Source organism: Streptomyces sp. NPDC087844 (genome assembly GCF_044742785.1).
Taxonomy (GTDB): Bacteria; Actinomycetota; Actinomycetes; order Streptomycetales; family Streptomycetaceae; genus Streptomyces.
The window spans coordinates 1-115,343 of record NZ_JBIUVD010000002.1; the positions used below are offsets into that span (position 1 = coordinate 1).

At 69.8% G+C, this 115,343-nt stretch carries 89 protein-coding genes, 2 tRNA genes, 2 pseudogenes and 1 riboswitch; of the genes and pseudogenes, 55 read left to right on the top strand and 38 right to left on the bottom strand.

What is annotated here, in order from left to right; genetic code table 11:
* Nucleotides 1-106: 106 nt before the first annotated feature.
* Nucleotides 107-925, top strand: a complete 819-nt coding sequence (locus ACIOKD_RS03720) for a trans-aconitate 2-methyltransferase (protein ID WP_402077726.1) — start codon at nt 107-109, stop codon at nt 923-925.
* A gap of 4 nt (nt 926-929) precedes the next feature.
* A pseudogene (locus ACIOKD_RS03725) lies at nt 930-1,315 on the top strand (glyoxalase).
* Nucleotides 1,316-1,406: 91 nt separating this feature from the next.
* On the opposite strand, the gene ACIOKD_RS03730 reads toward ACIOKD_RS03725, so the two are convergent.
* From ACIOKD_RS03730 to ACIOKD_RS03755, 6 genes are all read right to left on the bottom strand, one after another.
* Entirely contained in the window at nt 1,407-1,676 is a 270-nt protein-coding gene (locus tag ACIOKD_RS03730; RefSeq protein ID WP_402077729.1) for a hypothetical protein, read from the bottom strand.
* Nucleotides 1,677-1,921: 245 nt separating this feature from the next.
* Nucleotides 1,922-2,332, bottom strand: coding sequence for a type II toxin-antitoxin system VapC family toxin (locus ACIOKD_RS03735; RefSeq protein WP_402077732.1), 411 nt, complete (start codon nt 2,330-2,332; stop codon nt 1,922-1,924).
* Entirely contained in the window at nt 2,329-2,604 is a 276-nt protein-coding gene (locus ACIOKD_RS03740; protein WP_402077735.1) for a hypothetical protein, read from the bottom strand. Before ACIOKD_RS03740 ends, ACIOKD_RS03735 begins: the two co-directional genes overlap by 4 nt.
* Before the next feature lie 115 nt (nt 2,605-2,719).
* A complete protein-coding gene (locus ACIOKD_RS03745; RefSeq protein WP_402077737.1) occupies nt 2,720-2,971 on the bottom strand; it encodes a type II toxin-antitoxin system Phd/YefM family antitoxin in 252 nt (83 codons plus the stop codon).
* Nucleotides 2,972-3,044: 73 nt separating this feature from the next.
* Complete coding sequence (locus ACIOKD_RS03750) at nt 3,045-3,716, bottom strand: TetR family transcriptional regulator (protein WP_402077739.1); 672 nt, start codon at nt 3,714-3,716, stop codon at nt 3,045-3,047.
* A complete protein-coding gene (locus ACIOKD_RS03755; RefSeq protein WP_402077742.1) occupies nt 3,713-4,723 on the bottom strand; it encodes an acyl-CoA desaturase in 1,011 nt (336 codons plus the stop codon). The genes ACIOKD_RS03750 and ACIOKD_RS03755 overlap by 4 nt, the downstream gene beginning before the upstream one ends.
* A gap of 298 nt (nt 4,724-5,021) precedes the next feature.
* Here ACIOKD_RS03755 and ppc point away from each other — a divergent pair, with 298 nt between their 5' ends.
* Nucleotides 5,022-7,754, top strand: a complete 2,733-nt coding sequence (gene ppc / locus ACIOKD_RS03760; RefSeq protein WP_402077745.1) for a phosphoenolpyruvate carboxylase — start codon at nt 5,022-5,024, stop codon at nt 7,752-7,754.
* Between the two features lie 119 nt (nt 7,755-7,873).
* Here ppc and ACIOKD_RS03765 read toward each other — a convergent pair whose 3' ends face one another.
* The 3 genes from ACIOKD_RS03765 to ACIOKD_RS03775 all read right to left on the bottom strand — a co-directional run bounded on the left by ACIOKD_RS03765 (nt 7,874) and on the right by ACIOKD_RS03775 (nt 10,330).
* Nucleotides 7,874-8,371, bottom strand: coding sequence for a hypothetical protein (locus ACIOKD_RS03765; protein ID WP_402077748.1), 498 nt, complete (start codon nt 8,369-8,371; stop codon nt 7,874-7,876).
* A 163-nt stretch (nt 8,372-8,534) separates the two neighbouring features.
* The gene (locus tag ACIOKD_RS03770; protein WP_402077751.1) at nt 8,535-9,209 is read right to left on the bottom strand and encodes a DUF4276 family protein; all 675 of its coding nucleotides are present in this window, start codon (nt 9,207-9,209) and stop codon (nt 8,535-8,537) included.
* On the bottom strand, nt 9,206-10,330 hold the full coding sequence (locus tag ACIOKD_RS03775) for an AAA family ATPase (RefSeq protein ID WP_402077753.1): 1,125 nt from the start codon (nt 10,328-10,330) through the stop codon (nt 9,206-9,208). The genes ACIOKD_RS03770 and ACIOKD_RS03775 overlap by 4 nt, the downstream gene beginning before the upstream one ends.
* 187 nt (nt 10,331-10,517) lie before the next feature.
* On the opposite strand from ACIOKD_RS03775, the gene pglW reads away from it, so the two are divergent.
* On the top strand, nt 10,518-15,134 hold the full coding sequence (gene pglW / locus ACIOKD_RS03780; RefSeq protein ID WP_402077755.1) for a BREX system serine/threonine kinase PglW: 4,617 nt from the start codon (nt 10,518-10,520) through the stop codon (nt 15,132-15,134).
* A gap of 47 nt (nt 15,135-15,181) precedes the next feature.
* Here the strand turns inward: pglW and ACIOKD_RS03785 are convergent, their stop codons facing one another.
* Both ACIOKD_RS03785 and ACIOKD_RS03790 read right to left on the bottom strand, forming a co-directional pair.
* Nucleotides 15,182-15,523, bottom strand: coding sequence for a hypothetical protein (locus tag ACIOKD_RS03785; RefSeq protein ID WP_402079266.1), 342 nt, complete (start codon nt 15,521-15,523; stop codon nt 15,182-15,184).
* On the bottom strand, nt 15,520-15,816 hold the full coding sequence (locus tag ACIOKD_RS03790) for a hypothetical protein (RefSeq protein WP_402077757.1): 297 nt from the start codon (nt 15,814-15,816) through the stop codon (nt 15,520-15,522). The genes ACIOKD_RS03785 and ACIOKD_RS03790 overlap by 4 nt, the downstream gene beginning before the upstream one ends.
* 155 nt (nt 15,817-15,971) lie before the next feature.
* Here ACIOKD_RS03790 and ACIOKD_RS03795 point away from each other — a divergent pair, with 155 nt between their 5' ends.
* From ACIOKD_RS03795 to ACIOKD_RS03825, 7 genes are all read left to right on the top strand, one after another.
* Entirely contained in the window at nt 15,972-16,832 is an 861-nt protein-coding gene (locus ACIOKD_RS03795; protein WP_402077760.1) for a Scr1 family TA system antitoxin-like transcriptional regulator, read from the top strand.
* Nucleotides 16,829-17,044: a DUF397 domain-containing protein gene (locus ACIOKD_RS03800; protein ID WP_402077762.1), complete on the top strand. Its 216-nt coding sequence runs from the start codon at nt 16,829-16,831 to the stop codon at nt 17,042-17,044. Before ACIOKD_RS03795 ends, ACIOKD_RS03800 begins: the two co-directional genes overlap by 4 nt.
* 130 nt (nt 17,045-17,174) lie before the next feature.
* Complete coding sequence (gene pglX, locus ACIOKD_RS03805; RefSeq protein WP_402077764.1) at nt 17,175-20,915, top strand: BREX-2 system adenine-specific DNA-methyltransferase PglX; 3,741 nt, start codon at nt 17,175-17,177, stop codon at nt 20,913-20,915.
* Between the two features lie 291 nt (nt 20,916-21,206).
* Nucleotides 21,207-25,100 (top strand): DUF6079 family protein, encoded by a 3,894-nt coding sequence (locus ACIOKD_RS03810; RefSeq protein ID WP_402077767.1) that lies wholly within the window; start codon nt 21,207-21,209, stop codon nt 25,098-25,100.
* Nucleotides 25,101-25,102: 2 nt separating this feature from the next.
* Entirely contained in the window at nt 25,103-28,060 is a 2,958-nt protein-coding gene (pglZ, locus tag ACIOKD_RS03815) for a BREX-2 system phosphatase PglZ (RefSeq protein ID WP_402079143.1), read from the top strand.
* Nucleotides 28,057-29,382, top strand: a complete 1,326-nt coding sequence (gene brxD, locus ACIOKD_RS03820) for a BREX system ATP-binding protein BrxD (protein ID WP_402077769.1) — start codon at nt 28,057-28,059, stop codon at nt 29,380-29,382. Before pglZ ends, brxD begins: the two co-directional genes overlap by 4 nt.
* Nucleotides 29,379-31,526: a DEAD/DEAH box helicase gene (locus ACIOKD_RS03825; protein ID WP_402077772.1), complete on the top strand. Its 2,148-nt coding sequence runs from the start codon at nt 29,379-29,381 to the stop codon at nt 31,524-31,526. The genes brxD and ACIOKD_RS03825 overlap by 4 nt, the downstream gene beginning before the upstream one ends.
* 18 nt (nt 31,527-31,544) lie before the next feature.
* Here ACIOKD_RS03825 and pth read toward each other — a convergent pair whose 3' ends face one another.
* From pth to ACIOKD_RS03850, 5 genes are all read right to left on the bottom strand, one after another.
* On the bottom strand, nt 31,545-32,156 hold the full coding sequence (gene pth / locus ACIOKD_RS03830; protein WP_402077774.1) for an aminoacyl-tRNA hydrolase: 612 nt from the start codon (nt 32,154-32,156) through the stop codon (nt 31,545-31,547).
* Nucleotides 32,157-32,258: 102 nt separating this feature from the next.
* Nucleotides 32,259-32,843: a 50S ribosomal protein L25/general stress protein Ctc gene (locus tag ACIOKD_RS03835; RefSeq protein WP_402077776.1), complete on the bottom strand. Its 585-nt coding sequence runs from the start codon at nt 32,841-32,843 to the stop codon at nt 32,259-32,261.
* Nucleotides 32,844-33,046: 203 nt separating this feature from the next.
* Nucleotides 33,047-34,018: a ribose-phosphate diphosphokinase gene (locus ACIOKD_RS03840; protein WP_107015616.1), complete on the bottom strand. Its 972-nt coding sequence runs from the start codon at nt 34,016-34,018 to the stop codon at nt 33,047-33,049.
* Nucleotides 34,019-34,144: 126 nt separating this feature from the next.
* Nucleotides 34,145-35,626, bottom strand: coding sequence for a bifunctional UDP-N-acetylglucosamine diphosphorylase/glucosamine-1-phosphate N-acetyltransferase GlmU (gene glmU / locus ACIOKD_RS03845; protein ID WP_402077779.1), 1,482 nt, complete (start codon nt 35,624-35,626; stop codon nt 34,145-34,147).
* Nucleotides 35,627-35,743: 117 nt separating this feature from the next.
* Nucleotides 35,744-35,815, bottom strand: a tRNA-Gln gene (locus ACIOKD_RS03850).
* 258 nt (nt 35,816-36,073) lie between these two features.
* On the opposite strand from ACIOKD_RS03850, the gene ACIOKD_RS03855 reads away from it, so the two are divergent.
* A complete protein-coding gene (locus ACIOKD_RS03855) occupies nt 36,074-37,408 on the top strand; it encodes a sensor histidine kinase (protein WP_402077782.1) in 1,335 nt (444 codons plus the stop codon).
* Between the two features lie 63 nt (nt 37,409-37,471).
* On the opposite strand, the gene ACIOKD_RS03860 is transcribed toward ACIOKD_RS03855, so the two are convergent.
* Entirely contained in the window at nt 37,472-37,975 is a 504-nt protein-coding gene (locus ACIOKD_RS03860; RefSeq protein WP_402077784.1) for an SUKH-3 domain-containing protein, read from the bottom strand.
* 130 nt (nt 37,976-38,105) lie between these two features.
* A complete protein-coding gene (locus ACIOKD_RS03865) occupies nt 38,106-38,609 on the bottom strand; it encodes a YwqJ-related putative deaminase (protein WP_402077786.1) in 504 nt (167 codons plus the stop codon).
* Nucleotides 38,610-38,858: 249 nt separating this feature from the next.
* Between ACIOKD_RS03865 and ACIOKD_RS03870 the strand changes: the two genes are divergently transcribed.
* The 3 genes from ACIOKD_RS03870 to ACIOKD_RS03880 all read left to right on the top strand — a co-directional run bounded on the left by ACIOKD_RS03870 (nt 38,859) and on the right by ACIOKD_RS03880 (nt 43,768).
* On the top strand, nt 38,859-39,872 hold the full coding sequence (locus ACIOKD_RS03870) for an SMI1/KNR4 family protein (protein WP_402077788.1): 1,014 nt from the start codon (nt 38,859-38,861) through the stop codon (nt 39,870-39,872).
* Between the two features lie 7 nt (nt 39,873-39,879).
* Nucleotides 39,880-42,756: an SUKH-4 family immunity protein gene (locus ACIOKD_RS03875; RefSeq protein WP_402077790.1), complete on the top strand. Its 2,877-nt coding sequence runs from the start codon at nt 39,880-39,882 to the stop codon at nt 42,754-42,756.
* 106 nt (nt 42,757-42,862) lie between these two features.
* Entirely contained in the window at nt 42,863-43,768 is a 906-nt protein-coding gene (locus ACIOKD_RS03880; protein ID WP_402077793.1) for a cellulose-binding protein, read from the top strand.
* A gap of 325 nt (nt 43,769-44,093) precedes the next feature.
* Here ACIOKD_RS03880 and ACIOKD_RS03885 read toward each other — a convergent pair whose 3' ends face one another.
* Nucleotides 44,094-45,596, bottom strand: coding sequence for an MFS transporter (locus ACIOKD_RS03885; protein ID WP_402079146.1), 1,503 nt, complete (start codon nt 45,594-45,596; stop codon nt 44,094-44,096).
* 516 nt (nt 45,597-46,112) lie between these two features.
* Here ACIOKD_RS03885 and ACIOKD_RS03890 point away from each other — a divergent pair.
* From ACIOKD_RS03890 to ACIOKD_RS03910, 5 genes are all read left to right on the top strand, one after another.
* Complete coding sequence (locus tag ACIOKD_RS03890) at nt 46,113-46,901, top strand: ABC transporter ATP-binding protein (protein WP_402077796.1); 789 nt, start codon at nt 46,113-46,115, stop codon at nt 46,899-46,901.
* The gene (locus ACIOKD_RS03895) at nt 46,898-49,471 is read left to right on the top strand and encodes an ABC transporter permease (protein WP_402077798.1); all 2,574 of its coding nucleotides are present in this window, start codon (nt 46,898-46,900) and stop codon (nt 49,469-49,471) included. Before ACIOKD_RS03890 ends, ACIOKD_RS03895 begins: the two co-directional genes overlap by 4 nt.
* 375 nt (nt 49,472-49,846) lie before the next feature.
* Complete coding sequence (gene mfd, locus ACIOKD_RS03900; RefSeq protein WP_402077801.1) at nt 49,847-53,395, top strand: transcription-repair coupling factor; 3,549 nt, start codon at nt 49,847-49,849, stop codon at nt 53,393-53,395.
* A gap of 353 nt (nt 53,396-53,748) precedes the next feature.
* On the top strand, nt 53,749-54,492 hold the full coding sequence (locus tag ACIOKD_RS03905) for an HNH endonuclease family protein (protein ID WP_402077804.1): 744 nt from the start codon (nt 53,749-53,751) through the stop codon (nt 54,490-54,492).
* 123 nt (nt 54,493-54,615) lie between these two features.
* Nucleotides 54,616-55,365 (top strand): N-acetyltransferase, encoded by a 750-nt coding sequence (locus ACIOKD_RS03910; protein WP_402077806.1) that lies wholly within the window; start codon nt 54,616-54,618, stop codon nt 55,363-55,365.
* Nucleotides 55,366-55,518: 153 nt separating this feature from the next.
* On the opposite strand, the gene ACIOKD_RS03915 is transcribed toward ACIOKD_RS03910, so the two are convergent.
* Entirely contained in the window at nt 55,519-56,265 is a 747-nt protein-coding gene (locus ACIOKD_RS03915) for a hypothetical protein (RefSeq protein ID WP_402077809.1), read from the bottom strand.
* Between the two features lie 58 nt (nt 56,266-56,323).
* A complete protein-coding gene (locus tag ACIOKD_RS03920; RefSeq protein ID WP_402077812.1) occupies nt 56,324-57,046 on the bottom strand; it encodes a hypothetical protein in 723 nt (240 codons plus the stop codon).
* Nucleotides 57,047-57,274: 228 nt separating this feature from the next.
* Here ACIOKD_RS03920 and ACIOKD_RS03925 point away from each other — a divergent pair, with 228 nt between their 5' ends.
* The 5 genes from ACIOKD_RS03925 to ACIOKD_RS03945 all read left to right on the top strand — a co-directional run bounded on the left by ACIOKD_RS03925 (nt 57,275) and on the right by ACIOKD_RS03945 (nt 63,428).
* Nucleotides 57,275-59,329 carry an N-6 DNA methylase gene (locus ACIOKD_RS03925; protein ID WP_402079148.1) on the top strand — a complete coding sequence of 685 codons (2,055 nt, stop codon included), beginning with the start codon at nt 57,275-57,277 and terminating at the stop codon, nt 59,327-59,329.
* Between the two features lie 143 nt (nt 59,330-59,472).
* Complete coding sequence (locus tag ACIOKD_RS03930) at nt 59,473-60,075, top strand: hypothetical protein (RefSeq protein ID WP_402077814.1); 603 nt, start codon at nt 59,473-59,475, stop codon at nt 60,073-60,075.
* Between the two features lie 38 nt (nt 60,076-60,113).
* Complete coding sequence (locus ACIOKD_RS03935; protein ID WP_402079151.1) at nt 60,114-61,595, top strand: protein kinase; 1,482 nt, start codon at nt 60,114-60,116, stop codon at nt 61,593-61,595.
* Between the two features lie 139 nt (nt 61,596-61,734).
* Nucleotides 61,735-62,382: a SurA N-terminal domain-containing protein gene (locus ACIOKD_RS03940; RefSeq protein WP_402077817.1), complete on the top strand. Its 648-nt coding sequence runs from the start codon at nt 61,735-61,737 to the stop codon at nt 62,380-62,382.
* A 59-nt stretch (nt 62,383-62,441) separates the two neighbouring features.
* Entirely contained in the window at nt 62,442-63,428 is a 987-nt protein-coding gene (locus tag ACIOKD_RS03945; RefSeq protein WP_402077819.1) for a nucleoside triphosphate pyrophosphohydrolase, read from the top strand.
* A gap of 94 nt (nt 63,429-63,522) precedes the next feature.
* Here the strand turns inward: ACIOKD_RS03945 and ACIOKD_RS03950 are convergent, their stop codons facing one another.
* Complete coding sequence (locus ACIOKD_RS03950; RefSeq protein WP_402077821.1) at nt 63,523-64,725, bottom strand: globin domain-containing protein; 1,203 nt, start codon at nt 64,723-64,725, stop codon at nt 63,523-63,525.
* 171 nt (nt 64,726-64,896) lie between these two features.
* Between ACIOKD_RS03950 and ACIOKD_RS03955 the strand changes: the two genes are divergently transcribed.
* The 9 genes from ACIOKD_RS03955 to ACIOKD_RS03995 all read left to right on the top strand — a co-directional run bounded on the left by ACIOKD_RS03955 (nt 64,897) and on the right by ACIOKD_RS03995 (nt 75,735).
* Entirely contained in the window at nt 64,897-66,192 is a 1,296-nt protein-coding gene (locus ACIOKD_RS03955) for a cytochrome P450 (RefSeq protein WP_402077824.1), read from the top strand.
* 218 nt (nt 66,193-66,410) lie between these two features.
* A complete protein-coding gene (locus tag ACIOKD_RS03960; RefSeq protein ID WP_402077826.1) occupies nt 66,411-67,313 on the top strand; it encodes a transglycosylase family protein in 903 nt (300 codons plus the stop codon).
* 218 nt (nt 67,314-67,531) lie between these two features.
* Nucleotides 67,532-67,702: riboswitch (cyclic di-AMP (ydaO/yuaA leader) on the top strand.
* A 4-nt stretch (nt 67,703-67,706) separates the two neighbouring features.
* Nucleotides 67,707-68,414 carry a transglycosylase family protein gene (locus tag ACIOKD_RS03965; protein ID WP_402077828.1) on the top strand — a complete coding sequence of 236 codons (708 nt, stop codon included), beginning with the start codon at nt 67,707-67,709 and terminating at the stop codon, nt 68,412-68,414.
* Nucleotides 68,415-68,820: 406 nt separating this feature from the next.
* Nucleotides 68,821-70,107 (top strand): phosphopyruvate hydratase, encoded by a 1,287-nt coding sequence (gene eno / locus ACIOKD_RS03970; RefSeq protein WP_402077831.1) that lies wholly within the window; start codon nt 68,821-68,823, stop codon nt 70,105-70,107.
* A 90-nt stretch (nt 70,108-70,197) separates the two neighbouring features.
* Nucleotides 70,198-70,674 (top strand): septum formation initiator family protein, encoded by a 477-nt coding sequence (locus ACIOKD_RS03975; RefSeq protein ID WP_402077834.1) that lies wholly within the window; start codon nt 70,198-70,200, stop codon nt 70,672-70,674.
* A 29-nt stretch (nt 70,675-70,703) separates the two neighbouring features.
* Nucleotides 70,704-71,222 carry a DUF501 domain-containing protein gene (locus tag ACIOKD_RS03980; protein WP_402077838.1) on the top strand — a complete coding sequence of 173 codons (519 nt, stop codon included), beginning with the start codon at nt 70,704-70,706 and terminating at the stop codon, nt 71,220-71,222.
* Nucleotides 71,223-71,343: 121 nt separating this feature from the next.
* The gene (locus ACIOKD_RS03985; protein WP_402077841.1) at nt 71,344-72,285 is read left to right on the top strand and encodes an exopolyphosphatase; all 942 of its coding nucleotides are present in this window, start codon (nt 71,344-71,346) and stop codon (nt 72,283-72,285) included.
* Nucleotides 72,286-72,755: 470 nt separating this feature from the next.
* Nucleotides 72,756-74,141, top strand: a complete 1,386-nt coding sequence (locus ACIOKD_RS03990) for an NAD(P)/FAD-dependent oxidoreductase (protein ID WP_402077843.1) — start codon at nt 72,756-72,758, stop codon at nt 74,139-74,141.
* Nucleotides 74,142-74,436: 295 nt separating this feature from the next.
* Nucleotides 74,437-75,735, top strand: coding sequence for a class I SAM-dependent methyltransferase (locus ACIOKD_RS03995; RefSeq protein WP_402079154.1), 1,299 nt, complete (start codon nt 74,437-74,439; stop codon nt 75,733-75,735).
* 76 nt (nt 75,736-75,811) lie between these two features.
* Here the strand turns inward: ACIOKD_RS03995 and ACIOKD_RS04000 are convergent, their stop codons facing one another.
* Entirely contained in the window at nt 75,812-78,340 is a 2,529-nt protein-coding gene (locus ACIOKD_RS04000; protein ID WP_402077846.1) for an ABC transporter permease, read from the bottom strand.
* A 333-nt stretch (nt 78,341-78,673) separates the two neighbouring features.
* Nucleotides 78,674-79,444 carry an ABC transporter ATP-binding protein gene (locus ACIOKD_RS04005; RefSeq protein ID WP_402077848.1) on the bottom strand — a complete coding sequence of 257 codons (771 nt, stop codon included), beginning with the start codon at nt 79,442-79,444 and terminating at the stop codon, nt 78,674-78,676.
* 401 nt (nt 79,445-79,845) lie between these two features.
* Here ACIOKD_RS04005 and ACIOKD_RS04010 point away from each other — a divergent pair.
* The 3 genes from ACIOKD_RS04010 to ACIOKD_RS04020 all read left to right on the top strand — a co-directional run bounded on the left by ACIOKD_RS04010 (nt 79,846) and on the right by ACIOKD_RS04020 (nt 82,436).
* A tRNA-Leu gene (locus ACIOKD_RS04010) sits at nt 79,846-79,931 on the top strand.
* Between the two features lie 243 nt (nt 79,932-80,174).
* Complete coding sequence (locus tag ACIOKD_RS04015; RefSeq protein ID WP_402077850.1) at nt 80,175-81,350, top strand: 4-hydroxybenzoate 3-monooxygenase; 1,176 nt, start codon at nt 80,175-80,177, stop codon at nt 81,348-81,350.
* A gap of 186 nt (nt 81,351-81,536) precedes the next feature.
* On the top strand, nt 81,537-82,436 hold the full coding sequence (locus ACIOKD_RS04020) for a Bax inhibitor-1/YccA family protein (RefSeq protein WP_402077853.1): 900 nt from the start codon (nt 81,537-81,539) through the stop codon (nt 82,434-82,436).
* Between the two features lie 140 nt (nt 82,437-82,576).
* On the opposite strand, the gene ACIOKD_RS04025 is transcribed toward ACIOKD_RS04020, so the two are convergent.
* Nucleotides 82,577-82,807, bottom strand: a complete 231-nt coding sequence (locus ACIOKD_RS04025) for a DUF4287 domain-containing protein (RefSeq protein WP_107015651.1) — start codon at nt 82,805-82,807, stop codon at nt 82,577-82,579.
* Between the two features lie 104 nt (nt 82,808-82,911).
* Between ACIOKD_RS04025 and ACIOKD_RS04030 the strand changes: the two genes are divergently transcribed.
* A complete protein-coding gene (locus tag ACIOKD_RS04030; RefSeq protein ID WP_402077857.1) occupies nt 82,912-83,223 on the top strand; it encodes a hypothetical protein in 312 nt (103 codons plus the stop codon).
* A 21-nt stretch (nt 83,224-83,244) separates the two neighbouring features.
* Here ACIOKD_RS04030 and ACIOKD_RS04035 read toward each other — a convergent pair whose 3' ends face one another.
* From ACIOKD_RS04035 to ACIOKD_RS04045, 3 genes are all read right to left on the bottom strand, one after another.
* Nucleotides 83,245-84,036, bottom strand: a complete 792-nt coding sequence (locus tag ACIOKD_RS04035; RefSeq protein WP_402077858.1) for a hypothetical protein — start codon at nt 84,034-84,036, stop codon at nt 83,245-83,247.
* 283 nt (nt 84,037-84,319) lie between these two features.
* The gene (locus ACIOKD_RS04040) at nt 84,320-85,540 is read right to left on the bottom strand and encodes an acetyl-CoA C-acetyltransferase (RefSeq protein ID WP_402077861.1); all 1,221 of its coding nucleotides are present in this window, start codon (nt 85,538-85,540) and stop codon (nt 84,320-84,322) included.
* Between the two features lie 271 nt (nt 85,541-85,811).
* A complete protein-coding gene (locus ACIOKD_RS04045; RefSeq protein ID WP_402077864.1) occupies nt 85,812-86,828 on the bottom strand; it encodes an SGNH/GDSL hydrolase family protein in 1,017 nt (338 codons plus the stop codon).
* A 145-nt stretch (nt 86,829-86,973) separates the two neighbouring features.
* Here ACIOKD_RS04045 and ACIOKD_RS04050 point away from each other — a divergent pair, with 145 nt between their 5' ends.
* Nucleotides 86,974-88,365, top strand: coding sequence for a cystathionine beta-synthase (locus ACIOKD_RS04050; protein ID WP_402077866.1), 1,392 nt, complete (start codon nt 86,974-86,976; stop codon nt 88,363-88,365).
* 436 nt (nt 88,366-88,801) lie between these two features.
* On the opposite strand, the gene ACIOKD_RS04055 is transcribed toward ACIOKD_RS04050, so the two are convergent.
* Entirely contained in the window at nt 88,802-89,236 is a 435-nt protein-coding gene (locus tag ACIOKD_RS04055; protein WP_402077868.1) for a hypothetical protein, read from the bottom strand.
* A gap of 198 nt (nt 89,237-89,434) precedes the next feature.
* Between ACIOKD_RS04055 and ACIOKD_RS04060 the strand changes: the two genes are divergently transcribed.
* From ACIOKD_RS04060 to ACIOKD_RS04070, 3 genes are all read left to right on the top strand, one after another.
* Nucleotides 89,435-90,994 carry an aromatic amino acid ammonia-lyase gene (locus ACIOKD_RS04060; protein ID WP_402077870.1) on the top strand — a complete coding sequence of 520 codons (1,560 nt, stop codon included), beginning with the start codon at nt 89,435-89,437 and terminating at the stop codon, nt 90,992-90,994.
* Entirely contained in the window at nt 90,991-92,013 is a 1,023-nt protein-coding gene (locus ACIOKD_RS04065) for a MurR/RpiR family transcriptional regulator (protein ID WP_402077873.1), read from the top strand. Before ACIOKD_RS04060 ends, ACIOKD_RS04065 begins: the two co-directional genes overlap by 4 nt.
* Nucleotides 92,014-92,148: 135 nt before the next feature.
* Nucleotides 92,149-92,733, top strand: coding sequence for a hypothetical protein (locus ACIOKD_RS04070; RefSeq protein ID WP_402077876.1), 585 nt, complete (start codon nt 92,149-92,151; stop codon nt 92,731-92,733).
* Between the two features lie 49 nt (nt 92,734-92,782).
* Here ACIOKD_RS04070 and ACIOKD_RS04075 read toward each other — a convergent pair whose 3' ends face one another.
* The 5 genes from ACIOKD_RS04075 to ACIOKD_RS04095 form a co-directional block, all read right to left on the bottom strand.
* Entirely contained in the window at nt 92,783-93,157 is a 375-nt protein-coding gene (locus ACIOKD_RS04075) for a hypothetical protein (protein ID WP_402077878.1), read from the bottom strand.
* A 106-nt stretch (nt 93,158-93,263) separates the two neighbouring features.
* Nucleotides 93,264-93,749: a roadblock/LC7 domain-containing protein gene (locus ACIOKD_RS04080; RefSeq protein ID WP_402077880.1), complete on the bottom strand. Its 486-nt coding sequence runs from the start codon at nt 93,747-93,749 to the stop codon at nt 93,264-93,266.
* A 38-nt stretch (nt 93,750-93,787) separates the two neighbouring features.
* The gene (locus tag ACIOKD_RS04085; RefSeq protein ID WP_402079158.1) at nt 93,788-94,579 is read right to left on the bottom strand and encodes a transcriptional regulator; all 792 of its coding nucleotides are present in this window, start codon (nt 94,577-94,579) and stop codon (nt 93,788-93,790) included.
* A gap of 122 nt (nt 94,580-94,701) precedes the next feature.
* Nucleotides 94,702-95,100 carry a hypothetical protein gene (locus ACIOKD_RS04090; protein WP_107015662.1) on the bottom strand — a complete coding sequence of 133 codons (399 nt, stop codon included), beginning with the start codon at nt 95,098-95,100 and terminating at the stop codon, nt 94,702-94,704.
* Between the two features lie 260 nt (nt 95,101-95,360).
* Entirely contained in the window at nt 95,361-96,818 is a 1,458-nt protein-coding gene (locus tag ACIOKD_RS04095; RefSeq protein WP_402077883.1) for a diaminopimelate decarboxylase, read from the bottom strand.
* Between the two features lie 115 nt (nt 96,819-96,933).
* Between ACIOKD_RS04095 and hutU the strand changes: the two genes are divergently transcribed.
* The 4 genes from hutU to hutI all read left to right on the top strand — a co-directional run bounded on the left by hutU (nt 96,934) and on the right by hutI (nt 102,672).
* Nucleotides 96,934-98,607, top strand: coding sequence for a urocanate hydratase (gene hutU / locus ACIOKD_RS04100; RefSeq protein ID WP_402077886.1), 1,674 nt, complete (start codon nt 96,934-96,936; stop codon nt 98,605-98,607).
* A gap of 110 nt (nt 98,608-98,717) precedes the next feature.
* Nucleotides 98,718-99,992, top strand: coding sequence for an allantoate amidohydrolase (locus ACIOKD_RS04105; protein WP_402077889.1), 1,275 nt, complete (start codon nt 98,718-98,720; stop codon nt 99,990-99,992).
* Complete coding sequence (locus ACIOKD_RS04110) at nt 99,989-101,365, top strand: formimidoylglutamate deiminase (RefSeq protein WP_402077891.1); 1,377 nt, start codon at nt 99,989-99,991, stop codon at nt 101,363-101,365. The genes ACIOKD_RS04105 and ACIOKD_RS04110 overlap by 4 nt, the downstream gene beginning before the upstream one ends.
* A gap of 86 nt (nt 101,366-101,451) precedes the next feature.
* The gene (hutI, locus tag ACIOKD_RS04115; protein ID WP_402077894.1) at nt 101,452-102,672 is read left to right on the top strand and encodes an imidazolonepropionase; all 1,221 of its coding nucleotides are present in this window, start codon (nt 101,452-101,454) and stop codon (nt 102,670-102,672) included.
* On the opposite strand, the gene ACIOKD_RS04120 is transcribed toward hutI, so the two are convergent.
* Nucleotides 102,673-102,873 carry a DUF397 domain-containing protein gene (locus tag ACIOKD_RS04120; protein ID WP_402077897.1) on the bottom strand — a complete coding sequence of 67 codons (201 nt, stop codon included), beginning with the start codon at nt 102,871-102,873 and terminating at the stop codon, nt 102,673-102,675.
* Nucleotides 102,874-103,039: 166 nt separating this feature from the next.
* Between ACIOKD_RS04120 and ACIOKD_RS04125 the strand changes: the two genes are divergently transcribed.
* A complete protein-coding gene (locus ACIOKD_RS04125) occupies nt 103,040-103,300 on the top strand; it encodes a hypothetical protein (protein WP_402077900.1) in 261 nt (86 codons plus the stop codon).
* 130 nt (nt 103,301-103,430) lie between these two features.
* Here ACIOKD_RS04125 and ACIOKD_RS04130 read toward each other — a convergent pair whose 3' ends face one another.
* Nucleotides 103,431-104,342, bottom strand: a complete 912-nt coding sequence (locus tag ACIOKD_RS04130; protein WP_398286402.1) for an RNA polymerase sigma factor SigF — start codon at nt 104,340-104,342, stop codon at nt 103,431-103,433.
* Nucleotides 104,343-104,581: 239 nt separating this feature from the next.
* On the opposite strand from ACIOKD_RS04130, the pseudogene ACIOKD_RS04135 reads away from it, so the two are divergent.
* From ACIOKD_RS04135 to ACIOKD_RS04160, 6 genes and pseudogenes are all read left to right on the top strand, one after another.
* Nucleotides 104,582-104,953: pseudogene (locus tag ACIOKD_RS04135) on the top strand (STAS domain-containing protein); the annotation flags it as partial.
* Nucleotides 104,954-105,370: 417 nt separating this feature from the next.
* Nucleotides 105,371-105,874: an ATP-binding protein gene (locus ACIOKD_RS04140; RefSeq protein WP_402077902.1), complete on the top strand. Its 504-nt coding sequence runs from the start codon at nt 105,371-105,373 to the stop codon at nt 105,872-105,874.
* A gap of 433 nt (nt 105,875-106,307) precedes the next feature.
* Nucleotides 106,308-107,024: an LPXTG cell wall anchor domain-containing protein gene (locus tag ACIOKD_RS04145; RefSeq protein WP_402077905.1), complete on the top strand. Its 717-nt coding sequence runs from the start codon at nt 106,308-106,310 to the stop codon at nt 107,022-107,024.
* Between the two features lie 37 nt (nt 107,025-107,061).
* A complete protein-coding gene (locus tag ACIOKD_RS04150) occupies nt 107,062-107,616 on the top strand; it encodes a hypothetical protein (RefSeq protein ID WP_402077907.1) in 555 nt (184 codons plus the stop codon).
* A 38-nt stretch (nt 107,617-107,654) separates the two neighbouring features.
* Entirely contained in the window at nt 107,655-108,893 is a 1,239-nt protein-coding gene (locus ACIOKD_RS04155) for a hypothetical protein (protein WP_402077911.1), read from the top strand.
* Between the two features lie 77 nt (nt 108,894-108,970).
* A complete protein-coding gene (locus tag ACIOKD_RS04160) occupies nt 108,971-110,266 on the top strand; it encodes a hypothetical protein (protein WP_402079160.1) in 1,296 nt (431 codons plus the stop codon).
* 193 nt (nt 110,267-110,459) lie between these two features.
* Here ACIOKD_RS04160 and ACIOKD_RS04165 read toward each other — a convergent pair whose 3' ends face one another.
* Nucleotides 110,460-111,962, bottom strand: a complete 1,503-nt coding sequence (locus ACIOKD_RS04165) for an oligopeptide:H+ symporter (protein ID WP_402079162.1) — start codon at nt 111,960-111,962, stop codon at nt 110,460-110,462.
* Nucleotides 111,963-112,496: 534 nt separating this feature from the next.
* On the opposite strand from ACIOKD_RS04165, the gene ACIOKD_RS04170 reads away from it, so the two are divergent.
* Nucleotides 112,497-113,174 carry a response regulator transcription factor gene (locus ACIOKD_RS04170; RefSeq protein ID WP_107015675.1) on the top strand — a complete coding sequence of 226 codons (678 nt, stop codon included), beginning with the start codon at nt 112,497-112,499 and terminating at the stop codon, nt 113,172-113,174.
* A gap of 163 nt (nt 113,175-113,337) precedes the next feature.
* Nucleotides 113,338-114,606 carry an ATP-binding protein gene (locus tag ACIOKD_RS04175; RefSeq protein ID WP_402077915.1) on the top strand — a complete coding sequence of 423 codons (1,269 nt, stop codon included), beginning with the start codon at nt 113,338-113,340 and terminating at the stop codon, nt 114,604-114,606.
* A 139-nt stretch (nt 114,607-114,745) separates the two neighbouring features.
* On the opposite strand, the gene ACIOKD_RS04180 is transcribed toward ACIOKD_RS04175, so the two are convergent.
* Nucleotides 114,746-115,315, bottom strand: coding sequence for a GtrA family protein (locus ACIOKD_RS04180; protein WP_402079165.1), 570 nt, complete (start codon nt 115,313-115,315; stop codon nt 114,746-114,748).
* Nucleotides 115,316-115,343 lie beyond the last annotated feature (28 nt).

A 115,343-nucleotide genomic window follows, 5' to 3' on the forward strand; every position in this document is an offset into this window, starting at 1 on the left:
GTGAGTTGCCTACGTGTCACACCCATCGTCCTACCAGGTCCTACCCACGCACGGGACCAAAACCCGAGATTGATCACGACGTCACACAGGCCCTAGGAGGCTCCCCATGTCCGCCACCACTGCTCCCACCTGGGATCCGGGCCAGTACCTGCGTCACGCGGAGCACCGCGCCCGCCCCTTCGCCGAGCTGCTCGCCCGCGTCACCGCCCTGCCCGGCGACCCGGCCCGGATCGCCGACCTGGGGTGCGGGCCCGGCAACGTCACGGTCCAGCTCGTCGAGCGGTGGCCGGGCGCGTACGTCACCGGGTACGACAACTCTCCAGAGATGCTGACCCGGGCCGAGGAGCACGCGGGGGATGCCGGCGGTGGCGGGCGCCTGGACTTCGCCCACGCGGACCTGACGGAGTGGACGCCGACGGAGACGTACGACCTGGTCGTCTCGAACGCGGCGCTGCAGTGGGTGCCAGGGCATCTGGAGGCGTTCGCGGCGTGGCTCGACGCGGTGGCCACTGGTGGGACCTTCGCTTTTCAGGTGCCCGACAACATTGATGCGCCTCTGCATGCGCTGATGCGTGAACTCGCCGGCTCACCGCGGTGGAAGGGGCGGCTGGCCGGAGTTCTCCGGCGCGCGGACTCGGTGCACGACCCGCTCGTCTACCTGGACCGGCTGGCGCGGCTGGAGTGCGAGGTGGATGTCTGGGAGACGACGTACCTGCAGCTCCTGCAAGGGGAGGACGCCGTTCTCGACTGGTCCAAGGGAACGGGGATGCGGCCGGCTCTCACCGCTCTCGCCGACGACCCGGAAGCCCGGGACGCCTTCACCGCGGAGTACCGGGATCTGCTCCGCACGGCTTACCCACCGACCTCGTACGGCACGGTTCTGCCGTTCCGGCGGTTGTTCGTGGTGGCGCGCAAGGGTGGCTGAGCGGATGCTGACGGCGGTGGATCACGTCCAGCTCGCCGCACCGCCGGGAGCCGAGGCCGCTCTGCGCACGTACTACGTCGACGTCCTGGAGTGACGGAGATCCCGAAGCCGCCGGTGCTCGCCTCACGCGGCGGTTGTTGGTTCCGGTCGGGGGCGGTCCAGCTGCACCTCGGGGTCGAGGCGGACTTCCGCCCCGCGAAGAAGGCGCACCCGGGGCTGCAAGTCACGGCCATCGAGGTGTACGCGGCTCGTCTTGTCGCTTGCGGGGCCTTGGTGACCTGGGACACCGAGCTTCCGGGGTTTCAGCGTTTCTACTCCAAGGACCCTGTGGGCAACCGACTGGAGTTCCTGGAACCGGCTCAGAGAGCGTGCGGTCCAGGTGAGCAGTAACGCGGCCCAGGGTGCCCAGGGCCGCGTTCGGGACACGGGAGCGGGCCCGCGCACGGGTTGCGCGAGCCCGGCTCCGATCAAGGTGCGGTAGTCAGTTCAGGTCCTCTTCCGCCTTGCGTGCCAGGTCCCCGTGGAAGGCGTCATGGGTCTCCCGCATGTCCTTCCAGGCTTCGGAGAAGTGCACGATCTGCTTCGCCTCGGCCAGCGAGCAGGACCGCAGACGCCTCACGGCCTTGATGCTGTCGATGACGCCGAAGCCCTGGGAACGCAGATCCGTAAGGATCTCGTCCAGCGACTTCCCGTCCCGCAGCGAGGCGGCCGACTCCGCCGGCACGTCTTCGGGGTTTCCGTTTGTGGCCATCGGCCATCACAGTCCCCTGGTTCGCGTATCTGCTGGGGTCGAGCGTGAAGTCGACCGGGAGGCCGACACTTTCGCGGCAATGCGGTGCCCGCCACGACGTGGTACGTGTGCTACGCGACCCCTCCCCGCCTGCCTTTCCACAGGTTATCGGCGGTTTCGTGCTCCGCTGGTGTCCGTGGCTGTGCCCTGGCATCCGTCCTTGTTGCCGTCAGCGCTGCCGTCAGAGATATAGGCCGCCGGTCGGCTCACGGCAGGAGTGTCAGCGAGGGGACGTGGGCGGGCTTGACGACGCCGAAGTGCCGCCGGTCGAGGGTGGCCACCCGGTCCACGTCGAAGCGTTCGGCCACCGCGATGACCGAGGCGTCGACCCCGCCGAGCGGGAAGTCTGCGTACTGGAGGACCAGCTCACCCATGCGCGTCAGGTCGGTGGGAGTGAGGTGGACCAGCTCGAATGTTCCCCGTGCGACCTCGGCGAGGAAGGCCGCTTCGACCTTGGGCCAGCGCTCCAGCAGCCAGCAGACCTCGGTCATGACCGGGCTGGGCAGCAGACGGCGGCCGGTCAGCGACGTCAGCAGGGAGGCGCACTCCGGGTGACGCCGGTCGGCCGCGTTGAACGCCGCAGCCAGGGGCCCGGTGTCCAGGACCGTGGCGATCACGCCGAGTCGCCGAAGCGCTCGCGCATACGCTCGCGGATGTAGTCGTCGTGCCGTTCAGCCAGATCCTCTGGGCCGTTCACGCTGCCGATCAGGGCCAGCAGCCCGGCCGGGACCGACTCCTCGTCCTCGTTCGCGACGACTGCCGGCAGCGCCTGGGCAACCTGGGACAGTTCCTCATCCTGGGTGACGAGCAGGCGCAGGCGTCGCACCTGGGTCGGGGTGAGCCGGTCCACCAGGTGGTGCATGTCCTCGTAGTCGTATGCGGCGGTCACGCCAGCAGTCTAGGACGGCCCTGCGGCCTTGGAAGCTGGATCGGTAGAGGTTCACCCCCGATGAGGAGCGCCACGGCAGCGTCCGTGGCGCTCGGTTCCCAGCTGATTCGGTAGTTCAAGGCCGCAGCCCCAGCATGCGCCCGACTTCCTCGTGGGGTACGCCCTCTTCCAGCGACCCCTCCGCCTTGCGGCGCTGGTGATCGGCGACCGCGAGGGCGTCCTCCAGATCCTCGATGACCTGGGGCGAGACGAGCAGTGCCGCCACATGACCGTGGTCGGTGAGGGCGATGATCTCCCGGCCGTGGGCCGCCCGCCGGACCAGGTCGCCGAGCTGGGAACGGGCCGCGCTGATCGCAATCTCAGTCATCCGCCCGCTGATACCACAAGGTTTATCTTGTGCTCAGTTGCTCAGTTGCTCAGTTGGTCAGCTGCTCAGTTGGTCAGCTCTTGCGGCGCCCTATCAGGCGCGGCTTCGCCTCCAGGCCGTCCAGGCCGTGCCACGCCAGGTTCACCAGATGGGCCGCCACCTCCGCCTTCTTCGGGCGGCGGACGTCCAGCCACCACTGGCCGGTGAGGGCGACCATGCCCACCAGGGCCTGCGCGTAGAGGGGGGCCAGTTTGGGGTCGAAGCCCCGGCGTTTGAACTCGCGGCCCAGGATGTCCTCCACCTGCGTGGCGATGTCCGAGATCAGGGACGCGAAGCTGCCTGTCGACTGGGGGATCGGGGAGTCGCGGACCAGGATGCGGAAGCCGTCCGTGTACTCCTCGATGTAGTCGAGGAGGGCGAACGCCGCCTGCTCGCAGAGTTCGCGGGGGTGGCCTGCGGTCAGAGAGCCTGTCACGCCGTCCAGGAGGCGGCGCATCTCGCGGTCCACCACGACCGCGTACAGCCCCTCCTTGCCGCCGAAGTGCTCGTAGACGACCGGCTTGGAGACGCCGGCCTTCGCCGCGATCTCCTCCACCGACGTCGCCTCGAAGCCCTTCTGGGCGAAGAGGGTGCGGCCGATCTCCAGCAACTGGGCCCGCCGCTCCGCCCCGGTCATCCGGGTACGGCGGACGCGCCGCGGCTTTTCATTGCTGGGTGTGCTGGAGTCGGCCACGCCGTCAATCATGCAGCCTCGGCGGTCTCCGCCTTGCGCCGGGCGCCCTTCCCGTCCGGGTTGCGACGGGAATCGATACGCGAGCGTGACGGCCAGCGCACGTCGTACGCCCAGCCGAAGCGCTCGAACCAGCGGATCAGGCGGGCCGACGAGTCCACCTGGCCGCGTTCCACGCCGTGCCGGGCGGAGGTCGGGTCCGCGTGGTGGAGGTTGTGCCAGGACTCGCCGCAGGAGAGGACGGCCAGCCACCAGACGTTCCCCGAGCGGTCACGTGATTTGAAGGGGCGCTTGCCCACCGCGTGGCAGATCGAGTTGATCGACCAGGTCACGTGGTGCAGCAGCGACACCCGGACCAGGGAACCCCAGAAGAAGCCCGTGAACGCGCCCCACCAGGACATCGTCACCAGGCCGCCGATCAGCGCGGGGAGCGCGACGGACAGGCCCGCCCAGAGGAGGAACTGGCGGGAGATCGCGCGGAGCGTCCTGTCCTTGATCAGGTCCGGCGCGTACTTCTCCTGCGGGGTCTGCTCCTCGTCGAACATCCAGGCGATGTGGGCCCACCACAGGCCCTTCATCAGGGCCGGGACCGTCTCACCGAAGCGCCACGGCGAGTGGGGGTCGCCCTCGGCGTCGGAGAACTTGTGGTGCCTGCGGTGGTCGGCCACCCAGCGGACCAGTGGCCCTTCGACGGCCATGGAACCGGCGATGGCGAGTGCGATGCGCAGGGGCCGCTTCGCTTTGAAGGCGCCGTGGGTGAAGTAGCGGTGGAATCCGATCGTGATGCCGTGGCAGCCCAGGAAGTAGAAGAACACCAGCAGGCCGAGATCCAGCCAGCTCACACCCCAGCCCCAGGCCAGCGGAACCGCCGCGAGGACGGCCAGGAACGGGACGGTGATGAAGAGGAGAAGGGTGATCTGCTCGATCGAGCGCTTCTTCTCGCCGCCCAGCGTGGCGGAGGGGACGGGGGAGTCGTCGTGCGCCCTCGGGGCGTCATCGATCACGTCGGAACTTGTGGTCATGGGGGCGTCCCCTGGGGGGTCGAGGAGGGTGGGTGTGGCCGGTAAGCGTTGCGGTGGGTAGCCGGAAACCACGCTTACGGTTCCGTAACCTACGGCGTCGTAAGTATGGCAGCGCGCTGCCCCGGGGCAAGAGCCCGAGAGACTGCGCGTCCGGATGGACACCTATCCTTGGTCTCGGTCGGACAGCGCGGTCCGCTCTGTTTCATTCCCGTATGCCCAGCCGCTGTGGCGGCGCTTGCCGCCACGGGCCGACGGGTTCCCCTCCAGACGAGCTTCAACACTGCAAGGAGCCGCACCTGTGAGCAGTGCCGACGACCAGAACACGACAACCGGCAGTGAACTGCGCGCCGACATCCGCCGCCTCGGGGATCTGCTGGGCGAGACCCTCGTACGTCAGGAGGGGCCCGAGCTTCTGGAGCTGGTCGAGAAGGTTCGCCGTCTCACCCGCGAGGACGGTGAAGCCGCCGCCGAGCTGCTGCGCGGCACCGAACTGGAGACCGCGGCCAAGCTGGTCCGCGCCTTCTCCACCTACTTCCACCTCGCCAACGTCACCGAGCAGGTGCACCGCGGCCGCGAGCTGCGCGCCCGCCGTGCCGCCGAGGGCGGACTCCTCGCCCGTACGGCCGACCGGCTCAAGGACGCCGACCCCGACCACCTGCGCGCGAGCGTCAGGAACCTCAACGTCCGCCCCGTCTTCACCGCGCACCCCACCGAGGCGGCCAGACGCTCGGTCCTCAACAAGCTGCGCCGCATCGCGGCCCTGCTGGAGACCCCGGTCATCGAAGCCGACCGGCGCCGTTACGACACCCGTCTGGCCGAGAACATCGACCTGGTCTGGCAGACGGACGAGCTGCGGGTCGTGCGGCCCGAACCGGCCGACGAGGCCCGCAACGCCATCTACTACCTGGACGAGCTGCACGCCGGTGCCGTCGGAGACGTCCTGGAGGATCTGACGGCGGAACTGGAGCGTGTCGGCGTCGAGCTCCCCGAGGAGACCCGGCCCCTCACCTTCGGTACCTGGATCGGCGGCGACCGCGACGGCAACCCGAACGTGACCCCGCAGGTCACCTGGGACGTCCTCATCCTCCAGCACGAGCACGGCATCAACGACGCGCTGGAACTGATCGACGAGCTGCGCGGCTTCCTCTCCAACTCCATCCGCTACACCGGCGCCACCGAGGAACTGCTCGACTCGCTGCGGGCCGACCTGGAGCTGATGCCGGAGATCAGTCCCCGCTACAAGCGCCTCAACGCCGAAGAGCCCTACCGGCTCAAGGCCACCTGCATCCGGCAGAAGCTGGAGAACACCAAGCTCCGCCTGGCCAAGGGCATCCCGCACGAGGACGGCCGCGACTACCTCGGCACCGCCGAGCTGCTGCATGACCTCACGCTCATCCAGACCTCCCTGCGCGAACACCGCGGCGCCCTGTTCGCCGACGGCCGCATGAACCGTACGATCCGCACGCTCGCCGCCTTCGGCCTCCAGCTCGCCACCATGGACGTACGGGAACACGCCGACGCCCACCACCACGCGCTCGGGCAGCTCTTCGACCGGCTCGGCGAGGAGTCCTGGCGCTACGAGGACATGCCTCGCGAGTACCGGCACAAGCTGCTCGCCAAGGAACTGCGCTCACGTCGGCCGCTCGGACCGACCCCGGCCCCGCTGGACGCCGCCGGCCGCAAGACCCTCGGAGTCTTCGAGACCGTCAAGAAGGCGCTCAGCGTCTTCGGGCCCGAGGTCATCGAGTCGTACATCATCTCGATGTGCCAGGGCGCCGACGACGTGTTCGCCGCCGCCGTGCTCGCCCGCGAGGCAGGACTCCTCGACCTGCACGCAGGCTGGGCGAAGATCGGCATCGTGCCGCTCCTTGAGACGACCGACGAGCTCAAGGCCGCGGACACGATCCTTGAGGACATGCTGTCCGACCCGTCCTACCGGCGGCTCGTGGCCCTGCGCGGTGATGTCCAGGAGGTCATGCTCGGGTACTCCGACTCGTCGAAGTTCGGCGGCATCACGACGAGTCAGTGGGAGATCCACCGGGCGCAGCGGCGGCTTCGCGACGTCGCGCACCGGTACGGCGTACGCCTGAGGCTCTTCCACGGCCGCGGTGGCACCGTCGGCCGCGGCGGCGGCCCCTCGCACGACGCGATCCTCGCCCAGCCGTGGGGCACGCTGGAGGGCGAGATCAAGGTGACCGAGCAGGGCGAGGTCATCTCCGACAAGTACCTCGTGCCGTCGCTGGCCCGGGAGAACCTCGAACTGACCGTCGCGGCCACCCTCCAGGCGTCCGCGCTGCACACCTCCCCGCGCCAGTCCGACGAGGCGCTCGCCCGCTGGGACGCCGCCATGGACGTCGTCTCGGAGGCAGCCGAGGCCGCCTACCGCCGGCTGGTCGAGGACCCGGACCTGCCGACGTACTTCCTCGCCTCCACGCCGGTCGACCAGCTCGCCGACCTGCACCTGGGGTCGCGGCCCTCCCGCCGCCCCGGCTCGGGCGTCTCGCTCGACGGCCTGCGCGCCATCCCGTGGGTCTTCGGCTGGACCCAGTCGCGGCAGATCGTGCCCGGCTGGTTCGGCGTCGGCGCCGGCCTCAAGGCACTGCGCGAGGCCGGTCTCGACAGCGTCCTGGACGAGATGCACGAGCAGTGGCACTTCTTCCGCAACTTCATCTCCAACGTCGAGATGACGCTCGCCAAGACCGATCTCAGGATCGCCCGCCACTACGTCGAGACCCTCGTCCCCGAGGAGCTCCAGCACGTCTTCGCCACCATCGAGGCCGAGCACGAGCTGACCGTCCGCGAGGTGCTGCGCGTCACCGGTGAGGCCGAACTCCTCGACGCCCACCCGGTGCTCAAGCAGACCTTCACCATCCGCGACGCCTACCTGGACCCGATCTCGTACCTCCAGGTGGCCCTCCTCAAGAGGCAGCGCGACGCCGCCGCGGCCGGCTCCGAGCCGGACCCGCTGCTGTCCCGCGCCCTGCTCCTGACGGTCAACGGCGTGGCAGCGGGTCTGCGCAACACCGGCTGACCGGCCCAGCGGCACGAGGAAGGGGTGCCGGGGTGGTCCGTCGAGGACCACCCCGGCACCCCTTTTTCCTTCGTTTTCCTTCGTTTTCCTTCGTTGCGGGGTGTGTCGCGGGGTGTGTGTCAGAGCGCCAGGAACGCGGTCGTCACCAGGGCCAGGCCCGCGCCGCCGAGCACCCAGCCCAGCCGGGTCCTGCCCAGGCCGCCCGCGACCACCACCGAGGCGAGCATCAGCGCGCCGCCCAGCGGAACCCAGGCGTAGAACAGGCCACCGGTGCCCGCGCGGACGACCTCGTCGGTGCCGGGCTTCACCACGACCGTGTACGTGCGGCCCTTCTCCACGGCCACCTCGCTGTCGAGGACCACCCGGTCCCGGGCGGTGGAACCCTCCGACGTGGGCCGGTACCGGCCCGTGCAGTGGTCCTCGGCGCACTGGGTGACCGTCATCGTGCCGCGTTCACGGCCCTTGGTGAGCATCACGTGCTGGGCGGTGCCCCAGGAGGCCCACACGCCCGCGATCAGGAGCAGCACAGCGACCGTACCCATCGCCGCGAGCTGCCCGAACCGCAGCGCCGCGGCCGCTTTGGGGCGGGAGGCGCGGGCATGGGAATGGGCGGGCATGGCGGCGATCCTTGGCCATGGCGTGTCACTAGGTCAACCCGGGCGGAATTCGGATGGAGGGCAAGTCCCATGTTGTACGGACCTTTCGACGGCCGTGCTGACCGTTCCCCAGCTCTACGGCCCCTGAAGATCCCCGAACAAAGCAAAATCCCAGGGTCCGGATCTACCGCATCATGGAGAGCGTCACAAGCTTGCCGATCCAGGAATCGAAGTGCGGACACGCTTGCCGCAAAGCATCCAGACCCAGATGGGCGACGGCTTCGGGTCCGTCCTGGGTCTTGTTGTACTCGGGACAGAGCCGCAGGAGCCGTTTGGAAGGCGCTGTGTCCGGCCTGTCGTTGACACCCTCAGGACCGCCCTTCTCATCAGCCTGCCGTTTGAGCTCGCCTGCCAGCGCATGTTCCTCCAGCATTTCTCCCAACTGCTCGGCTGCTGCGAAGACCCAGGTCTCGGTCTCGTGAAGGACGAGATAGGGAATGAAACGCGCGTCACGGATCCTTTCCGCCATGTGCTTTTCCACATGCTCCACGCGTTGCCGGGGCGGCATGGTCATCGGACGGTCCGCCATACCGGGGCTGCCCTGCGGAAGGCCGTAATAGTCGAGCAGTGTGGTGACCGCGGCCCAGTGCGGTGTGCTCGCCAGGAGATTGCGGAGATCCTTCTCGATCTTCGACCACTTGCTGACGCCACCCCGGCTCGAAGGCCCGCCGGCCGCGGTCTTCGTCAGGAGAATCGTGGGCACCAGGTTGATTCCGTAGGCAAGCAGCTCAGGGCCGAGGAACTCCTTGACCATGTTCTCCTCGGTCTGCCCCTCACACAGCACCCCCACCGTGATCATCCCAGGCGGCCCTGCACCGGATACTCCGGAGCCGGACGTCCCCCCAGTACGTTCTTCTCCCAGAGCTCGCCAAGTGAGTAGTCGTCAAGCCACCCATGGAGCGCTTCGCGGTCCGGCCGCTTCAACACGGTCGCACCGTCCTCCCGCTCCACCACCACCATCTCGTCCAGCGAGAACTGGTTGAGGAGTGTCACGGACTGGGTTGCGACGACCACCTGGCTCCGCACCGCGACAGAGCGCAGCATGTCCGCCAGCTGGACGATCGCGTAAGGATGCAGGCCGAGTTCCGGCTCGTCCAGGGTGAGCAGGGCCGGAGGGTCCGGCTGCAGCAGCAGCACGCACAGACAGATGTACCGCAGAGTGCCGTCGGAGAGCGCCTCCGCGGGGAACACCGCGTCCACGCCCTCCTGGGTCCAGCGAAGCCGGATCTTGCCGCCGGGTTCTTCGGACAGCAGGAAGTCACGGAAGAAGGGGGCGACCGCCTTCACGGCTCGCACGATGCGGCGGTAGGGCTTCGCCCTGCTCTCCCGCAGCCGTAGCAGGAAGGCCGCGAGGTTTCCCGCATCCGGTCTCAGTGCTTCGTTGTCGGCGGTGAAACCCAGCTGCTTCACCGGCGCTTCCCGGCCGGTGTCCTGGAAGTGGAAGACGCGACACCCTGCCAGAATCTCGCGTACGGGTCCCGCCAGCCGCGAGAGCTGTTCCGCTTCCTTCTCCCGCAGGAGGGATTCGCGATGCCCGCGGCCGAAGTGTTCCTCCAGCGGACGGCCTTGGCCCCACTCGTGGAAGTGGCCCTTCTCCTCAGCGAAGACGAAGGTGTCGTTCGCCGCGGGAAGGAGATGAGCTTCGTAACGGTACGGGGACGCACTGACGCGCAGCCGGATCCCCTTCTCGGCCCGGGGCCCCGCGTACTGGAGGGCCTGTGCGCCACCGCGCAGTCCCACTTCCAGCGCCAGATCGCCGTCCGCCATCCGTCCGAGCAGTTCCAGTGCGCCGACGACGTTGCTCTTGCCCGCACCGTTGGCCCCCACCAGCACGGTGACGCCGTCACCGAGCGTCAGTGTGCTGGAGCGGATGGAGGCATACCCTTCGACGGTCACCTCGGAGACTTTGTACGGCGGCATGGCGCCAACCCTAGGCCAGGGGCGTGTCGAGTGGTCTGCGCAGCACCAACAGATGATCTGTTGCGGAGTCGGCCCCGCGTCAGGGCTGACACCTGTCGGGGCTGTCAGATCTGGCCGATACGCTGAAACGGCGGCTGAAATGCAGCCACGGTGCCAAGCCGAGATGTGGGGAAGGGGCGATCGCGTCATGCGAGACGGTTGGTGGACCACAGTCACCGAGTCACAGTTCCAGCACGAGCGCAGTGGGCTGCTGCATCTCAAGGAGCGGCTGCCCGACGGCGAGCCCTTCCGTGCCTGGTCCAACTTCACCTTCACCGCGCACAGCGGGCATGTCCGGGAGGTGGACCTCCTGGTTGCCGCGCCCGCGGGCCTCTTCCTCGTCGAGCTGAAGAACTGGCAGGGCACACTCACCTCCTCCGGCGCGAGCTGGGTGCAGACACTGCCCGACGGCCGGACCCGCGTGCATCGCAACCCTCGACACCTGGCCAATCAGAAGGCCAAGGAACTCAAGGGCCTCCTGAAGGACGCCATGGAGAAGGCAGGGATCCGTCGTCCCGCGCCCTATGTCCAAGAGCTTGTCTTCTTCACCAATCCGGCCCTGCGCATCCGCCTGGCGCAGAACGACCTGGCGGCCGTCGTGGGTAAAGCCGGTCACAGCGGGCTGCCCGACGTGCTCGACGAGCTCCAGCGGCCGGGCCGTGACTTCCAGGGCGGTGTCGACCCTCACTTGTCCCGGCAGTTGGGCAAGCTGCTGAGGAGTGTCGGGATAGGGCGATCCGACGCGGAGTTTCACGTCGGTACATACCGCCTGGACCGTACTCCCTTCGACACCGGCCCCAACTGGGCGGACTACCTCGGCCACCACGACTCGATGCGCAAGACCCGCCGCGTACGCATCTACCTGCGGGAACGTGGTGCGGACCGGCAGTCGCGGGAGTCCATCAGCCACACCGCCGAGCGTGAGGCACTGGCCCTGGAGGGGCTGGGGCACCCGGGTCTGGTCGCCCTGGAGAACTTCGACGAGAACGGCCACAGCGCCGGACCTGCTCTCCTCTACGAGTACGACCCACGCACGCTCCGTCTTGACGACTATCTCCTCCAGTACGGCGACAAACTCGATGCGCAGGCACGTTCAGCCCTACTGAGGCAGCTCGCCGAAACGGTCCATTACGCTCACCGCCACCGTCTCTACCATCGTGCTCTGCATGCCCGCGCCGTGCACGTACTGCCGGGGCCGCGGATGCGCGGCGGCGGTGAGGACGAGCGCTGGCTGCGCCCGGTCCTGCAGATCGCCGAATGGCAGACGGCGGTGCGCCACCCCCAGACCAAGGGGGCCGCCGGCGGCTCGGGCGGCGCTCTGAGCAGCGGGCACGAGATCGTCCCGTCCAACAACCTTGCGGCCTATGTCGCCGAGGCCGCCGACCCGTATCTTGCGCCCGAGGTCACAGCGAAGTCCCCGGATCCGACCGCTCTTGACGTCTTCGGCCTCGGTGTCCTCGGCTACCTGATCTTCACGGGGAAGCCGCCCGCGCACAGCCAGGCAGAGCTGGGCAGCCGCCTCGACCAGGGCGGCGGACTGGTGCCCTCGGCCGTCGCCGACGGGCTGACCAAGGACGTCGACCAGATCATCCAGGACGCCACGGTCTATCTGCCCGAAGCCCGTACACGCACAGCCGCGGAGTTCCTGGAATGGCTCGACGTCGTTGAGCGCGGCCTCCGGCCTCAGCCGGAGCCCGATCCGCAACCCGAGGCGCACATCGAGGAGGGCGATCCGCTGGACGCCGTTCCGGATGACGTCGTCGGCGGTCGCTTCCGCGTCAGACGCAGCCTGGGCCAGGGCTCGACCGCACGCGCACTGCTCGCCGAGGACGTGGAACGTGACAACGCGCAGGTGGTCCTCAAGATCGCCCGTGCGGACAAGTACGCCGCGGCCCTGCGCCGTGAGGCCGACGTGCTGTCGAAACTGCGCAACGATTCCAAGGTCATCCACCTTGCCGTGCCCGAGCCGATCCGCATCGGTCCGCGCACCGTGCTGGTCCTCGATCATGCCGGTGACCGCACGGTCGCGCGTCAGCTCCGCGAGGGTGGCCCGCTTCTCACCGACCAGCTGGAGACGTACGCCAGCTACCTCTTCGCAGCCGTCGACTTCCTCGACGGCGAGGGCATCTGGCACCGCGACCTCAAGCCGGACAACATCGCCATCAGGGTCCGCCCCAATGGCACCCGGCAACTGGTTCTCTTCGACTTCTCCCTGGCCGGACTCGACGTGGACGCGGTCAAAGCCGGCACGGAGGGCTACCTGGACCCCTTCGTCGAGACCATCACGCGCGGCCGCTACGACGCGCAGGCCGAGTGGTACGCGCTGGCCGCCACCCTGCACGAGATGGCCTCCGGCGAGCTGCCGCAGTGGGGCGACGGTTCGGTCCTGGCCAGGCAGACGGACCCCAAGGAATGGCCGTATCCTAGGATCGCCGCCGAGGCCTTCGACTCGGCTCTCCGAGACGGTCTGATCGACTTCTTCCACCAGGCCCTCCACCGCGACCACCGCAAGCGGTTCGCCGACCTGAAGGAGATGCAGCGCGCCTGGCAGCGTGTCTTCGCCCTGGCCGACCAGCCTGTCCAGGCGCGTTCCACCGGACACCCCGAGGACGCGGGTTCCCCGGCCGCCGCCCTCCCCCCGGGCGAGCTGCCTCCACTGAACCCGGCGGCCGAAGAGGCACGCCGTGACGAGGCCGCCGCAAAGGTGACCCGCGAGACGAAACTTCTCGTCTCCGGGCTGTCCATGCGGGCCGTCTCGTTCCTCAACGGCCTCGAACTGACCAAGGTCGGCGACCTCCTCGACTACTCGACGCGCCGTCTGGTCAACCGCCCCGGCCTCGGTGCGCGTACCCGCGACGAGATCAACCGTCGCATCAAGCAGTGGCGTCTCGCTCTGGATGTACGCCAGCCGTCACCACTCTCCGCCACCGAGCGCGGCGACTCCGCGGAGGAGATCGCCGAGGCCAAGGCCGAACAGACCGAGGCGGGCAACGACCGCCCCCTGCGCAGGATCTCCCTGGACGCCCTCGTCTCGCTCCTGGTGCCGAAACCCGCCCCGCGCGGTCGCAACGCTACCGAGGTAGAGGCCGTGCGCCTGCTGCTGAGCCTGCCGGACGAGAGCGGCAACCTGCCGCCCGAGCTGCCGAGCTGGCCGCTGAACAAGTCCGTCGCGCCCCTCACCAGCGAGCAGGTCACCGAAGGGCGCATCGCCCAGATCGTCGGTGCCCAACGCAAACGCTGGGCCAATGACACGGCACTGGTCGCCCTGCGCGACGAGGTCGTCGACATCCTTACAACCATGGGCCGTGTGGCCTCCGCCACCGAACTCGCCGAGGCCCTGGTCGCCCGCCGCGGCACCGTACAGGCGGACCCACTGCTGCGCCGCGCCCTGGGCATGGCTGCGGTCCGTGCCGCGTACGAGGTGGACTGGGCGCAGACGCCACGCCGCATCCGGGGCCGCCGCCACGGTGACACCGGCGACAACCGCATGCTTCTCGCTCTGGAGGTCGACGAGGACACCGACGCCCCGGACACCCCGTCCGCGCCTGCCCTGCTCGACTACGCGGACCGCTTGGGCAAGGCCGCCGATGCCCTGGCCGGGCGTGACACGCTCGCCGGCCCCGGCACCGTCCTCGAACAGATCGTCGCTGCGGATGCCGCCTTCCACGCACGCCAGCCCGAGGCGCGGGTCTCCATGGACGAGACCCGCATGGTGACCCTGGCCGCCGTGGCTGCCGAGGACGCCGCCGCCAACGCCCGGCTGGAGATCTACTCCCGCTCGCTCCAGCCCGTACGAGCGCTGCGGCTGACCCAGGCCGGACTGGTCCTGCCGCTCGCCGGGAAACGCGACAGCGAGCAGGAGGGGCTGACGGTCGAACAGATCCATGATCGGGTCTACGCCCGCTTCCCCGACCTGTCCACCCGCCTCCCCGACGACCACACCTCGCTCGGCAGGCTGCTGCGGCAGGCAGGTTTCGAGCTGCGATGGCACACGAGGACCAAACCACCTCGCGGCCGTTTCATCCCCAAGCGTGACGCGGGCGGCGCAGACCCGACGTCCGCCGTCACCCAGCGCCACGCCAGCCTGACCAGGATCACCCGAGTCGATCACTGGACGGCCGACACCCCCGAGCAACGGGACCGGCTGCGTGCACTGGTCCAGCTCCACGAGTCCGCCGGGCGACCGGGCTTCCGGCTGCTCACCGTCCGCCACGACGACCAGCGCCTCGCCCTGCGGACCCTGACCGAGCCGGGCCGCGAGTGGCAGGCCGAACCGATCGATGTCAGCGCCCTGTTTCTGACTTCTCTCCGCAATCTGGTCGAGGCCCGGCCCCGGCCCACCTGGGAGACGATCCTGGAGGCGGACAACGCGGAGCCCGGTTCGCGGGACGCGCTGAAGTTCGGCGAGTACACGGCGGCTGCGTGGGGAGACGTGGAGAAACAGATCCGGGGAGTGCTGGAAGGCCCCGGCGATACGTCTCCGACAGCCGAGGAGGTGCCGGCGGTTCCGCCCCGCCCGCTACTCCTGCACGACGCCTTCGTCATGGCCCGGTACGGGGGAATGGGCGTCCTCCAGCGCCTCACGGGGGCCGCACGCCGGGGCGGCCCCCATGGGCGTGGACTGTGGCTGCTCAGCCCACGGTCGGACGCGACGGACGCGCCGCGCCTCGACAGCGTCACGGTCCCGTTGGAGGACCGGGAGGAGTGGATCTCCCTCAACCACGCCTGGGTCATCAACGACTCGGGAGAGGGGCGGGCGGCGTGACTCCGATCTTCGGCACGGGGCGGTACATCGCAGGACGTACAGGCCGCTCAGCCGGGACCGAGTGGTGCGCTCCGGCTCCGGGCGTTGGCTGCGGCGACCGACGCGCGCAGCCGTTCCTGCGCGGACGCGGGACGTACCTGGGCCGGGTCCGCGTCCCACTCCCGGCCGCCGCCGAGAGGACGCAACTGGAGGTACGGGCCTTCGCAGCCCATGACCTCGCCGACACGGGCGGTGTGCTCGTCGACGACGATCGTGCGGGGCGCGACGGCGAGGGCGGGGACGAGTCCGGGGGAGAGGGCGTGCGGGGTTCTGCTCGGACCGTCGCCCGGGACGGTGTCGGCCGAGCTGCTGCTGGGGATGTTGGTCGGGATGTCGGGGGGGCTGGTCACTTCTCCTCCGCGGCCGTGTCTGCGTCTGCGTCTGCGTTCCGCAGTACGTCGATCAGGAGGCGGGCCGTTTCCATGTTCACCCGGCCCAGGACGATGAGCTGGCGTGGAGGGCCGGCCGCCGTGCAGGAGGCCAGGTCGGCGCTTAGCGACGGAAGGGTGATCCCGTGGCGGAACAGTGCTTCGGCCAGCTCGTCGGTGCGGGCAAGTGCGGCGGCGAGGGGATGGTCGGCGAACGGGTCGGCGGGAGAGGGGCGTTCCGTGGAGGAGATGATGTGACGAGAGTGACGATTCATGTCCACAGCGTGACGATGGAGCGCTACGCTCGGTAGGGGGAGCGCGCCAACAACGGGGTTGCGGGCGGTACTTGCTCCGGACCGAACTGGCCTGTTCAGAGGCCGGAGTTTCAGAGAGCGCTGCCCATGGGCAGCGCGAGGGGACGTGACTGCCGGTGACCGCACAGGATCGCAGGAACCAGATCGGGGCCGAGGGCTCGGGCCCCGACCCTTACACATCGCCGAGGACCTTCTATGGTTCCGAGCTCCGCCGGGAGCGGGAGGAGGCGGGTTACTCCCAGGACCAGCTGGGGGAGAAGGTCTTCTGTTCCGGGACGTACATCGGCCAGTTCGAGTCCGCGACGCGCCGCCCGCAGCCGGACCTGTCCCGCCTCTTCGACCAGGTCTTCGGGACGAGCCGGCACTTCGAGCGGCTGTGCAGCCTGGCCCGGAAGTCCAAGCATGCGGACTACTTCGCGGATGCGGCGGAGCTGGAGAAGCTGGCGAAGACGATCAGCGAGTACGCGCCGATGCTGGTACCGGGGTTGTTGCAGACGGAGGGGTATGCGCGGGCGATCACCCGAGTGACCCTGCCTTATGCGGAGCCGCACGAGGTCGAGCAATACGTGCAACTTCGGCTGGAGCGGCAGAGGGTACTAGAAGGTCCAACGAGTCCGCTGTTGTGGGCGGTTCTCCACGAGACAACTCTGCGGGTGCCGATGGGCGGGGCTGCTGTCATGTCGGAGCAGCTGAAGCATCTGTTTCAAGCGGGCAAGACCCAGCGTGTGGTGTTGCAGGTGCTGCCCTTCGCTGCCTCGGCTGAGGCGTTCATTAATGGGATGACATCTCTCTTCGCCTTCTACGATGCTCCGCCCGCTGTCTACGCGGAGGGTGCGGGCAGTGGGCAACTCATTGAAGACCCGGCGCTGGTTGAGCAGTATCAAAGGTCATACGATCGGGTTAGGGCAACCGCGCTGTCGCCAGCGGCATCCCTCGACCTGATCGCATCGGCGGCGGAGGACTACTCACTAGCATGAGCAACTCAAAGGACCTGAACGTGGCAGCCTGGCGAAAGTCGTCTTACAGCGATGGTCAGGGAGGTAGTTGCGTGGAGGTAGCCGACGGCTTCCCCTGCGTCGTGCCTGTGCGCGACAGCAAGGTTCCAGAAGGCCCTGCCATCCTTGTCCACAACACCGACTGGTCGACCTTCGTCACCGCAGTCAAGGATGGATCGATCACCCGTTACTGACCCGTGTCGGTCACGATCCGTTCCAGCCCCGTCACTCTCCTGGGAGGCGGGGCTTTTGCATGGTCCAATAGGTGCCTGTGCGTCGCCAGGCGCCTTCCGTGACCAGACAACTCAACTGTTGGTGGGCTCAGTGATTGACAGTGCGCGGCTACTCAAGGACCTGCAGAAGCAGGTGGCCGAGGTAGAGAAGGACCTCGGGGAGCAGCTCGAGAGGCTCCCCGAGGCGGAGGAGCGCCTACAGACGGAGTACAGGAACGCCTTCAAGGTGGGCCGGACGTCGGCTGCTGCTCCTCAGTGGATCGGCGAGCGCGTGACTCAGGCCGCCGTGGCCTGGGTGCTTGGCACAGTCTTCGTCCGCTTCTGTGAGGACAACCTTCTCCTGCGGGATCCGTACATTTCAGGGTCCGCCGCTGCTCGGCAGACACACGCGCAGGAACGTCACGACGAGTTCATGGTTAAGGACGCGTCACATACGCATCGCCATTGGCTCTGGCGAGCGTTCGACGAGATCGGTTCGTCTCCGGCGGGTCGGCTGCTCTTCGACAAGCACAACCCCCTATATCAGATCCCGCTCTCCAATGAGGGGGCCAAAGGGCTGATCGATTTCTGGCGGCGTCACGAAGAGTCTGAAGGTGAAGGGACGCGCGTTGTCCACAACTTCAGTGACGTGGATTGGAGCACCAGATTCTTGGGAGACTTGTACCAGGACCTATCTCAGGAGGCGAAGGAAAAGTACGCGCTCCTGCAGACACCTGAGTTTGTCGAGAAGTTCATTCTTCATCGCACGCTAAATAAAGCACTCGACCGGTTCGGATACGACGTCGTCAAGATGATTGACCCGACGTGTGGGTCAGGCCACTTTTTGTTGGGCGCATTTCAGCGCATTCTGGAAGTGTGGGAGGATAAGGCGCCGGGTGATGACGTGCACATGCGGGTCGAAGGTGCGCTCAACGCGGTGCATGGCGTCGATATTAATCCGTTCGCTGTAGCGATTGCTCGTTTCCGTCTCATGATTGCGGCATTGAAGGCGGCGGGTGTATCGACCTTTAGGGAGGCGGGGAATTATAGTTGGCCTCTTCATGTCGCCGCCGGAGATGCTCTACTGAAGGGGCAGCAGGGGAAGATTTTCGAACTCGCTGACGTAGGTGAAACTGGCGCGAGAGATGATTTCGAGTTTTTGTTTGACACCGAGGACGTGACTGAGCATCTGGATATTCTCAAGCCTGGACGTTATCACGTTGTCGTGGGGAATCCTCCATACATTGCAGTAAAAGACCCCGGCCTAAGGGATGCGTATCGAAAGCTTTACAGGAATGTATGCCACGGGAAGTACGTGTTGTCCGTTCCCTTCATGCAGCGGTTTTTTGAACTCGCGATCCGAGATGAATCTGGAAAGGTTGACTCTGGGTATGTTGGCCAGATTACATCAAACTCCTTCATGAAACGTGAGTTCGGTGAAAAGCTGGTAGGGGGGTATCTGAAGAGCTCAGTGGATCTGACGGAGGTTATTGACTCGTCTGGAGCTTATATTCCTGGGCATGGGACGCCAACGGTTATAGTGATTGGAAGGAACCGGTTGGCTGCGCTAGGTGCCAAGACAGTCCGTGCCGTGCGTGGTGTTCAGGGTGAACCTGAAATGCCGAAGTATCCGGCCCGTGGGCGTGTTTGGCAGGATATCGTGCAGCGAATCGATGCGCCCGGTAAAAGTGCAGGTTCGTGGGTTTCTGCCGACAATCTTGACCGGACAGATTATTTTGGAAGGCATCCGTGGGTTCTCGCAGATGGTGCCGTGGAAACGCTCACTGAGATTGAGCGGATCAGAGTTGGCACGATCGATGATTCAGCGGTCTCTGTCGGAATTACAAGCTTTACCCTCGAAGACGATCTCTATGTACTCCCGAAGGGTAGTGCCGAGCGGCACGGCATGCAGGCGCATGATGTGCGTGAGCTCGTATTGGGTGACGGCGTACGGGACTGGGTTAAGGGAGGTGATGATGTGGTGGCATTCCCCTATCGAGAAGACCTCAAGCCTGTCGAGGAGCTCAACCGTTCTTTGATGACTTACATGTGGCCTGCTAGGACTAACCTCTCGCATAACATTTTGTTCGGGCGGAAGACCAAGGTTGAGGGCGGATTGAAGTGGTACGAATTCGGTAGACTGACCACGCGAAAGTTGAGGACGCCACTCACTATTGTCTTCGCTGAAGTGGCTAGCCATAATAACTTTGTTCTTGATCGCGGCGGTAAGGTGTTTAAGCAGACTGCGCCTGTGATCAAACTGACGGAACTTGCCACTGAAGAAGATCACATCAAACTTCTGGGGGTACTCAATTCCTCTTCTGCCTGTTTCTGGTTGAAGCAGGTCTGCCACAAGAAGGGAGGAAATGTAGGCGCCGGAGGCGGGAAGTCGGATCAGCCTTGGTCTTGGAGTTACCAATTTAACGCTACCAATGTTCAAGAATTTCCCCTCCCCTCCACCTACCCCCTCGCCCGAGCCACCGAACTGGACACCCTCGCCCAACAACTGACCGCCACCAGTCCCACCGCCCTAACGGCTGACCCGGAAAAGCCCCCCACGGCCGGTGTCCTTTCTGGAGCCGAAACGGAATGGCACCGCATCCGCGCCCGGATGATCGCTGTCCAGGAGGAGCTGGACTGGGAGGTCTACGGGATCTACGGGCTGCATGACGACCTCACCGCACCCGAGGATTCCCTCCCCCCCAATGGTCTGGCTCTGGGCCAGCGGGCCTTCGAGATCGATCTCGGCGCCCGGGTGGAGAAGGGCGAGGCCAAGACCGAGTGGTTCCGTCGCCATAAATCCAAAATGATCAGCGAAATCCCGTCCGAGTGGCCCGAGGCATACAAGGACACCGTCCGCCGCCGCCTCGACGCCATGCGGAACTCCGCTGTGATCGGGCTCATCGAGCGGCCGGAGAACAAGCGGCGCTGGCTCACCGACGGGTGGGACAAGCAGCAGGAGGCCGCGCTCAGGGAGTGGCTGCTCACGCGTATGGAGCGGCGTGAGCTCTGGTTCGAGACCGACTCCCGCGGGGTCGAGCGGCCCCGGACCCGGTCCGTCCACGAGCTTGTCGACGACCTTGCCGCCGACTCCGACTTCATGGACGTCGCCGCGCTGTGCGCACCCGGTAAGGACCTGACCGAGATCGTCCCGGAGCTGGTGGATGACCAGCACGTGCCGTTCCTCGCGGCGCTGCGCTACCAGGAGCCCGTGCTGGAGAAAAAGCGGTACGTGTGGGAAGAGGTCTGGCGCAAGCAGCGTGCCGAGGACAAGGCGATGGAGGACAAGGACTTCGAGAAGGCCTTGAAGATCCGCAAGGAAACGCCCGTACCGCCGAAGTACACGACCAAGGACTTTCGCAAGGACTCCTACGCGGCCCAGCGCGGGGGGCTCGACGTGCCCAAGGAGCGGTTCATCTCCTACAGCCGCACCCTCAACCCGGCGATCGAGGTCCTCGGCTGGGGCGGCTGGGACCACGAGGAGCAGGCGGTCGCGCTGACCGAGACGATCGTGGCCCGCGAGGAGTCCGGAAACTGGGAGCGGGAGGACTTCATCCCGTACCTGGCCGGCCTCCAGGAGCTGCTGTTCTGGGTCGAGCAGTGGCACCCGGACGAGGCCGGTGTCTACCAGGAGGCGCTGGCGGGCTGGCAGCACGAGGACATCTTCGCCGTGACCTCGGAGGACCTGCGAGCCTGGCGCCCGGCTAAGAAGACGGCGAAGCGAGCGGTCAGGAAAACCCCCGGGACGAAGACAGCGAAGGCGAAGGCAACGGCGGAGGCCGAACCGGCGGAGACGGGCGCCGATGCGCCCGACACTCTGCCCGAGGGCTTCGGCGAGTCCGAGCAGCCGTAACTATTCGGCTACTCTCCGCCCCACCGGGCCCGCCCGCCCCAGCAAACCCCGTCGAACCGTGCCGTGCGCGCGTTACGCTGGGGCGTTCGGGTGACGCGGGCCGGGCAGGTCCGGTGGTCCGGGGTGCTTGTGACGGGGTGTTTTCGACGGCACGGGGGCCGGCTTCGGCGGCGTACACCCGACAGCAGGAAGAGCGGATCCCGGCGCATAGGTATGTACGGGGACTTATCCGGCTTGCATCCGGACGCGGCGGTGACGAGCACGACAACGGGACACACGAGGAGATACGCGATGACACAGCCCACCCAGCAGGCGCTGCTGCGTGAGGTCATCGACATCCCGAAGACGATCACTCACGAGAGTTTCGTCCTGAAGCTCACGGAGGCGCTCGGCAGCGATGCCGAACTGGGCAAGGCCCTCGACGCGTACGTGTTGACGGACAAGCTGGCGGAGCGGTTCGGTGACGCGCTCACGCTCATTCAGTCCGCGATGAGCAGTGGCAGCTCCAAGGCAGCCTTCCTGCACGGTTCGTTCGGTTCCGGTAAGTCACACTTCATGGCGGTACTGGCCGCATTGCTCGGAATTCAGGAGCAAGCCGCGCTCAGGGTACGCAATCACGACGGATTCGCCGGGGCGATGCGTGAGCACGGATGGGTCCAGGACACGAATTTCCTGCTGCTTCCCTTCCACATGCTCGACGGCAAGTCGCTGGAGCAGAAGGTGTTCGGCGGGTACGTGGAGCACGTACGCCGACTGCATCCGGATGCGCCGATCCCGCAGGTCTACCGGACCGACGCGCTGTTCACGAACATTCGCGGGCACCGTGCGCAGATGGGTGACGAGGCGTTCATCGACGGGCTGCCGGGGGAGAACGCCCAGGACAAGTGGGGCGACTCGGTGTTCTGGACCAGCGAGAAGCTGGACACCGCCCTCGAAGCCGAACAGGTCGACGAGGACCGGCTCAACGACGAGGACCCCAACTGGATCCGTGAGCCCGTCACCCCGGGAGGACTGCGCGCCAAGCTGGTGTCCGACGCGCTCACCACCTGGTTCAAAGGGCTGTTCCAGGACGCCGCCGAGGATCGGCAGGCCTTCGTCTCCCTCGACCGGGGGCTCGGCATCATCGCCGCGCACGCCAAGGCGCTCGGCTACGACGCGCTCGTGCTCTTCCTCGACGAGTTGATCCTGTGGCTCGCCAACCACATCCGGGACGAGAAGTTCGTCTCGGAACAGGCCGCGAAGATCACCAACTTCGTGGAGGGCAGTGACGCCACCCGGGCCATTCCCGTCATCTCCTTCATCGCTCGCCAGCGCGACCTGCGGGACCTCGTCGGGGACGAGGCCGTACTCGGGTCCGCCGAGGTGTCCATCCAGGACACGCTGTCCCTCGCCGACGACCGGTTCCGGACGATCCCGCTGCCCGACAGCGATCTCCCGGTGATCGCCCACGAGCGGCTGCTGAAGGCGCGGACGGATGTGCCGGACGCCCAGGCCCGGATCGACCAGGCCTTCTCCAACATCAAGCGCGTCAAGCCCGACGTGTGGGACGCGTTGCTCGGTTCCAGCACGGATGTCACTGCCGCCGACGAGCAGGCGTTCCGCCTGGCGTTCCCGTTTTCGCCGGCTTTCATGGACACACTGGTGCGTGTCGCGGAAGCGCTCTCCCGCTCCCGCACCGGTCTGAAGCTCATGGGGCAGATGCTGCACGACCAGCGGGAGACCCTGCCGCTGGGCCAGCTGATCCCGCTCGGCGACCTGTACGAGGTCCTGCACCGGGGTGGCAGCGCCCCCTTTACCCAGACCCTCAAAGAGCAGTTTCTGTCGGCGCAGGACCTCTACAAGAAGAAGTTCCAGCCGTACCTGTTCAGCCAGTACGAGATCAGCGAGGACGACGTCGAGGCGTATCACCGCGATCCGGACGCGCTCGACCCGGCTGTCCGGGAGAGGGTCGAGTCGTACATCACGGACAACCGGCTCATCGGGACCCTTCTGCTGTCCGCCCTCGTGCCTTCCGTGCCCGCCTTCCAGAATCTCACCGTCAAGCGGCTCACCGCGCTCAACCACGGCGTGGTCACCTCCCGGGTCCGCGGTTTCGAGGCCAAGGAAGTCGCCAAGAAGGCCAAGGAGTGGGCCTCCGTCTTTCCCGAGATCGAGTACGTCGACGGGCCGGACGCCGGAATCTCACTGAAACTCGTCGGCGTCGACTACGAATCGGTCATCACCCGCGCCCACAACAACAACAACCCGCACAACCGCCGAGGTCTCCTCAAGCGGCTGCTGTGGGAGGAACTCGCGGTGAGCGAGGGCCAGTTCGACGATCAGCTCAACCTCGTGTGGCGTGGCTCCAAGCGCTCGGTGGAAGTCCTGTTCGGCAACCTCGCCGACGCCAACTCCCTCATCGACGACAAGGTGAAGCCCCGTCAGCCGGGCAGCTGGCGCATCATCGTCGACGTACCTTTCGATGACGTCTACGGAGAAGCCGAGGACCGCGACCGCATCATGCGGTTCAGGGAGCGGCCGGACCGCGAGGACGTACGCACCATCGGATGGATTCCCGCGCACTTCACCCACGACATGTACCTGAAGTTCCAGCGACTCGTCACCATCGACTACGTCCTCAACGGGCAGCGCTTCGAGTCGTACGCCGGGCACCTCAGCCCCAACGACCGCGAGCGGGCCAAGGACGCCTTGCGCAACCACCGCCGCTCGCTGACCGAGCGGGTGCGCACCGCGCTCAAGCAGGCCTACGGGCTCGCTCCCAAGGACTCGGCGCTCGTCGGTGCGTATGACGAGCACGTCCTGGCTGTGCCCGACATGCCTCAAATCACCCTTGAGTACAACAAGCCGCTGTACGACGCCGTACGCCGTATCGCCTCCCAGGCTCTCGCCCACCAGTTCCCGGCACACCCCGACTTCGACCCGCAGAACGACGGACTGTCGGTGAAGGCCGCGGACGTGAAGACCGTGTTCGGGTATCTGCGCGTCGCCTCCGACGAGGGCACCGAGGTCGTCGAGGTCAAGCCGAAGGACCGCCCCCTGATGGCGCGCGTCGCCGGCCAGCGTGGGCTCAAGCTCGGCACCATGCACGAAGCCCGTTTCCAACTGGGCCGCCACTGGGAGGAGCACTTCGGGCAGAAGGCCGGGACGGCGTACGACGACCAGGACATCCCCGTAAAGCTGCTCCTCGACTGGATCGACGAGCCGCTGCCGTACGGACTCGACCCGCTCCTCGCGAACCTCGTGCTGTGCGCGTACGCCGAGCGCACCGACCGGGTGTGGACCCAGCACGGCGGACCCGTCGAAATCGCGGACCCGACCGCACTGAGGCCCGCGTACAGCCTCCGTGCTCAGGAACGGCCGACCCAGGAGGCGTGGGAAGCAGCCCTGGACAGCGCGGCGCGTATCTTCGGCGAATCGCCGATGTCGAGGATGCGCCGGGCCCGCATCATCGCCGAGTTCAGCAACAAGCTCAGGGAGACGGCTGCGGGCTACCGCATCGCAGCCGGACAGCTGGTCGACATACTGCAGGACCGGGCCGACGAGCTCGGCCTCGACACGGAGACGGACGACGGGCGGCTCGGCACCGCGCGCCGGGCGATGACCCTCGTCGAGGAACTTGCCGGCGCCGACCGGCACGACCCGCTCGCCGTCGTGAACCTGCTGGCCGACCCGGAGATCGGTGACCGTGCCGCGCAGGAACGCCTGGGCAAGTCCCTCACCAGCGCCAAGAAAATCAAGGACGCACTGATCTCGGCACCGTGGAACAGCGTCTTCACCATGGCACGCGATGTGCGGGAGCCGTACGGCACCGACGCCCGCGCCGTACTCGACTCGCTGCACGGCACGGCACAGGCCGACGAGCTTGCCGCACGCCTCGAACCCGCGCTGACGAAGGCGGAGACCGAACTCACCAGGATCCTGCGCCGGGCCAATGCAGCTCAGCCGCCGACCACGACCACCCCGCAGCCGTCGGCGCCCGCGCCCGTACCCGCGCCGGCCCGCTTCCCCCTGGACGACGGCAGCGGGCAGGCCGATGCGAGCGCACGCGTCCCGGCCGTCGGCGGGCAGTACGAAGTCAGTGCCGCCGAAGCCGCCGACCGGTTGCGCGTCGAGCTCGACTCGCTCGACGCAACCGACCCGCACACCCGTATCCACGTGACGTGGCAGGTAGTTGACCAGCCGTGAGTATGCACCACAGCACCACCGATGCACCGCAAGGCCCCGAGATCGGGCAGGCCCGGCCGCGGGCCGCCCATCCCGCCGCCGTCGCTCAAGTCCTTGAGGCCCGCTCCTTCACCGAGGGCGAGCCCCGCACCGTACTCATCCGCGCCGAACCACACTGGAACGGCCCCGAGCGGCTGACGCTCAGCCGGGGGCGTACGGCCCAGATCACCGCTGCGGTGTCCCCCCTTGCCGTGCTGGACGTCATCAGCACCCAGGGACAGGACGCAGAGGCCGCGGACGGCCGGGACGTCCTCGCCATCCTCACCGACGCGGAGGAGGCCGACCTCGGCCCGGGACTGCTCGCCCGCGTGTACCGCAACCGTATCTACCCGATAGAACCCTGGGCGGTCGTCCGCAGGCTCTTCAGCGCCCGTGATCTGGATCCGCGGCTCACGGCCGAAAGCTGGGCCGCGGAAGCCCTCATCGACGCCGCCGGGCAGGAGAACTGGCCGAAGACACCGGGCGCCGTGCTCTCCCGGGACACCGCGCTGTCCCGGCTCGCCGCCACCCGGCTCTCCACCTCCGCACACAGGCTGGACGCCGCCGGCATCGACCTGCCCGCCCTGCTCGGCTGGTCACTGGCACCCGGCACCGCGGAACGCCTGATGTCGCTGCGCGAACAGGAACGACGCGGTCTGACCGAATGGATCGCGGATCCCGACAGAGTCGGTCTTCGGGCGCACCAGGCTCTGGCCGCCCTGTTCGCGCTCTTCGAAGCCGGGCACGGCCCGGACACCGTACCCATGGGACTGGTGTGCGCCGCCCTGTGGGGGCCGAGCGCGCAGGCGAGTGCGGACCGTGCCAGAGGACGCGCCGAGCTGAAGTTCGGCGGCCGGCTCTTCGACGACGCCACCCTCACCGCCTTCGGTGCCGAAGCCGAGGACTTCACCCGCGTCCTGTTGACGGGCCGTTCCGCCGGTAACGCCGAGGACGACACCGCCCCCCGCAGCCCTGATCCCCGTGTGCTCATGGCCCGTGCCGACGCCTTGATCCGTGAACTCGGGGCGGAGGACGCCGCTGCTTCCAGCAACCTGCTGGAAGCCGGGCAGTACGCCCGGTACGGAGTCGTCGCCCGTGCACTCCTCCGGTGCGTTCCCACCGCTTCGGAGACCAGCCCGGTACCCCGACGCGTCCAGCAACTCCGGGATGCCGTCGACCAGCTGACCAGCCACGAGCTGTCAGCCCTAGGAAGCCACCGGGACTCCCTGACACGAGTACGCATGGCGCAACGCCTGATCCAGTGGCTGGGACAGGCGCGGGCCACCGAGTTCACGACGGTGGCCGAAGCCGTCCAGCGCCACATCGCCGACTACGCGTGGGTCGACCTCGCACTCGGATGGATCACGGACGGAGATCGTGCGCATCCCGAACTCCCCTCGGCCTTCGCCTCGCTGATCGCAGCCGTGCAGGCGCGCAGACACGGCATCGACGAACGGTTCGCGGCCCGTCTCGCCGAGGAGACGAGGGCAGGTTCCGCGCCCCGTAACGCCCTCGTCGTGGAGGACTTCGCCCGCCGTGTGCTGGCCCCGGTCGTCAAACCGTCCCGGGCCACCCGCACCGAAACCCCCGCACTCCTCTTCGTCGTACTCGACGGGGCGAGCGCAGCCGTTGCAGCGGGCCTCGCGGAACAGCTGCGGACCCGTTCCTGGGCCGAGTACGACCCGGTGACCGACACGGACGAGCCCCAGCACCGGCGCGGCATGCTCGCCGCCCTGCCCACGGTCACCAAGGTCTCCCGAGGGTCGCTGTTCGCCGGTGAACTGACCGAGATCGACCAGTACGAAGAGCGCAGCAGGTTCGCCGCGCACCGCTTCTGGAACGGCGCCACGGTCAAGCTCTTCCACAAGGCGGACCTGCGAGGGGAGGCAGGACACCCTCTTGGGAACGACCTCACCGAGGCGCTGGCCGACCCGAACACCCATGTCGCCGTCGTCGTCAACACCGTGGACGACCGGCTCGGCGAGGACCGGGCCATGTCGCACTGGCAGCTGAACGAACTGCTCGGAATGGAAGAACTTCTCTCTCTGGCCCGCATCGGCGGACGAGCCGTGATCATCACGTCCGACCACGGACACGTTCTCGACCGAGGAACCGACAAGGAGAACGTCCCCGACGCGCTCTCCGCACGCCATCGCAGCGGTACGACACCCGCGGGCCGAGGCGAGGTACTCCTGACCGGCCGGCGCGTCGTCGCGGCTCAGCAGCGCATCACCGCCCTGTGGGACACCACCCTGCGCTACGGCAACCGGCAAGCCGGATACCACGGAGGCGCCGCCCTCACCGAAGCCAGCATTCCCGTCCTGGCCTTCGCTCCCTACGGCGCGCCCGTGCCCAAGGGGTGGCGTGAACTCGGACCGCAGCGCCCGTCGTGGTGGTCCCTGGACGGCGAGCTGCTTGTGGCCGACCAGCCTCGAAGCGCCACACTCCATGCAACAAAGCGGCAGCCATCTGCCAACGCCTTGCGCGCGAAGGCCGAACGGCAGAAGGCGGCCGAGCTGGAAACCGGCCAGGGTGCTTTGCTGTCCTTCGACACCGTCGCGACGACGGAACCCGCACGCGCCATGGCAACGGATCCGATCTCTCCTGCGGATCTCCTCGTCGAAGCACTGCGAGCTTCCGAGATCATGGACGCACAACTCGCTTCTCTGCCACGCAACGAAGCCTTTGACGCTATCGCCTCTGCCGTACGTGCCCTGGCGGAAGCCCACGGCATCCTCCCCGTCACGGTGGTCGCAGAACGGGCCGGCAAGCGGACTGCTCGTGCAGCAGGCTTTGCTGCCACGCTTCAGCGGGTGCTCAACTACGACCAGTCGGAAGTCCTCACGCTCATCGACAACGGACGCTCGCTCAGGCTCGACGTACCGCTGCTGCGAAGGCAGTTCGGCCTGGACGAACCACGTGGCGGCCGGGGGAAGAGGTGAGGGAGGTTCACGACACCCTCAGCCCGGAGCGTCGCCGACAGCTAATCGACGCACTGCGCCGAGGAGCGGTCCCCGAAACTGGCCTCGGCGCGCTCGCTGTCGGCCTCGGGCGGTTCGAAACAGCAGTGGACGCCGAACTCGACTCCGTCGCCACGGGATCAGCAGTGTTCAAGGCGATCCGAGGTGAGTACGGCTCAGGCAAGACGTTCTTCACCCGCTGGCTCGCGGAACGCGCCAAACAGCGCAACTTCGCCGTCGCTGAGGTCCAGGTCTCCGAGAACGAGACCCCTCTGCACCGACTGGAGACCGTCTACCGTCGGCTCACCGAACGCCTCGCCACGGCCAGCTTCCAGCCCAGCGCTTTCCGCCCGGTGATCGACGCCTGGTTCTATGCCCTGGAAGAGGACGCCCTTGCCGCCGGAGCCACCGACGAAGGACTGGGTGAGGCCGCTGAAGGTCTCCTCGCCACACGCCTGGCCGAAGTGTCACGCACCGCTCCGATGTTCGCCGCCGCCCTGCGCGGCTACCGGCGTGCTCAAGAGGCAGAGAACGAGGCGACGGCCGAGTCGCTCATCGCGTGGCTCGGTGGCCAGCCGCATGTCGCCGCATCCGCCCGCCGCAGTGCCGGGGTGCGGGGAGACTTGGACCACTTCGGTGCACTCGGCTTCCTCCAGGGCCTACTCACGGTCCTGAGGGACTCCGGACATCCTGGACTGCTGCTCGTCCTCGACGAGGTCGAGACACTTCAGCGCGTGCGATCGGATGCCCGTGACAAGGCACTCAACGCCCTGAGACAGCTCATTGACGAAGTCCACGCCGGACGGTTTCCGGGGTTGTATCTCCTCATCACCGGAACGCCCGCCTTTTACGACGGCGCGCAGGGGGCGCAGCGTCTCCCCCCGCTCGCCCAGCGCCTGGCCACGGACTTCACCACGGACGCCCGCTTCGACAATCCGCGCGCAGTACAACTACGGCTTCCTGGATTCACCGTCGAATCCCTCACCGAACTCGGCGGTCGGGTAAGAGACATCTACGCCCGGGAAAGCAGCGCGGCCGACCGCATCCAGACCGTCGCCGACGACGCGTACATCGAGGAACTCGCGCGTGCCGTGGCAGGAGGCCTCGGCGGCAAAGTGGGTATCGCACCCCGCCTGTTCCTGAAAAAACTGGTTTCGGACGTGCTCGACCGGGTCGACCAGTTCCCGGACTTCGACCCGCACCGGCACTACGCCCTGACCCTCAACACTGCGGAACTCACCGAAGTGGAACGGAACGCAGCCGCCGAAGGCGACCGTGCCGACGACATCCCCCTCGACCTGTGAACGAGCCCACACCCCAGGACCCCACGGACCGGCTCCACCCGGTCGTCCTGCACCACATCGCCAACTCCCTGGGCTGGCCCGGCCTTCGCGTCTTGCAACAGGCCGCCATCACGCCGCTCATGGACGGCGCGGACGCACTGCTCCTCGCCCCCACCGCGGGAGGAAAGACCGAGGCAGCGCTCTTCCCCCTGCTGTCCAAGATGGGGGAGAACCGCTGGCCGGGCACATCGGTCCTGTACGTCTGCCCCCTCAAGGCGCTCCTCAACAACCTGCTGCCCCGCCTGGAGACGTACACCTCCTGGCTCGGCCGCACGGCCTCCCTGTGGCACGGCGACGTATCCCAGACCCGACGACGGACCATCCTGCGAGACCGTCCCGACATTCTGCTCACCACGCCCGAGTCCCTGGAGTCGATGCTCGTCAGCGCACACGTCGACCACCACACCTTCTTCTCCGGACTCCGCGCGATCGTCGTCGACGAGATCCACGCCTTTGCCGGAGACGACCGAGGCTGGCACCTGCTTGCCGTCCTCGAACGCCTGGAGCGCGTCGCCGGACACCCGCTCCAGCGAATCGGGCTGTCGGCCACAGTCGGAAATCCCGAAGAACTGCTGACATGGCTGCAAGGGGCAAACGCCGGTACCCGTACCGCCCGAGTCGTCGCCCCGCACCTGTCGATGCCGGACGAGGGAGCGCAACACCCGACCGTAGACGTGCAACTCGACTACGTCGGATCGTTGGACAATGCTGCGAAGGTCATCGCCTCCCTGCATAAGGGAGAAAAACGTCTGGTGTTCTGCGAATCCCGGCGACAGGTGGAACACCTCGGCGAAATGCTGCGCGCCAGGGGTGTGACTGCCTTTCTCTCCCACGCCTCGCTCTCCGCAGACGAACGACGACGCGCCGAAGAGGCATTCGCCGAGGCACGGGACTGCGTCATCATCGCCACCAGCACGCTCGAACTCGGCATTGACGTAGGGGACCTGGACCGGGTCATCCAGATCGATGCCCCCTCCACCGTCGCGGCCTTCCTCCAGCGAATCGGCCGGACCGGCAGACGACCGGGCTCGGCTCGCAACTGCCTCTTTCTCACCCTTGACGAGGATGGGCTTCTTGCCGCCGCGGGACTCCTGCTCCAGTGGTCGCGAGGCTGGGTGGAACCCGTCGAACCACCTCCTGAACCACGCCACATCGTCGCTCAACAAGTGCTCGCCCTGTGCCTGCAGGAGCGGCAGGTGGGCGAGAGGCTGTGGCAGGACTGGTGGGGCGAGTTCGGGCCGTTCGGACCGCAGGCCGAACCGATCGTTCGGCATTTGCTGGACCAGGGCTTCTTGGACCGGGACGACGGCATGCTGTTCATCGGCCCGGAAGCCGAACAACGCTTCGGCTTCCGACACTTCATGGACCTCACCGCCGTGTTCACCGCCGCACCGGAATTCACCGTCCTGTTCGGCCGGAACGAGATCGGCACTACTGACCCCGTGCTCCTCACGGAACGGGTGCAGGGTCCTCGACGCCTGCTGCTCGCCGGCCGCAGCTGGCAGGTGACCTACATCGACTGGTCCCGTCGTCGATGTTTCGTGGAGCCCACCGATGGCGGGGGCAAAGCCCGCTGGGGAGGTGCCGGATTCCTCCAAGGATCCTCATTCGCCCTCACACGGGCGGTGCGTGATGTCCTCCTGGGCGCCGACCCGGCGGTCGTGCTGACACGACGTGCCACAGAAGCTCTGCACAAAGCACGCGAGGCAGGCTGGGAGCGTATTCATCCCGGCGGCACCGTCGTACTCCGTGGCGGACGCGACACCAACGTGCGCTGGTGGACCTGGGCCGGTCACCGCGCCAACGCGACCTTGGCGGCGACTCTCGTTTCAGTAGCCGATCCTTTGCAGCGTCCCACGGACGGGTACATCCGACTCCGAGAGGACGTCACCGAGCGGGAACTGAGGAAGGCGAGGGACGAGACGGCAGGGCGCCTGAGCGTCCCAGAGGTGGATTCCCGAGCTCTGCGAGGTCTGAAGTTCGCTGTCGCCCTGCCTGAGGAGCTGGCTGTGGCCACGCTCGCTGCCCGGTTGGCGGATCCCGAAGGCGCAGCAGCCGTACTTGCGGAACCTGCCCGTTGGTCTGCCCTGCTCAACGAAGATTGAGCCCTGTTTCGATCCGAGTCAGGAGTTGTACGCGGACTGCGCCCGCTCCAGACCCTCGATGACCAGAGCCTCCACCGCGTCCGCCGCCCGGTCCACGAAGTAGTCCAGTTCCTTGCGCTCCGTCGAGGAGAAGTCCTTCAGCACGAAGTCGGCGACCTGCATACGCCCCGGCGGGCGCCCGATCCCGAAACGGACCCGGTGGTACTCCGGACCCATCGCCTTCGTCATCGACTTCAGACCGTTGTGGCCGTTGTCGCCGCCGCCCAGCTTCAGCCGCAGCACCCCGTAGTCGATGTCCAGCTCGTCGTGCACGGCCACGATGTTGGCCGTCGGCACCTTGTAGAAGTCCCGCAGGCCCGTCACGGGACCGCCCGACAGGTTCATGTACGACATCGGCTTCGCCAGGATCACCCGCCGGTTCAGCGGACCCGGCGGGCCGATCCGCCCCTCGATCACCTGGGCCTGCGCCTTGCCCGCCCGTTTGAACTTGCCGCCGATCCGCCCGGCGAGAAGGTCGGCCACCATGAAGCCCACGTTGTGGCGGTTCATGGCGTACTCGGGGCCGGGGTTTCCGAGCCCCACGATCAGCCAGGGGGCGCCTGGTTCCGTGGTCACGTCCGTCACTCCCATGGGTCCTGGGTCCTGGGTAATGGTTCTTGACCGGATACGCACCGGCCGCCGCCCCCTGGGGAGCGGCGGCCGGTGGATGGTGAAGCGGTGATCCGGTGGGGATCAGGCCTCGCTGGACTCGGTGGCCGAGTCGTCCGAGGGCTCCTCCGACTGGGCGGCCAGGACCTGCAGCACGACCGCGTCCTCGTCGATGGCCAGCGTGGTGCCCTCGGGCAGCGGGATGTCCTTCGCGAGGATGGCGGCGCCGGCCTCAAGGCCCTCGATGGAGACGGTGACCGACTCGGGGATGTGCGTGGCCTCGGCGTCGACCGTCAGCGTGCTGAGCACGTGCTCAAGCAGGAACGCGCCCGGGGCCAGGTCGCCCTCGGTGTGCACGTAGACCTCGACGGTGACCTTCTCGCCGCTCTTCACCAGCAGCAGGTCGACGTGCTCAAGGAAGCCCTTGATGGCGTCACGCTGGACGGCCTTCGGGATGGCGAGCTGGGTCTTGCCCTCGATGTCCAGGGTCAGCAGGACGTTCGGGGTACGCAGGGCGAGCTGCAGCTCGTGGCCCGGCAGCGTGATGTGGACCGGCTCGCCACCGTGGCCGTACACCACCGCGGGAACCTTGTTCTCACGGCGGATGCGGCGCGCGGCACCCTTGCCGAACTCACTGCGGGCCTCAGCGGCGATCTTGACCTCGGACATGGTCACTCCTCGTAGAACAGGGAAGCCAGGGAAAGGGAGTCACCCGGCCGAACCATCGGCCTGCTACGAAGAGCGCGTCGATAACGGACCGCCGCACCCAAGAGTGCGGCCTCCCTCGCCGAGCAACTGTGACAGCTTACGCGGCGGGGAGGCCGTACAAGAAATCGATCAACGCGGACCCCTGGGGGACCCCGTCAGGACCGCTACTCGTCGAAGAGGCTGGTCACCGAACCGTCCTCGAAGACCTCGCGGACCGCGTTGGCGATCGTCGGCGCGATCGACAGGACCGTGATCTTGTCTAGCTCCAGCTCGCCCGGGGTGGGCAGGGTGTCCGTGAAGACGAACTCGCTGACCTTGGAGGCCATCAGACGGTCCGCGGCCGGACCCGACAGCACACCGTGAGTCGCCGTCACGATGACGTCCTCCGCGCCGTGCGCGAACAGCGCGTCCGCCGCGGCACAGATCGTGCCACCGGTGTCGATCATGTCGTCGACCAGGACACAGACGCGGCCCTCGACGTCACCCACGACCTCGTGCACGGTCACCTGGTTCGCGACGTCCTTGTCACGGCGCTTGTGCACGATCGCCAGCGGCGCGCCGAGGCGGTCGCACCAGCGGTCGGCCACCCGCACCCGGCCGGCGTCCGGGGACACGACCGTGAGCTTCGAGCGGTCCACCTTGTGGCCCACGTAGTCCGCGAGCAGCGGTAGCGCGAACAGATGATCCACGGGGCCGTCGAAGAAGCCCTGGATCTGGTCGGTGTGCAGATCCACCGTCAGGAGGCGGTCCGCACCGGCCGTCTTCATCATGTCGGCGACCAGACGTGCCGAGATCGGTTCACGCCCACGGTGCTTCTTGTCCTGGCGCGCGTAACCGTAGAACGGCATGATCACGGTGATGCTCCGGGCCGAGGCCCGCTTCAGAGCGTCGATCATGATCAGCTGTTCCATGATCCACTTGTTGATCGGTGCGGTGTGGCTCTGGATCAGGAAGCAGTCGGCGCCGCGGGCCGACTCCTCGTAGCGGACGTAGATCTCACCGTTGGCGAAATCGAAGGCCTTCGTCGGTACGACCCCGACACCCAACTGGTGGGCGACCTCCTCGGCAAGCTCGGGGTGGGCGCGGCCGGAGAAGAACATCATCTTCTTCTCGCCGGTCGTCTTGATCCCGGTCACAGCACTGTCTCCTCAGAGGTGTCTCAGCTGGATGTCGAGATGAGTTGCGTTCTCAGTTGCGGTCTCAGCTGGATGTGCGGGTGTGCGCCTATCACGGTACGCCGAGTCGGACCCGACCTTTTCCGGTCAGCTTTCGCCGCCGGCCTCCCGGGATGTCGCCTCCGCCGCCTTCGCCGCCGCGCTGCCCGGACGCTTGCGTGCCACCCAGCCCTCGATATTCCGCTGCTGGCCACGGGCCACGGCCAGTGAACCGGGCGGTACGTCCTTCGTGATCACGGAGCCTGCCGCGGTGTAGGCACCGTCCCCGATGGTGACAGGCGCCACAAACATGTTGTCCGAACCGGTCTTGCAGTGCGAGCCCACCGTCGTGTGGTGCTTGGCCTCGCCGTCGTAGTTCACGAAGACGCTCGCGGCGCCGATGTTCGAGTACTCGCCGATCGTCGCGTCGCCCACGTAGGACAGGTGCGGGATCTTCGTACCCTCGCCGACGGTGGCGTTCTTCGTCTCCACATACGTACCCACCTTGGCCTTCAGGCCGAGGCGGGTGCCGGGACGGAGGTACGCGAAGGGGCCCACGTTCGCCTGGGGGCCGATCTCCGCGCCGTTCGAGACCGTGTTGTCGACGCGGGCGCCGGCGCCCACCGCGGTGTCGTTCAGACGGGTGTTGGGGCCGACCTCGGCGCCCTCGCCCAGGTGTGTGGCGCCCTGGAGCTGCGTGCCGGGGTGCACGATCGCGTCCTGCTCGAAGGTGACGGTGACGTCGACCCAGGTGGAGGCCGGGTCGATGACGGTCACGCCGGCGAGCATCGCGTCCCGCAGCAGACGGTCGTTGAGGATGCGGCGGGCCTCCGCCAGCTGCACCCGGTTGTTGATGCCGGCGATCTCGCGGTGGTCGTCCGCCACGGCGGCGCCCACGCGGTGCCCGGCCTCCCGGAGGATGCCGAGGACGTCCGTGAGGTACTCCTCGCCCTGGCTGTTGTCGGTACGGACCTTGCCGAGCGCGTCCGCGAGGAGCTGCCCGTCGAACGCGAAGACACCGGAGTTGATCTCACGGATCGCGCGCTGGGAGTCGGAGGCGTCCTTGTGCTCGACGATCGCCGTCACCGCGCCCGAGGCGCTGTCGCGGACGATACGGCCGTATCCGGTGGCGTCCGGCACCTCGGCGGTCAGCACGGTGACCGCGTTGCCGTCACCCGTGTGGGTCGCGGCGAGCTTCTGGAGGGTCGCGCCGGTGAGGAGGGGCGTGTCGCCGCAGACGACCACGACGGTGCCGTCGACGACGCCCAGCTCCTCCAGGCCCATCCGTACGGCGTGCCCCGTGCCGTTCTGCTCGGCCTGTACGGCGGTCCGGACGCCCGGAGCGGTTCCGGCGAGGTGATCGGTGACCTTCTCGCGGGCGTGACCCACGACGACGACCAGATTCTCGGGCTCCAACTCACCCGCCGCGGCCAGCACATGGCCGACAAGGGAACGGCCGCAGAGTTCGTGCAGGACCTTGGGTGTGGCCGACTTCATACGGGTGCCCTCACCCGCTGCGAGAACGACGACGGCTGCGGGTGGGGTCTCCCCTGCTCCGGAGCCATGAGCTTGGGGAAGGTTGGCGCTCACGGATATGCCTTTCGGCTGCTGGTGTCTGGGGTGCGGACATCCGCAGGATACCGGGGCGTTTCAGGAGCGACATGAGAGCGGGCCCTGACAGTGCTGTCAGGGCCCGGGCGTCCACAGCTCCCCCGCCAGGACTTGAACCCGGACAGATGGCACCAAAAGCCACAGTGCTGCCAATTACACCACGGGGGATGGAAGCCGACGAAGCCGGACATTTGGTCGGGCCGTCGAGTTGGCAACCAACACTATGCCGTACCAAGGCCCTTCGACGCGACGGTACGGATCGGCACACGGAGGGTGTGTGGATCACAGGCCAGGGGTCGAACGGTCGGTGATTCGGCAGTTCGAGGGATAACGGGCCCTTTCGCTTCTGTTCGATTACGGGAGTGGTGTAGGCCAGTCCGGGAAACTCACCGGAAAAGGGGCGGGGGGCGACCGTAGGCTGGAGCCATGACCACGACGGGGGAAGACCACACCGCGGCCTTGGCGGGGCCGTGGTGGTGGGCGAGGTGGCGCAGCGCGGTGCTTGACGGGAGCCTCGCGCTGGTGTCGTCCGTGGAGTGCGCGATAGAAGGGTTTCCGTTCGCGGGGGCGGCGGGGCTGCCGGTGCCCGCGGGCATGCTGTTCGGGGCCGTCGCCGGGTCCGTACTGCTGTTCCGGCGGCGGTGGCCGATCGCCGTCGTACTGGTGTCGGTCGCCATCACACCGGCCCAGATGGGGTTCCTGATGGGGCTCGTCGGGCTGTACACGCTGGCGGCGTCCGAGCTGCCGAGGCGGATCACCGGGGCGCTGGCCGGAATGTCGATGGTGGGGATGCTCATCGTCACCTATGTGCGGGCGCACCAGGGGATGGTGCGCGGCGATGTGGCGCTGGGGGACTGGTTCGTGCCCTTCGTGTCGATCACGACCTCACTCGGTATGACGGCCCCGCCGGTGCTGCTCGGGCTGTACGTGGGGGCGCGGCGGCGGTTGATGGAGAGCCTGCGGGAGCGGGCCGACTCCCTGGAGCGGGAGTTGCAGCTGCTGGCGGAGCGCGCCGAGGAGCGGGCGGAGTGGGCGCGCAACGAGGAGCGGACCCGGATCGCCCGTGAGATGCACGACGTGGTCGCGCACCGGGTGAGTCTGATGGTGGTGCACGCGGCGGCGTTGCAGGCGGTGGCCCGCAAGGATCCCGAGAAGGCCGTGAAGAACGCGTCGCTGGTGGGCGACATGGGCCGGCAGGCGCTGACCGAGCTGCGGGAGATGCTGGGCGTTCTGCGTACGGGGGACGGGTCGGCGCGGGGGGCGGGGTTCGGGGCCGCGCCGGCGCAGGCCGTGCCGCTGGCGGCGGTGGGGGCGGCAGCGGCAGCCGCCGCGTCCCGGGCCGTCGACGAGGAGGCGGGGGACGGTCCCTGTCTGGACGATCTCGACGAACTGGTGGGGCAGTCCGCCGCCGCGGGGATGGTCGTCGATCTCTCCGTGGAGGGGGAGACGCGGGTGTACGCGGCGATGGTGGAGCAGACCGCCTATCGCGTGGTGCAGGAGGCGCTGACGAACGTCCACAAGCACGCCGCGGGGGCGAAGACCCGGGTGCGGCTGGCGCATCGGGGGGCGGAGATCGCGATGCAGGTGGAGAACGGTCCGCCGCCGGAACCGGGGGCCGCCTCCGACGCCAGGCTGCCCAGTGGGGGGAACGGCCTGCTGGGGATGAAGGAGCGGGTCGTCGGGCTCGGCGGGGTGTTCGTGTCCGGGCCGACGGACGCGGGCGGGTTCCGGGTGTCGGCGGTCATCCCGGCCGGGGCCTGAGCCGGGGGCGACCGGCGCCGGTGCCCGCCATGACATCGGTGTCGGCGGCTCTTCGGCGGCTGCTCAGCCTGCTGTCAGGCGTACCGGTTCCCTGCCCGCGATGAGGGTGGCCAGCGCCTGGTCGATGTCGGCGCCGAGGTACCAGTCGCCCGTGTGGTCCAGGGTGTAGACGCGGCCCTCCGTGTCGATGGCGAGCAGGGCTCCGCTGTCGGTCTCCTCGCCGAGGGGGGCGACCTCGGTGTCCAGGGCCCTGCCGAGGTCGGCGAGGGTGCGGGCCATGTGGAGGCCGTGCAGGGGGTCCAGGTGCAGGGGGGACGAGGCGATCTGGCGGCCCGCCTCGGCCGTGCTGACGCGCAGCCCGCCGAACTCCGCCCATGCCTCCACCGCCGCCGGGAACACGGCATGGCGGTGCCCCGCGGGGGACTCGTGGCTGCGCAGGGCGTCGGCCCAGAACTCGGCCTGCTTTATGTCCCAGCGGCCCGGTCGCCATCCGGCGTCGCGCAGCGAGGCGTCGACCTGGACGGAGAAGCGGGTGGTCGAGGTGGCGGCGGTGCGGTCGGTGTGCATCTGCCCTTCGCGATCGGTCTGAGCTGCCGTGTGGGGTTCCGGCCGGCTGCTTCTGGTGGCGCCGCTGGCGCCTTCGTGCGGGTGGCGCCTTCGTGCGCGTGGGAGGCCGCTGTCGGTGGTGGGGCCGCTGTCAGTTCTCCTGAGCCGTCGGATCGACGACGCGTACACCGAAGTGGGCGCTGAGCGCGGTGCAGGCGCGGCAGGGCTGCGCGAAACTGCCGTGCAGCGGGTCGCCGTCCTCGCGGATGCGGCGGGCGGTGAGTTTGGCCTGCTTGAGGGATTTTCTGGCCTCGCCGTTGGTCATGGGTTTTCGGGTGGCGCGTTTGGAGCGGGCGGCGTCGGCGGCGGCGAGGTGGCGGGAGATGAGGATCGCCTCGGCGCAGCGGCCGGTGAAGCGGTCGCGCTGGCCGCTGGTGAGTGTGTCGAGGAAGTCCCGTACGAGGGGATGCAGGGACGGCGGCTGGTCGCCGCGGCCCGCCGTGCCGGTGAGGGTCGCGCCCCGTACGGAGAGGGCGGCGGCGATGGTCGGGAGTATGCCGTCGCGCCGGTGGAGGAGGACCGGGGCGGCGGGCGCCTCGGTACTGCTCCAGCCGACCCGCGGATCCCCGGACGTACCCATCTGTGTTGTGCTCATCGTCCTGTTTCCTCCCCTTCACGCATCCCCCGGTGCTCCGACAGAGTGCCAAACTCCGTGGCTGGTGCGGAAGCTGGGGCGGTGCGACACGCGCGGTCTTCGTCGTACCGTCACGACTCGATGACGGCAGGTCACGTAACCGGAGGGCCCTTGGCCGGTATGGAACAGGAGGCCCGGTGACCGGTGTCGTTCCACCGCATAGGCTGTCGACATCCGCGATCCTTCATTACGCCGCAGGGGGCAACCGCCATGACGACAGGTCGGCTCGGGCAACAAGCCGCGCCGCCGAACGCGGCCTATGCCGGGCAGGTCGTGCACTTCCCGGATCCGGTGCGGGCGGCACGTCACCCGAGAGGGGTACGCGTTGACGAGGTCGGCTACCCCGACTTCTCGTTCTATGCGCGTGCGGCCGCGGAGATCGCCGAACCGCCCGAGGGGTTCGGTGTCGACGAGCTGCGGCTGACCGACTACGTGTCGGCGAACGCCGTCCTGGCGGCTTCCGGACATGACCTGTGGGACACGATCCCGGCGGTGGCGACTCCGCACGGCTGGACGTGGCACCACGTGCCGCGCACGCGCCGGCTGGAGCTGGTGCCGGTCGAGGTGAAGGCGTTGCTGCGGCACCACGGCGGTCTCGCCACCGCGGTGGTCGACCAGGGCAAGCGCGGCACCCGGCCGCTGCAGGAGACCCGGCCCGCGCACTTCGGACTGCCGAAGGCGGCGGTCGCCGTGACCGAGCAGCAGGTGCAGGGCGTCGAGGAGGATCTCGGGTACCGGCTGCCGGGGTCGTACCGTTCCTTCCTGAAGGCCGCCGGCGGGTGCGCGCCGGTGGGTGCCGCGCTGGACGCGGAGTTGGGGCTGCTGGTCGACCAGCCGTTCTTCACGGTGCGGGACGAGGCCGCCGTCAATGACCTCGTCTATGTCAACAAGTGCCTGCGGGACCATCTCACCAAGGACTACCTGGGAGTCGGGTTCGTGCAGGGCGGGTTGCTCGCGGTGAAGGTGAGGGGCGAGCGGGTCGGCTCGGTGTGGTTCTGCGCGTTCGACGACGCCCGTGACCAGGACGAGTGGCCGCCCGCGGAGCGCGTACAGCGGCTGCTGTTGCCCTGTGGTGACGACTTCGATCAGTTCCTGTCCCGGCTCGCGGGCAATCCGCCCGAGCTGGAGACGGTGGCGAACCTGATGGTGGACGGCGGTTTCGCGCGGGCGGTGCCGGTTTCCGCAGTGTCTTCGGCGTCTTCGGTGTCTTCGGTGGGGGAGTGAGCGTCCGATGGTGACCTTCGCGCAGGCGCAGGAGCGCGCCGAGGAGTGGATCAACGCAGACGTGCCCGGCTACCAGCACCGTGAGGTGCGGGTCCGGGAGTTCGAACTCGGCTTCGTGGTGTGGGCGGAGGACCGGGCCGAGGGACCGCGTTCCGACGGCGGTGCCCAGCGGCTCGTCATCGCGCGCGACAGCGGGGAGGCCACACTGTGGCCCTCGCTGCCGGTGGGCGAGGTCATCCGCCGGTACGAGGAGGAGTACGGCGTGTCGGCGGGGGTGCCCGATCCGGCGCCCGCCCCGCCCGCCCGGGTGGACCTCAACCAGACGTCGTTCCTGCTGACTCCGCCGGAGTGGCTGCAGGAGGCGGCGGACCGGATGGGCATCCCGGACCGTCGGGACGGTACGGCCGGCGGGGCCGCGGGCCGGCCGTCGGACGGCGCCGGGTCGCGGCCCGCAGCCGAGATCAGTGACGCGGTTCCCTCCGCTCGTGCCGCTTCCCCGGTCGACGCCGTTCCTCCGGCCGACGCGGTGCCTGCCCCGCATGGCGGTGCCGGAGTTCCCGCGGGTTCGCTGCCCGAGACTCTGCCGGGGCCGCCCGCCGGTTCGCCGGCGCCCGCCGCTCCGAGCGGTGGCACGGCGTGGCCCGCCGCCGGGGGGAACGCCTCCGGTGCCGCCGCCGTGCCCGCCGACGCGACGCCGTGGGCCGGTACCGACACCAACGCCGAGGCCGGGGACGACCGTTCCGTGCCGCTGCCGGTGACGGTGTATGCGCCGCAGATCCGCGATGTCGGGCCCGGTGGCACGCCGCCTCCGCCCGAGGCCGCCCCCGAGGCCAGGACCAAGCTGATCTCGGGTGGCAGCCGACTGCCGAGCACGAGTGTCGCGCCCGCTCTCGGCGATCCGGCACCGCCCGCGTTCCCGCGGGGTGCGGGTGGGCAGGGCACCGCGCCGCAGGGTGCGGGTGCGCCCGGTGCGGCGCCTGCCGGGCCCTCCTCGTACGACCGTCCGCAGCAGGCCGGTCCGGGGGCGCCGCCTCCGGGCGCGCCCTCGTACGGCTATCCGCAGGGCGCTCCGCCGCCGCCCGCCGCCGCCAACGCTTCGCAGCAGCCGCCCGCTCCGAGTGCGCCTGGCCGGCCGCTGCCGCCCGGTGCCGGTGACATCGCGGACGCGGCGACCAGCAAGGCGCAGGGTCCGCCGCGTGGCGCGCGGGGCGCGAACGCGCCCGGTACGCCGCCGCCTCCCGGTGCGCCCGGTACGCCGGGTGCGCGGCCGGGCGGTCCGGTTCCGGGTGGTCCTCCCTCGGGCGGTCCCGCTCCGGCGTCCGGGCCCGGTGCGCCGGGTGTACCGGCCGGTGGATACGTACCGACGCAGTTCGTCTCGCAGCTCGGCCCCGACGGGCCGGAGGTACCGGGCGCGCAGGGCGGCCCGGGTGGTCCGGGTGCTCCGCAGCCTCCCGGTGCGCCCCACTCCCCGGGTTCTCCCGGCTCTCCCGGCGGCGGTGGCTCCGGTGGCGTCCACCATGCCGCGACCATGCTCGCCGGGCCCGCGGTCGGCGGCCCCGGTGCTCCGCAGCCTCCGGGCGCTCCCGGCGCTCCCGGCGCTCCCGGAGGGCCAGGAGGTCCGAGTGGTCCGGGCACTCCGGGTGGTACGCCGCCCGGTGGTGTGCACCATGCCGCGACCATGCTGGCCGGTCCGCCGGTCGGCGGACCGGGTACGGCTCCGCCGCCACCCCCCGCGCCCGGTGCGCCCGGTATGCCTCCCGGGGGTCCCGGGAGGCCGCCGCCCGCTCCGCACCTGGGCGGCCGGCAGCCGTTCCCGGGACAGCAGCAGCCGCCCTTCCCGGGCGGGCCGATGCCCGGACAGCCCGGTGCCGGTCAGCAGCCCCCGGCCTACGGCTATCCGCAGCACGCCCAGCCCACGGTCGGCCCCGGTTATCAGGCGGTGCTGCGCTACCGCGCCCAGGACGGCAGCGAGCAGCAGCTGATCCGGCGGTCCGCGCCCGGCACCCCGCACCCGGAGTGGCAGATCCTGCACGAGCTGCGGGCGATGAACGTGCCGCCGCAGCAGGTCCTTGAGCTGCACACGGAGCTGGAGTCCTGCGAGCTGCCGGGCGCGTACTGCGCGCGGATGATCCGGGAGAGCTGGCCGCAGGCGCGGATCACGAGCATCGCCTCGTACGGCACCGACCATGCCAGCCGTCAGCAGGGCATGGCCCAACTGCTCGCGCACCAGGGTGAGTTGCACCAGGTCGCGGACGGTCCGGCGAGGCCCGGTCCCGTACGGGCGCCGTTGCCGCCGGTGCAGTCCGCGCCGCCGATCCCGCCGGAGGCCATCGGGCAGGAGCTGGCGGCGGCCTTCGGGCCCGGCCTGTTCCGGTTCGACCAGGCGGCCGTGTCCCGGCAGGGCGTGCCGCCGATCGTGGCGCACACCCTGGTGGTGGCCGGGCTGCCCCTCGACATGAACCCGTTCTTCTGGGCGCAGGCCCAGCCGGGCCGTCCGGTGCCCACGCTCGCCGAACTGGCGCAGGAGCGCGGGGTGCAGCCGGGCGCGGACGCGGGCTCGTACCTCGTCATGGGCAGTGACTTCGGCAAGGCGGTCTGTGTCCAGTACGGGACCGCGAACATCGTGGCCGTGCCGGTGGAGGCGGGTCCGGGCGGTGCTCCTGTACCGCCGCAGTTCGTGAACACGGGGTTGCCCGAGTTCGCGCGCAGCCTCGCGTTGCTGGGCCGTATGTGGCGTCTTCGCTTCGGGCTCAATCAGGAGCAGGCGGGGCGCTGGACCGTCGATTTCCAGGCGCAGTTGGCCGCGATCGATCCGGCGGCCCTCGGGTCGCCGGAGAGCTGGTGGTCGGTGCTGCTGGAGCAGATGTGGGACGGCCTGCTCTGACGGACCGGCGCTGAATCGGTCCCGACAGGAGCGGCTGACAGGGGCGACGGAATATGCGGAGTGTCGCGTTATGAACACTTCCGTCTGATCCACCAAGATGAGCGGCATGAGCAGCTCATCGGTGCCCTCGGTGTCCTCGGTGTCGTCTCAGGGCTTCGAGGTCGTACGGGGGCGTGGTTACCGCCCCGCGCAGGTCGACGCGTACGCCACGGCACTGTCGGCGGGGCGCGACGCGGCCTGGGAGCGGGCCGCGCGGCTGACCGTGCTGGCCAGGGAGATGGGGTCCGAGGCGCTGCGGCTGCGCGAGGTCGTGATGGATCTCGCCCCCCAGACGTACGAGACGCTCGGCGACCGGGCCCGGCGGCTCTTCGAGCTGGGTGAGGAGGAGGCCGCGGCGCTGCGCGAGGACGCGCTGCGGCAGGCGCGCCGGACCGTGGACGAGGCACGGGCGGCGGCCGAACGGGTGCGCGAGGCAGCGCGGGCGGACGCGGACGAGGTGCGCGCCGAGGCCGACGACCGGGCCCGGCACCGGCTGCTGGCCGCGCAGGCCGAGGCCGACGAGATGCGGATCTCCGCGCGGCGCGAGGTGAAGGAGGGCCGCGGTGAGGCCCTGGCCGCGCTGCGCGAGACGCGGCGGCGCGGTGAGAACCTCATCGCCGAGCAGGAGAAGGAGCACGCCGAACGCTGGGAGCGGGCCGGGTGCGAGGCCGCCGAGCGGGAGGCCGCCCTCGTCGCGCGCCACGAGGAACTGCTCGCGCGCGCCGAGGAGAGTATGGCCGCGGCGGGACGGGAGCTGGCCGAGGCGCAGGAGTCGGCCCGCCACCTTCAGGAGGACGCGGACGCCCGCGCCGCCGAACTCCTCGCCGAGGCCCGGGTCCGGGAGGAGCGCGTGGCCCGCGAGACGGAACGGGTCCTGCGCGAACACGGCGAGCGGTGGGACGAGGTGCAGGCGCACATGGACCATGTCCGCAGCAGTCTCGCCGCGCTGACGGGGCGGGCGGCGGCGGAGTAGTTCCGGCGGGCCGGTGGGGGTCGGCCGCGCAGTTCCCCGCGCCCCTGGAGGGCGAAGCCTCGCAGGGCCGGTGGGGAACCGTGCGCTCAGCCCCCACCGGCCCGCACACGACAACGCGCCGTTCACCCCCAGGGAGGGCGCGGGGAACCGCGCGACAAGTCCCCACCGGCCCGCAGCGTGCCCACGGCCGGCGCCGTGCACTCACGCGGATCCGTGCTGCCGCATCGTGCTGGGGCCGCCCGTGCTGGTGCTGCTGTCCTGCCGCAGCCCACGGCCTGGTTCGACCGGGAGAAGTGACTCGCGACCCCACTTCGCCTGCCGGCCCTCAGTCCCCTGGGCTCTTCAGTACCGGGAAGCGGCGCGGGGCCACGAACAGCAGGACCAGGAAGGCGAGGGCCGCCGCGCAGGCCGCGCCGAAGTAGACGGCGTGGACCGCCTCCGCGACCGCCCGGCGTACGTGCTCGGCCGGCGCGCCCGACTCCAGGGACGCGGTCACCGAGTCCAGGTCGCCCGCGCCGCCCAGCCGGGAGGCCAGTACGCCGTTGGCGACCGCGCCGAAGAGAGCCGCGCCGACCGTCTGGCCGGTCTGCCGGCAGAAGAGGACGGAGGCGGTGGTCGTACCGCGCTCCGCCCAGTCGACGGTCGACTGGACGCCGATGAGCAGAGGCAGTTGGAAGAGGCCGAGCGCCCCGCCGAGCAGGAGCATCAGGACGGTGGGCTGCCAGGCCGCGCCGGGATACGGCAGGAACGGGAAGGCGAACAGGATCAGCGTGGCCGTGCCGATGCCGAGCATCGCCGTGTTGCGGAAGCCGATGCGCCGGTAGACGTGCTGGCTGAGGGCCGCTGACACCGGCCAGCTCAACGTCCATACGGAGAGCACGAATCCGGCGGCGACGGGGGTGAGCCCCAGCACCGACTGCGCGTACGTGGGCAGGAAGACGGTCGGGGCGACCATGAGCAGACCCAGGGCCCCGAGCGCGAGGTTCACGGCGGCGATGGTGCGGCGGCGCCAGACCCAGCCGGGGATGATCGGTTCGGCGGCCCGGCGTTCGACGAGTACGAGGAGGCCGATGAGCCCGAGTCCCGTACCGAAGAGCGCTGTCGAGGGCACCGACAGCCAGGGCCAGGCCACTCCGCCCTGCACCAGGGCCGTCAGGAGTACGCCGCCGCAGGCGAAGACGGTGAGCGCGCCCGCCCAGTCGACGCGTGGGCGGCGCGCGGGGGCGGCCAGCTCGGGCTCGTGGAGGTGGCGGACCAGCAGCCAGAGGGCGACCGCGCCGAGCGGCAGGTTGATGAGGAAGATCCAGCGCCAGTCGGCGTACGAGGCGAGCAGCCCGCCGATCGCCGGGCCCGCGATCGCCGAGGTGGCCCACACCGTGGACAGTTTCGCCTGTATCTTCGGGCGCTGTTTCAGCGGGTAGAGGTCGGCGGCGAGCGTCTGGACCGTGCCCTGGAGGGCGCCGCCGCCGAGGCCCTGGACGATACGGAACGCGATCAGCGCGGCCATGTTCCAGGCGAGCGCGCAGAGCAGGGAGCCGAGCAGGAAGAGGATGGAACCGGCGATCAGGACCGGCTTGCGGCCGAAGGTGTCGGAGAGCTTGCCGTAGAGGGGCAGCGTGACGGTCACCGCGAGCAGATAGCCGGAGAACAGCCACGAGAAGACGGAGAAGCCGCCGAGGTCGCCGACGATCTGCGGGACGGCGGTCGACACGATCGTGGAGTCGAGCGCTGCCAGACCCATGCAGAGCATGAGGGAGGCGACGACCGCCCGGCGGTTCCTGGCCCCGGCCCGCGCCGCGGCGGGCCCGCCCTCCGTGACGGCCGGTATTCCGGTGTCCCCCTGGCCCACAGGATTCCTTCCCCTTGCACCTATCTGCCGTGGCCACTCTGCCACTTGAGCCTCACGCCACGGGAGGGCGGATGCTGAGCGGGCCGGAAGGCGGTGGCATCCCTGAGAGGAAGTCCACCGACGGGTGGACAGCCCCTAGGGGTACCTCCGTACTACGGCTCGGGGAGGGTTCGTCCCGGCGGAGGACGAGACGGTACGGGTGCCGTCCTTAACCTGGCTTTATGCCGCTGAGGGCGGTGTCCCGCACCTTCGGGGGTGGGGTTTTCCCCAGTAGAAGACTGCGCTGGGCACCAGCGCGGGGGACCACCCTCCGCCACCAGACTTGGGGCTGTGACCGGGCGGCGTGACCGCACCGCCGCACCGCACGACGTACTCGCAGGGCTCGACCGCACGACGTACCGGCAGGACTCGACCGCTCGGCGCGGGCAACCGCAGGCGCTCAGGACAACCGCAGACCGCCACTGACCTGTCAGTGGCCGACTTAGGAGACATACCGTGACATCGGCTGTAACCATTCCCAGGCACGGGGGCACTGGAGAGCGTACGGCCGTTGCCGCGCGGGCACGGCAGGTCGTCAAGGCGTACGGGTCCGGTGAGACCCGTGTCGTCGCCCTGGACCAGGTCGACGTGGACATCGCGCGGAGCCGGTTCACCGCGATCATGGGCCCCTCGGGGTCCGGCAAGTCCACCCTGATGCACTGCCTCGCCGGCCTCGACACCGTCTCCGCCGGAAAGATCTACCTGGACGAGACCGAGATCACCGGACTCAAGGACAAGAAGCTCACCCAGCTGCGCCGGGACCGGATCGGCTTCATCTTCCAGGCGTACAACCTGCTGCCGACGCTGAACGCCATGGAGAACATCACACTCCCGATGGACATCGCGGGCCGCAAGCCGGACAAGGCGTGGCTGGCCCAGGTCGTCGAGACCGTCGGTCTCGCCTCCCGGCTGAAGCACCGGCCGAACCAGCTCTCCGGCGGCCAGCAGCAGCGCGTCGCCGTGGCCCGCGCCCTGGCCGCGCGGCCCGAGATCATCTTCGGTGACGAGCCCACCGGAAACCTCGACTCCCGGGCCGGCGCCGAGGTGCTGGGCTTCCTGCGCCGCTCGGTCGACGAGCTGGGCCAGACCATCGTGATGGTGACGCACGACCCGGTCGCCGCCTCCTACGCGGACCGCGTGCTCTACCTGGCCGACGGGCGGATCGTCGACGAGATGCTCAAGCCGACCGCCGACGCCGTTCTCGACCGCATGAAGGACTTCGACGCCCGGGGGCGCACGTCATGACCGTCTTCAAGACCTCCAGGCGCAACTTCTTCGCGCACAAGGGACGCATGGCCCTGTCGGCCGTGGCCGTCATGCTGTCGGTGGCGTTCGTGTGCGGCACGCTCGTCTTCACCGACACGATGAACACCACCTTCGACAAGCTCTTCTCGATGACCTCCGCCGACGTCACCATCTCGCCCAAGGCGGCCTCGACCAACGACACCCCGCAGAACGACAAGCCGCTGTCGCTGTCCGACTCCCTCGTCGAGCGGGCGCAGAAGGTGGAAGGCGTCGAGTCGGCCGAGGGCGCGGTCATCTCGCTGAACGTGACCGTCGTCAACAGCGACAACAAGAACATGGGGACCACCAACGGCGCCCCGACGATCGCGGGCAACTGGACGAAGAACGAACTGCGTTCGATGGAGATAACCTCCGGACACGCCCCGCGCGGGCCCACCGAGGTGATGGTCGACGCCGACACCGCGGACAAGCACCACCTCAAGATGGGTGACGAGCTGCGCACCATCGCCGTCACCGGTGACTTCAAGGCGAAGATCGTCGGCATCGCCACCTTCAAGGTGACCAACCCCGGTGCCGCCGTCGTCTACTACGACACCGCCACCGCGCAGCGCGAACTGCTCGGCGCCACCGGCCGGTTCACCCAGGTCAACGTCGTCGCCGCCACCGGTGTGACCCACGCCCAGCTCAAGCAGGCCGTCTCCGCCGCGCTCACCGGGTCCGACGGGGCGCTCAAGGTCCAGACGCAGAAGGAACTCTCGGACGAAGGCCAAGAGGGCATCGGCGAGTTCATGAACGTCATCAAGTACGCCATGCTCGGCTTCGCCGGCATCGCCTTCCTCGTCGGCATCTTCCTGATCATCAACACCTTCTCGATGCTGGTCGCCCAGCGCACCCGTGAGATCGGCCTGATGCGGGCCCTCGGTTCCTCCCGCAAGCAGGTCAACCGGTCCGTGCTGGTCGAGGCGCTGCTGCTCGGTGTCGTCGGCTCGATCCTGGGTGTCGCCGCAGGGGTCGGCATCGCGATCGGCCTGATGAAGCTCATGTCGATGGCGGGCATGAACCTCTCCACCGACGACCTGACGGTCAAGGCCGCGACCCCGGCCATCGGCCTGGTCCTGGGCGTCGTCGTCACCGTCCTCGCCGCCTACCTGCCGGCCCGCCGCGCGGGCAAGGTCTCCCCGATGGCCGCACTGCGCGACGCCGGTACGCCGGCCGACGGCAAGGCCGGCTGGATCCGCGGACTGATCGGCCTGACCCTCACGGGCGCCGGCGGCGCGGCCCTCTTCACGGCGGCCGGCGCGGACAAGGCGAGCGACGGCGCGTCGATGCTGGGCATCGGTGTGGTGCTCTCGCTGATCGGCCTCGTCATCATCGGCCCGCTGCTCGCGGGTGGTGTGGTCCGGGCCCTCAGCGCGGTCCTGCTCCGCGGCTTCGGCCCCGTCGGACGCCTCGCCGAGCGGAACGCCCTGCGCAACCCTCGCCGCACCGGTGCCACCGCGGCGGCCCTGATGATCGGCCTCGCGCTGGTCGCCTGCCTCTCCGTGGTCGGCTCCTCGATGGTCGCCTCCGCGACGGAGGAGCTCGACAAGTCGGTCGGCACGGACTTCATCATCGAGGGCAACCAGCGGATCGTGCCGCAGGCCCAGAAGGCCATCGAGGGCACGCCGGGCCTGGAGCACGTCACCAGCTACAAGATGATCGACGCGAAGCTGACCTCGCCCGACGGGAAGACCGAGGACAGCGACGTCACGGCCGCGGACCCGACGTACGTCAGTGACCTGCGCCGCGAGACGATCGCCGGCGAGCTGTCGGCGGCGTACGGCAAGAACGCGATGTCGGTCGGCTCCCTCTACGCCAAGAAGCACGGTGTGAAGGTCGGCGACACGATGACCGTCGCCTTCAAGGGCGGACAGAGCGCGAAGCTGAAGGTCGCGGCGATCACGGACGACGACACGGCCCTCGACAAGGGTTCGCGCTATCTGAACATCACCACGCTGGAGCAGTACGTCCCGGCCGACAAGATGCCGCCGAACGACATGATGTTCGCCACCGCCGAGGACGGCCAGGAGAAGACGGCGTACGCGTCCCTGAAGAAGTCCCTGGACGCGTACCCGCAGTACCAGGTCCGTGACCAGACCGACTACAAGCAGGAGCTCAAGGACCAGATCGGCCAGCTCCTGAACATGGTCTACGGTCTGCTGGCACTCGCGATCATCGTGGCGGTCCTGGGGGTCGTGAACACCCTGGCCCTCTCGGTCGTCGAGCGGACCCGTGAGATCGGCCTGATGCGCGCCATCGGCCTCTCCCGTCGGCAGATGCGCCGCATGATCCGCCTGGAGTCGGTCGTCATCGCCCTCTTCGGAGCGCTGCTCGGCCTCGGCCTGGGCATGGGCTGGGGCGCCACCGCTCAGAAGCTCCTCGCCCTGGAGGGCCTGAAGGTCCTCGACATCCCCTGGCCGACGATCATCGGAGTCTTCATCGGCTCGGCCTTCGTGGGACTGTTCGCGGCGCTGGTGCCCGCGTTCCGGGCGGGGCGGATGAACGTCCTGAACGCCATCGCGACGGATTAGCCGCCGCCGGCTGGAGGAACGGGGGGAGCCCGGTGCCGTCGAGTCTTCTGACTCGACGGCACCGGGCTGTTCGCCGGGTGCGGGCCGCGCAGTTCCCCGCGCCCCTGAGGGGCGGGCGCAGCCCGCTTTCAGGGGCGCGGGGAACTGCGCAAAGGGGGGCGAGGGGGCGCAGCCCCCATGCGGTGACGACGGGGGAGGGCAGGGGCGGCGGGGGCGAGGAAAGCCCCCTCTGTCCACAGGGGCGGGCGGGGAGGACCCCGGCGTCGTACCCTGGACACCCCCGGCCCGTCACACGTGTCGGGCGGCTCGCGTTGCCCAGCCCACCCTCCAGCCCCACCCCCCTCAGCTCCTCGGATCCTCGGACGGAAACCCTTCATGAGCCTGCACGGTCTGCTCGACGCCGTCGTCAAGGACGCCGCACTCACCGAAGCGGTGAAGGCCGCCGGCGACGGCAACCGCATGCACGTGGACCTGGTCGGCCCACCCGCCGCCAGGCCCTTCGCGGTGGCGGCCCTGGCCAGGGAGGCCGGACGCACGGTCCTGGCGGTCACCGCCACCGGCCGCGAGGCCGAGGACCTGGCGGCGGCGCTGAGGTCGCTGCTGCCGGCCGACACCGTCGTGGATTACCCGTCCTGGGAAACGCTGCCGCACGAGCGGCTGTCCCCCCGCAGCGACACCGTGGGACGCAGGATCGCCGTCCTGCGCAGGCTCGCCCACCCGCGCCCCGACGACCCGGAGACCGGTCCCGTCTCCGTGGTGGTGGCCCCCGTGCGCTCGGTCCTCCAGCCCCAGGTCAAGGGCCTGGGTGACCTGGAGCCTGTCGCCCTGCGGACCGGCCGGAGCGCCGACCTCGGTGACATCGTGAAGGGCCTGGCGGCAGCGGCGTACGCCCGGGTGGAGCTGGTGGAGAAGCGCGGCGAGTTCGCCGTACGCGGCGGGATCCTGGACGTCTTCCCGCCCACCGAGGAGCATCCGCTGCGCGTGGAGTTCTGGGGCGACGACGTCGAGGAGATCCGTTACTTCAAGGTCGCCGACCAGCGGTCCCTTGAGGTCGCCGAGCACGGCCTGTGGGCGCCGCCCTGCCGTGAACTGCTGCTCACGGACGACGTACGGGCCAAGGCGGCGGCCCTCGCGCAGGAGCACCCCGAGCTGGGCGAGCTGCTCGGCAAGATCGCCGAGGGCATCGCGGTCGAGGGCATGGAATCGCTCGCTCCCGTCCTCGTCGACGACATGGAGCTGCTCATCGACGTACTGCCCAAGGGCTCCATGGCCGTCGTGTGCGACCCGGAGCGGGTGCGCACGCGCGCCTCCGACCTGGTGGCGACCTCGCAGGAGTTCCTCCAGGCGTCCTGGGCGGCGACAGCGGGCGGAGGCGAGGCCCCGATCGACGTCGACGCGGCATCCCTGTGGTCCATCGCGGACGTCCGGGAGCGGGCCCGCGAGCTGGACATGATGTGGTGGTCGGTGTCGCAGTTCGCGGCCGACGAGACGTTCACGGACGGCGCTGCGGGTGACGCGGACACGCTGAAGCTCGGGATGCACGCGCCCGAGACCTACCGCGGCGACACCGCGAAGGCCCTCGCCGACACCAAGGGCTGGCTCGCGGACGGCTGGCGCACGGTGTTCGTCACCGAGGCGCACGGCCCGGCGGCCCGTACGGTCGAGGTGCTCGGCGGCGAGGGCATCGCGGCCCGCCTTGAGTCGGACCTGGGCGCGCTGACCCCCTCGGTCGTGCAGGTGTCCTGCGGCTCGATCGACTACGGGTTCGTCGACCCGGCGCTCAGACTCGCCGTGCTCACCGAGACCGACCTCACCGGGCAGAAGGCCGCCGGCAAGGACGGCGCCCGGATGCCGGCCCGCCGCAGGAAGAGCATCGACCCGCTGACGCTGGAGACGGGCGACTACATCGTCCACGAGCAGCACGGCGTCGGCCGCTACATCGAGATGGTCCAGCGGACCGTGCAGAGCGCGACCCGCGAGTACCTGGTCGTCGAGTACGCGCCGGCCAAGCGCGGCCAGCCGGGCGACCGGCTGTACATCCCCACGGACCAGCTGGAACAGATCACCAAGTACGTCGGCGGCGAGGCCCCGACGATGCACCGCCTCGGCGGCGCCGACTGGACGAAGACCAAGGCGCGCGCCAAGAAGGCCGTCAAGGAGATCGCGGCGGACCTGATCAGGCTGTACTCGGCCCGGATGGCGGCCCCCGGGCACGCCTTCGGCGCCGACACGCCGTGGCAGCGCGAGCTGGAGGACGCGTTCCCGTACACCGAGACGCCCGACCAGCTCACGACCATCGCCGAGGTCAAGGAGGACATGGAGAAGACGGTCCCGATGGACCGCCTGATCTGTGGAGACGTCGGTTACGGCAAGACGGAGATCGCGGTCCGCGCGGCCTTCAAGGCGGTCCAGGACGGCAAGCAGGTCGCCGTCCTGGTGCCCACCACTCTGCTGGTGCAGCAGCACTTCGGGACGTTCAGCGAGCGCTACTCGCAGTTCCCCGTCAACGTACGGGCCCTGTCGCGCTTCCAGTCCGACACCGAGGCGAAGGCGACCCTGGAGGGGCTGCGGGAGGGCTCGGTGGACCTGGTCATCGGCACCCACCGCCTCTTCTCCGCGGAGACCAAGTTCAAGGACCTGGGACTCGTCGTCGTCGACGAGGAGCAGCGGTTCGGCGTCGAGCACAAGGAGCAGCTGAAGAAGCTGCGCGCGAACGTGGACGTACTGACCATGTCCGCCACCCCGATCCCGCGCACGCTGGAGATGGCGGTGACGGGGATCAGGGAGATGTCGACGATCACGACACCCCCGGAGGAACGGCACCCGGTCCTGACCTTCGTCGGCCCGTACGAGGAGAAGCAGATCGGCGCCGCGGTGCGCAGGGAGCTGCTGCGTGAGGGCCAGGTCTTCTACATCCACAACCGGGTCGAGTCGATCGACCGGGCCGCGGCCCGGCTGCGCGAGATCGTGCCGGAGGCGCGGATCGCCACCGCCCACGGCCAGATGTCCGAACAGGCGCTGGAGCAGGTCGTCGTCGACTTCTGGGAGAAGAAGTTCGACGTCCTCGTCTCCACCACCATCGTGGAGTCGGGCATCGACATCTCGAACGCGAACACGCTGATCGTGGAGCGCGGCGACAACTTCGGCCTCTCGCAACTGCACCAGCTGCGCGGCCGGGTGGGGCGTGGCCGCGACCGCGGTTACGCGTACTTCCTCTACCCGCCGGAGAAGCCGCTCACGGAGACGGCCCACGAACGCCTCGCGACCATCGCCCAGCACACGGAGATGGGCGCGGGCATGTACGTGGCGATGAAGGACCTGGAGATCCGCGGCGCCGGAAACCTGCTGGGCGGCGAGCAGTCGGGCCACATCGCCGGAGTCGGCTTCGACCTGTACGTACGCATGGTGGGTGAGGCGGTCGCGGACTACCGCGCGTCCATGGAGGGCGGTGTCGTGGAGGAGGCGCCGCTGGAGGTCAAGATCGAGCTCCCGGTCGACGCGCACGTCCCGCACGACTACGCGCCGGGCGAGCGGCTGCGCCTGCAGGCCTACCGCTCGATCGCCTCGGTCAACTCCGAGGACGACATCAAGGCCGTACGCGAGGAACTCGTCGACCGGTACGGGAAGTTGCCCGAGCCGGTGGAGAACCTGCTCCTGGTGGCCGGACTGCGGATGCTCGCGCGCGCGTGCGGGGTGGGTGATGTCGTCCTCCAGGGAAACAACATCCGGTTCGCGCCGGTGGAGTTGCGGGAATCGCAGGAACTGCGGCTCCAGCGCCTGTACCCGGGGACCGTCGTCAAGCCGTCCGCGCACCAGGTACTGGTCCCGCGCCCGAAGACGGCGAAGGTCGGCGGCAAGCCGCTGGTCGGGCGGGAGCTGCTGGGGTGGACGGGGGAGTTCCTGGCTTCGATTCTGGGGTCTTGAGGGGGCCGTGCAGGGGGGAGTGGACGGCCGCGGGTGACGAGCCGGCCGCGGCCCCGTGGCGGGCGCCGGGGCCGGAGGGCACCGGTCGACTCGCCGGTCCGCCCGGCGAGTTCTGGGTCGCGGTGCTCGGATCGGGGCTGCTGGTGTCGGAGACGACGCTGGGGATCGGGAAGGTGTGAGGGGCGCGATACGGGACAGCCGGTCTCGGGGGCCGACGGTGCCTCACCACCTCTGTCACGCCGGTGGTGCGCCACTTGCTCACCAAAGTCCCCGTACATCCCTTTCGCGCCGTTCTTTCCCAATCCCCGGGCCAGTACGGTGAAGTGCAGGAAGACCGCCCGCTCAGGGCGGACATGGGCAAGCAAGAAGAAGGAGCGCCCGTGACGTTCTGGACAAGGACCGCAGGCGTCGCGGCCCTGCTGCTCGCCGCGACCGGCTGTACGGCGGAGACGACCGGTGCCGCCGGACCTCAGGAGCCGGCGGGCGCGGGTGGAGCCGCCCTCACCGCCGTCGACTCACTCACCGTCAAGGGGAGGGCGCCCAAGACGGGGTACGACCGGGACAAGTTCGGCACCGCCTGGGCCGACACCGACTCGAACGGCTGCGACACCCGCGACGACATCCTCAAACGGGACCTGGAGGAGGTGAAGTTCAGTGACGGCGAGTGCAGCGTGCGGTCGGGGACACTCGACCCCGACCCGTACACCAACAAGGACGTCACCTTCGTACGCGGCGGGCGCAGCGAGGTCGACATAGACCATCTCGTCGCGCTGTCGGACGCCTGGCAGAAGGGCGCCGGGAAATGGGACGCGAGCAAGCGGATAGCGCTGGCCAACGACCCGCTGAACCTCCTGGCCGTCGACGCCGGACGCAACCGCAGCAAGGGCGACGGGGACACCGCGACCTGGCTCCCGCCCCACAAGGCCTACCGCTGCACGTACGTGGCCCGGCAGGTGGCCGTGAAGAAGAAGTACGAGCTGTGGGTCACCGACGCGGAGAAGTCCGCGATGAAGAAGGTGCTGTCCGCCTGCCCGGGGCAGAAGCTCCCGACGGGTGGTACTTCGACACGGGCGCCGAGCCGGTTCCACGCGGACTGACGGAGGCGTTGCGGAGGCGTCACGGAGGCGTTGCGGAGACGTTCCGGCAAGGCTCCGTGCAGGGCGGTTCCGTGCCCGAAAAGCGGTTTCGCCGAGGCCGGTCCGGTGCCTACCGTGTCCGGCATGGTGTTGAGAATCGCGAGCCTCGCCGAGCGTCCGGAGATGTACGACGCGGTGGCGGGGATGGCAGACACCTGGCCCGAGTTCATACGCAACGACCTCGTCGGCAACGCGCACTACGGCCGGATCGCCAGGGAACTGCCGGAGTACGTGCTGTTCGCCGAGGGCGAGGGCGAGGGCGGCGAAGTGGTCGCGCATGCCTACAGCGTGCCGCTCGCCCTCGGGGACGAGGGCCCGGGCGCGCTGCCGGCGCGGGGCTGGGACGAGGTGCTGGTGCGGGCGTTCGGGGACCGGCGTCAGGGAGTCACGCCCGACACCGTGAGCGCCGTCTCGATCGTCGTCGCCCCGCACGCCCAGGGCACCGGCCTGTCGGCACGGATGCTCTCGGCGATGCGCGACAACGCCCGGGCCAAGGGCTTCGACGAGGTCGTCGCACCGGTGCGGCCGAACGCGAAGCATCTGGAACCGCGTACGGCGATGGAGGAGTACGCGTTCCGGACGCGTGAGGACGGGCTGCCGCACGACCCGTGGCTGCGGGTCCATGTCAGGGCGGGTGGGCGCATCGAGGCGGTGGCACCGGCGTCGATGACCGTCGCCGCGTCGCTGCACGAGTGGCGGGAGTGGACGGGGCTGCCGTTCGACAAGGAGGGCCGGGTCGAGGTGCCCGGCGCGCTGGTGCCGGTGCACTGCGAGCCGGCGCTCGGGTACGCGGTGTACGTCGAGCCCAACGTGTGGGTGCGGCACGCCCTTTGACGGCACTCCCTTCGAGCCGTGCGCGAACCCGGCCCGCCGGTCGGGCGTGCCGGACGGGGCATGCCCCCCGTGGACACGCCCCGCCGGGTTCTCGCACCGGGTTCTCGCGCCGGGTTTTCGCGCCGGGCCTTCGCGCCGGCCCTTTGTGGCCCGTCAGCCGCCCAGCGCGTCCAGGTCGAGGATCTTGCCCTGGGGGGTCTCGGCCGGGACCGGCGTGTCGAAGTCGCTGAAGGTGACCGTGCCCGGCTCCTTGGCGGACCTGCTGATGACCTTCAGCAGGTAGGGCTTGCCCTCGGTGGCGACGGACAGCGTGTACGTGTCGTTGCCGTCCTTCTCGTGCAGGACGATCGCCGGAGTGCCGCCGACCGTGGCCGCCTTGCCCCGGGTGGCGTCGGAGCTGACGTCCTCGAAGTCCGCGAGGACGGTGTCGAGGTCGCAGAAACCGGCGATGTCCTTGGCGTCCGAGCCCTTCGCGGACATCTTGGTCCACTTGCCGGCCAGCATGGCCACCACCTGGTCGGTCTCCTCCTTCGGCGCGTCCTCGTCCTGGGCGCGGAGGAACTTCTCGTCGTACTTCATGTAGAGGGTGTCGCCGGTCATCACGAGCTGGGCCTCGCCCTGGCCGTCGGCGCTCATCGTGCCGGCGCACCGGCCCTTCTTGTCGAGGGCCATGTCGAGGTCCATGCGGCTGCCGTCGTCGTCCAGGATGTCGCCCTTCATACGCAGCGACGAGGCGTTCGAGGTGGCCTCCACGGCCCGGTCGGCGATCTCACCCCCGGTCAGCCCGGCGAACGGGCCCTTCGGCTTGCTGTCGGCCTTGTCCTCGCCGGGCAGACAGCCGGTGAGCGAGACGGTGGCCGCGGCGGCGAGGCAGAGAGCGGCAAGTGCGGTGCGACGCATGACGGTTTCCTTCGAAGTCGAAGTCGAGGTGGAGCGGTGGTGGGGGAAGGGCGGGGCGTCAGCCGGTCTTCTTCCAGTCCGCGCAGCCCGAGGTCTTGAAGTACGCGTCCCCGGCGGCGATGGTCACGACGGCCGAGCCGGACACGTTGTTGTTCGCGATGATCGACTCCATCGAGTGGGAGGAGTCCTTGGTCCGCTCCCAGTAGCAGAGGTCGTCCGTGTTGCCCGTGGATCTGTAGGTGCCGGGGGCGATGTCGGCGCCCACTCTGTGCATCCCGCCGTCGCCCTTGATCAGCGTGGCCGGGGTACCGGACGCCTTCGCGTCCACGGCCTCCCAGTCCTCGCAGCCGCTCGACTTGAAGAGCTTGTCGCTCTTCAGGATCGTCACGTAGCTGGTGCCGCTGACGTTGTCGTTGGCGAGGATCGAGTCCATCTCGCCCGAGGCGTCCTTGGAGCGTTCCCAGTAGCAGAGGGCGTCGGCGTTGCCGGTGGTCCGGTAGGTGCCGGGCTGCACGTCGGTGCCGACCTGGAAGTCGCCGTCGCCCTGGAACGCCGCCTTCTTCCCGGACCCCGCCGCCTTGCCGGCCTTGGTGTCGTTCTTCGCGTCCCCGTCCGAACCGGCGTCGTCCTGACCCTTCTTGCCTGACTCGCGCCCGGCGGAGGCCGAGGAGCCCTTGCCGTTCGCGGAACCGCCGTCCCCGTCACCGGAGTTCGCCGATACCGCGCCGATGACGACGACGCTCACGACAACCCCCAGCGCGATCTTTCCCTTGGCGCCCATGACAGTCCCCTCCCCAGAGGTTGACGACCGCCTCAACTCGGCGGCCGTTCATCCGATGGGTCAATCACAGCAGAGCCTGTGAACCGAGTCAACACGGTTCACGGATATGAGCGCGTACACGGCCGTGAATGGGTGGCCCTTGCGTACATCGCTATGCTCGGCGTCACACACCAGACGGACGTCACACACCAGACGGACGTCACACACCAGACGAGGGGAGCCGAGCGGGTGCAGGAGAACGGGACAGAGGTCACCGCGGCCGGGATCGCCCGGCTCGCCGGAGTCGGCCGCGCCGCCGTCAGCAACTGGCGCCGCCGGCACACCGACTTCCCCAAGTCCGTCGGCGGCACCGAGACCAGCCCCTTGTTCGCGCTCACCGAGATCGAGGACTGGCTGCGCGCCCAGGGCAAGCTGGCCGAGGTCCCCCTGCGCGAGCGCGTCTGGCAGCAGGTCGCCGGACACCCGCAGGGCCCCGTCACCGCACTCATCCACGTCGGCTGCGCTCTTCTGCTCGTCCACGACCGGCCCACGGTCTGGCTGGAGGTGAGCGCGGGCTCCGACGCCCGTCTCGCCGAGCTGCTGCCCGGGCCCCTCGACCAGGTCCTCACCCCGCGCTTCGGCGCGATCCGCGAACGGGCCGTCACCACGCCGACCGCCGACCGGCTGCGGCCGTCCGCACCCCTGTTGCGCGCCGCGGCCGAACTCGCCGCCGAACTGGACGCGCGCAAGGCGTACGAGTTCCTGCTCGGCAGGCACCTCGACGCGAACCCCCGCCAGTACACACTCACGCCAACCGGCCTGGCCGCCCTGATGGCCGACCTCGCCGGACCGGCTACCACCGTCCTCGACCCGGCCTGCGGCACCGGCGCCCTGCTGCGCGCGGTGGCCGCCGCACAGGGCACGCCCGCAACCGAGGAGCAGCACCTCAACGGCCAGGACAGCGCACCCGAGCTGGCGGCCCTGACGGCACTGCGCCTCGCCCTCCACACCCGCGCCGTCGTGCGCACCGCCGCGGCCGACACCCTGCGCGAGGACGCGTACGGGAGCCTCAGGGCCGACGCCGTCGTGTGCCACCCGCCGTTCAACGAGCGCAACTGGGGGCACGACGAGCTGGCCTACGACCCCCGCTGGGAGTACGGATTCCCCGCCCGCACCGAGTCCGAACTGGCTTGGGTGCAGCACGCGTTGGCCCGACTCAGGGAAGGTGGCGTCGCCGTCCTCCTGATGCCGCCCGCCGCCGCGTCGCGCCGCTCCGGCCGCCGTATCCGCGCCGACCTGCTGCGCCGCGGCGCCCTGCGCGCGGTGATCGCCCTGCCGCCGGGCGCGGCGCCCCCGTACAACCTCCCTCTGCACCTGTGGGTGCTGCGCAAGCCCGCCGTCGCCGCGCAGGTCGCGGCGCCCGAGGTGCTCCTCGCCGACACGGGAGTGTTCACCGCGGACAGCCGCGGCGGCCTCGACTGGCAGGCCGTGCGCACCGCCGTCCTCGACGCCTGGCGGCCCTTCGACCGGACCGGCACCACGCCGGAGCAGCCGGGCCTCAGCCGCTGCGTGCCGGTCATCGAACTCCTCGACGACGACGTGGACCTGGCCCCGGCCCGCCATCTGCCGCCCTCCGAGGCCGGCGGCGGCGCCGAACACCTGGCCGGCGTGCGCGACAGCCTGGGCGAGACCCTCCGCCTGACCGACCGCCTCACCCCGCCCCCCGCCGCTCCGCGCGCGCCCGTCCGCCGTCCGCTCACCACGATCGGTGAACTCGCGCGCGGGGGTGCGCTCCAGCTGCGTACGGGAGGCAGCGGCGGGCACGCGCGCGTGCCCGTCCTCACCGACCATGACGTCCTGGCCGGTACGGCACCGTCCGGAACGCTGCCCGAGAGCGACGAGGAAGCCGTGCTCACCGAGGCGGGGGACGTCGTCGTGCCCGTGCTCGGCGGCGGTTCCATCGCGCGCGTGGTCGACGAGACGATCGCGGGCGCCGCCCTGGGCCGCAACCTCGCGCTGCTGCGCCCCGACCCGGCCGCGCTCGACCCGTGGTTCCTCGCCGGTTTCCTGCGGGGCACCGCCAACAACCGCCAGGCCAGCAGCTATGCGTCCACCGCGACCCGGCTCGACGTACGCCGTCTCCAACTGCCCCGGCTGCCCCTGGAACAGCAGCGCGTCTACGGCGAACGGTTCCGCGCGCTCGCCGAGTTCGAGGAGACCCTGCGGCTCGCGGGACGCCTCGGGGAGCAGCTGGTCCGCGGCATGTACGACGGGCTGACGGACGGCACGGTCGAGCCCGGCTGAGTCCCGTGGGACGGACGCGGTGACCAGCGCGACAACGGTTCGGTACAACCCTGGACCGGTTGTCCTTGTCGGCCTATACGCTCGGACTCCGCACTCGTACGTCCGCACCTCCGTCCGTCCCCATCAGGCCTTTAGGAGCAACCATGCAAGGCCACGGCCAGGCGCAGCCGGTGCAGCCGCCACCCTCGACCGGGCTGCTGGTCTTCCTGCGCGTGCTCTTCGTGGTGATCTCCGTGTGCAGCTTCGGCCTTCTCGGCTGGGTGATGATGCTGCGCCTGGCGCTCGTGACCCGCAAATCGCTCGACTGGGGCCTCCTGGTGGCCACTTTCGCGGCCGAGGCCCTCGGTCTCGTCCTGCTCGGCAACGAGCCCGGCGAGGAGATCCACACGCCGGGCGGCTGGACGGGCCTGGCCCTGCTCGTGGGCTCCCTCGTCCCCGCGATCTCGTACTACCTCGCGGTGGAGGTCCGCCACTTCCACGCCCTGGGGTACGCCTATCAGGCGTACGCCGGCGGCGGGCAGCCTCCGGCGCACGCCTACGGCTACCCGCAGCCGCCGTACGCCGCCGCGACCGGTCCGCACACACCGGTGCCGCGGATGGCCCCGATACCCCGGCCCCCGTCCTCCGCGCCGACCCCGACCCCGACCCCGCCGCCGCAGCGTCCCGCGCCCGCCCGTATCGACCAGGTGCGCGCCGAGCTCGACGAGCTGAGCGACTACCTCCGCAAGCACGAGGACGGCAGGTGAGCGTGGCGCCGGGACGGGTGATCACCGGCCGCTACGAACTGTCCACACTCATCGGACAGGGCGGCATGGGCCAGGTGTGGACGGCGTACGACCAGCGTCTCGACCGGCGTGTCGCGGTCAAACTGCTGCGGCCCGACAAGGTCGCGGGGCAGGAGGCCGACGAGCTGCGCCGGCGCTTCGTGCGCGAGTGCCGCGTCACCGCGCAGGTCGACCACCCCGGACTGGTCACGGTGCACGACGCGGGCAGCGAGGACGAGGAGCTGTTCCTCGTCATGCAGTACGTCGACGGGGCCGACCTCTCCGACCACCTCGCCGAGCACGATCCCTACCCCTGGCAGTGGGCCGTCTCGGTGGCCGCGCAGCTGTGCGCCGTGCTCTCCGCCGTGCACGCCGTGCCGATCGTCCACCGCGACCTCAAGCCGCGGAACGTGATGATCAAGCAGGACGGCACGGTCACCGTGCTCGACCTCGGCGTCGCGTCCGTGATGGACACCGACACCACCCGCCTCACGCACACCGGCTCCCCCATCGGATCGCCCGCCTACATGGCCCCCGAGCAGGCGATGGGCGGCGCGGTCGGCCCGTACACCGACCTGTACGCGCTCGGGGTGCTGCTGCACGAACTCCTCAGCGGGGACGTGCCGTTCTCGGGCTCCACCGCCCTCGGCGTGCTGCACCGCCACCTCTACGAACCGCCCCTGCCGGTCCGGCGGCTGCGCCCCGAGGTGCCCGAGGCGCTCGAAGCCCTCGTACTGCGGCTGCTCGCCAAGGACCCGCAGCACCGCCCGGACTCCGCCCAGGAGACGTACGAGCAGCTGCTGCCGCTGCTTCCCGCGCGCGGGATCCCGTCCGGCGGGCCGCTCGACCCCACCCGCCCCTTCCTGCGCCCACACGCCCCCTGGCCGGACCGCGCCCGCACCCCCGCGGCGCAGCCGCAGGCCGCGCCCGCCGTCGAGAAGCCCGACGTCGCGGGAGCCGTCGACGAGGTCAAGCGCCTCCTCGGCGAGGGCCGCATCACGCAGGCCGTCGACATCCTCGGCCAGATCCTCCCGGCCGCCGCCGCCCAGCACGGCGAGCACTCACCGGTCGTGCGCACCCTGCGCAAGCAGTACGCGGCCACGCTGATGGACGACGGCCAGTACCGCCGCGCCCTGCCCGAACTGCGCCGCCTCGCCGACGAGCGGGCCACCGAGGCGGGCCAGGCCGACCCGCAGTCCCTGCGCTTCCGCTACGAGGCCGCCCAGTGCCTCGAACAGCTCGGCGAACCGGCGGCGGCACTCGCCGAATACCGCGCGCTCCTGCCGTACTACGAGAACCAGTACGTCGCCCAGGACGCCGAACTGTCCTTCGAGGTCCGCCGCCGCATCGGGCATCTGCTCCTCGCGCTCGGCGACCGGGCCGCCGCCCACGACACGCTGGCCCGGCTCCAGTACGACGTCGAACGGCTGCGGGGCCCCGGCCATCCGCTGGTCGGCGACATCGGCCGGACGCTGCACTGGCTGGGGCAGGTCCGCGGCTGAACCGCGCGCCCGTGGGACGGTGCCCGAAGTCCTGGCGAATCGTTGGGTCGAATGGGTGGCCGAGAGCCGGTCCCCTGCCTAACATCGATCATCGCAAGACTTTGTGCACCGTCGCACAATCTCCTACAGGAGGTTTTCCTTGCACCGCCGCCGTCGCACCGCGTTCCTCCTCACCGCCGCTCTCGTCACCGCGGCCCCCCTTCTGACCGCCTGTGGCAGCGACGCGCATCCCGGTGCCGCGGCCGTCGTGGGCGACGACCGCATCACGGTCTCCCAGCTGGAGAACCGGGTGAACGAGGTACGGACCGCACAGCGGGCCGCCACCACGGGCGAGGCGCAGTACGAGCAGGCCATCGCCAAGTCCGGCGGCCTCACCCGCGACACCCTGCACGGCATGGTCCTCGACCGGGTGCTGCACCGGGCCGCCGACGACGCGGGCGTGACGGTCACCCGCAAGGCGATCCAGGAGGTCCGCACCGGCCTGGAACAGCAGGCCGGCGGCGCGAAGGCCCTGGAGGTGAGCTGGCTCCAGCAGTACGGAGTGCCGCCCGAGCGGCTCGACGACAACCTCCGCGTCCAGATCGAGGCCCAGAAGCTCGCCGCCGCACTCGGCACGGACACCAGCCAGCCGGCCTTCTGGAAGGCGCTGTCCGAGGCCTCCAAGAAGCTGGACGTCGACCTGAACCCCCGGTACGGCAGCTGGGACGTCGAGAAGAGCAGCCGCGTCGACGCCAAGCTCCCGTGGGTACGCGATGTCACGGCGGCGGCGTCCCAGAAGACGGCGTAACCGCTGAAACCCTTCGAGAGCCCGTACCGTCCGGCGCACGTGACCTTGATGTCGGTGGCGTGGGTTACGTTCGAGGTGTGAACGCATCCAGCCCCGGGCGCATCGTCCTGCTCACCACCAGCCACCGTGTCGCGCCCGGACTCCTGTCCTGGCCCGCCTGGCAGGCGCTGCACGGCGCCGACCGCGTCCTGTGCGCGGACGGCGCCCACCCGCAGCTGCCGTACCTGCGCGAGGCGGGCATCCAGGTCGAGGAGGCCGCGCCCGGCGCCCGGGAGCTGGTCGACGCCTGCGCCGGGGGGCGCACGGTCACCGTCGTCGCCACCGGCGAGGGCGAACCGCGGCTGACCGACGGGCTGGCCCGGCTGGCCGGCACGGGACGCGTGCAGATGCCCGACCTCGAACTGCTCCCCGCCTCGTACGACCTCCCGGGCGCCCGCCTCCTCGACCTCGTCCAGGTGATGGACCGCATCCGCCTCGAATGCCCCTGGTCGTCGCAGCAGACCCACAAGGGCCTCGCCAAGTACGGCATCGAGGAGGCGTACGAACTGGTCGAGGCCATCGAGGAGGGCGACCGGCACGAACTGCGGGAGGAGCTCGGTGACGTCCTGCTCCAGGTCGTCTTCCACTCCCGGATCGCCGAGGAGGGCAGCCTGGAGGACGGGTCGGAGCCCTTCTCCATCGACGACGTGGCGGCCGGCATCGTCACCAAGCTGATCCACCGCCACCCGCACGTGTTCGGCGACGAGACCGCCTCCACACCGGAGGAGGTCAAGGAGCACTGGCTGCGCACCAAGGCCGAGGAGAAACAGCGGACATCCGTCACGGAGGGCGTCCCTCTGGGCCAGCCCGCCCTCGCGCTGGCCGCGAAACTGGCCTCCCGCGCGCGTACGGCCGGCCTCGACGCCCCCCTGCCCCAGGGCGAGGGCATCGGCTACGAACTCCTGGCCCTGGCAGCCCGGGCGGAGGAGTCCGGCGTAGACCCGGAAGCAGCCCTCAGAGCAGCCGCCCGCTCCTACCGCGACGCGATACGAGCAACGGAGTCCTGAGCGCGCCGGTAGGGGCGCGACCGGCCACGAAGCACCCGCAGGCAACGCACCGGCCCGCAGGTGAAGCACCGGCCTCCCCGCGAAGCGCGGAGCGCTACCGCGGCTGGGGCCGCCGCAGCAACCACGCCCCAGTCCCCACCGCCTGGTCGCGGCCCCGGACCCGGTCCCGCCCCGTGGACGGGAGTTCGTCACAGAAAATCCGTTCCGGCTCCGCACCCAGCCCGGGAAGCACCGCGGAGGTCTCCGCGACCAACCCTGGCGGCCCCGCCAGATAGACATCGTGCCGCGCCCAGTTCGCCCGGTTCCCCAGAGCCGTCAGCAGCCGCTCCGTGGCCTGGGCCTTCGGGCGCCCGGGTGCGGGCGTGAGCACGGTGACGTCCAGCCAGGGCAGCCGCGTGCGCAACCCGTCGAGCACGGCCCGGTCGTAGAGGTACGCGACATCGCGGGCCACGACGAAGAGCCGGGCCTCGTCGTACGTGCCGGGCGCCCGCCCCAGCTGCTCCAGCAGAGCCTTCACCGGAGCCCAGCCGGTACCGGCCGCGATGAAGGTGAGGGGCCGCTCCACGGGCGTACGGAGGGTCAGCCGACCGCCCGGCGCGCCGAGCCGCAGGACATCGCCCTCCCGGACGCGCCGGACCAGTTCGGGCGACAGGGCGCCGCCCGGGACGAGGCTGACGTGCAGATCGAGCGTGCCGTCGCAGCGGGGCGCGTTGCCGACGGAGTACGGGCGCCAGACACCCGGCACCCGGGGGCTGCCGACGCTCACGTACTGGCCCGGCAGATGGAGGAGGGGCCGGTCCGGACGGAGCGTCAGTACGGCGAGATCGTCCCCATGCCCGGTGCGGCCGACGACCTCGGCGTCCCACCAGGACGGCTGCCCCTGGCTCTCCGCCTCCCCCGCGCCGTCCAGCATGGCGTCCGCGATCAGCGCGTACGCCTCGTCCCAGGCCTTCTCCACCTCCGCGCTCCACGCCGACCCGGACACGGCCGCGAACGCGGCGATCAGGCTGTCTCCCACGGCCGTGTAGTGCTCGGGGCGCGCCAGATACTTCCGGTGGTCCCGCCCCAGCTCCCGGAGGTACTCATGCAGTCCCGGCCCTTCCAGGCGGGCGACGACGAGCGCCAGAGCGGTGAACAGACGGTCCCGCTGGCGTTCCTTGTCCTGCGGGGAGTCCAGCGGGAACAGGGCGCGGACATCGGGGTGGTGCCAGAACAGATGCGAGTAGAAGTACTTGAGCGCGAACTCGGCCCGCCTTTCGACGACCGCGAAACTGGTCCGGAGTATTTCGGGGTCCACGCTCGCGAATGTAGGTAGCCGGAGAGCCGGACAGTCAAGAGGCAGTACCTTTCGGGACAGCCCAGGGTGAAAAGCGTAAATCGGTCATAGTCGCGACCGGTGGGCGCGGGCGACCGCGGGCCGCCAGGACGCCGGGCGGGCTCGGGCCGCCCCTCCCGATACCGTCGAGGAGTGACCGAAACGCCTGCACAGCCGCCCGCGCCGACCACGGGGCAGCCCGTCCCCGAACTCTTCAGCTGGGAGTTCGCCACCGATCCCTACCCGGCGTACGCCTGGCTCCGTGAGCACGCCCCCGTGCATCGGACGAAGCTGCCCAGCGGGGTGGAGGCGTGGCTCGTCACCCGTTACGCGGACGCCAAGCAGGCCCTCGCCGACGGCCGGCTCAGCAAGAACTCCGCCCACCACGACGAGCCCGCGCACGCGAAGGGCAAGACCGGCATTCCGGGCGAGCGCAAGGCCGAGCTGATGACCCACCTGCTCAACATCGACCCGCCGGACCACACCCGGCTGCGGCGGCTCGTCAGCAAGGCGTTCACACCCCGGCGGGTGGCCGAATTCGCCTCCCGGGTCCAGGAGCTGACGGACCAGCTGATCGACGGGTTCGCCGAGAGGGGGGAGGCGGACCTCATCCACGACTTCGCCTTCCCGCTCCCCATCTACGCCATCTGCGATCTCCTCGGCGTCCCGCGCGAGGACCAGGACGACTTCCGCGACTGGGCCGGGATGATGATCCGGCACGGAGGCGGGCCCAGGGGCGGTGTCGCCCGGTCGGTCAAGAAGATGCGCGGCTACCTCGCCGAGCTGATCCACCGCAAGCGCCAGGAACTCACGGACGTGGCCGCCCCGGGGGAGGACCTGATCTCCGCTCTCATCCGGGCCTCCGACCACGGCGAGCACCTCAGTGAGAACGAGGCCGCGGCGATGGCCTTCATCCTCCTGTTCGCCGGTTTCGAGACAACCGTGAACCTCATCGGGAACGGCACCTACGCCCTGCTCACCCACCCGGAGCAGCGGCGGCGGCTGCAGGACTCCCTCGCGGCCGGCCACACGGACCTGCTCGCGACCGGCGTGGAGGAACTGCTCCGTTACGACGGGCCCGTGGAGCTGGCCACCTGGCGGTTCGCCACCGAACCGCTCAGCGTCGGCGGTCAGGACATCGCCGCCGGTGACCCCGTACTCGTCGTGCTCGCGGCGGCCGACCGTGATCCCGGCCGGTTCGAGGACCCGGACACGCTCGACCTCTCCCGCAGTGACAACCAACACCTCGGTTACGGGCACGGAATCCACTACTGCCTCGGCGCGCCCCTCGCCCGGCTGGAGGGCCGGACCGCGCTGGCGACGCTGCTGACCCGCCTGCCCGACCTGCGACTCGCGGGAGATTCGGCGGATTTGAGGTGGCGTGGCGGGCTCATCATGCGTGGGTTGCGCACGCTTCCGGTGGAGTTCACCCCGGTCGCGAAGTCTTGACGGAAGTTCTGCGGCTGTAGCACCGAAGGCAACGGAAGGTGAGACTCCGTCAACTCTGTGATCTTCACGTTATCTGCGCTGCATCGACTTGTGACAAGAGTTCGAGTGCCACTACGTTCACCCATCAATGCGGCAGGTCCGCCCGTCGCAGCAGTCACGAGCACGGCTTTCCGCCGTGCCCCGTGCGTACTCCTTGCTGTCACGCGAAAGGCAACCGCATGCTCTCCGGGAACGGCCGCCATCGTCGCCCCCGCCAGGCCCCGGCGCTCCTCGTCGCCGCCGGCGTGGCCGGATCGGCCATCGCGATCCCCCTGCTCGGTGCGAGCGGCGCGAGTGCCGCCAGCGGCACGACCTGGGACGCGGTCGCCGAGTGTGAGAGCGGTGGCTCATGGAGCGCCGACACCGGCAACGGGCTCTACGGCGGCCTCCAGATGAACCAGGAGACCTGGGAGGAACACGGTGGCCTCGACTACGCGCCGAGCGCCGACCAGGCCAGCCGTTCGCAGCAGATAGCCGTCGCCGAGAAGATCCTCGCGGACCAGGGGACGAGCGCCTGGGTGACCTGTGGTCTCGTCGCCGGTCTGACGCAGGACTCCGACTCCGCCGACGTCGACACGGGCCTCGCCGAGGACTCTCCGAGCCCGTCGGCCGACGCGGACGCGACAAAGGGGAGCGACGGCGCGAAGTCCGACTCCTCGACGGACTCCGATGCGAAGTCCTCCGACGACTCCGCCTCGGAGTCACAGAGAACGGACAGCTCGTCCGCGGACACCAAGGCGAAGAGTGACGACTCGGACAAGTCGTCCCAGAATGACGACGCTTCGGCCGACGCGGCCGCGGACAACTCCGGCCGTCATCGGGGTGGCAGCGCCGAAGAGGTCGACATGGCCCCCCGCGCTGACGACTACGCCGGCCGGCACGCCTCGCGCATCGACAGCACCTCACGCGTCCTCGCCGACGAAGGCTCGTACGCGGTCCGTTCCGGGGACAGTCTCTCCAGCATCGCCGACTCCCTTGGTGTCGACGGCGGGTGGAGCGAGCTCTATGCCGCGAACAAGGACAGCATCGGCGCCGACCCGGACTTCATCATCCCCGGTCAGCGCATCACGGTCGACGGCTGAGCGGCATCGAGCAAGTAGTGATCAAGGCGCCGAATCGGGCGAAAACCAGCGGTAGTTCGCGCTGAATGTCCGATTTGGCGAATTGAGACATGGATCTCAACACCCCTGATCGTCTTTGAAATTCGGCGCGGCCCGTGTCTACGGTCGTGACCGCTCGCCATTGGTGAGCCCCGACGGTCGCACGCCGAATCCTGCCAACGGCCGTACGGGAACAGTCGTCGCGTAAAGCGCCGTAGGCAGGAGCGGGGGACCCAAGGTAAGTGCCGGAACCGGTCGTCGAGACCGGGTACGGCTTGGGGTTAAGCCGTGTGACAGCAGTGTCGCGCGGCCGGGCAACTCACTTGGCCCGAACCCGACAGCTCACCTCGCAGGCGTCGGTGAGGGGATCACTTCATGCTGCTTTCGAGCAAGGGCAAGCACCGTCGCCCGACACTTGCCAACCGGACTACCCGTCTCGCCACGCTGGCCGGTGTCACCACCGCCGCCGTCGCCGTCCCGCTGATGGGCGCCACGGGCGCCTCCGCCGCCACTGCCTCCGAGTGGGACACCGTCGCCCAGTGCGAGTCCGGCGGCAACTGGTCGATCAACACCGGGAACGGCTACTACGGCGGCCTGCAGTTCTCGTCCTCCACCTGGGCCGCGTACGGCGGCAGTTCGTACGCCTCCACCGCCGACCAGGCGTCCAAGTCCCAGCAGATAGCCGTCGCCGAGAAGGTCCTCGCGAGCCAGGGCAAGGGTGCCTGGCCGAGCTGCGGCGTGGGCCTGTCCGGCGCCTCGACCGGTGGCTCCACCGCCCCCTCGGGCTCCGACAGCTCCAACCAGGGCACCTCGCAGCCGCAGCAGCAGAACTCGCAGTCCTCCGAGGAGCGCGCCTCGCGTTCCCAGGACCGTCCGGCCGCGAAGAAGACCGTCGAGACCCCGACCGGCAAGAAGGTCGAGAAGGGCGACGGCGAGTACAAGGTCGTCAAGGGCGACACCCTCAGCGGGATCGCCGACAAGAAGAACGTCAAGGGCGGCTGGGCGAAGCTGTACAAGCTGAACGACGACATCGTCGACGACGCCGACTTCATCTTCCCGGGCCAGCAGCTGCACCTCAGCTGAACCCCGGCTGACGGTGGCGCCGGATGTCCGGTCGAGGCACTGGCCGCTCGGCCTCGACCGGAAGTCCGGCCCACATCCGAATCGCCGCTGAACCACAGCGCTCTCACATCCGTGTCCTTCATAGTGGAGGCCTCGTGAGGGCCACCCCCGTCCCCCACGGGCTCCCCGCTCCGGTGCGTGTTCCCCCGTACGCACCGGGGCGGGGCTTTTCTGTGAGTGCCTCCGCCCCTGCCTCCGCCCGCGTCTTTGTTCCGTTCGGAAACAATTTCCTCTCGGTTCTGTCCAGGAGGCGGTCGAGGGCTGGCCGATCCCCGGCAGCCGGTTAGGCTCATCCCGCGGGGCCACCACGGCCTGCGCGCAACCGGGCCTCCGGCCCGGCACAGCTTGTGTCACATCCCAGAAGGAGATGCTCGTGCCGTCCATCGACGTCGTCGTAGCCCGGGAAATCCTGGACTCCCGAGGCAACCCCACGGTCGAGGTCGAGGTCGGCCTCGACGACGGCAGCACGGGTCGTGCCGCCGTTCCGTCCGGCGCCTCCACCGGTGCCTTCGAAGCAGTCGAGCTCCGTGACGGAGACCCCAACCGCTACCTCGGCAAGGGTGTCGAGAAGGCCGTCCTCGCCGTCATCGAGCAGATCGGCCCGGAGCTCGTCGGCTACGACGCCACCGAGCAGCGCCTCATCGACCAGGCGATGATCGACCTGGACGCCACCGACAACAAGGCCTCGCTCGGCGCCAACGCCATCCTCGGCGTCTCCCTCGCCGTCGCGCACGCCGCCTCCGAGGCCAGCGACCTGCCGCTCTTCCGCTACCTGGGCGGACCGAACGCGCACCTGCTGCCCGTCCCGATGATGAACATCCTCAACGGTGGGTCGCACGCCGACTCGAACGTCGACATCCAGGAGTTCATGATCGCCCCGATCGGCGCGGAGTCCTTCTCCGAGGCCGTGCGCTGGGGTGCCGAGGTCTACCACACCCTCAAGAAGGTGCTGAAGACCAAGGGCCTGTCCACCGGCCTCGGCGACGAGGGCGGCTTCGCCCCGAACCTCGGCTCCAACCGCGAGGCCCTCGACCTCATCGTCGAAGCCATCAAGGAAGCCGGCTACACCCCCGGCGAGCAGGTCGCCCTCGCGCTGGACGTCGCCGCGTCCGAGTTCTACAAGGACGGCAAGTACGAGTTCGAGGGCAAGTCCCGCTCGGCCGCCGAGATGACCGAGTACTACGAGGAGCTCGTCGCCGCGTACCCGCTGGTCTCCATCGAGGACCCGCTGTACGAGGACGACTGGGCCGGCTGGAACGTCATCACCGAGAAGCTGGGCTCCAAGGTCCAGATCGTCGGCGACGACCTCTTCGTCACCAACCCCGAGCGCCTCGCCCGCGGCATCGAGGAGGGCTCCGCCAACGCCCTGCTGGTCAAGGTCAACCAGATCGGTTCGCTGACCGAGACCCTGGACGCCGTCGAGATGGCCCAGCGCAACGGCTTCAAGTGCATGATGTCCCACCGCTCCGGCGAGACCGAGGACGTCACCATCGCCGACCTCGCGGTCGCCGTGAACTGCGGCCAGATCAAGACCGGCGCCCCGGCCCGCTCGGACCGCGTCGCCAAGTACAACCAGCTGCTGCGCATCGAGGAGATCCTCGACGACGCCGCGGTGTACGCGGGCCGTTCGGCCTTCCCCCGCTTCAAGGGCTGACGCCCTCGTAGGCAGCGTCGTACGTACGTCCCCGTACCCGGTCCCGTACCGTGTGCGGGGACGTACGTACGTATCGGGGAGGCGGGACAGATGGCTGTGAAGGACCGTGACCGGTTCTCCACCGCGACCAGGCTGCGGGCGCTCGGCGAGCAGACCGCCGCCCGGGTCTACCGCTCCCAGACCAAACGCCAGGCGCGCCGCTCCCGGCTGACCGGCCGCGCGGCGCTTCTCGCCCTCGTCCTCTGCTCGCTCGTCGTGGCCCTCGCCTATCCCATAAGGCAGTACGTCTCCCAGCGTGCCGAGGTCGCCGAGCTGCAGCGTGAGCGCGAGCAGGCCCGCGAGCGCGTCGAGGAGCTGCGCGACCTGAAGGCGCGCTGGCAGGACGACGCGTACGCCGAGCAGCGCATTCGGGAACGGCTGCACTACGTGATGCCGGGCGAGACCGGCTTCATCGTGGTCGACCCCGACGCGGCGAAGAAGACGCGCACGGACCGGACGGCCGCCGACCGGGCCTGGTACGCCAACGTCTGGGACGGCGTCGACAAGGCCGACGCCTCCGACCAGTGAACTGAACCAGAAGGACACAGAGCCAAGGCATGGAAACGCCCCCGCCGCCCACCGCGCGCACCGAGCCCACCGACGCCGACGTCGAGGCCTTCAAGCAGCAGCTCGGGCGGCCGCCGCGCGGGCTGCGCGCGATCGCGCACCGCTGTCCGTGCGGACAGCCGGACGTCGTCGAGACGGCCCCCCGGCTTCCCGACGGGACGCCGTTCCCGACGACGTACTACCTGACGTGCCCGCGCGCGGCCTCCGCCATCGGCACGCTGGAGGCGAACGGCGTCATGAAGGAGATGACGGACCGTCTCGCCACGGACCCCGAGCTGGCCGAGGCGTACCGGGCCGCGCACGAGGACTACATCGCGCGCCGTGACTCCATCGACGTGCTCGAAGGGTTTCCCAGCGCGGGCGGGATGCCGGACCGGGTGAAGTGCCTGCACGTACTGGTCGCGCACTCGCTGGCCGCGGGGCCGGGGGTGAACCCCCTGGGCGACGAGGCGATCGCGATGCTGCCGGAGTGGTGGCGCAAGGGGGCGTGCGTCCTGCCTACGGCGTGAGCGACCGGGGGTACGCGGCCGACTGCGCGATCTTTGTAAGGGGCGCGGGGAACTGCGCAACGGGGGTTCGGGGGCGGAGCCCCCGAGCGGGACGAACGACTGGTTACAGGAGATCACCATCATGACTCGCGTCGCCGCCGTCGACTGCGGTACCAACTCCATCCGTCTGCTCGTCGCGGACGCGAACCCCGAGACCGGCGAACTCGTCGACCTCGACCGCCGCATGACGATCGTCCGCCTCGGACAGGGCGTCGACCGCACGGGCCGCCTCGCCCCCGAGGCCCTGGAGCGCACCTTCGCGGCCTGCCGGGAGTACGCCGAGGTCATCAAGGAGCACGGCGCCGAACGTCTGCGCTTCGTGGCCACCTCCGCCTCCCGCGACGCCGAGAACCGGGACGATTTCGTCCGCGGTGTCCTCGACATCCTGGGTGTGGAGCCCGAGGTCATCTCCGGCGACCAGGAGGCCGAGTTCTCGTTCACGGGCGCCACGAAGGAGCTGACGGGCCGTGACGACCTGGCCAAGCCCTACCTCGTGGTGGACATCGGCGGCGGCTCCACGGAGTTCGTCGTGGGCGACGACCACGTGCGGGGCGCCCGCTCGGTGGACATCGGCTGCGTACGGATGACGGAACGGCACCTCGTCCGGGACGACGTGGTCACCGACCCGCCGACCGAGGAGCAGGTCCGGGCGATCCGCGCCGACATCGAGGCGGCCCTCGACCTCGCCGAGGAGTCCGTGCCCCTGCGAGAGGCCCGCACGCTGGTCGGGCTCGCCGGCTCCGTCACCACCGTCGCGGCGATCGCCCTGGAGCTCGCGGAGTACGACTCCGAGGCCATCCACCACTCCAGGGTCTCCGTGGACCGGGTCCGTGAGATCACCGAGCGGCTGCTCGCCGCCACGCATGCCGACCGGGCGGCGATCCCCTCGATGCATCCGGGGCGCGTCGACGTCATCGGCGCCGGCGCCCTCGTACTCCTCGCGATCATGGAGAGGACCGGCGCGCGGGAGGTCGTCGTGAGCGAGCACGACATCCTCGACGGCATCGCGTGGTCCGTGGCCTGACCCGGGCCCGGTCCGCAGCCCTTCCCGGGCCCCTCTTGGCACGCGTCAGTGGCCTCCGCTGAGCACGTCCGACAACGTATGAGCGCACTTGAGGGGCCTGAAGAGGGCTTGGAAACGACCTTCCCGGCAGCCCGGCGGAAAACTTCGTGAAGTTCTTCACAAGAGAATCGGCCCTGTTGAGGGAGGTTTTGCCCCCTCCGGGTACTCCAGGGCCCCTGGCGGCATCGAAGGCGTGCCCAACGGACTGTTTCGCGGGTGCTGCGATCGCATGAAGAGGGGGACTGGTCCAGCGGTGAGAATGGGCCGGAGTGGCAGCTCAGGAGGCATTGACAACGGGCCGCGGCGCGCGCTGGTTCCCCTGCCGGAACATGACCTGGGTCACGTGGGTGGCGCAGTGTAGCAGAGGGCGCGAAGAAGCTTGTGAAGGGGCGCACGAGCGACCCCCCTGTGACAGGTGGATACTCGATGGCATGAGCACCACGGAGCGTCCCAGGATCCTCGTAGTAGGCGGTGGGTACGTAGGCCTGTACGCAGCTCGGCGCATCCTCAAGAAGATGCGCTACGGCGAGGCGACCGTCACGGTCGTCGACCCCCGGTCGTACATGACCTACCAGCCCTTCCTCCCCGAAGCAGCCGCAGGCAGCATTTCGCCTCGGCACGTCGTCGTCCCGCTGCGACGCGTGCTGCCCAAGGCGGAAGTCCTCACCGGCCGGGTCACGACCATCGACCAGGACCGCAAGGCCGCCACGATCGCCCCCCTCGTGGGCGAGGCGTACGAGCTGCCCTTCGACTACCTCGTCATCGCGATGGGCGCGGTCTCCCGCACCTTCCCGATCCCCGGCCTCGCCGAGCAGGGCATCGGCATGAAGGGCATCGAGGAGGCCATCGGCCTGCGCAACCACGTCCTTGAGCAGCTCGACAAGGCCGACTCCACGACCGACGAGGATGTCCGCCGCAAGGCGCTGACCTTTGTCTTCGTCGGCGGTGGCTTCGCAGGCGCGGAGACCATCGGCGAGGTCGAGGACATGGCCAGGGACGCCTCGAAGTACTACACCAACGTGTCCCGCGAGGACATGCGCTTCATCCTCGTCGACGCCGCGGACAAGATCCTTCCCGAGGTCGGCCCCAAGCTCGGCCAGTACGGCAAGGAGCACCTCGAAGGACGTGGGGTCGAGGTCTACCTCTCCACCTCCATGGACTCCTGCGTCGACGGTCACGTGGTCCTGAAGAACGGCCTTGAGGTCGACTCCAGCACGATCGTGTGGACGGCCGGCGTCAAGCCCAACCCGGTGCTCTCCCGCTTCGGCCTGCCGCTCGGCCCCCGTGGCCACGTGGACACCCGGACCACCCTCCAGGTGCAGGGCACGGACTACATCTGGTCCGCCGGCGACAACGCCCAGGTGCCGGACCTGGTCGGCCGCAAGGCCGGCAACGAGAACGCCTGGTGCCCGCCGAACGCACAGCACGCGCTGCGTCAGGCGCGGGTCCTCGGCGACAACGTGATCTCCGGTATGCGGGGCTTCCCGCAGAAGGAGTACAGCCACGCCAACAAGGGTGCGGTCGCCGGGCTCGGGCTGCACAAGGGCGTCGCGTTCATCGTCGTGGGCAAGATGAAGATCAAGCTCAAGGGGCGGCTGGCCTGGTACATGCACCGTGGGTACCACGGGCTGGCCATGCCGACCTGGAACCGGAAGATCCGGGTCTTCGCCGACTGGACGCTGGCTGTGTTCCTGAAGCGTGAGGTCGTCTCGCTCGGTGCGATGGAGACTCCTCGGGAGGAGTTCTACGAGGCGGCCAAGCCGGCGCCCGCGCCGGCCGCTGTCGCGAAGACGGAGGAGAAGGCGAAGGCCTCCTGACCTTCGGTCGCCGTCCCGCCCGCCTGCTCTGAAGGGGCCTTCCGCCATCCGTGGTGCGGGGGGTCCCTTCGGTGTTTCCTGAGGGCTCCGCCCCCGAACCCCCGGTCCGCGCAGCGTGATGCGGGGGTCTGGGGGCGGCAGCCCCCAGGAATGGGGCCGGACACCCACCGCCTAGTACATGGTGTGTGCATGTATTTTGCTCGAACATGACACTTTCGCGGGACTGCGCTCCGGCCCCGTTGGTGTTTACGTGGTGTTGGAGTTTGTGGAATTCCTCGTCACGGAGGTGTGCGTCATGCAGGACGCGGCGCTTCGGCTCAAGGCGCTGATGGAACAGCTGCTGGGAGCCCCGCTCCCGGTACGGATTCGTGCCTGGGACGGTTCGGAAGCGGGACCGCCGGGCACGCCCGTGCTCGTCGTACGGAACCGGCGGGCGCTGCGCCGACTCCTGTGGAAGCCGGGGGAACTGGGCTGGGCGAGGGCCTGGGTCGCCGGGGACCTGACGGTGGACGGCGACCTGTACGCCGTACTGGACGCGATGGCCGAGATGGTCTGGGAGCGCGGCGAGGACGCCAGGACCCTGGTCCAGGCCCTGCGGGACCCCGACGTACGGTCCGCCGTGCGCGGGCTCGTACGGATGGCGGGCTCGCCCCTGCCGCCCGCCCCGCCCCGCGAGGAGGTGCGCAGACGGTCCCAGCTCTCGCACCTGCACACCAAACGCAGCGACCGGCAGGCGATCAGCCACCACTACGACGTCGGCAACGACTTCTACGAGATCGTCCTCGGGCCGTCCATGGTCTACTCGTGCGCCTACTGGGAGGCCCCGGACGGCACTCTGGAGGACGCCCAGCGCGACAAGCTCGGACTCATCGCCCGCAAGCTGGACCTGAAGCCGGGCATGCGACTGCTCGACGTCGGCTGCGGCTGGGGCTCGATGGCCATCCACGCGGCCCGCGAGTACGGCGTGAGCGTCGTCGGCGTGACGCTGTCCCAGGAGCAGGCGACGTACGCCCGTAAGCGCGTCGCGGAGGAAGGGCTCACCGACCGGGTCGAGATCCGCGTCCAGGACTACCGGGACGTCGGCGACGGGCCGTACGACGCCATTTCCTCCATCGGGATGGCCGAACACGTCGGCGGCGAACGCTATCTGGAGTACGCGCGGGATCTGTTCACCCTCCTCAAGCCGGGCGGACGGCTGCTGAACCACCAGATCGGCCGCCGGCCGTGGCGCGACGAAGGGGCGTACGAGATCGACGAGTTCATCGACGCGTACGTCTTCCCCGACGGGGAGCTCGCGCCGATCGGCGAGACCGTGACCCAGCTGGAGGGCGCCGGGTTCGAGGTGCGTGACGTCGAGTCGATCCGGGAGCACTACGCGCTCACCCTGCGCCGCTGGGTGGCCAACCTGGAGGCGGACTGGCCCCGGGCCGTCAAGCTCACCAGCCCCGGCCGGGCCCGCGTCTGGCGCCTCTACATGGCCGCCTCGGCGCTCGCCTTCGAACGCAACCGCATCGGCGTCAACCAGGTGCTGGCGGTGCGCACGCCCGGCTCCGGCGCGTCGGGCATGCCGCTGCGGGCCCGTACCTGGAACTGAGGCGGACGCGCGTGCCCGGAGGGCCGGACCGGATCGGTCCGGCCCTCCCGACGTGTCGGCGGTCGTGCGGCGGCGCCTACTCGGACTTGATCGCCGACAGCATGTTCAGACGCGCCGCCCGGCGGGCCGGCCACAGGGCCGCGAGGACACCGACGGCCGCCGCCAGGAGGAGGAAGACAGCCATCCGGTCCCAGGGCAGCACCAGCTCGTACGTCGGCATCTTGGCGCCCGCGAGTTCACCGGCGGCCCAGCCGAAGAACACGCCCAGGCCCACCCCGAGCACTCCGCCGAAGAGGGAGATGACCAGGGACTCCAGGCGGACCATCCGCTTGATGCCCTTGCGGTCGAGGCCGATCGCGCGGAGCATGCCGATCTCCTGCGAACGCTCGAAGACGGACATGGCGAGGGTGTTGATCACGCCGAGGACGGCGACGAGGACGGCCATCGCCAGCAGGCCGTAGAGCATGTTCAGCATCAGCGTGAACATCTGCGCGATCTCGTTGGAGACGTCCTGCTTGTCCTGGACCTTGACGGCGGGGTTGTTGCCGAGCGCCTTCTCCAGCTTGTCCTTGGTCGCGTCGGACGTGCCGCCGGAGGTCTTCAGCATGACCTGCGCGTCGCCCTGGTTCGTCCGGTTCGGGGCGAGGGTCGCGATGTCGACCATGATGCCCCGGATCATCTCGTTGCCCTCGTAGACACCGGCGACCGTCAGTTTCTGCTTCTTGCCGTCCTCGTAGGAGACCGAGAACGTCGAACCCGCCTTCCAGCCGTGGTTCTCGGCGGTGTCGTCGTCCACCACCGCCTGCGTGCTGCTGACCTCGAAGGAGCCGTTGTCGACCTTCAGATCGGTCAGTTCGCCGATCGCGGAGCCCTTCACACCGGTCACGTACTCGGTGTCGCCGTCGATACGCGCGGGCGCGTCCCGCAGGGCGCTGATGGTCGTGACGCCGTCGGTCTTCGCGAGCTTCTTCTCGACGTCCGGCGAGAGGTCGTTGAAGTTCGCCATGGAGACCACGTAGTCCGCCTTCAGCGCGGACGTGGCCATCTTGTCGATGCCCTTCTGCAGGCTGCCCGCCATCACCGTCATACCGGTGATGAGGGTCAGCCCGATCATCAGGGCGGAGGCGGTGGCGGCGGTGCGGCGCGGGTTGCGTACGGAGTTCTGGCGGGCCAGCTTGCCCGAGACGCCGAAGATCCGCAGGACCGGGGCCGCGCTCGCGATCAGCGGGCGGGAGAGGAGGGGCGTGAGGATGAAGACGCCGATGATCAGGAGCACCGCGCCGAGGCCCATCGGGGCCTGTCCGTCCGTGCCGTCCATCGTCGTGGCGTAGAGGACGACGACGACGCCCGCCGCCGCGACCAGGGCACCGAGGGTGTTGCGCAGCACCAGCGACTTGGTGGTCGATGTGGCGTGCACGCTGCTCATCGCCGCGACCGGCGGGATCCTCGCGGCGCGGCGACCCGGGAGCCAGGCGGCCAGCATCGTGATCAGGATGCCGACGGCGAACGCCGTGCCGACCGTGCCCGGGGTGATGACCAGCGGCCCGGCCGGGACCGTGGCGTCCAGCAGGCCCATGAGGGCGCGCAGGCCCGCGCCGATGCCGATACCGGCGAGCAGGCCCGTGACGGCGGCGACCGCGCCGACCAGGAAGGCTTCGAGGAGCACCGAGCGGGTGACCTGCTTGCGGGAGGCGCCGACCGCGCGCAGCAGCGCCAGTTCCTTGGTGCGCTGGGCGACCAGCATGGTGAAGGTGTTGGCGATGATGAACGTGCCGACGAACAGGGCGATGCCGGCGAAGACCAGCAGGCCGGTCTTGAGGCCGGCCATCTCCCTCTCGATCATGGCGGCCTGGTCGTCGGCGAGTTCCTGACCGGTCGTGGTGTAGGTGGCGTCCTGCGGGAGGACCTTGTCGAGGCTCGCCAGAAGGGCGGTCTGGCTGGTGCCCGGGGCCGCCTTCACGGCGATCTCGCCGTACGCGCCGGTCTTGTGGAAGAGCTGCTGCGCGGTGGCCGTGTCGAAGAGGGCGAGGCTGCCGCCTGCGGCGACGTTGCCGTCGTCCGTGGTGAAGATCGCGGTGACGGTGGGGGTGAGGACCGGGCCGTCGACCGAGAGCCGTACGGTGTCGCCGACCTTGTAGCCGGCGCGCTCGGCCGTCTCGGCGTCGATGGCGACCTCGTCCTTGCCGGAAGGGGCCTTGCCGCTCTTCAGCGGGTAGCGGGGGTCCTTGTCGCCCCAGTAGTTGCCGCCCTGCGACTGGAAGCCGCCGCCGATGAGCTTGCCGTCCTTGTCGGCGATGGCCGTGAAGCCCGTGACCACGCCGATGGCGGACTCGGCGCCGGGGGCCTTTGCGGCCTTGTCCAGCAGCGCCTGGGTCAGTTCGGGCTCCTTGCCGAGGTCGTCGCTCCCGTCGTCCGCGTATTCCGGCTCGACGGCCACGTCGACCTGGTCGAAGCCCTTCGCCGAACTCTTTTGGTACGCGTCCGAGATGGTGTTGGTGAAGACCAGGGTGCCGGAGACGAAGGCCACGCCCAGCATCACGGCGAGCACGGTCATCAGGAGCCTGGCCTTGTGCGCCAGCACGTTGCGCAGGGCGGTACGGAGCATGTGTTCTCAGTCCAGGTGGGTCGGGGTGGACGGGTGTGGCATATCGGGTGCCGGCCGGGGGGCGTTTGCGCCGTTCCCCGCGCCCCTGCGGAAGTTGGGGGCTGGGGTGGGGTGTCGGGTGCCGGCAGGTGGGGGCGTTTGCGCCGTTCCCCGCGCCCCTGGAAGTGGGGGCTGGGGTGGGGTGTTGGGTGCGGGCTGCGAGGGTTGCTCGCGTCGTTCTGCGCGTTCCCTGGAGCGCGTCCCTTCAGGGGCGCGGGGAACTGCGCGGCCCGCCCCCGCCGGCCCGCGGGAGGGTACCGGGCTCAGGCAGGAGGAGGTCGGGGGGCGCCCCGGTCAACTGGTGCGGCCCTTCGCGTCGAAACGCTTCATGCGGTCCAGCACCGCGTCAGCCGTCGGCGCGTGCACCTCGTCCACCACACGCCCGTCGGCCAGGAAGATCACCCGGTCCGCGTACGCCGCGGCCACCGGGTCGTGGGTGACCATCACGACCGTCTGCCCCATCTCCCGCACGGAGTTGCGCAGGAAGCCCAGCACCTCCGCACCCGAGCGCGAGTCCAGGTTCCCGGTGGGCTCGTCGCCGAAGATGATGTCCGGGCGGGACGCCAGCGCACGCGCCACGGCCACGCGCTGCTGCTGGCCGCCGGACAGCTCGGAGGGGCGGTGGGAGAGCCGGTCGGCCAGACCCACCATCTCGATCACCTTGTGCAGCCACTCCTTGTCCGGCTTGCGGCCGGCGATGTCCATGGGGAGCGTCATGTTCTCCAGCGCGGTAAGGGTCGGCAGCAGGTTGAACGCCTGGAAGATGAAGCCGATCTTGTCCCGGCGCAACTTCGTCAGCTGCTTGTCCTTGAGGGACCCCAGCTCGGTCTCACCGATGCGGACCGAGCCGGAGGAGAAACTGTCCAGCCCCGCCACGCAGTGCATCAGCGTGGACTTGCCGGAGCCGGAGGGACCCATGATCGCGGTGAACTCGGCCTGCCGGAAGTCGACGGAGACCCGGTCCAGAGCGACCACCTGGGTCTCCCCCTGTCCGTAGACCTTCGAGAGTTCCGTGGCACGGGCGGCCACCGTGGTGGACCGTTCGGCGAGGGGAGTGGTGGTCACGGAAGGGTGCTCCTTGTCGGTACGACGACGAGTGGACGACCGTTCCATCGTCGGCGCCGGCCGCCGCCGTGTAGTCACCCTCTGTTCCGGTTCCGAGGGGGACTCGGGTCGGACCCCGCGGCCCCGGGTCATACCTGGGGATGACACCCGCCCTCGAGAGGAACCCGAGGGCAAAACGGCGACGGTTCGTCAGGTTCCGCTCGTTCGGGCGGTGAAATCACGTCATTCCCTGAGCGCCGTCCCGCGCACGTCGAAAGGCACGTGGCATGTGCGGATGGCGCATACCGTGGGCTGATGCACCCTCAGACGCCAATAAAATAAGACAACATCGGGTCGCCCCACCGCTGTTCGGGGGATCTGTCCCGATAGGCTCGGGACACTCGAAGCGGAGTCCATGGCCTGCCCGGATGGTGGAATGCAGACACGGCGAGCTTAAACCTCGCTGCCCTTAACGGGCGTACCGGTTCAAGTCCGGTTCCGGGCACCACCGACACTTTCACCCTTCCAGGGCCTTCCCCGCCCTTCCCGGCGTATCACGACGAAGAGTGCATCCTTCATTGAAGACTTCACCACTCGACCGTTGACAGCGGGTTGCGTCCGCCGCAGACTCTCGTGAGCGGAAAACGGTGAATAAAACTTCACCCAGCGAACAAAGGCTCACGGCGGCGGACGGCGGCGAACTACGCTGACGGCGCTCACGAGAGTCGTCGGAGCGCGAAGGGGCGTGTCGATGCGTACCACCGTCGGGATCATCGGGGCCGGACCGGCCGGCCTGCTGCTGGCGAGGCTGCTGCACAACGCGGGGATCGACTCCGTCGTACTGGAGAGCCGCGACCGGAGTTACGTGGAGCAGCGCCAGCGCGCCGGAATCCTGGAGCAGGGGACCGTGGACGTGCTGCGGGCCGCGGGTGCCGGCGCCCGGATGGACCGTGAGGGACTGCGCCACGACGGCATCGAGCTGCGGTTCGCGCGCAGGCGCCACCGGATCGACTTCCCCGCCCTCACCGGTGGGCGGTCCGTGATGGTCTACGCCCAGACCGAGGTGTGCAAGGACCTCATCGCGCTGCAGCTCAAGGACGGCGGCCCGCTGCTCTTCGAGGCGGAGGCGCTGGCCGTGGAGGGGGCCGACACCGACAGCCCCCGGGTGCGCTTCCGGCACGAGGGGCGGGAGGACGTCCTGGAGTGCGCGTACGTCGTCGGGTGCGACGGCTTCTGGGGTGTGGCCCGTAGAGCGATCCCCGAGGAGCTCACGCAGGTCTTCGAGCGGACGTACCCCTTCGGGTGGCTGGGGATTCTCGCCGACGTGCCCCCGTCGCACGACGAGCTCGTCTACGCCCGTCACGACCGCGGTTTCGCCCTGCTCTCCATGCGCTCGCCGGTCGTCTCCCGGCTCTACCTCCAGGTGCCCGAGGGCACCGACGCCGAGTCGTGGAGCGACGAGGAGATCTGGGACGAGCTGGAGCGCCGTTTCGAGACGGACGACGACTGGCGGCTGGCGAGGGGGCCCGTCACCGCCAAGTCCGTCACCCCCATGCGCAGCCATGTCCACGAGCCGATGCGCCACGGGCGGCTCTTCCTGGCCGGGGACGCCGCCCACATCGTGCCGCCGACCGGCGCCAAGGGCCTGAACCTCGCGGTCGGTGACGTCGTGACCTTCGCGCGGGCCCTGGCCCACCGGCAGGAGACCGGATCCGGCGCACTGCTCGACGCCTACTCGGAGACCTGCCTGCGGCGCGTGTGGCAGGCCGAGCGGTTCTCGTACGAGATGACGACGCTGCTGCACCGCTCGCCCGGCGCGACGCCCTTCGAGGAGCGGATCCAGCTGGCCCGGCTGGAGCGGCTCGCCTCCGCGCGCGCCGCCGAGCAGGACCTCGCCGAGGGGTACACCGGCTTCGCCCTGGAGTGAAAGACCCCTGGCGGGGGAACCGGACCGGTACGTACCGGCGTTCTACCGGTACGGGGGAATGCGGGGGTGAGACCCGGTGTTCCCGGTCACAAGGGGGGAAAGATCCTCCCCAGGCACTAGATGCATTCTTTTGCCTACCCATTACTCTTGAGCCAAGGCCGCGCAAGGTGGCCATGGAGGAGTGAAATGAGGAGCAGCAACCCGGTCTTCTCGCGACGGGGGTTCAGCCGCGACAACGGCTACGCGGGCTTCAACGCGGCGCCGCAGGCCGGGGGCCCCGCTGTCGGAACGCAGGGGAACCCGTACGCGCAGGGTGCCCCCGGCGCCCCGCAGGGCGGCAACCCGTACGCGCAGAATCCCTACGCTCAGCAGGACCTGCAGCACGGCGCACCGCCGCAGACCCCGCCCGCCGCCGGCCGCATGACGATGGACGACGTCGTCGCGCGTACGGCCATGACTCTCGGTACCGTCACCGTCGGTGCCGTTCTCGCCTGGGTCCTGCTGCCGGTCACGTCGAGCAGCTTCGGCCTGGCCATCGGCTCGGCGCTCATCGCGATGGTCTTCGCGCTGGTCCAGGCCTTCAAGCGCAAGGCCTCACCCGCGCTGATCCTGGCGTACGCCGCCTTCGAGGGCGTGTTCCTCGGCGTGATCAGCGAGATGTACAACAGCAGGTGGTCCGGCGCGCCCTTCCAGGCCGTGCTCGGCACCATGGCCGTCTCCGGCGCCACCCTGCTGATCTACAAGGCGGGCTGGATCCGCGTCACCGCGAGGTACGCGCGCATCGGTATGGCCATCGCGATCGCCTTCGTGCTGGTCATGGCGGTCAACCTGCTGCTGGTCGTCTTCGGTGTCGCCGACGACGGCGGGCTGCGCAGCATGGGCCCGCTCGGCGCGATCGTCGGCATCCTGGCGATCGTCCTGGGCGCGTTCTTCCTGACGCTCGACTTCAAGCAGATCGAGGACGGCATCGCCTACGGCGCGCCGCGTGACGAGGCGTGGCTGGCCGCGTTCGGTCTGACCATGAGTCTCGTCTGGATCTATCTGGAGATGCTGCGGCTGGTGGCGATCTTCAGCGGCAACGACTAGTAGCGGCAACGACTGGTGCGGCACCAGCTCGGCGTGAGCGCCGGCACTTCGCGTGAGCGAGGGGCACGATGAAGGGCCCCGCGGACCAAGGTTCGCGGGGCCCTTCATTCTTTTCGGGTACCGGAGCGGCGAGGGCGCGCTCAGCGCAGGTTGCGCGCGGCCCTCCTCAGGTCGTACTCGTGGATGATCGCCTTGGCGTGGCCGTACGCGAGGTCGTGCTCGGCACGGAGCCAGCTGACCTTCTCCTCGAAGCGGTGGAGTGCGGGGCCTTCGTCGACGGTGCGCAGCCAGTCGGAGATCTCACGACCGGTGCAGTGGGGGATGCGGGCGAGCAGATTGCGATGGGTCTCCGCGGAGAAGACTTGGGACATCGGCGCCTCCGGACGCAAAGGGGATGTAAGCCGGTCCTTCACGCCACCGTGCCTGAGCGTTCGGTCGTTGGCAACAGTCCGGTTGCGACGCGTAGTCTCGCGACGTGCTTGATACGACGCCGTTGACCCGTGCCGTGGACCACTTCGCCGACCGGTTGCGGGCCGCGCCGCAGAGCCGGCTGCAGCGGGGGGCCGCGGCCGAGGCGCTGGGCCTGGCCAGGGAGTTGGCCCTGCGCGCCCAGCGGCTTGAGGACCCCGAGCAGGCCGGCCGGGAGATGCCGGACGCGGGCATGTTCGCGTCCGCGGACCAGATCACGGTGGCCGTGCACGACCTCGCGCTCGCACTGAGAAGCGAGGCGGAACTGGCGGAGGCGCTGGTGCTCGTGGAGGAGGCGCAGAAGAGGGCGGGCGTCTGATGCGGATGGTCGCGCGGAGGGTTACAGCGACGCTATGACGCGATCCGCCAGGACGTAGACGTTCTCCTGGCCGCACTCGAAGGTGAGCGCGTAGGCGCCCGAGACTCCCGAGCCGCCGAGCAGGACCGGCGGGTGGCCGGTGCGCAGGGACTCGGCGAGGCGTTCGGCGGTCTCACGGTGGCCCGGTGTCATGCAGAGGGTGGTGCCGTCGGCGAAGACGTACACGTCGAGAGTGCCGAGGGGGCCGGGGCGGACGTCCGCCAACTCCGTACGCGAAGTGGCCAGTTCCTCAAGGCAGGACACCGTACGTTCGTGGTCGTTCACCATCGGTGACTGGACCGGGACGAAGTCCGGGTGCGAGGGGTGGCGTCGGCGGGCCGCGGCGAGCTCGGGGGAGTCCCCGGAGAACTCGTCGGCGTCGGCGGGCGGTTCGGTCACCGGTTCCAGGTGCTCAAGGCCGACGAAGTCCGACTGGCGCGGCAGGAACAGCTCGCTGTCGGGCAGGCCGAGCAGTGTCGGCGTGTCACCGGCGTCACGCGCCTCCTGGGCGGCCCAGAACGCACGTGCCTCGGCGAGCTCCCGCTCTCGCTCCTCGGCGAGAGCTTCGGCCACGGCGGCGCGTATCTCGTCCGCGTCAGCGGATCCGCGGGCAGCCGGTACGAGGCCGCTGAGGGCCGTGGAGCGGCTTCTGGCGAGTTCGGTGTGCAGGGCCGCCACCTGTCGGCGCAGGGCCAGCAAGGTGCGCAGAACGGCGACGCCCACGGCCGTGGTGGTGGCTGTGGCGAGCAGCAGAGCGAGAAACGTGGTGCTCACTGACGTACTCCCGGTTCAAAGTCGACCCCCGACTTCCTACATCAGCTTGAAGGGTGGACTAACCAGCTGTCAGTGCGTAACGTCACGAAAGGGACAGGACTTTAGCCCTGGCGTTTACTTGCGGACCAGCCTTGACCTGCATAAATCCCTCCCCGAAGGGAGTTAGGTCACATCCTGGGGGAGATTCGATCACAAAACGACCCAGAGTCCCGGTGGGTGCGGGACTCGGGGCCGTTTCGTTCACCGTGCGTTCAACTGCTGTTACGGCGAGCGTGTTTACGCGTCAGCTCAGGCGCTCGATGACCATCGCCATGCCCTGGCCGCCGCCCACGCACATCGTCTCCAGGCCGAACTGCTTGTCGTGGAACTGCAGCGAATTGATGAGCGTGCCGGTGATGCGGGCGCCGGTCATGCCGAAGGGGTGGCCCACCGCGATCGCGCCACCGTTCACGTTCAGCTTCTCCAGCGGGATCTCCAGGTCGCGGTAGGACGGGATCACCTGGGCGGCGAACGCCTCGTTGATCTCGAACAGGTCGATGTCACCGACCGTCAGGCCCGCGCGGGAGAGGGCCTGCTTCGACGCCTCCACCGGGCCCAGGCCCATGATCTCGGGGGAGAGGCCGGTGACGCCGGTCGAGACGATCCGGGCCAGCGGGGTCAGGCCGAGCTCGCGGGCCTTCGTGTCGGACATGATCACGAGGGCGGCGGCGCCGTCGTTCAGCGGGCAGCAGTTGGCCGCCGTGACCATGCCGTCGGGGCGGAAGACGGGCTTGAGGCCCGCGACGCCGTCCAGTGTGACGCCGGCGCGGGGGCCGTCGTCCTTGCTGACGACCGTGCCGTCCGGGGTGGTGACCGGGGTGATCTCGCGCTCCCAGAAGCCGTTCTTGACGGCTTCCTCGGCGAGGTTCTGCGAGCGGACACCGAACTCGTCCATGTCCTGGCGGGTGACGCCCTTGATCCGGGCGAGGTTCTCCGCGGTCTGGCCCATCGCGATGTACGCGTCCGGGACGAGGCCGTCCTCGCGCGGGTCGTGCCAGGACGCCCCCTCGCTCGCGGCGACCTCGGCGGTGCGGGCCTCCGCGTCCGCGAAGAGCGGGTTGCGGGTGTCCGGGAGGCTGTCGGAGTTGCCCTTCGTGAAGCGCGAGACCAGCTCGACGCCCGCCGAGATGAAGACGTCGCCCTCGCCCGCCTTGATGGCGTGCAGGGCCATGCGGGTCGTCTGGAGCGAGGAGGAGCAGTAACGGGTGATCGTGCAGCCGGGAAGGTGGTCCATGCCCATCTGCACGGCCACGATGCGACCGAGGTTGTTGCCCTGCTCGCCGCCGGGAAGGCCGCAGCCGAGCATCAGGTCCTCGATGTCCTTCGGATCGAGCTCCGGCACCTTGGCGAGGGCCGCCTGGATGATGGTGGCGGTGAGGTCGTCGGGGCGCAGGTCCTTGAGGGAGCCCTTGAACGCGCGGCCGATGGGGGAGCGGGCGGTCGAGACGATCACGGCTTCGGGCATCTACGGCTCCATTGGCGTCGCGGGGGATTGGGCGGACCTGCTTGGGAAGCTACCCGTAGGTATGGGTGAGGTCACGGGTATGAGCGTGTGACTCGGGCCGCACTTTCCAAGCGCTTGCTTTTTCCTCGCTGCCCGTCCCGTCACCGAGGGCTGCGCCCCCTGCCCCCGTCGCGCTCCGCGCTCGTCCCCAGACGCCGGACGGGCTGAGAATCAGCCCGTCCGGCGTCTGAGGACCGGGGGTCCGGGGGCGGAGCCCCCGAGGCAGCGACGGTCAGGTCGACGTCGGGGCCGGGTCCGTCTCCGGGACGCGGCGGCGTCGGCGGCGCTTGAGGAGGGCCCAGGGCCCACGCGGCCCGGTAGGCATGGCCGCGGCCACCTCCGTACCAGGCTCCGACGCCGCCTCCGCGGCGGCCCGCGCCACGGGAAGGAACCCCTCCCGACGGGACACGTCGGGCCGCTCCTCCTCCGCCGGCCACAGCCCCAGCGCGGCGCACACCGTCGGCAGCACGGCCATCGCCGCCGTCGCGTACCCCTCCGCCGAGGGGTGGTAGCTGTCGGGTCCGAACAGCTCCCGCGGGTTCTCCGCGAACTCGGGTCCCAGCAGGTCGCCCAGCGACACCGTCCGCCCGCCCTGCTCGACCGTGCCGATCGTCTGCGCCGCCGCCAGCTGGCGCGAGGCCCGCCGCGCGAACCACCGCAGCGGCCGGTGGACCGGCTCGATCGTGCCCAGGTCGGGACAGGTGCCGACGATCACCTCCGCACCGGCCGTACGCAGCCTGCGTACCGCGGCCGAGAGGTGCCGGACCGACCGCGTCGCCGGCATCCGGTGCGTCACGTCGTTCGCGCCGACCATGATCACGCAGACCTCGGGCAACCCGTCCGGATCCGCGAGGACGAGCCGGACCTGGCGGTCCAGGTCGTCCGACTGGGCGCCGGGCAGTGCCACGTTCCGCAGCCGCACCGGACGTTCCGCCACCGCCGCGAGCCCGGACGCCAGCAGCGCGCCCGGTGTCTGCCGGGCCCGGTACACCCCCTGCCCCGCCGCCGTCGAGTCACCGAGCATCGTCAGGCGCAGCGGTTCCTCCCCACCGGCGTACACATACCCGTACAGACCGTCCGCGCTCGGCGGGTGGGGACTGCGCCCGTGACCCACCTGCCGTTTCGCCAGCTGCACCTCGGCCAGCACCACTCCGACCGCCGCCGCGCCCAACAGCCCGATCCCGCCGCCGCCGTACGCCGCGCCCGCCGCGATCCGCCGTGCCACCCTCGCCCTCGACAAGCTCGACATGCGAAGCCGCCACCTCCTTCTAGCCGTACACCCACTCCTTGCCCCGTACAGACCGTCGGCCAATCTCAACGCGGTGTGAACGCCCAGGAGGGGCTTAGGCTGACGGAACTCCCCGACCACTTCTTTTGCAGCTCCGGAGACAACGGTGCAATTCCACGACTCGATGATCAGTCTCGTCGGCAACACCCCGCTGGTGAGGCTCAACAGCGTGACCGCCGGCATCCAGGCGACCGTCCTCGCGAAGGTCGAGTACTTCAACCCCGGCGGCTCCGTGAAGGACCGCATCGCCCTGCGCATGATCGAGGCCGCGGAGAAGAGCGGCGCACTGCTGCCGGGCGGCACGATCGTCGAGCCGACCAGCGGCAACACGGGTGTGGGCCTCGCCATCGTGGCCCAGACGAAGGGCTACAAGTGCGTCTTCGTCTGCCCCGACAAGGTGAGCACCGACAAGATCAACGTGCTGCGCGCGTACGGCGCCGAGGTCGTCGTCTGCCCGACCGCGGTCGACCCCGAGCACCCCGACTCGTACTACAACGTCTCCGACCGGCTGGTGCGGGAGACGCCCGGAGCCTGGAAGCCCGACCAGTACTCCAACGCCGACAATCCCGCCTCGCACTATCACTCCACCGGCCCTGAGCTGTGGACGCAGACGGAGGGGCGGATCACCCACTTCGTCACGGGTGTCGGCACCGGCGGCACCATCTCCGGCACCGGTCGCTACCTGAAGGACGCCAGCGACGGCAGGGTCCAGGTCGTGGGGGCCGACCCCGAGGGGTCGGTCTACTCCGGCGGCTCCGGGCGCCCGTATCTCGTCGAGGGCGTCGGCGAGGACTTCTGGCCGACCGCGTACGACCGGACCGTCGCCGACGAGATCGTCGCCGTGTCCGACAAGGACTCCTTCCAGATGACCCGGCGCCTCGCCAAGGAGGAGGGCCTGCTCGTCGGCGGCTCCTGCGGCATGGCCGTCGTGGCCGCGCTGCGGGTCGCGGAGCGGCTCGGCCCGGACGACGTGGTCGTCGTCCTCCTCCCCGACAGCGGCCGCGGCTACCTCAGCAAGATCTTCAACGACGAGTGGATGGCCGACTACGGCTTCCTGGAGGACGACGGCCCCAGCGCCCGCGTCGCCGACGTCCTGAGCGACAAGGTGCACGGGGCGATGCCGCAACTCGTCCACATGCACCCCGACGAGACGGTCGGCGAGGCGATCGAGGTGCTGCGCGAGTACGGCGTCTCGCAGATGCCCATCGTGAAGCCGGGCGCCGGACACCCGGACGTGATGGCCGCCGAGGTCGTGGGCTCCGTCGTCGAACGGGAACTGCTCGACGCGCTGTTCACCCAGCGGGCCTCGCTCACCGACCCGCTGGAGAAGCACATGTCGGCGCCGCTGCCGCAGGTCGGCTCCGGCGAGCCGGTCGGCGACCTGATGACCGTGCTCGGCGCGGCCGACGCCGCGATGGTCCTGGTCGAGGGCAAGCCCACCGGAGTCGTCAGCCGACAGGACCTGCTGTCCTTCCTGGCCAAGGGTGGACGGCAGTAGGACGTCCGGTGAACCGCGCGCGCCGCAGGGGGACTTCCGGTGTGAGCGGTCGCGGCGGAACTTCGTGGAAGTGGTACGAGCGCGTCACGTCCACGCAGCACACGCTTAACACGGGTACGGCACATTGGTGGATGTCGGCAAGGGCGGGAGCGGCTCCCCGCCCCGGCCGGCACCAAAACGGCGCCAAGGACCTCCGGAGCGGCTCCCGGACCTCCATGGACGCCAATGGACGCGCAGCTCGGCCCTGACCCGGCTCGCGTCCCTCGCGGGGACCGCCGTCGTCCCGCCCCCCGGCAACGGGGGTGCGGCGGTCTCCGCGCAAGCTTCACGAAGGGCCCGGTACCTGTTCAGGTACCGGGCCCCTCGGCGTTCCCGCCCTGTCCTGCTTCTCGTGCCGCTCCGTTCCCCGTGCTGTCCTGTTCCCCGTGTTCCCCCGTCACCCGTCCCAGTCCGAGTCCGACCTGGTCCTGCGCCGCCCGAAGAGATTCGGTGAGAAGCGCGCGGCCTGGACCACGTTGACGCCGACGATGCCCGCCCAGGCGACCAGCAGGCCGGGCAGTTGGGCGACGCCGACGCCGATGGCGGACAGGGGGACCGCGAGGACGAGGGAGACGATCCCGAATCCGAAGCGCTCGCCCCAGGAGTCCGAGGACCCCCGCGGCGAACGCGAGTCCCGGGCCACCACCATCTGCTGTTCCGCGAGCTGGCGGCGCACCCTGCGGTCGACCGCGCCGTCCAGGCTCTGTTCGACCTTCTCCATGAACGAGTCGACCAGCGCGGACTCGTAGTCGGCACCCAGTTCCTTGCGTGCGTGCAAGGTGGCGTCGAGTTCCTTCTTCAGTTCGGCGTCGTGGGCTTCCATTCCGGTCATGAGGTCCACGGTAGGCAGCCGGCGCCGGCTTGGCACGGGGGTTAGCCCCCCTGTCCGCAGGTGCTCCTCGGTCGGCTGTATATAGTCATGCAGAGTTCTCTCTGTTTGAATAGCTTGTCACCGGTGTGCTGTTGATCGCGGGTCTCTCGTGACCGACGGGTAGGCCCGAATGCCCGGTGTGAGGGGAGTCTGCGGTCTATGTCGACTCGGGATGTGGACGCGCCGAGTGCGGCGACGTTCGGCCTCGTGGTGCTGGACGGCTACAGCACGGGGGTCGCCGACGTCGTACGCCTCGCCGACGGGTCCGCGCGACCCGTCCCCGGCACCGACGCGATGAAGCGTGTCGAGGAGTCCTGGGACGCGGCCCGGCGCATCGCCGCGACCGGCCGCGTGTACGGCCGCTCCACCGGGGTCGGCGCGAACCGGAACGAGGACGTGCCCACCGAGGCCGCCGCCGAGCACGGTCTGCGCCTGCTGCGCAGCCACGCGGGGGCCATCGGGGCGGAGCTGCCCGCACGCGAGGTCCGGGCGATGCTCGCCGTGCGGGCCAACCAGCTCCTCGCGGGCGGCGCCGGCCTGCGCCCCACCGTCGTCACGGCGCTGTGCGAGGCGCTGGAGAGCGGCGCGTACCCCGTCGTGAACGAGTTCGGCTCGGTGGGGACCGGCGACATCGCGGCCCTGGCCCAGGTGGGGCTTGCGCTGGCGGGGGAGCATCCCTGGCGCGACGGGGAGGGGGCCGGCCTGTCGGTGGGGGCGGGCGCCGGGGTCGTCGAGCGGGTGCGCGCACCCGAGCCGCAGCCCCTCGACAACAACGACGCCCTCGCGCTCATCAGCAGCAACGCCCTCACCCTCGGCCAGTCGGCGCTCGCCCTGCACGAACTGCGCGGGCTCATCGGAGCCACCCAGGTCGTCGCCGCGCTGTCGCTGGTCGCGGTGGACGGCTCGTACGAGGCCTACGCGGCGCCCGTCCACGCCGCCCGGCCGCATCGCGGATCGACCGAAGTGGCCCGCCGGATGCGGGAGATGATCGGCGCCCCCGACCGGCCGACCCCGCCGCTCGGACGGATCCAGGACCCGTACGGCTTCCGGTGCGTGCCCCAGATCCACGGGCCCGCGCACGACGCCGCCGACGCGCTGGAGGAGGTTCTCGCCGTCGAGATCAACGCGGCCGCCGAGAACCCCCTGATCTGCGCCGCCGACATGGCCGCCTACCACCACGGAGGCTTCTACCAGGCCCAGCTCGCCCTGGCCCTGGACCACTTCAGGCTCTCCCTCACCCAGGTCGCCCGCCTCTCGACCTCACGCCTGTCGACCCTCAACGAACCCTCCTACACCCGGTTGCGCCCCTTCCTCGCCGACCACGAACCCGCCTCCTCCGGCGTGATGATCCTGGAGTACGCCGCCGGGGCCGCCCTCGGTGACCTGCGGGCCTTCTCCGCGCCCGCCTCGCTCGGCCACGCTGTACTCTCCCGGGGCGTCGAGGAACAGGCGAGTTTCGCCTCGCTCGCCGCTCGCCAGACCCTGCGTGCGTGCAGCGCGTACCGTCTCGTGGTCGGTTGCGAACTCGTGGCCGCCGTACGGGCGTTGCGCCAGCGCGGCCTGCGTCCCGACCCGGAGCTGCCGGTGGGCAGGGCGCTGGAGATCGCGGAGTCGGTGCTCGACGCGGACGCGACCGACCGGCCGCTCACGGACGACGTGACGGCGGCGGCAGCGCTGCTCGACCGGTTCACGGACATCTGGAGTGGGGGCACGGCATGAGCGTGGACGGGAACACGAGCGTGAATATGGGCATGGACAGGGACATGGAAACGGGCCCGGACAGCGGTGATGCGCGCGAGGCGAGCGGTGCGCGCGAGGCGAACGGTGCGCGCGAGGCGAACGGTGCGCGGACGGACGACCGGAGCGCGGGCGGGGGCAGGGACGGGGTCGGGGGCAGCGGGGGGACCGACGCTCCCGCCGGGCGGCTGCAGGCCCTCTTCGAGGGGCACCGGCTGACGCCCACCCAGCGGCGCATCGCCCACAGCATGGTGCGCCGGGCCGCCGACGTGCCGTTCCTGTCGAGCGTGGAGCTCGCCGAACTCGCCGGTGTCAGCCAGCCGTCCGTCACCCGCTTCGCCGTCGCCCTCGGCTTCGACGGCTACCCGGCGCTGCGCAAGCACCTGCGGGAGGTCGCTCCGGCCGAGCCCGCCCCGGACACCGGCTCGTACAACGAGTACCAGCAGGCCGTCGAGGCCGAGATCGAGAACCTCCGCCATCTCGCCTCCGTGCTCGCGGACCCGCGTCCCGTCGAACGCGCCGGCCGGCTCCTCGCCGCCTCCCGCCCGCTGCCGGTGCTCGGGCTGCGGGCCGCCGCGTCCCAGGCGTACGGCTTCGCGTACTTCGCGGCCAAGGTCCATCCCGACGTCCGGCTGCTGCACGAGGGCGGCACGATGGTCCACGACCGGATCGACGCGGCGGTACGGGCCGGGGCCAGCACGCTGCTGTGCTTCGCGCTGCCCCGCCACCCGCGCGAGGTCGTGGACACCCTCGCCTACGCGAAGGAGGCCGGGCTGACCGTCGTCACCGTCGCGGACTCCGCGTTCGCGCCGGTCGCCAAGGTGTCCGACCTGCTGCTGCCCGCCGCCGTCGGAACGGGCCTCGCCTTCGACACGGCCTGCGCGCCGATGCTGCTCGGACGGGTGCTGCTGGAGGCGATGTGCGACGGACTGCCGGACGCCCAGGCACGCCTTGAGAAGTTCGACGCGCGGGCCGCGGCGCGGGGCCTCTTCGTCGAGTAGCGGCACCTTTGAAGCGAAGTGCCGGCGCCCGGCCCTTTTTTAGGGCTCTCTCAGGTTTTAGGGCTCTCTCAGGCTTGTCTCACGTTCGGCCGCTAATCTGCCCGCCACAACAGGCGTCTGGTGAGGAGGCGGATCGTGGCACGCGGAGGGCAGGGACTTGCTCGGGTGGCCGTCGTCGTACGGGCCGGAGCGGCACCGCTGGGATGGCTCGGGACCGTCGCGGCGGGGGTGGGCGTACTGGTGCCCGGGATGACGGGACGGCGGATCGGGGTGTCGGCGGGAGCCGCGCTCTTCCTGATCACGGCGGTCGTCGTCCTGCTGACGCGCCGGAAACGGTACGTGGCGCTCGCCCGTGGCGCAGACCGCGCGAGCAAGCACGATGTGCTGCAGGACCGGTCGGTGTCCGTACGGAACTGGCGCCGGGGGCACCGCTGGTGGGTACTCCTCGCCTTCGCCGCGGCACTGGGGTCCGCGTTCGCCGTGCCGGCCGCCGGCGGGATGCTGCTCGCCGGCGCCGGAGTGGGCCTTCGTCTCAAGGCGGCCTGGATCGGCCGGCTCGAACGGGCGGCCGAGTCGCTCCTGTGGGTGCGGGTCGACTGGCTCGGCCGTGGTGTGGGCGTCCCGGCGGGCAAGCGCGTCAAGGGCTACCGGGCCACCGGAATCGCCGCGGGCGACGCCGCGCCCGGTGGGGCGCGGCGTCGGGGCGGGGTACTGGTCTGATCCCCTCGGATCTCACCCCGCCGGTTCTCCGCTGGATCTGTCGGACCGCTCAGACCTCCAGGTCGCCTTCGATCTTCTTCAACTGGTGTCGCGCCATGGCCAGGTTGGCGCGTTTGGCGTCCAGCACCAGGTAGAGGAAGAGCCCGTTGCCGCCTCGGCCCTTGATCAGCCGGAGCAGGTGGTACTGGTCGGACAGCGTGATCAGGATGTCCTCGATCTCGCCCTTCAGGCCCAGGTGCTCCATGGTGCGGATCTTGGCGCGGACGACGTCGGTGTTGCCGGCCGCGGCGACCGTGAGGTCGAAGCTCTTGCTGCCGCCGATCGTGCCCAGCGCCATGCCGGTGGTGTAGTCGACGAGAGCGGCTCCGGTCGCGCCCTCGATGGAGGCCAGGGTCTCTTTCAATGCGGTCTCGGTGTTGGCCATGGTTGTGCCGGTCCTTTCGGTTCAGGTTGTTTCAGGTTGTTTCATGACGGTTTGGTTTGGCTTGTGGTGGTTGTGGCCGGGCTGGGCCGGGGCGGTGCAGCCGGGTTCAACGGCTCTCACCGGTCGGCCCGGGAACCGTGCGTGTGGTGCGCGCGGTTCTGGTGCGGGGTGTGAGAACGGCCTTCGGGGCGGGCCGTGCCGCCGGGGTCGGCTGGGCCTCGGCGGCGGCCTCGACGAGTTCGCCGATCCGGGTGCCGGAGCGGCGCCCTTCGAGGTGCAGCCGGCCGACGTTCGCGCGGTCACCCGCCAGCAGCGTCAGTACGGCGGAGGGTCCCGCCGCGTAGGTCGCTATATAGCCGTGCTCGCCGCGCACCAGCAGTTCGCGGAAGTCGCCCCGCCCGGTCGCGTCCGCCACGCGAAGGGCGACCCCCAGTGCGGCGGCGGTGAGGGCGGCCAGCCCCTCCGGCTCCACGCCCGGAGTGTCCTGGGCCAGTACCAGGCCGTCGACGCTGGCCGCGAGCGCGCCCGTCAGCTGGGGCACCCGGGCCCGCAACCGGTGCAGTTCGTCGAGGACTTCGGCCTCCGCCGCCATCAGTTGTCTCCTCTCGGCACGCTGTCGGAGCGCGCGGATCACAAGGCCTCCAATGCGTCTCTGAGCCGGCGCAGCAGGGCCACGTCGGGATCCGCCGACGCCTGCGCGGCCTGCGCCGCCTGCGCGGTCACAGTGGAGACGGGGGACATGGGCGACACGGGGGGCGCGGCGGTCAACGGTGCCCGGCACTCGACCGTCCGCGCACCGGTCGTCACGATCCCGGCGGCCGCCAGCCGGCGGACGTCGACCAGTGTGTGGAATCCCGGTCGGCCGAGGACCCGTGAGATGTCCGAGACCGTGCGCCTGCCGTCGACCTGGTCGAGAACCGTGCGCTGACGTGGCGGAAGGTCCACGTCGACGGCTCGCGCGGTCCGCACGAGTTCCGCCGTGTCCGTGTCCGGGTCCGGCCAGATGCGGTGCAGCAGCGCGCGGCGCCGCAGCGTCTCGCGCTCCACCGCGTCCACGGTCACCGGTCGTACGGGGCCGATCCAGTGCGCGACCCCGTATCTGAACCGCGCCGGGCCGCTGCTCGCGCCGAGTGTGAAGAACGCGGCGTCGTACAGCGCCCCCAGATGGCACAGTTCCAGGGCGCCCGCGGCCAGCCGCCCGCTGTCCACCAGGAACCGTCCGACGCGGCGTTCGGCGCCCGCCTCCGAGACCGCCTCCCACCAGCCGTCGGAACCCAGTGCCCCACGGCGGGTGAGCAGGATGTCCAGCCCGGGGGTCGCGGGGCTCTCGGCGTGCACCACCTGACCCTCGACCAGGTACAGCACTCCGCGATCCCGTGTCAGTACGCCGGTGGCGCGCTCCTCCGCGAGCCGGCTGAGCATGGGACTGAGCACAGGTGGGACCGAGGCCGACCGGTCCGCGCCGCCCGGGTCGGCGGGCGGGCCGGGGGCGGGGTCGGGGCCTGGTCTGCCCAGTTCCGGGAGGGGGGCTGCTTCCATCGTGGTCACCCCACCACCAGCCGTTCCGCCATCTCGCCCAGGCGTATTCGGGCCAGGGCGAGATTGCCGTCCGAACGTCCCAGCCACAGATGCAGGAACACACTGCTGTCGAAGGTCGTCCGGACGAAACGCAGGACGTGATAGCTGTCCCTGTTGCTGATGATGAGGTCCTCCACCGGCGGCTGCCCGCCGGACCAGTCGGCTCCTTCCTCGGGTGCGAAAGCCTTGTGTTCCGCGGCGAGCCGGGCGAGTTCGGCCGCCTCGGCCGCGGTGGCCTCGTGGTCCCCGTTCGGTGAGTCCCCGACCGTGCCCAGAGCCAGTCCGCTGGTCCAGTCGACCACCGAGGCTCCCCGGGCTCCGGGCAGTCTCATGGCCTCCAGCAGGCACTCGTCGATTCCGGGCACGGTGCTTCCCTCCCGCCCGTCGATTCAGCTGAGTGACGCAGAAGCTACGCAACGTGTGCGTGACGAGTGAGAGATAGGGCATTTTCCTGTGGAACATGCCGGTTGCTGGCTAGTGTGGGTCGATTGCTCTGAAGATAATCAGACCTTCGGGCTTTTCCCGGTTCACGGGTACATTCATTCCGGTCATGCCGGGCCATGTCGGGGCGAGCCGGGTCTCGCCGGTCACGCCGGAGTCGCGCCGGTCACGCCGGTCACGCCGGTCACGCCGGAGTCGTACGGGTCACGCCGGGGTCCCGCCGGGTCAGCGCCTCGGAGTGTGCCCCTCCCGACTCCGCCACGAGTTCGTCGATCGTCTGTGCCGTGCGGACCACCGCGAACCGCACCCCGCCGGACCCGTCCGGGCCGAAGCCGTGGACGGCGGGCCGCGCGAGCGAGTTGTAGCCGTAGTGGTGCGCGAAGTAGTACGCCCCCGTGTCCAGCGCGGCCGCGTAGTCGCCCTGTTCGAGCAGTGGCATCGACCGGCCCTCCGCCAGCAGGTCACCCGCGAAGCACGCGGGTCCCGCCACGTCCTGCACCACGTCGGGCCCCGACTTCGGCCGCCCCTCGGCGTCGTACGCGGCCACCCGCAGCGGCCAGGACTCCGGCGCGTACACCGTGCGGGTCGCCACCTGAACTCCCGCGTGCGTCACCGCGATGGCCCGGCCGCCCGCCGACTTCGCGTACTCGACGCGCGCCAGCACCACGCCGTGCTTGGCGAGCAGCGACCGCCCGAACTCCGTGACCAGCCCGTACCGTCCGTCGAACAGCCCCGGCACGGTCGACGCGAGGAGCCGCGCGTACTCCTCGTACGTCGGGGTGTGGGCGTCCGAGCCGAAGTTCACCGGCAGCCCGCCGCCGATGTCGAGCGTGTCGATCCGCCGTCGGCTGGCCCGCTCGTTGATCTCCTCCGCGAGCCCGTACACCTCGGCCACCCCGTGTGCCATCAGCTCCAGCGGCATCCCCTGTGAACCCGAGTGCGTGTGCAGCCGGGTCAGCCACGGCCGGTCCAGGTACGCCCGTACGACCCACTCGCGCGCGCCCTCGTCCCGCAGCGCGACCCCGAACTTGGAGGTCGCCGTCGCCGTGGACAGTGCCCCGATCGAACCCCCGCCGACCTGCGGGTTGACCCGCAGCCCCAGAGGTGAGCGGGTCGCCGCCGAGCCGACCAGCGCGTCGATCCGCGCCAGCTCCTGGGGGTTGTCCGCGTTGACCGCGATGCCCAGTGCGAGCGCTTCCCGCAGCTCCGAGGGGGTCTTCGCGGGCGAGTCGAGGACCGTACGGGACGGGGGCACCCCGGCGGCGCGGGCGAGGGCCAGCTCGCCCGGACTCGCGACCTCCATGCCGATGCCCTCCCGGTGCAGCAGCCGCAGCACGGGGACGAGGGGGGTCGCCTTCACCGCGAACGCGTGCAGCACGGGGGTTCCCGGTGCGGTCACCGCGTCGAAGGCTGCCCGCAGGGCTGCCACGGAGGCCCGGATGCCGGTGGTGTCGAGGAGTGCGACGAGGGGAGCGGAGGGGCTGACGAGTCCCTGTTCCACGGCCGCGCGAACGGCCTCGTGGCGTCGCGCGGCCCCGTCCGCACCCTGGTCCCCACCTCCGCCGGTGCCCCGATCCGCGCCCTTCTCCGGCTGGTAGCCCGTCGTGCCGTCCGCGTCCCCTGAACCTGTGTATGCAGCCATGCATCCAGCCAAACACCCGTGCGACGCCCGTGCTGGCCCCGGAGGGTATTGACTAGACCTATTCAGAAGTTCAAGATGTGAATATCCACTGTGCCGCTTCGCCAGGAGGCAGACCATGTCAGGACCCCGCCCCGTCCGAGCACCGCGCGGCACGGAACTGAGCGCCCTGGGATGGCCGCAGGAAGCCGCTCTGCGGATGCTGCAGAACAACCTCGACCCCGAGGTCGCCGAGCACCCCGACAAGCTCGTCGTCTACGGCGGCACCGGCAAGGCCGCCCGCGACTGGCGCTCCTTCGACGCCATGGTCCGTACGCTGCGGACGCTGAAGCAGGACGAGACGATGCTCGTCCAGTCCGGCCGCCCCGTCGGTGTCATGCAGACCCACGAGTGGGCGCCGCGCGTCCTCATCGCCAACTCCAACCTGGTGGGCGACTGGGCGAACTGGGAGGAGTTCCGGCGCCTCGAAGCACTCGGCCTCACCATGTACGGCCAGATGACCGCCGGGTCGTGGATCTACATCGGCACGCAGGGCATCCTCCAGGGCACGTATGAGACCTTCTCCGCCGTCGCCGCGAAGAAGTTCGGCGGGACGCTCGCCGGGACCATCACCCTGACGGCCGGTCTCGGCGGCATGGGCGGCGCCCAGCCGCTCGCCGTGACGATGAACGACGGTGTCGCGATCTGTATCGACGTCGACCCGCGCGCCATCGAGCGCCGCATCGAGCACCGGTACCTGGACGTGCGGGCCGACTCCCTGGAGCACGCCCTCCAGCTCGCCGTGGAAGCCCGGGACGCCCGCCGCCCGCTGTCCATCGGCCTGCTCGGCAACGCCGCCGAACTGCTGCCGCGGATGCTCGCCGAGGGCGCCCCGATCGACATCGTGACCGACCAGACCTCGGCCCACGACCCACTGGCCTACCTGCCCGTGGGCGTCGAACACGACGACATGGCCGCGTACGCGGCGAAGGACCCGGCCGGCTTCACCACGCGGGCCCGTGAGTCCATGGCGCGGCACGTGGAGGCCATGGTGGGCTTCATGGACGCCGGCGCCGAGGTCTTCGACTACGGCAACTCCATCCGGGGCGAGGCCCAACTCGCCGGATACGAGCGGGCGTTCGCCTTCCCCGGGTTCGTACCCGCCTACATCCGGCCGCTGTTCTCCGAGGGCAGGGGCCCCTTCCGCTGGGCCGCCCTTTCCGGTGAGGCGTCCGACATCCACAAGACGGACAGGGCGATCCTCGACCTCTTCCCCGAGGGCGACTCCGTCCAGAACGCCTCCCTCCACCGCTGGATCAAGCTGGCGGGCGAGCGGGTGCACTTCCAGGGGCTGCCCGCGCGGATCTGCTGGCTCGGCTACGGGGAGCGGGACAAGGCGGGCGAGCGGTTCAACGACATGGTCGCCTCTGGCGAGCTGGCGGCTCCCCTGGCGATCGGCCGCGACCACCTCGACTGCGGTTCCGTCGCCTCCCCGTACCGCGAGACCGAGGCCATGCTCGACGGCTCGGACGCGATCGCCGACTGGCCGTTGCTGAACGCGATGGTGAACGTGGCCTCCGGCGCGTCCTGGGTGTCCATCCACCATGGTGGCGGTGTGGGCATGGGGCGTTCCATCCACGCGGGGCAGGTGACGGTGGCCGACGGCACGAAGCTGGCCGGCGAGAAGATCCGCCGTGTCCTGACGAACGACCCCGGGATGGGTGTCATTCGGCATGTCGATGCCGGGTACGACATCGCGGAGGCGGTCGCTGACGAGCGTGGCGTGCGGGTTCCCATGCGGGAGGGCGAGTGAGCGGGTCGTTGTCGGGCGGGGGCGCTGCCCCCGGGCCCCGCTGGGGGCTCCGCCCCCAGGCCCCCGATCGGCCTGAACGGCCTCGTCCTCAAACGCCGGACGGGCTGAAAATGCCTGGACCGGACTCGAACGCCCGGCCACGTTCAGGTACTTCCTCCTTCCTTGAGATGTGGCGGCAGTTGGAGCCCATCGGGCGGCACCCCGCATCCGGTGGCTACCGGCGGTTCGCCTGGACCGGGGCCGATACCGACTGCCGGGCCTGGTTCCGGGCGCAGGCCGAGGCGCGCGGGCTCGTGCTCGAACTGGACCGGAACGGGAACCAGTGGGCCTGGCTCGGCGACCCCTCGGCGGGGGACGCCGTCGTCACCGGGTCCCACCTCGACTCGGTGCCCGACGGCGGGGCCTTCGACGGGCCCCTCGGCGTCGTGTCCTCCTTCGCCGCGCTGGACGAACTGCGCGGCCGGAACGCACGGTTCACCAAGCCCCTCGCCATCGTGAACTTCGGCGACGAGGAAGGCGCCCGCTTCGGGCTGGCCTGTGTGGGCTCGCGGCTCACCGCCGGGGAACTCAGCGTCGAGCAGGCGCACCGGCTCACCGACGCCGACGGGATCACGCTCCCGCAGGCGATGGAGGCCGCGGGTCACGACCCGGACGCCATCGGCGCGGACCCCGAACGCCTGAGCCGTATCGGCGCGTTCGTCGAGCTGCACGTCGAGCAGGGGCGCGCCCTCGACCTGACCGGCGACCGGGTCGGTGTCGCCAGCGCCATCTGGCCGCACGGGCGGTGGCGGTTCGACTTCCGGGGAGAGGCCAACCACGCGGGCACCACCCGCCTCGTGGACCGCCGCGACCCCATGCTGTCGTACGCGGAGACCGTGCTCGCGGCCCGCCGGGAAGCTCAGCTCACGGGCGCCGTGGCCACCTTCGGCAAGATCTCGGTCGAGCCGAACGGAGTCAACGCCATCCCCTCCCTCGTACGCGGCTGGCTCGACTCCCGCGCCGCGGACCAGGCGACCCTCGACAGGGTCGTCCACGGCATCGAGAAGGCGGCCCGCGAGTACGCCGACGCGCACGGCATCCACCTCGATGTCGTCCGGGAGTCGTTCACCCCGGTCGTCGAGTTCGAGCACGCGCTGCGGGACGAGATCGCCCGCCTCCTGGGCGGGGAGACGGGCAAGGACCCCGCGGATCTGAGGGTTCCCGTCCTGGGAACCGGTGCGGGACACGACGCCGGGATCCTCTCCGGTTCGATTCCGACCGCCATGCTGTTCGTACGCAACCCCACCGGGGTCTCGCACTCGCCGGCCGAGTACGCCGCCGAGGACGACTGCGTGGCCGGGGTGACCGCACTCGCCGACGTACTGGAAGGGCTGGCCTGCAAGTGAGCGAGCTGAACGCGAGCGCGCGAGGCACGACGTACTGGCTGGAGCACGCCTGGCTCGACTCCTACGTGGAGCCGGGCGTGGCCCTCGACGTGGGTGCGGACGGCCGGATCGCCGCCGTCCGCACAGGCGTCGACAGTCCACCGCCCGGAGCGGAGGTCCTGCGCGGCCTGACGCTCCCCGGCCTCGCCAACACCCACAGCCACGCCTTCCACCGGGCCCTGCGCGGTACCGTCCAGGTCGGCTCCGGGACCTTCTGGACCTGGCGCGAGATCATGTACTCCGTCGCGGACCGGCTCACCCCGGACACGTACCACGCGCTCGCCCGCGCGGTGTACGCGGAGATGGCCCTCGCCGGGATCACGGCCGTGGGCGAGTTCCACTACGTGCACCACGCGCCCGGTGGCACCCCCTACGCCGACCCGAACGCCATGGGCGAGGCGCTCGTCGAGGCCGCCGCCGAGGCGGGCATCCGCATCACCCTCCTCGACACCGTCTACCTCGCCGCGGGCCTGGTCGACGCGCGCAGGGGACAGCCCCCCAACCGGCACCAGCTCCGCTTCTCCGACGGCACGGCGGAAGCCTGGGCAGCACGCTGTTCAGTTCTCAAGGACCGGGATCACGCGCGGATCGGGGCCGCCATCCACTCCGTACGGGCGGTCCCCGCACGGCAGTTGGCGACGGTGGCGCGGTGGGCCGAGGAGCGGCGGGCCCCGCTCCATGTGCACCTGTCCGAGCAGACGGCGGAGAACGACGCCTGCCTGGCGGCCCACGGCTGTACGCCCACCCGGCTGCTCGCCGACCACGGAGTGCTCGGCCCGCGCACCACGGGCGTGCACAACACCCACCTCACCGACGAGGACATCTCGCTGCTCGGCCGCTCGGGCACCGGCACGTGCATGTGCCCGACCACCGAGCGCGACCTCGCCGACGGCATCGGACCGGCCGTCGCCCTCCAGCACGCGGGTTCCCCGCTGTCCCTCGGCTCCGACAGCCACGCAGTCGTCGACCTGCTCGAAGAGGCACGCGCGATGGAGCTGAACGAGCGCCTGCGCAGCCGCACCCGGGGCCACTGGACCGCGGCGGCGCTCCTTCGCGCCGCCTCCGCGGACGGCCACGCGGCCCTCGGCTGGGCCGACGCGGGCACGCTCGAAGCGGGTGCGCTCGCCGACTTCACGACGGTCGCGCTCGACTCCGTCAGGACAGCGGGAACGCTGCCGCGGCTCGGGGCCGAGACGGCCGTATTCGCCGCGACAGCGGCGGATGTGCGGCACACCGTCGTGGGCGGCCGGCACGTCGTACGCGACGGGGCGCACGCCCTTGTCCCGGACGTGCCCCGTGCCCTCGCGGACGCCATCGAAGCCCTGCGCGCCTGAACGTCGGCCCCGGCCCCGGCCCCGGCCCCGGTTCCGAACCCGCCCCCGTCGCCGCCCCCGTCGCCCCGATCGCCCAAGAGGACGCCATGAGCAGCAGGACCGGCAGCACGACCCTCATCACCAACATCGCCAGTCTGGTCACCAACGACTCCTCTCTCGGATGGGGGTCCCCCCGTTCGAGCAAATTCGAGAATGGGGGAGGATCTCCGCTCGGTCTGATCCAGGACGCGGCCGTCGTCATCGACGGCGACCGCATCGCGTGGACCGGTGACTCAAGAAAAGCACCCGCCACTGACAATCGGGTCGACGCCGGTGGCCGCGCGGTGATCCCCGGCTTCGTCGACTCCCACTCGCACCTCGTCTTCGCGGGCGACCGCACGCAGGAGTTCAACGCCCGTATGTCCGGCCGGGCCTACAGCGCCGGCGGCATCCGGACGACCGTCGCCGCCACCCGCGCGGCGACGGACGCGGAACTGGAGCGGAACCTCACCCGTTACCTCGCCGAGGCCCTGCGCCAGGGCACGACCACGTTCGAGACGAAGTCCGGCTACGGGTTGACGGTCGAGGACGAGGCGCGGGCCCTGCGCATCGCGTCCGCGCACACCGACGAGGTCACCTACCTCGGCGCGCACATCGTCTCGCCTGACCACGCGGACGACCCCGCCGCGTACGTCGCGCTCGTCACCGGCGAGATGCTGGACGCGTGTGCCCCGTACGCGCGTTGGATCGACGTCTTCTGCGAGAAGGGGGCCTTCGACGGGGACCAGGCCCGCGCGATCCTCACGGCGGGCAGGGCGAAGGGGCTGCACCCGCGCATCCACGCCAACCAGCTCTCGTACGGCCCCGGAGTGCAGCTCGCTGTCGAACTCGACGCGGCCAGCGCCGACCACTGCACCCACCTCACCGACGCGGACGTGGACGCCCTCGCGAACGGCGACACGGTGGCGACGCTGCTGCCCGGCGCGGAGTTCTCCACCCGGGCGGAGTGGCCGAACGCCCGCCGCCTGCTCGACGCGGGCGTCACGGTCGCCCTGTCGACGGACTGCAATCCGGGCTCGTCCTTCACGTCGTCCATGCCGTTCTGCATCGCGCTCGCGGTACGGGACATGGGGATGACGCCGGATGAGGCGGTGTGGTCGGCCACGGCGGGCGGGGCGAGGGCTTTGCGCCGCACCGACGTCGGCCGCCTCGCCCCGGGCGCGTACGCCGACCTGGCGTTCCTCGACGCCCCGAGCCACGTGCACCTGGCGTACCGGCCGGGGGTGCCGCTGGTGCGGGAGGTGTGGCGCAGGGGCGCGCGAGTGTGACTAGGCGGCGGTAGGGGCCGCGCCCGCTTTCACCCCGCGTATCAGGTGGGCCAACGGGCGGGTACTGGTGATGAGTTCGGTGCCGGGGGTTTCGCTCTCACGGAGGTGGAGGGTCCCGGGGGACTTGGCGATCTCGACGCAGGTGTTGCCGTCGCCGCCGCCCGAGAAGGTGGATTTCTGCCAGCGCAATGCATGGTCCATGTGCGGCTCACAACTCCTTGGTCATACGGTGGATGAAGTTCCGTGACGCCATGGGTTCCAGCGTCATCTTCTCGACTTCACGGAAGAGTGTTCGGAGCTGTTTCAGCTCTACTCCCGCATCGATGAACATGGTGCCGGTGGGGCGCAGCAGATGTGGAGGGACCTGATGACGGCGATCCAGTACTTCTGGCGACACCCGCTTGCTGAGCAGGTGCGAGAGGAAGGGCGAGAGGAAGGGCGCGAAGAGGGTCGGGCCCTGGAACGGGCGGAGAGTGTTCTGCGCACTCTTCAGTGGCGGGGCGTCGACGTGCCCGATGTCGTTCGTAAGCGTGTTCTCTCGTCCACCGACATGGATGAACTCGGCTCCTGGCTCGACCGTTCCTATCGGGTCGCCGATGCCGGGGAGTTGTTCGCCGAGGGCTGCTGAGGCGTCGTACGGCTGCGCCCGCGCCCCCGGCCAGAGCGCGACCTGGTGCGCGTCGCGGCCTGTGGACAGAAAGCGCGGGGCCGAGCCGGTCAGGTCGGCTCGGCCCCGCGCGTGTCGGGCGACGGAGGTGTCACTCCTCGACGGTCAGGCCCCTGCGCAGTCGCACCAGCGTCCGCGACAGCAGTCGCGACACGTGCATCTGCGAGATGCCCAGTTCCTCGCCGATCTCCGACTGGGTCAGATTGGCGACGAAGCGCAGCGACAGGATCTGCCGGTCGCGCTGCGGAAGTTCGGCGATCAGCGGCTTCAGCGACTCCACGTACTCGATGCCTTCGAGTCCGTGGTCCTCGTAACCGATCCGGTCCGCCAGCGCGCCCTCGGAGTCGTCCTCCTCGGGCTGGGCGTCCAGTGAGCTGGCCGTGTAGGCGTTGGACGCCGCCATGCCCTCGACGACCTCGTCGTTCGACAGCCCCAGACGCTCCGCCAGCTCTCCCACCGTCGGAGCGCGGTCCAGTTGCTGTGCGAGTTCGTCGCCCGCCTTGGCCAGGTCGAGGCGGAGCTCCTGCAGCCTTCGCGGTACGCGCACGGACCATGACGTGTCACGGAAGAAGCGCTTGATCTCGCCGACGATGGTCGGCATCGCGAAAGTGGGGAACTCGACGCCGCGGCTGAGTTCGAAGCGGTCGATCGCCTTGATCAGGCCTATCGTGCCGACCTGGATGATGTCCTCCATCGGCTCGCTGCGGGAGCGGAACCGGGAGGCGGCGAACTTGACCAGGGCGAGGTTGAGTTCGACCAGAGTGTTGCGGACGTACGAGTACTCGGAGGTGCCTTCCTCCAGCGACTCAAGGCGCCCGAAGAGAGTCTTGGAGAGTGCTCGCGCGTCGACCGGGCCCACCTCCGCGAACGGGGGGATCTCGGGAAGCCCGGCGAGGCCGGCGTTCTCGTCGGCGGACTCTTCTTCCAGATCGTCCAGAGGGCGTGTCGACGTCGCCCTCTGGGCCTGCGATGCGTCGAGCCGGGGTGACATGATGTCCTCCATCGTTCTCGGCATATGGCTGCCGATGCCAATACGTGCACTGCGGTGTGCGGCGCCTCCAAAGCCGGCCGTGTCGAAAACTGTCTCTACTAGCCCTACCCGCTTTCGTGACCCTCTCGCAAGTGAGTTTTGCGGCGAAATGTCCAATTCTTGGCGGTTGTTCGGGTGTCAGAGTGTGCAGGGAAGGCGTAGGGTTCGAGTGCGTCAACGAACAACCACATCGGTCGGAAGAGAGAGACGGCATGGACCGCGGGACGGTCGGCAGCGCACAGTCGGGCCGGCTTCTGGTCGAGGTGCGAGAAGAGGGCACTAGTGCCGTCGTCACCCCGGCGGGTGAGCTGGATCACCATACGGCGGATCTTCTGCGCGAACCGGTCGAGGACTGCCTCGACCGCGGCTTCGTGCGTCTCGTCGTGGACTGTTCACGGTTGGAGTTCTGCGACTCCACCGGATTGAACGTCCTTCTCGGTGCTCGGCTGCGCGCCGAGGCCGCCGGCGGCGGGGTCCACCTGGCAGGAATGCTGCCGGTGGTGGCCCGGGTCTTCGAGATCACCGGGGCGGAGGCCGTCTTCACCGTGCACGACACGCTGGAAGCGGCATTGGACGACAAGAGCGGGGCAGGTGACTCCGTGGCGGACGATTCCGCGGCGGCGGGTGAAGCCGGGGCCGCGGGGTCCGAGGACGGTGCGGCCGAGAGCCGTGCGTCCGGGGCCGACCTGCCCGCGGCCGATCGGGGTGACTAGTCGCCCCGAGGCGCTGTCCTGCGGCACAGTTGTGTCCAGGTCGCCTTCGACGTGATCAACGCGATATCGGAGTCTCGTCATCCGTACCGAACAAGTGGGTGTTCCGGCGGTTCGGTCGGGCAGGAGACCTTCTGAATATGTCAACGGACCGAACGGCAAGTGTGCGGCAGTCCCGGACCACTCCCCGAGCCCGAGTGCTCTGGACTTTCCGAGTGCGCCGCATGTGCTGAATGTGCTGAGAACTGAGTCTTGAATCGTGAACTGGTGAATCGGTGAGGTGAAGCGCTGATGAGCACCACCCGGCCTTACTCGCCGGGCGACCGCGGCCCTGAATCGGGCGACGGCGGCGCTTCCGGGGCGTCTCCGGGCGATACGCCCCCCGGGCGTCATGCCCGCCGACTGAACTTCGAGGGCGAGAGCGGAGTCGTCCCGCTCGCCCGTGACTTCGCCCGGCAGGCGCTGTACGAGTGGGGGTGGCTGCCCGCGGCCACCGCCGATCGGCGGGCCGCGGCGGAGGACGTGCTGCTGGTCGTGTCCGAACTCGTCACCAACGCCTGTCTGCATGCCGAGGGCCCGGACGAGCTCTGGATCTCCTGCGAGAACAAGGTGCTGCGGATCGAGGTCTCCGACCGGGGGGCCGGTCAGCCCGCGCCGCGGACCCCGCATCGGGCCGGGCGGCCCGGCGGGCACGGGATGTTCATCGTGCAGCGGTTGTGCCTGGACTGGGGTGTGGTCCGGGCGGAGGGGGCCGCTGGGAAGACGGTCTGGGCGGAGTTGGGCGCTCCCGCGTAGCGCTCCGCCGCGGTTTGGCGTTGCCCTCTGTGAGGCCTGTTGCTCTCTGTTGAGCCTTGCCGTGCCTTGTCATGCCATGCCCTGTGATGCCCTGCGATGCCTTGTGGGGGTGCCCTGCGGGCTGCGGTGGCTCTGTGTTTTCGGGTGCGGGTGCGGGTTCGGTAAGGGCTGGGCGCGCAGTTCCCCGCGCCCCTTTCGGGGCGGTCCTCCGGACCTGCCCCCCTCCGAGTCGCCCCCGGGAGTCGCCCCCTTCCCCGGGCGCGGGCCCTCCCCTCGCCCGTTGCTCACCTTGTGCGCATCGGATCCTCACGGATCCGGTGCGCATTTTGTCTTCCCTCGGCAAGGGGCCGGGCGTACCTTGACGGCCGATCTGATGTTCCGTCAGGAACTGGCCAGGAATGGTGTCAGGAACGCCTTCGGGAATGAGGGGACCGTGTCATACCGGACGTACCAGAAACGAACCGCAGCGCTCGCGTCCGCCGCGGCCCTGGCCGGCTCGGCGGTGCTGATGGCCGCCCCCGCAGCCCGGGCCGACGTGGTGGACGTCAACTACCAGTGCAAAACCCCTATCGGCGACAAGTCGGCCGTCTCGCCCATCGACATCAAGAGCGTCAAGAGCGGCAGTGGCTACCGGCTCACGATGACCTTCGAGAAGGGCGTCTCGTCCAGCCCCGTCGAACTGGGCAAAGGCGCGATGAATCCGAGCGCGGTCATCAAACTCGGCGGCGCCGACAGCGGGACCGTGTCGGTCAAGGGTCCCGCCAACCCTGCGGCGATCCCCGCCAACACCCCCATCAAGATCACCGACCTGACCGGGACGTACACCCCGAAGGGAAGCGGCAAGGTCACCTTCACCGCGGGTGTGCTGACCATCAAGGCCCTCGGTACGACAACCACGTGCACGCCCGGCAACAGCCCGAAGCCCTCGCTGACCCTGACCGTCGCGGCGTCGGGCGGTGGCTCCACAGGCACAACGGGCACAACAGGCAATACCGGCTCCTCGCAGGACGCCGCGGCGGGCGGTGAGGATCTGCCGCAGACCGGCCCCGAGGACTCCGCGATCGCACTCGGCACGCTCGGCGGCACCGTCCTGCTGGCAGGCGCGGCCGGCGTGCTGTGGCTGAGCCGGCGCAACCAGGCCCGCGGCTGAATCGCCCCGCACCAGCCCTTCTGCTTCGGAGCCGCCGATGCCGTTCGCCGTCCGTGCACTCTGCCACGCGTCCGTGACCGTGCTCGGCGTCGCCCCGGTCCCCGTCACCGACGACGACTGGTCCGTGGTGCCCTCGGCGGGCGGGGGTCACGACGGTCGGCCGTACTTCTACGCGGAGGGCGCGCCCGGCATGGTCCTCCAGGACACCGGGTCGGTGCGCAACCCCGGCGGAAAGCCGCTGGCGGTACGGCTCGGGGGCGCCGACGCCGACAACGGCGCCGACAAAGCGCTCTCCTGGCCCGACCCGCCCGACCCGCCCGACCCGCACGACCCGCCCGACCCGCCCGCCCTCGACGGGGTCGACGTCGAGTTGACGGTCACGGCGGAGGGCGGGGCCCGTGGCGATGCCGCCGCGGAAGCGTGGTTCGTGCCGAGGACGGCGGCGTCGGCGGGCGCGCTGTCCGGGCTCGCGGTGTGTGCGGGCGGCGCCCTCTGGTTCGTACGACGTGTACGACGTATGCGATGTATGCGACGCGTACGGCCGCGTACGGAAGTCGCTACGGAAGTCGAGTCGACGGGAGCGGTGATGTGAGCGGCACGGCTGCAGGGGTGTGTCGGTGGCGGGCGGCCGTGGCGGCGGTGGTTGTGGCGCTCGCGCTGTTCTCGCTGGTGGGGGGTACCGCCGCCGCGGCGGAGAAACCGCAGGTGAAACTCTCCAAGTCCCAGGCGGGGACCGGCGGTTCCCTCACGGTGAGCGGCAGTGGATGGCGGGCTAACGCCCTGCTGATGATGCTCATCTGCGGTCGGTCCTCGACCGACCGGGGCGTGATCGGCGGGACCAACTCCTGCGCGAACGCGGACGGACGGGCCGTCACCACCGACGCGAAGGGCCGGTTCAGCAAGAAACTGCCGGTCACCGAACCGCCCGAACCGTGCCCCTGCGTGGTCCATGTCGCGACGGTCACCGGCGCGAAGGCGGAGGCGGACGCCCCCTTCCTGGTCGCGGGGCACGAGGTCGAGCCGCTGCCCAAGGAGGACAGCGGCGGGCGGCTCTCGGTGCTCACCGACACCCGGCTTCGAGGGTCCGGCGGTCTGCTCACCTGGTTCGGCGCGCCGCCTGCCCGCAAGCTCGTCTTCACCGTCGGAAACGTCGGTACCACCGACGTGAAGAACCCGGTCTTCCAGGTCGGTACCTCGCACGGCGTGTTCGCCCCGCAGTGGGAGGAACACCAGTGGCGCGGCACCGTCGGCCCCGGCAAGAAGGCACGGATCACCCTGCCGGTGGAACTGACCGCCGGTGCGCACGGCGACTACACGGTCTCCCTGAAGTTCGGCGGCAAGGTGCTCGCCGAGCAGCCGTGGGGCGTGGGCCGCCCCTGGGGCGTGGCGCTCTTCTGGCTCCTGGTCTGTGTCGTCGTACCGGCCGCGCTGTTCCGGACCGGGATGGCCGTGGTGGACCGGGTGCGGCCGAGCGGACCCGCCGGGCGGGGCGGGAGGGGCCGGGGGCGCAGGGGCGGACGGAGTGTCCGGCCCGGTCGTGGCGCGCACGGAGTGCGGCGCGGGGGGCTGCGGCTGCCCGAAGTCACCCTGCGCATGCCAAGGCTGACTCCTTCGCCGGCCTCGAAGGACTCCGGCGACAAGAGATTCGGCGACAACGAATTCGGTGGCAACGAATCCGCCGGCAACGAATTCGGCGGCAACGAATCCGCGGGCGTCGGCGCCGACACAGGTACGCGTACGCGGGCCCGTACGCGTTCCGCTCTGCCCTGGTTCACCCCGGACACCGATCCCGGGGCCGCCGAGGCCGATCAGCTCTCCGCACCGCACGAGAACACTCCGACGTCCCCCACCAGGAAGGGAATCACGTGAGCACGCAACGGAGAGTCCGGCCCGGGCCGAAGAAGCCCGGAGGCGGCCGAAGAGCGAGCGCGGCCGGAGTCGCGATGATGCTCGGCGGTGCGGGAGTCCTGCTGGGTGTGGCGGCGACGCCCGCCCAGGCCGCCGAAGTGTCCTACGCGACCGACTGCGTACCCCCTCCGGTCTCCGGGCTGCCGACGGTCAAGGGCACCACCCAGGTGGAGATCACCGCGCCGGCCGCGGCGAAGGTCGGTGACGAGGTCGAGGTGGTGTGGAAGTTCACGCGGGCCGCCTCCAAGAACCCCGACCTCATCGACCTGCCCGCCGACTCGGTGCAGCCGTCCGGCATCCTCAAGGCGGCCGGTGCGCAGACCGCGTCCGTCGCGATGCAGGGGCCGCGCGAGAACCCGGCGATCCCCAAGGGCGGGGCGATGATCCTGTCCGACATGAAGGGCAAGCTGAAACTGACGAAGGCCGGCGAGGCGACGCTGACGCCGGACGCGTACGCCATCAACGTCATGTCCACGGACACCAAGTGCGCGCCGACGGAGACGGTGAGGCCCGCCGCGACGATCAACGTCACGGCGGGGGAGGGTGATCCGCCCCCCGAGTCGCCCGGTCCCACCAGCCCGACGCCCACGCCCACCGGGGGCACCACCGGCGGTACGACCGGCGGTGGGACCGGTGGTGGTGACACGGGTGGTACCAGCGGTGGTACCACCGGCGGTGGGGAACAGACCGACTTCACCGGCAAGGCGGTCGACATCCCCTACGCGTGCAAGACACCGATCGGGGACAAGAACGTGACCTCGCCGGTGCAGATCAACGCCAAGAAAAACGGCGGGAACTACGACCTCACCGTCCAGTTCAAGGGGTCTGTGATGGACAGCCCCGCCGACATTCCGGCCGACTCGGTCAAGCCGTCGATGGAGGTCGTACTGGGTGGCGCGGACAAGGGCACGGTCGCGGTCGCAGGGCCGACCAACGCCGAGGCCATCAAGTCCGGGGAGCCCATGGTGATCTCCGACATGACCGGCACGTACAAGCCGGGCGCGGACGGGGAGTCGACGCTGTCGCCGGGGGTGCTGACGGTGAAGGCGCTCGGGACGACGACCACGTGCACGCCGACGAAGTCCGCGGTGTCCTTGACGTTGGACACGGCTGCCCAGCCGGGGGGTGCGGCCGGGGGGAGTGGCTCCGCCGGTGGTAGTGCCTCTGGTTCCGGTGGGAGCGGCTCCGCCGGCAGTGGCTCTGCGGGGGGTGGGCTCGCGGACACCGGGAGCGATGACGGTGGGGGGTTGCGGGCGCTCGGGTTTGTCGCCGGGACCGCGGTTCTGCTCGGCGGGGCCGTGTTCACGTTCATGCCCCGAGGGCGGCGGGGGTGAGCTGCGTGGGGATCTGACGGCCCGCTGTGGCCGGCCGCGCAGTTCCCCGCGCCCCTCAAAGCCAGAAGATTGCGCCGTTCCCCGCGTCCCTGGAAGACGAAACAAGATTGCGCCGTTCCCCGCGCCCCTGGGTACTCAGGGGCGCGGGGAACGGCGCAATCTGTTCGTCTTTGGGGAGCTTCTGGCGGAGTGACTAGTTCACGTTGCCCATCAAGGACTTGACCTTGTTGCGGTACATGTAGATCGCTACGCCCGCGACCACCGCGAGGCCGGCCTCCAGGGCCACGATGCCCATGCCGTTCAGGTCGACGCCCGCGATGGAGAGCAGGGCGGTCGTGGCGTCACCGGCGGTGACGGCCAGGAACCAGACGCCCATCATCTGGGAGGCGTACTTCGCGGGAGCCATCTTCGTGGTGACGGAGAGGCCGACCGGGGAGACGGCCAGTTCGCCGACGGTCTGCACGAAGTAGATGCCGACCAGCCACATCGCGGCGGCCTTGTGACCGCCCTCGGCGATCGATAGAGGGGCCAGGAAGAGGAAGAACGAGGCACCGACCAGGACCAGACCCGACGCGAACTTCACGATCGTGCTCGGCTCCCGGCCGGCCCGGTTCAGCGCCAGCCACGCCCAGGCGAAGACCGGGGCGAGCGCCATGATCATGACCGGGTTGACCGACTGGTACCAGGAGACCGGGAAGGTCCAGCCGAGGACGCTGTTCTCGGCCGACGACTCGGCGAAGATCGACAGCGTGGAGCCGCCCTGGTCGTAGATCATCCAGAAGACGGCCGCGGCGACGAAGAACCAGATGTACGCCGACATCCTCGACTGCTCGACCCGGTCCAGCGACTTGTCGCGCTTGATCCTGGCGATCACCCAGACCGGGATGATCAGACCGATGAGCGCGAGCGGGACCATGATCCAGTTCAGCGTGTAGTGGCCGGAGAGGCTGACGACGGCGTAGAAGACCGCGGCGACGGCCAGCCACAGCAGACCCTTGCGCAGGGCCGAGGCCTTCTCCTCTGCGGACATCGGCGTAGGGACGACGTCCGAGCGCGCGTCGAGGTGGCGGCGGCCCATCAGGAACTGCGCCAGGCCCAGTGCCATGCCGAGCGCGGCGAGCGCGAAGCCCAGGTGCCAGTTCACCTTCTCGCCGATGGTGCCGATCGCCAGCGGAGCGGCGAAGGCGCCCAGGTTGATACCGATGTAGAAGACGGTGAAACCGCCGTCGCGGCGCGGGTCGTCCGGGCCCTGGTAGAGGTGGCCGACCATCGTCGAGATGTTGGCTTTCAGCAGACCCGAGCCGATCGCGACAAGACCGAGGCCCGCGAAGAAGGTGCCGGACGAGGGCAGCGCCAGCGTCAGGTGGCCCAGCATGATGACCAGTCCCGCGACGGCGACGGTCTTGCGGGGGCCGAGCACACGGTCCGCGAACCAGCCGCCGGGGAGGGCGAGCAGGTACACGAGCGACAGATACACGGAGTAGATCGCGGTCGCGGTGCTCGCGCTCAGGTGCAGGCCGCCGGGGGCGACCAGGTAGAGCGGCAGGAGTGCCCTCATGCCGTAGTAGGAGAACCTCTCCCACATCTCGGTCATGAAGAGTGTGGCCAGTCCGCGGGGGTGGCCGAAGAAGGTCTTCTCGTATCCGGAACCGGGGGTGCCCGGAGAGACCGAGTCCTTCGTCAGGCTGGACGATATGGTCGTTCCTTGCTGGTCGGGACGCGCCGCTGGAGCGGAAGCCGCTTGAGCGGAATGGGGTTGCGCGCCCGGTGGGGGAGGCGGCCGGCACCGGCGGGTCGGCCGTCCCGCCCCACGCCCACGGGGAGTTCCGCCCCGTCCTCGGTCGACGAGGTCGCAGCGGTGGACGACGACCACCGGGATCCACGCCCGTCGCGCGTTCTCGCGCGCCGGGCCCGGCCACAGGTCATTCCTTTCAAGGCTGGTAGACACCAGCCCGCACACAAAAGAGACCTTCAGCGTGAAGCTCCCGCCAAAGGTCCCTGTGTGGTGCTACAGGCGTCTGGTCACCATAAGGCCGTACGCCATATCAATGCCGCATATGGCACGACTTGAGAGATGGATCACAGGCGTGGATGGAACCATGCGCATGAATCGAAGGTCGTTCACAGATTTTCATTCTGAACCCCAGGTTCGCATGTGCGGAGGGGTCAGGATCAACACGGATGTCGATCACCCTCACTGCGCCGCTCCGCAGCGGACTACCATCAGTTCATGACCCGAGTACTGCTCGCCGAGGACGACGCGTCCATCTCGGAACCCCTCGCTCGCGCCCTGCGCCGAGAGGGGTACGAGGTCGAGGTACGTGAGGACGGACCCACCGCGCTCGACGCGGGCATCCAGGGCGGTATCGATCTGGTCGTGCTCGACCTCGGGCTGCCAGGTATGGACGGGCTGGAAGTGGCCCGGCGGCTGCGCGCCGAGGGGATGACCGTGCCGGTCCTCATCCTGACCGCGCGCGCCGACGAGGTGGACACCGTCGTGGGCCTGGACGCGGGTGCCGACGACTACGTGACCAAGCCCTTCCGTCTCGCCGAACTGCTGGCCCGGGTACGGGCCCTGCTGCGGCGCGGCGCGGCCGAGCCCCAGCAGCCGCCCGCCACGCACGGGGTGCGCATCGACGTCGAGTCGCACCGGGCGTGGATGGGCGACGAGGAGCTCCAGCTGACGGCGAAGGAGTTCGACCTGCTCCGGGTGCTCGTCAGGGACGCCGGCCGGGTCGTCACACGTGACCAGTTGATGCGCGAGGTCTGGGACACCACGTGGTGGTCGTCCACCAAGACGCTCGACATGCACATTTCCTGGCTGCGCAAGAAGCTGGGGGACGACGCGGCGAATCCGCGGTACATCGCGACGGTACGAGGAGTGGGCTTCCGCTTCGAGAAGAGTTGACCCGTTGCCGTCGGGCCGCGCTTTCCGCCGTCGCGTCGTAGGCGGATCCGCGGCCTCGTAGGCGGATGCGCGGCCGCGGGCCGTGTGCGGCTGGTCGCGCGGTTCCCCGCGCCCCTGACGGGGCGTGGGTCCAGCCCTGATCATCAGTTGCCCGGAGGGACCTGTGCGTCGCCGTCTCATCAATTCCACGCTGGCCGTCGTGCTGGTGGTGATCGCCGTGTTCGGGGTCTCGCTCGTCATCGTCGAGACCCGCACGATCAGCAACAGCGCCCAGGAACGGGTGGACTCCGAGGCGGTACGGCTGGTCAGCATCGTCGACAGCCGCATTCTCGGCGACGAGCAGGTCAACGCCCGGGTCCTCAAGGACCAGGTCACGGGCGACCGGTACGCGCGCATCGAGATCCCGGGCCGCGACACCATCCACATCGGCAAGCAGCCCACCGGTGACGTCATCACCTCCACCCGCGACGGCGAGGAGGGCGAGACCGTCACGGTGGAGGAGGCGAGCTCGGCGGTCACCCGTGAGGTCGGCCGGACGCTACTGATCATCGCGGCGGTGGCCCTGCTCGCGGTGATCGCCGCCGTCCTCCTCGCGGTGCGCCAGGCCAACCGGCTCACCTCCCCGCTGACCGACCTCGCGGAGACCGCGGAACGGCTCGGATCGGGGGACCCGCGCCCGCGCCACAAGCGGTACGGGGTGCCGGAGCTGGACCGGGTCGCCGATGTACTGGACGCTTCGGCCGAGCGCATCGCCCGCATGCTGACGGCCGAGCGGCGCCTCGCGGCCGACGCCTCGCACCAGCTGCGTACGCCGCTGACCGCGCTGTCCATGCGGCTGGAGGAGATCACCCTCACCGACGACCCGAGCACGGTCAAGGAGGAGGCGACCATCGCGCTGGCGCAGGTCGAGCGCCTCACCGACGTGGTGGAGCGGCTGCTGACCAACGCCCGTGACCCGCGTACCGGCTCCGCCGTCACGTTCGACCTCGACGAGGTCATCAAGCAGCAGCTCGCCGAGTGGCGCCCGGCCTACCGCAACGCGGGCCGCGCCATCGTCAGCTCGGGCAAGCATCATCTGCAGGCCGTCGGGACGCCGGGGGCCGTGGCCCAGGTCCTTGCCGCGCTGATCGAGAACTCGCTGATGCACGGCGGTGGCACGGTCGCGCTGCGTACGCGGGTCACCGGCAACCAGGCCGTGATCGAGGTCACCGACGAGGGGGCGGGGGTGCCGGCCGATCTGGGTGCGCGGATCTTCGAGCGGGCCATCAGCGGGCGCAACTCCACGGGGATCGGGCTCGCTGTGGCCCGTGACCTCGCGGAGGCGGATGGGGGGCGGCTGGAGATGCTTCAGGCGCAGCCGCCCGTGTTCGGGCTGTTCTTGTCGCGTACGCCTGCGAAACGGCGGGAAGGTGACGAACCCACCGTGCGCTAGCTGTTCTGTCCACGGAGGTTGGTGACAGTGATCACGGCTGAAGATTGCGCCGTTCCCCGCGCCCCTGAAGGCCCCCGCCGCTGAAGGTCCCGTGCCCCTGGAGGTGCCGCGCCCTTGGGAGGGGTACCCCCGGTGCCGGTCAGCGGACTCGTTGGACCTGGCGGAGGTTCTGGGGTGGGTGGTCCTCGTCGAGGTACGGGGACGGGTTCTCCAGGAACGATTCCGCGTCGGTCACGGGGTCGTGGGCCGGGGCTACCCGGAAGACCCACGTGCGATAGGACCAGAAGCGGAAGAGGGTCGCGATGCCGATGCCGACGAACTTGAAGACGTTGCTCGCCAGTGGGCTGTCGAAGCCCAGGCCGTACGTGGCGGCGAAGAGGAAACCGTTCTCGATGACCAGGCCGATCGCGCTGAACAGCATGAACAGCGTCAGTTCCTTGGTACGGCCACTCTTGTCACGGTCGCGGTACGTGAAGTAGCGGAAACCGATGTAGTTCGAGACGATTGCGACGACCGTGGCGATCACACTGGCCCGGACGACCTGGAGGTCGGTAGTGCTGCGCACCAGGTTGAAGGTGATCAGGTTGACGAGGAGACCCGCTCCGCCGACCGCGCCGAATTTGGCGATTTCCCTGGTCAACCGCTCGATCCGGAGGCGAACGGCGCTGACCGGCCTGGCATGAGCCCCGCGTTTATCACCTGTGCCCATGGTGTCGCCCAGCCCCCGTCTCGTCGGA

Coding starts and splice junctions, on each gene's coding strand:
- ACIOKD_RS03730 (WP_402077729.1), bottom strand. CDS start 1,676: ATGGCCACAAACGGAAACCCCGAAGACGTGCCGGCGGAGTCGGCCGCC.
- ACIOKD_RS03745 (WP_402077737.1), bottom strand. CDS start 2,971: ATGACTGAGATTGCGATCAGCGCGGCCCGTTCCCAGCTCGGCGACCTG.
- ACIOKD_RS04125 (WP_402077900.1), top strand. CDS start 103,040: ATGACGGCGATCCAGTACTTCTGGCGACACCCGCTTGCTGAGCAGGTG.
- ACIOKD_RS03800 (WP_402077762.1), top strand. CDS start 16,829: ATGAGCAACTCAAAGGACCTGAACGTGGCAGCCTGGCGAAAGTCGTCT.
- ACIOKD_RS04160 (WP_402079160.1), top strand. CDS start 108,971: ATGCTCGGCGGTGCGGGAGTCCTGCTGGGTGTGGCGGCGACGCCCGCC.
- ACIOKD_RS04180 (WP_402079165.1), bottom strand. CDS start 115,315: ATGGGCACAGGTGATAAACGCGGGGCTCATGCCAGGCCGGTCAGCGCC.
- ACIOKD_RS03875 (WP_402077790.1), top strand. CDS start 39,880: ATGGTGACCTTCGCGCAGGCGCAGGAGCGCGCCGAGGAGTGGATCAAC.
- ACIOKD_RS03765 (WP_402077748.1), bottom strand. CDS start 8,371: ATGCCCGCCCATTCCCATGCCCGCGCCTCCCGCCCCAAAGCGGCCGCG.
- ACIOKD_RS04015 (WP_402077850.1), top strand. CDS start 80,175: ATGCGTACCACCGTCGGGATCATCGGGGCCGGACCGGCCGGCCTGCTG.
- ACIOKD_RS03720 (WP_402077726.1), top strand. CDS start 107: ATGTCCGCCACCACTGCTCCCACCTGGGATCCGGGCCAGTACCTGCGT.
- ACIOKD_RS03985 (WP_402077841.1), top strand. CDS start 71,344: ATGACTCGCGTCGCCGCCGTCGACTGCGGTACCAACTCCATCCGTCTG.
- ACIOKD_RS03915 (WP_402077809.1), bottom strand. CDS start 56,265: ATGCGTCGCACCGCACTTGCCGCTCTCTGCCTCGCCGCCGCGGCCACC.
- hutU (WP_402077886.1), top strand. CDS start 96,934: ATGTCAGGACCCCGCCCCGTCCGAGCACCGCGCGGCACGGAACTGAGC.
- ACIOKD_RS03855 (WP_402077782.1), top strand. CDS start 36,074: ATGACCACGACGGGGGAAGACCACACCGCGGCCTTGGCGGGGCCGTGG.
- ACIOKD_RS03930 (WP_402077814.1), top strand. CDS start 59,473: ATGCAAGGCCACGGCCAGGCGCAGCCGGTGCAGCCGCCACCCTCGACC.
- ACIOKD_RS04000 (WP_402077846.1), bottom strand. CDS start 78,340: ATGCTCCGTACCGCCCTGCGCAACGTGCTGGCGCACAAGGCCAGGCTC.
- ACIOKD_RS04080 (WP_402077880.1), bottom strand. CDS start 93,749: ATGGCGGCGGAGGCCGAAGTCCTCGACGAACTGCACCGGTTGCGGGCC.
- ACIOKD_RS04120 (WP_402077897.1), bottom strand. CDS start 102,873: ATGGACCATGCATTGCGCTGGCAGAAATCCACCTTCTCGGGCGGCGGC.
- ACIOKD_RS04075 (WP_402077878.1), bottom strand. CDS start 93,157: ATGGCCAACACCGAGACCGCATTGAAAGAGACCCTGGCCTCCATCGAG.
- ACIOKD_RS04105 (WP_402077889.1), top strand. CDS start 98,718: ATGCCTGGACCGGACTCGAACGCCCGGCCACGTTCAGGTACTTCCTCC.
- ACIOKD_RS03990 (WP_402077843.1), top strand. CDS start 72,756: ATGAGCACCACGGAGCGTCCCAGGATCCTCGTAGTAGGCGGTGGGTAC.
- ACIOKD_RS03895 (WP_402077798.1), top strand. CDS start 46,898: ATGACCGTCTTCAAGACCTCCAGGCGCAACTTCTTCGCGCACAAGGGA.
- ACIOKD_RS04140 (WP_402077902.1), top strand. CDS start 105,371: ATGAGCACCACCCGGCCTTACTCGCCGGGCGACCGCGGCCCTGAATCG.
- pth (WP_402077774.1), bottom strand. CDS start 32,156: ATGGGAGTGACGGACGTGACCACGGAACCAGGCGCCCCCTGGCTGATC.
- hutI (WP_402077894.1), top strand. CDS start 101,452: ATGAGCAGCAGGACCGGCAGCACGACCCTCATCACCAACATCGCCAGT.
- ACIOKD_RS03770 (WP_402077751.1), bottom strand. CDS start 9,209: ATGATCACGGTGGGGGTGCTGTGTGAGGGGCAGACCGAGGAGAACATG.
- ACIOKD_RS03960 (WP_402077826.1), top strand. CDS start 66,411: ATGCTCTCCGGGAACGGCCGCCATCGTCGCCCCCGCCAGGCCCCGGCG.
- ACIOKD_RS04020 (WP_402077853.1), top strand. CDS start 81,537: ATGAGGAGCAGCAACCCGGTCTTCTCGCGACGGGGGTTCAGCCGCGAC.
- ACIOKD_RS03975 (WP_402077834.1), top strand. CDS start 70,198: ATGGCTGTGAAGGACCGTGACCGGTTCTCCACCGCGACCAGGCTGCGG.
- ACIOKD_RS04150 (WP_402077907.1), top strand. CDS start 107,062: ATGCCGTTCGCCGTCCGTGCACTCTGCCACGCGTCCGTGACCGTGCTC.
- ACIOKD_RS03980 (WP_402077838.1), top strand. CDS start 70,704: ATGGAAACGCCCCCGCCGCCCACCGCGCGCACCGAGCCCACCGACGCC.
- ACIOKD_RS04095 (WP_402077883.1), bottom strand. CDS start 96,818: ATGGCTGCATACACAGGTTCAGGGGACGCGGACGGCACGACGGGCTAC.
- ACIOKD_RS04025 (WP_107015651.1), bottom strand. CDS start 82,807: ATGTCCCAAGTCTTCTCCGCGGAGACCCATCGCAATCTGCTCGCCCGC.
- ACIOKD_RS03995 (WP_402079154.1), top strand. CDS start 74,437: ATGCAGGACGCGGCGCTTCGGCTCAAGGCGCTGATGGAACAGCTGCTG.
- ACIOKD_RS03835 (WP_402077776.1), bottom strand. CDS start 32,843: ATGTCCGAGGTCAAGATCGCCGCTGAGGCCCGCAGTGAGTTCGGCAAG.
- ACIOKD_RS03910 (WP_402077806.1), top strand. CDS start 54,616: ATGGTGTTGAGAATCGCGAGCCTCGCCGAGCGTCCGGAGATGTACGAC.
- ACIOKD_RS03965 (WP_402077828.1), top strand. CDS start 67,707: ATGCTGCTTTCGAGCAAGGGCAAGCACCGTCGCCCGACACTTGCCAAC.
- ACIOKD_RS04170 (WP_107015675.1), top strand. CDS start 112,497: ATGACCCGAGTACTGCTCGCCGAGGACGACGCGTCCATCTCGGAACCC.
- pglZ (WP_402079143.1), top strand. CDS start 25,103: ATGCACCACAGCACCACCGATGCACCGCAAGGCCCCGAGATCGGGCAG.
- ACIOKD_RS03920 (WP_402077812.1), bottom strand. CDS start 57,046: ATGGGCGCCAAGGGAAAGATCGCGCTGGGGGTTGTCGTGAGCGTCGTC.
- mfd (WP_402077801.1), top strand. CDS start 49,847: ATGAGCCTGCACGGTCTGCTCGACGCCGTCGTCAAGGACGCCGCACTC.
- ACIOKD_RS04060 (WP_402077870.1), top strand. CDS start 89,435: ATGTCGACTCGGGATGTGGACGCGCCGAGTGCGGCGACGTTCGGCCTC.
- ACIOKD_RS03810 (WP_402077767.1), top strand. CDS start 21,207: ATGACACAGCCCACCCAGCAGGCGCTGCTGCGTGAGGTCATCGACATC.
- ACIOKD_RS04085 (WP_402079158.1), bottom strand. CDS start 94,579: ATGCTCAGCCGGCTCGCGGAGGAGCGCGCCACCGGCGTACTGACACGG.
- eno (WP_402077831.1), top strand. CDS start 68,821: ATGCTCGTGCCGTCCATCGACGTCGTCGTAGCCCGGGAAATCCTGGAC.
- ACIOKD_RS03870 (WP_402077788.1), top strand. CDS start 38,859: ATGACGACAGGTCGGCTCGGGCAACAAGCCGCGCCGCCGAACGCGGCC.
- ACIOKD_RS04130 (WP_398286402.1), bottom strand. CDS start 104,342: ATGGAGGACATCATGTCACCCCGGCTCGACGCATCGCAGGCCCAGAGG.
- ACIOKD_RS04045 (WP_402077864.1), bottom strand. CDS start 86,828: ATGTCGAGCTTGTCGAGGGCGAGGGTGGCACGGCGGATCGCGGCGGGC.
- ACIOKD_RS03775 (WP_402077753.1), bottom strand. CDS start 10,330: ATGCCGCCGTACAAAGTCTCCGAGGTGACCGTCGAAGGGTATGCCTCC.
- ACIOKD_RS04055 (WP_402077868.1), bottom strand. CDS start 89,236: ATGACCGGAATGGAAGCCCACGACGCCGAACTGAAGAAGGAACTCGAC.
- ACIOKD_RS03880 (WP_402077793.1), top strand. CDS start 42,863: ATGAGCAGCTCATCGGTGCCCTCGGTGTCCTCGGTGTCGTCTCAGGGC.
- ACIOKD_RS03865 (WP_402077786.1), bottom strand. CDS start 38,609: ATGAGCACAACACAGATGGGTACGTCCGGGGATCCGCGGGTCGGCTGG.
- ACIOKD_RS03790 (WP_402077757.1), bottom strand. CDS start 15,816: ATGAATCGTCACTCTCGTCACATCATCTCCTCCACGGAACGCCCCTCT.
- pglW (WP_402077755.1), top strand. CDS start 10,518: ATGCGAGACGGTTGGTGGACCACAGTCACCGAGTCACAGTTCCAGCAC.
- ACIOKD_RS03750 (WP_402077739.1), bottom strand. CDS start 3,716: ATGATTGACGGCGTGGCCGACTCCAGCACACCCAGCAATGAAAAGCCG.
- ACIOKD_RS04040 (WP_402077861.1), bottom strand. CDS start 85,540: ATGCCCGAAGCCGTGATCGTCTCGACCGCCCGCTCCCCCATCGGCCGC.
- ACIOKD_RS03860 (WP_402077784.1), bottom strand. CDS start 37,975: ATGCACACCGACCGCACCGCCGCCACCTCGACCACCCGCTTCTCCGTC.
- ACIOKD_RS04065 (WP_402077873.1), top strand. CDS start 90,991: ATGAGCGTGGACGGGAACACGAGCGTGAATATGGGCATGGACAGGGAC.
- ACIOKD_RS03905 (WP_402077804.1), top strand. CDS start 53,749: ATGGGCAAGCAAGAAGAAGGAGCGCCCGTGACGTTCTGGACAAGGACC.
- ACIOKD_RS03755 (WP_402077742.1), bottom strand. CDS start 4,723: ATGACCACAAGTTCCGACGTGATCGATGACGCCCCGAGGGCGCACGAC.